The 113521-nt window shown below is 58.9% G+C and carries 107 protein-coding genes, 4 tRNA genes, 4 pseudogenes and 1 riboswitch (1 of these 116 cut by a window edge); of the genes and pseudogenes, 47 read left to right on the top strand and 68 right to left on the bottom strand.

Going from position 1 to position 113521, the window contains the following annotated elements:
* Together AF70_RS14355 and AF70_RS14360 are read left to right on the top strand one after the other, a co-directional pair.
* Positions 1-3091: VCBS domain-containing protein (locus tag AF70_RS14355; protein WP_169342484.1), on the top strand; the 3091-nt coding region annotated here is incomplete at its 5' end.
* A gap of 183 nt (positions 3092-3274) precedes the next feature.
* A complete protein-coding gene (locus tag AF70_RS14360; RefSeq protein ID WP_028939366.1) occupies positions 3275-4642 on the top strand; it encodes a lysozyme inhibitor LprI family protein in 1368 nt (455 codons plus the stop codon).
* 70 nt (positions 4643-4712) lie between these two features.
* Here the strand turns inward: AF70_RS14360 and AF70_RS14365 are convergent.
* Positions 4713-4789, bottom strand: a tRNA-Arg gene (locus AF70_RS14365).
* Positions 4790-5080: 291 nt separating this feature from the next.
* Here AF70_RS14365 and AF70_RS14370 point away from each other — a divergent pair.
* Both AF70_RS14370 and AF70_RS14375 read left to right on the top strand, forming a co-directional pair.
* Positions 5081-5314 (top strand): hypothetical protein, encoded by a 234-nt coding sequence (locus AF70_RS14370; protein WP_007934920.1) that lies wholly within the window; start codon positions 5081-5083, stop codon positions 5312-5314.
* 22 nt (positions 5315-5336) lie between these two features.
* On the top strand, positions 5337-5516 hold the full coding sequence (locus AF70_RS14375; RefSeq protein WP_019582893.1) for a PA3371 family protein: 180 nt from the start codon (positions 5337-5339) through the stop codon (positions 5514-5516).
* Here the strand turns inward: AF70_RS14375 and phnN are convergent.
* On the bottom strand, positions 5491-6063 hold the full coding sequence (phnN, locus tag AF70_RS14380; protein ID WP_019582892.1) for a phosphonate metabolism protein/1,5-bisphosphokinase (PRPP-forming) PhnN: 573 nt from the start codon (positions 6061-6063) through the stop codon (positions 5491-5493). The two genes, AF70_RS14375 and phnN, sit on opposite strands and share 26 nt — an antisense overlap.
* Positions 6064-6448: 385 nt before the next feature.
* Between phnN and AF70_RS14385 the strand changes: the two genes are divergently transcribed.
* Positions 6449-6775: an Arc family DNA-binding protein gene (locus tag AF70_RS14385; RefSeq protein ID WP_003178899.1), complete on the top strand. Its 327-nt coding sequence runs from the start codon at positions 6449-6451 to the stop codon at positions 6773-6775.
* 103 nt (positions 6776-6878) lie between these two features.
* Here AF70_RS14385 and mgtE read toward each other — a convergent pair whose 3' ends face one another.
* Positions 6879-8321, bottom strand: coding sequence for a magnesium transporter (gene mgtE / locus AF70_RS14390; protein WP_007934913.1), 1443 nt, complete (start codon positions 8319-8321; stop codon positions 6879-6881).
* 321 nt (positions 8322-8642) lie between these two features.
* Here mgtE and AF70_RS14395 point away from each other — a divergent pair, with 321 nt between their 5' ends.
* Positions 8643-9161, top strand: coding sequence for a hypothetical protein (locus AF70_RS14395; RefSeq protein ID WP_028939367.1), 519 nt, complete (start codon positions 8643-8645; stop codon positions 9159-9161).
* A 19-nt stretch (positions 9162-9180) separates the two neighbouring features.
* Here the strand turns inward: AF70_RS14395 and AF70_RS14400 are convergent.
* From AF70_RS14400 to ltaE, 7 genes are all read right to left on the bottom strand, one after another.
* Positions 9181-9257, bottom strand: a tRNA-Arg gene (locus AF70_RS14400).
* 71 nt (positions 9258-9328) lie between these two features.
* Positions 9329-9405, bottom strand: a tRNA-Arg gene (locus AF70_RS14405).
* 107 nt (positions 9406-9512) lie between these two features.
* A tRNA-Ser gene (locus tag AF70_RS14410) sits at positions 9513-9603 on the bottom strand.
* Between the two features lie 62 nt (positions 9604-9665).
* Positions 9666-9854, bottom strand: coding sequence for a carbon storage regulator CsrA (gene csrA, locus AF70_RS14415; protein WP_002554426.1), 189 nt, complete (start codon positions 9852-9854; stop codon positions 9666-9668).
* Positions 9855-10042: 188 nt separating this feature from the next.
* Positions 10043-11284 carry an aspartate kinase gene (locus AF70_RS14420; RefSeq protein ID WP_007934911.1) on the bottom strand — a complete coding sequence of 414 codons (1242 nt, stop codon included), beginning with the start codon at positions 11282-11284 and terminating at the stop codon, positions 10043-10045.
* 90 nt (positions 11285-11374) lie between these two features.
* On the bottom strand, positions 11375-13996 hold the full coding sequence (gene alaS / locus AF70_RS14425; RefSeq protein ID WP_018926383.1) for an alanine--tRNA ligase: 2622 nt from the start codon (positions 13994-13996) through the stop codon (positions 11375-11377).
* Positions 13997-14142: 146 nt separating this feature from the next.
* Positions 14143-15147 (bottom strand): low-specificity L-threonine aldolase, encoded by a 1005-nt coding sequence (gene ltaE, locus AF70_RS14430; RefSeq protein ID WP_028939368.1) that lies wholly within the window; start codon positions 15145-15147, stop codon positions 14143-14145.
* A 198-nt stretch (positions 15148-15345) separates the two neighbouring features.
* Positions 15346-15516, top strand: a riboswitch (FMN riboswitch).
* Between the two features lie 115 nt (positions 15517-15631).
* Between ltaE and AF70_RS14435 the strand changes: the two genes are divergently transcribed.
* Positions 15632-16141 (top strand): 6,7-dimethyl-8-ribityllumazine synthase, encoded by a 510-nt coding sequence (locus AF70_RS14435; protein ID WP_019582888.1) that lies wholly within the window; start codon positions 15632-15634, stop codon positions 16139-16141.
* 186 nt (positions 16142-16327) lie between these two features.
* On the opposite strand, the gene astE is transcribed toward AF70_RS14435, so the two are convergent.
* The 7 genes from astE to AF70_RS14470 all read right to left on the bottom strand — a co-directional run bounded on the left by astE (position 16328) and on the right by AF70_RS14470 (position 24055).
* Positions 16328-17338, bottom strand: coding sequence for a succinylglutamate desuccinylase (gene astE, locus AF70_RS14440; protein ID WP_019582887.1), 1011 nt, complete (start codon positions 17336-17338; stop codon positions 16328-16330).
* Positions 17339-17350: 12 nt separating this feature from the next.
* On the bottom strand, positions 17351-17641 hold the full coding sequence (locus AF70_RS14445; protein WP_018926388.1) for a hypothetical protein: 291 nt from the start codon (positions 17639-17641) through the stop codon (positions 17351-17353).
* A 72-nt stretch (positions 17642-17713) separates the two neighbouring features.
* Positions 17714-19060 carry an N-succinylarginine dihydrolase gene (gene astB / locus AF70_RS14450; RefSeq protein ID WP_028939369.1) on the bottom strand — a complete coding sequence of 449 codons (1347 nt, stop codon included), beginning with the start codon at positions 19058-19060 and terminating at the stop codon, positions 17714-17716.
* Between the two features lie 51 nt (positions 19061-19111).
* Positions 19112-20581 (bottom strand): succinylglutamate-semialdehyde dehydrogenase, encoded by a 1470-nt coding sequence (gene astD / locus AF70_RS14455; protein WP_169342486.1) that lies wholly within the window; start codon positions 20579-20581, stop codon positions 19112-19114.
* On the bottom strand, positions 20578-21603 hold the full coding sequence (gene astA / locus AF70_RS14460; protein WP_018926391.1) for an arginine N-succinyltransferase: 1026 nt from the start codon (positions 21601-21603) through the stop codon (positions 20578-20580). The genes astD and astA overlap by 4 nt, the downstream gene beginning before the upstream one ends.
* 79 nt (positions 21604-21682) lie before the next feature.
* The gene (gene aruF, locus AF70_RS14465; RefSeq protein WP_007934901.1) at positions 21683-22702 is read right to left on the bottom strand and encodes an arginine/ornithine succinyltransferase subunit alpha; all 1020 of its coding nucleotides are present in this window, start codon (positions 22700-22702) and stop codon (positions 21683-21685) included.
* Between the two features lie 132 nt (positions 22703-22834).
* The gene (locus AF70_RS14470; RefSeq protein ID WP_019582884.1) at positions 22835-24055 is read right to left on the bottom strand and encodes an aspartate aminotransferase family protein; all 1221 of its coding nucleotides are present in this window, start codon (positions 24053-24055) and stop codon (positions 22835-22837) included.
* A gap of 286 nt (positions 24056-24341) precedes the next feature.
* Here AF70_RS14470 and AF70_RS14475 point away from each other — a divergent pair.
* A pseudogene (locus AF70_RS14475) lies at positions 24342-29207 on the top strand (dermonecrotic toxin domain-containing protein).
* Between the two features lie 33 nt (positions 29208-29240).
* Here AF70_RS14475 and AF70_RS14480 read toward each other — a convergent pair.
* The 7 genes from AF70_RS14480 to acs form a co-directional block, all read right to left on the bottom strand.
* Positions 29241-30221 (bottom strand): GlxA family transcriptional regulator, encoded by a 981-nt coding sequence (locus AF70_RS14480; protein ID WP_019582882.1) that lies wholly within the window; start codon positions 30219-30221, stop codon positions 29241-29243.
* 112 nt (positions 30222-30333) lie between these two features.
* Complete coding sequence (locus AF70_RS14485; RefSeq protein WP_007971015.1) at positions 30334-31098, bottom strand: ABC transporter ATP-binding protein; 765 nt, start codon at positions 31096-31098, stop codon at positions 30334-30336.
* Positions 31099-31125: 27 nt separating this feature from the next.
* On the bottom strand, positions 31126-32238 hold the full coding sequence (locus AF70_RS14490; RefSeq protein WP_019582881.1) for a succinylglutamate desuccinylase/aspartoacylase family protein: 1113 nt from the start codon (positions 32236-32238) through the stop codon (positions 31126-31128).
* A 1-nt stretch (position 32239) separates the two neighbouring features.
* Positions 32240-32938, bottom strand: coding sequence for an ABC transporter permease (locus AF70_RS14495; RefSeq protein ID WP_028939371.1), 699 nt, complete (start codon positions 32936-32938; stop codon positions 32240-32242).
* Positions 32935-33624, bottom strand: coding sequence for an ABC transporter permease (locus tag AF70_RS14500; RefSeq protein ID WP_007934894.1), 690 nt, complete (start codon positions 33622-33624; stop codon positions 32935-32937). The genes AF70_RS14495 and AF70_RS14500 overlap by 4 nt, the downstream gene beginning before the upstream one ends.
* A gap of 90 nt (positions 33625-33714) precedes the next feature.
* Entirely contained in the window at positions 33715-34488 is a 774-nt protein-coding gene (locus tag AF70_RS14505) for an ABC transporter substrate-binding protein (RefSeq protein ID WP_019582879.1), read from the bottom strand.
* Between the two features lie 552 nt (positions 34489-35040).
* Positions 35041-36996 (bottom strand): acetate--CoA ligase, encoded by a 1956-nt coding sequence (acs, locus tag AF70_RS14510; protein WP_019582878.1) that lies wholly within the window; start codon positions 36994-36996, stop codon positions 35041-35043.
* A 367-nt stretch (positions 36997-37363) separates the two neighbouring features.
* Between acs and AF70_RS14515 the strand changes: the two genes are divergently transcribed.
* From AF70_RS14515 to AF70_RS29835, 11 genes and pseudogenes are all read left to right on the top strand, one after another.
* Positions 37364-37627 (top strand): DUF2790 domain-containing protein, encoded by a 264-nt coding sequence (locus AF70_RS14515; RefSeq protein WP_019582877.1) that lies wholly within the window; start codon positions 37364-37366, stop codon positions 37625-37627.
* Between the two features lie 183 nt (positions 37628-37810).
* A complete protein-coding gene (locus AF70_RS14520; RefSeq protein WP_028939372.1) occupies positions 37811-38083 on the top strand; it encodes a hypothetical protein in 273 nt (90 codons plus the stop codon).
* A gap of 656 nt (positions 38084-38739) precedes the next feature.
* Positions 38740-39990 (top strand): ribonucleotide-diphosphate reductase subunit beta, encoded by a 1251-nt coding sequence (locus AF70_RS14525; protein WP_019582875.1) that lies wholly within the window; start codon positions 38740-38742, stop codon positions 39988-39990.
* 390 nt (positions 39991-40380) lie between these two features.
* Positions 40381-40914 carry a Bro-N domain-containing protein gene (locus AF70_RS14530; protein ID WP_032830959.1) on the top strand — a complete coding sequence of 178 codons (534 nt, stop codon included), beginning with the start codon at positions 40381-40383 and terminating at the stop codon, positions 40912-40914.
* A gap of 118 nt (positions 40915-41032) precedes the next feature.
* Positions 41033-41746: an HNH endonuclease signature motif containing protein gene (locus AF70_RS14535; RefSeq protein ID WP_028939373.1), complete on the top strand. Its 714-nt coding sequence runs from the start codon at positions 41033-41035 to the stop codon at positions 41744-41746.
* Positions 41747-41938: 192 nt separating this feature from the next.
* The gene (locus AF70_RS14540; RefSeq protein ID WP_028939374.1) at positions 41939-43123 is read left to right on the top strand and encodes a colicin E3/pyocin S6 family cytotoxin; all 1185 of its coding nucleotides are present in this window, start codon (positions 41939-41941) and stop codon (positions 43121-43123) included.
* The gene (locus AF70_RS14545) at positions 43120-43350 is read left to right on the top strand and encodes a hypothetical protein (RefSeq protein WP_028939375.1); all 231 of its coding nucleotides are present in this window, start codon (positions 43120-43122) and stop codon (positions 43348-43350) included. The genes AF70_RS14540 and AF70_RS14545 overlap by 4 nt, the downstream gene beginning before the upstream one ends.
* Positions 43351-43429: 79 nt before the next feature.
* Positions 43430-43975, top strand: a pseudogene (locus AF70_RS14550) (colicin E3/pyocin S6 family cytotoxin); the annotation flags it as partial.
* A complete protein-coding gene (locus AF70_RS14555) occupies positions 43972-44199 on the top strand; it encodes a hypothetical protein (RefSeq protein WP_028939376.1) in 228 nt (75 codons plus the stop codon). The pseudogene AF70_RS14550 and the gene AF70_RS14555, both read left to right, overlap by 4 nt.
* A gap of 86 nt (positions 44200-44285) precedes the next feature.
* A pseudogene (locus tag AF70_RS14560) lies at positions 44286-44513 on the top strand (helix-turn-helix domain-containing protein); the annotation flags it as partial.
* A 6-nt stretch (positions 44514-44519) separates the two neighbouring features.
* Positions 44520-44639, top strand: a pseudogene (locus AF70_RS29835) (HNH endonuclease); the annotation flags it as partial.
* Positions 44640-44772: 133 nt separating this feature from the next.
* Here the strand turns inward: AF70_RS29835 and AF70_RS14570 are convergent.
* On the bottom strand, positions 44773-45018 hold the full coding sequence (locus AF70_RS14570; RefSeq protein WP_028939378.1) for a type II toxin-antitoxin system Phd/YefM family antitoxin: 246 nt from the start codon (positions 45016-45018) through the stop codon (positions 44773-44775).
* A gap of 200 nt (positions 45019-45218) precedes the next feature.
* Between AF70_RS14570 and AF70_RS14575 the strand changes: the two genes are divergently transcribed.
* Positions 45219-46208: a hypothetical protein gene (locus tag AF70_RS14575; protein ID WP_028939379.1), complete on the top strand. Its 990-nt coding sequence runs from the start codon at positions 45219-45221 to the stop codon at positions 46206-46208.
* A 3-nt stretch (positions 46209-46211) separates the two neighbouring features.
* Here the strand turns inward: AF70_RS14575 and AF70_RS14580 are convergent, their stop codons facing one another.
* Complete coding sequence (locus tag AF70_RS14580) at positions 46212-47402, bottom strand: hypothetical protein (protein WP_028939380.1); 1191 nt, start codon at positions 47400-47402, stop codon at positions 46212-46214.
* 103 nt (positions 47403-47505) lie between these two features.
* A complete protein-coding gene (locus AF70_RS14585) occupies positions 47506-48336 on the bottom strand; it encodes a sulfite exporter TauE/SafE family protein (RefSeq protein ID WP_028939381.1) in 831 nt (276 codons plus the stop codon).
* Between the two features lie 112 nt (positions 48337-48448).
* Between AF70_RS14585 and AF70_RS14590 the strand changes: the two genes are divergently transcribed.
* Positions 48449-49216: a helix-turn-helix transcriptional regulator gene (locus tag AF70_RS14590; RefSeq protein WP_028939382.1), complete on the top strand. Its 768-nt coding sequence runs from the start codon at positions 48449-48451 to the stop codon at positions 49214-49216.
* 59 nt (positions 49217-49275) lie between these two features.
* Here the strand turns inward: AF70_RS14590 and bglX are convergent, their stop codons facing one another.
* Complete coding sequence (gene bglX, locus AF70_RS14595; RefSeq protein ID WP_028939383.1) at positions 49276-51639, bottom strand: beta-glucosidase BglX; 2364 nt, start codon at positions 51637-51639, stop codon at positions 49276-49278.
* 254 nt (positions 51640-51893) lie between these two features.
* Between bglX and AF70_RS14600 the strand changes: the two genes are divergently transcribed.
* Positions 51894-52211: a helix-turn-helix domain-containing protein gene (locus AF70_RS14600; RefSeq protein WP_018926408.1), complete on the top strand. Its 318-nt coding sequence runs from the start codon at positions 51894-51896 to the stop codon at positions 52209-52211.
* An 11-nt stretch (positions 52212-52222) separates the two neighbouring features.
* Positions 52223-52417 carry an XRE family transcriptional regulator gene (locus tag AF70_RS14605; protein ID WP_019581424.1) on the top strand — a complete coding sequence of 65 codons (195 nt, stop codon included), beginning with the start codon at positions 52223-52225 and terminating at the stop codon, positions 52415-52417.
* A gap of 44 nt (positions 52418-52461) precedes the next feature.
* On the opposite strand, the gene AF70_RS14610 is transcribed toward AF70_RS14605, so the two are convergent.
* Positions 52462-53520: an MBL fold metallo-hydrolase gene (locus tag AF70_RS14610; RefSeq protein ID WP_019581425.1), complete on the bottom strand. Its 1059-nt coding sequence runs from the start codon at positions 53518-53520 to the stop codon at positions 52462-52464.
* Between the two features lie 215 nt (positions 53521-53735).
* On the opposite strand from AF70_RS14610, the gene AF70_RS14615 reads away from it, so the two are divergent.
* The gene (locus tag AF70_RS14615) at positions 53736-54344 is read left to right on the top strand and encodes a TetR/AcrR family transcriptional regulator (protein WP_019581426.1); all 609 of its coding nucleotides are present in this window, start codon (positions 53736-53738) and stop codon (positions 54342-54344) included.
* Positions 54345-54484: 140 nt separating this feature from the next.
* Positions 54485-55030: a DUF1003 domain-containing protein gene (locus AF70_RS14620; protein ID WP_028939384.1), complete on the top strand. Its 546-nt coding sequence runs from the start codon at positions 54485-54487 to the stop codon at positions 55028-55030.
* Between the two features lie 6 nt (positions 55031-55036).
* Here AF70_RS14620 and AF70_RS14625 read toward each other — a convergent pair whose 3' ends face one another.
* Positions 55037-55978, bottom strand: a complete 942-nt coding sequence (locus tag AF70_RS14625; RefSeq protein WP_032830960.1) for a LysR family transcriptional regulator — start codon at positions 55976-55978, stop codon at positions 55037-55039.
* Between the two features lie 15 nt (positions 55979-55993).
* Here AF70_RS14625 and AF70_RS14630 point away from each other — a divergent pair, with 15 nt between their 5' ends.
* Both AF70_RS14630 and AF70_RS14635 read left to right on the top strand, forming a co-directional pair.
* Complete coding sequence (locus tag AF70_RS14630) at positions 55994-56701, top strand: CTP synthase (RefSeq protein ID WP_028939386.1); 708 nt, start codon at positions 55994-55996, stop codon at positions 56699-56701.
* Positions 56698-57021 carry an antibiotic biosynthesis monooxygenase gene (locus AF70_RS14635; RefSeq protein WP_019651741.1) on the top strand — a complete coding sequence of 108 codons (324 nt, stop codon included), beginning with the start codon at positions 56698-56700 and terminating at the stop codon, positions 57019-57021. Before AF70_RS14630 ends, AF70_RS14635 begins: the two co-directional genes overlap by 4 nt.
* Positions 57022-57094: 73 nt before the next feature.
* Here AF70_RS14635 and AF70_RS14640 read toward each other — a convergent pair whose 3' ends face one another.
* Positions 57095-57421: a DUF2025 family protein gene (locus tag AF70_RS14640; RefSeq protein ID WP_019581430.1), complete on the bottom strand. Its 327-nt coding sequence runs from the start codon at positions 57419-57421 to the stop codon at positions 57095-57097.
* Between the two features lie 236 nt (positions 57422-57657).
* On the opposite strand from AF70_RS14640, the gene AF70_RS14645 reads away from it, so the two are divergent.
* The 3 genes from AF70_RS14645 (at position 57658) to AF70_RS14655 (ending at position 60582) form a co-directional block, all read left to right on the top strand.
* Positions 57658-58785: a glycerophosphodiester phosphodiesterase gene (locus AF70_RS14645; protein ID WP_028939387.1), complete on the top strand. Its 1128-nt coding sequence runs from the start codon at positions 57658-57660 to the stop codon at positions 58783-58785.
* 172 nt (positions 58786-58957) lie between these two features.
* The gene (locus tag AF70_RS14650; protein ID WP_007934833.1) at positions 58958-59263 is read left to right on the top strand and encodes a PepSY domain-containing protein; all 306 of its coding nucleotides are present in this window, start codon (positions 58958-58960) and stop codon (positions 59261-59263) included.
* A 158-nt stretch (positions 59264-59421) separates the two neighbouring features.
* On the top strand, positions 59422-60582 hold the full coding sequence (locus AF70_RS14655; RefSeq protein ID WP_028939388.1) for a GAF domain-containing sensor histidine kinase: 1161 nt from the start codon (positions 59422-59424) through the stop codon (positions 60580-60582).
* Here the strand turns inward: AF70_RS14655 and AF70_RS14660 are convergent.
* On the bottom strand, positions 60579-61013 hold the full coding sequence (locus AF70_RS14660) for a hypothetical protein (RefSeq protein ID WP_028939389.1): 435 nt from the start codon (positions 61011-61013) through the stop codon (positions 60579-60581). The genes AF70_RS14655 and AF70_RS14660 overlap by 4 nt on opposite strands.
* 112 nt (positions 61014-61125) lie before the next feature.
* Positions 61126-62751: a methyl-accepting chemotaxis protein gene (locus tag AF70_RS14665; protein ID WP_028939390.1), complete on the bottom strand. Its 1626-nt coding sequence runs from the start codon at positions 62749-62751 to the stop codon at positions 61126-61128.
* A 275-nt stretch (positions 62752-63026) separates the two neighbouring features.
* On the opposite strand from AF70_RS14665, the gene AF70_RS14670 reads away from it, so the two are divergent.
* Positions 63027-64049, top strand: coding sequence for a transporter (locus AF70_RS14670; RefSeq protein ID WP_019581436.1), 1023 nt, complete (start codon positions 63027-63029; stop codon positions 64047-64049).
* Between the two features lie 274 nt (positions 64050-64323).
* Positions 64324-65940, top strand: a complete 1617-nt coding sequence (locus AF70_RS14675; RefSeq protein WP_028939391.1) for an inorganic phosphate transporter — start codon at positions 64324-64326, stop codon at positions 65938-65940.
* 112 nt (positions 65941-66052) lie between these two features.
* Here the strand turns inward: AF70_RS14675 and AF70_RS14680 are convergent, their stop codons facing one another.
* Complete coding sequence (locus AF70_RS14680; RefSeq protein WP_028939392.1) at positions 66053-66493, bottom strand: multidrug/biocide efflux PACE transporter; 441 nt, start codon at positions 66491-66493, stop codon at positions 66053-66055.
* A gap of 89 nt (positions 66494-66582) precedes the next feature.
* On the opposite strand from AF70_RS14680, the gene AF70_RS14685 reads away from it, so the two are divergent.
* Positions 66583-67437 (top strand): LysR family transcriptional regulator, encoded by an 855-nt coding sequence (locus AF70_RS14685; RefSeq protein ID WP_028939393.1) that lies wholly within the window; start codon positions 66583-66585, stop codon positions 67435-67437.
* Between the two features lie 116 nt (positions 67438-67553).
* Here the strand turns inward: AF70_RS14685 and AF70_RS14690 are convergent, their stop codons facing one another.
* From AF70_RS14690 to AF70_RS14700, 3 genes are all read right to left on the bottom strand, one after another.
* A complete protein-coding gene (locus AF70_RS14690; protein WP_028939394.1) occupies positions 67554-68789 on the bottom strand; it encodes an RNA polymerase sigma factor in 1236 nt (411 codons plus the stop codon).
* Between the two features lie 76 nt (positions 68790-68865).
* Positions 68866-69210 carry a YciI family protein gene (locus AF70_RS14695; protein WP_018926430.1) on the bottom strand — a complete coding sequence of 115 codons (345 nt, stop codon included), beginning with the start codon at positions 69208-69210 and terminating at the stop codon, positions 68866-68868.
* A 98-nt stretch (positions 69211-69308) separates the two neighbouring features.
* The gene (locus tag AF70_RS14700) at positions 69309-69734 is read right to left on the bottom strand and encodes a nuclear transport factor 2 family protein (RefSeq protein WP_018926431.1); all 426 of its coding nucleotides are present in this window, start codon (positions 69732-69734) and stop codon (positions 69309-69311) included.
* Between the two features lie 139 nt (positions 69735-69873).
* Here AF70_RS14700 and AF70_RS14705 point away from each other — a divergent pair, with 139 nt between their 5' ends.
* Positions 69874-70359 (top strand): N-acetyltransferase, encoded by a 486-nt coding sequence (locus tag AF70_RS14705; protein ID WP_028939395.1) that lies wholly within the window; start codon positions 69874-69876, stop codon positions 70357-70359.
* Between the two features lie 19 nt (positions 70360-70378).
* Positions 70379-70984 carry a pyridoxamine 5'-phosphate oxidase family protein gene (locus AF70_RS14710; protein WP_028939396.1) on the top strand — a complete coding sequence of 202 codons (606 nt, stop codon included), beginning with the start codon at positions 70379-70381 and terminating at the stop codon, positions 70982-70984.
* Between the two features lie 39 nt (positions 70985-71023).
* On the opposite strand, the gene AF70_RS14715 is transcribed toward AF70_RS14710, so the two are convergent.
* The 3 genes from AF70_RS14715 to AF70_RS14725 form a co-directional block, all read right to left on the bottom strand.
* Positions 71024-71512 (bottom strand): GNAT family N-acetyltransferase, encoded by a 489-nt coding sequence (locus AF70_RS14715; protein ID WP_018926433.1) that lies wholly within the window; start codon positions 71510-71512, stop codon positions 71024-71026.
* A gap of 316 nt (positions 71513-71828) precedes the next feature.
* Entirely contained in the window at positions 71829-72323 is a 495-nt protein-coding gene (locus AF70_RS14720) for a GyrI-like domain-containing protein (protein ID WP_028939397.1), read from the bottom strand.
* Positions 72324-72392: 69 nt separating this feature from the next.
* Positions 72393-73055, bottom strand: a complete 663-nt coding sequence (locus AF70_RS14725; protein ID WP_028939398.1) for a LysE family translocator — start codon at positions 73053-73055, stop codon at positions 72393-72395.
* A 138-nt stretch (positions 73056-73193) separates the two neighbouring features.
* On the opposite strand from AF70_RS14725, the gene alaC reads away from it, so the two are divergent.
* On the top strand, positions 73194-74402 hold the full coding sequence (alaC, locus tag AF70_RS14730) for an alanine transaminase (protein WP_007934798.1): 1209 nt from the start codon (positions 73194-73196) through the stop codon (positions 74400-74402).
* Positions 74403-74467: 65 nt separating this feature from the next.
* Here the strand turns inward: alaC and AF70_RS14735 are convergent, their stop codons facing one another.
* Together AF70_RS14735 and AF70_RS14740 are read right to left on the bottom strand one after the other, a co-directional pair.
* Complete coding sequence (locus tag AF70_RS14735) at positions 74468-75820, bottom strand: GntP family permease (RefSeq protein WP_019581444.1); 1353 nt, start codon at positions 75818-75820, stop codon at positions 74468-74470.
* Positions 75821-75901: 81 nt separating this feature from the next.
* Positions 75902-76435 carry a gluconokinase gene (locus AF70_RS14740; RefSeq protein ID WP_019581445.1) on the bottom strand — a complete coding sequence of 178 codons (534 nt, stop codon included), beginning with the start codon at positions 76433-76435 and terminating at the stop codon, positions 75902-75904.
* 215 nt (positions 76436-76650) lie between these two features.
* On the opposite strand from AF70_RS14740, the gene AF70_RS14745 reads away from it, so the two are divergent.
* From AF70_RS14745 to AF70_RS14755, 3 genes are all read left to right on the top strand, one after another.
* A complete protein-coding gene (locus AF70_RS14745; RefSeq protein WP_019581446.1) occupies positions 76651-77682 on the top strand; it encodes a LacI family DNA-binding transcriptional regulator in 1032 nt (343 codons plus the stop codon).
* A 64-nt stretch (positions 77683-77746) separates the two neighbouring features.
* On the top strand, positions 77747-78379 hold the full coding sequence (locus AF70_RS14750; RefSeq protein ID WP_028939399.1) for a glutathione S-transferase family protein: 633 nt from the start codon (positions 77747-77749) through the stop codon (positions 78377-78379).
* A gap of 43 nt (positions 78380-78422) precedes the next feature.
* On the top strand, positions 78423-79166 hold the full coding sequence (locus AF70_RS14755) for an NAD(P)-dependent oxidoreductase (protein ID WP_018926442.1): 744 nt from the start codon (positions 78423-78425) through the stop codon (positions 79164-79166).
* A 98-nt stretch (positions 79167-79264) separates the two neighbouring features.
* Here the strand turns inward: AF70_RS14755 and AF70_RS14760 are convergent, their stop codons facing one another.
* The gene (locus AF70_RS14760) at positions 79265-80164 is read right to left on the bottom strand and encodes a LysR family transcriptional regulator (RefSeq protein ID WP_019581447.1); all 900 of its coding nucleotides are present in this window, start codon (positions 80162-80164) and stop codon (positions 79265-79267) included.
* Between the two features lie 99 nt (positions 80165-80263).
* Here AF70_RS14760 and gstA point away from each other — a divergent pair, with 99 nt between their 5' ends.
* Complete coding sequence (gene gstA / locus AF70_RS14765; protein WP_019581448.1) at positions 80264-80866, top strand: glutathione transferase GstA; 603 nt, start codon at positions 80264-80266, stop codon at positions 80864-80866.
* Positions 80867-80923: 57 nt separating this feature from the next.
* Here gstA and AF70_RS14770 read toward each other — a convergent pair whose 3' ends face one another.
* The 4 genes from AF70_RS14770 to AF70_RS14785 form a co-directional block, all read right to left on the bottom strand.
* On the bottom strand, positions 80924-81937 hold the full coding sequence (locus AF70_RS14770; RefSeq protein ID WP_028939400.1) for an ABC transporter substrate-binding protein: 1014 nt from the start codon (positions 81935-81937) through the stop codon (positions 80924-80926).
* Positions 81934-82497 (bottom strand): sigma-70 family RNA polymerase sigma factor, encoded by a 564-nt coding sequence (locus tag AF70_RS14775; protein ID WP_028939401.1) that lies wholly within the window; start codon positions 82495-82497, stop codon positions 81934-81936. Before AF70_RS14775 ends, AF70_RS14770 begins: the two co-directional genes overlap by 4 nt.
* Before the next feature lie 158 nt (positions 82498-82655).
* A complete protein-coding gene (locus AF70_RS14780; RefSeq protein WP_028939402.1) occupies positions 82656-83447 on the bottom strand; it encodes a phosphate/phosphite/phosphonate ABC transporter substrate-binding protein in 792 nt (263 codons plus the stop codon).
* Between the two features lie 24 nt (positions 83448-83471).
* A complete protein-coding gene (locus AF70_RS14785) occupies positions 83472-84413 on the bottom strand; it encodes a fatty acid desaturase (protein WP_019581451.1) in 942 nt (313 codons plus the stop codon).
* Positions 84414-84753: 340 nt separating this feature from the next.
* Here AF70_RS14785 and AF70_RS14790 point away from each other — a divergent pair, with 340 nt between their 5' ends.
* Positions 84754-85173, top strand: a complete 420-nt coding sequence (locus tag AF70_RS14790) for a GNAT family N-acetyltransferase (protein ID WP_028939403.1) — start codon at positions 84754-84756, stop codon at positions 85171-85173.
* Between the two features lie 19 nt (positions 85174-85192).
* Here the strand turns inward: AF70_RS14790 and def are convergent, their stop codons facing one another.
* The 3 genes from def to AF70_RS14805 all read right to left on the bottom strand — a co-directional run bounded on the left by def (position 85193) and on the right by AF70_RS14805 (position 87030).
* Positions 85193-85732, bottom strand: a complete 540-nt coding sequence (gene def, locus AF70_RS14795; protein ID WP_018926451.1) for a peptide deformylase — start codon at positions 85730-85732, stop codon at positions 85193-85195.
* Positions 85729-86673: a YihY/virulence factor BrkB family protein gene (locus AF70_RS14800; RefSeq protein WP_018926452.1), complete on the bottom strand. Its 945-nt coding sequence runs from the start codon at positions 86671-86673 to the stop codon at positions 85729-85731. Before AF70_RS14800 ends, def begins: the two co-directional genes overlap by 4 nt.
* A gap of 165 nt (positions 86674-86838) precedes the next feature.
* On the bottom strand, positions 86839-87030 hold the full coding sequence (locus AF70_RS14805; RefSeq protein ID WP_018926453.1) for a CsbD family protein: 192 nt from the start codon (positions 87028-87030) through the stop codon (positions 86839-86841).
* Between the two features lie 201 nt (positions 87031-87231).
* Between AF70_RS14805 and AF70_RS14810 the strand changes: the two genes are divergently transcribed.
* The gene (locus AF70_RS14810) at positions 87232-87609 is read left to right on the top strand and encodes a hypothetical protein (RefSeq protein WP_018926454.1); all 378 of its coding nucleotides are present in this window, start codon (positions 87232-87234) and stop codon (positions 87607-87609) included.
* Positions 87610-87826: 217 nt separating this feature from the next.
* Here the strand turns inward: AF70_RS14810 and fadD1 are convergent, their stop codons facing one another.
* The gene (gene fadD1, locus AF70_RS14815; RefSeq protein ID WP_028939404.1) at positions 87827-89527 is read right to left on the bottom strand and encodes a long-chain-fatty-acid--CoA ligase FadD1; all 1701 of its coding nucleotides are present in this window, start codon (positions 89525-89527) and stop codon (positions 87827-87829) included.
* A gap of 378 nt (positions 89528-89905) precedes the next feature.
* Entirely contained in the window at positions 89906-91594 is a 1689-nt protein-coding gene (fadD2, locus tag AF70_RS14820; RefSeq protein WP_019581454.1) for a long-chain-fatty-acid--CoA ligase FadD2, read from the bottom strand.
* A gap of 233 nt (positions 91595-91827) precedes the next feature.
* On the opposite strand from fadD2, the gene AF70_RS14825 reads away from it, so the two are divergent.
* Complete coding sequence (locus tag AF70_RS14825; protein WP_019581455.1) at positions 91828-92772, top strand: alpha/beta hydrolase; 945 nt, start codon at positions 91828-91830, stop codon at positions 92770-92772.
* A 43-nt stretch (positions 92773-92815) separates the two neighbouring features.
* Positions 92816-93286 carry a MaoC family dehydratase gene (locus tag AF70_RS14830; protein ID WP_019581456.1) on the top strand — a complete coding sequence of 157 codons (471 nt, stop codon included), beginning with the start codon at positions 92816-92818 and terminating at the stop codon, positions 93284-93286.
* Between the two features lie 192 nt (positions 93287-93478).
* Here AF70_RS14830 and AF70_RS14835 read toward each other — a convergent pair whose 3' ends face one another.
* The gene (locus AF70_RS14835; RefSeq protein ID WP_019581457.1) at positions 93479-93946 is read right to left on the bottom strand and encodes a PA2169 family four-helix-bundle protein; all 468 of its coding nucleotides are present in this window, start codon (positions 93944-93946) and stop codon (positions 93479-93481) included.
* Positions 93947-94149: 203 nt separating this feature from the next.
* On the opposite strand from AF70_RS14835, the gene AF70_RS14840 reads away from it, so the two are divergent.
* Both AF70_RS14840 and AF70_RS14845 read left to right on the top strand, forming a co-directional pair.
* On the top strand, positions 94150-94386 hold the full coding sequence (locus tag AF70_RS14840) for a DUF3820 family protein (protein ID WP_007949456.1): 237 nt from the start codon (positions 94150-94152) through the stop codon (positions 94384-94386).
* 24 nt (positions 94387-94410) lie between these two features.
* Positions 94411-95592: an aminotransferase class V-fold PLP-dependent enzyme gene (locus tag AF70_RS14845; RefSeq protein WP_019581458.1), complete on the top strand. Its 1182-nt coding sequence runs from the start codon at positions 94411-94413 to the stop codon at positions 95590-95592.
* 2 nt (positions 95593-95594) lie between these two features.
* Here the strand turns inward: AF70_RS14845 and AF70_RS14850 are convergent, their stop codons facing one another.
* The 4 genes from AF70_RS14850 to zwf form a co-directional block, all read right to left on the bottom strand.
* Entirely contained in the window at positions 95595-96320 is a 726-nt protein-coding gene (locus AF70_RS14850) for an intradiol ring-cleavage dioxygenase (RefSeq protein ID WP_019581459.1), read from the bottom strand.
* Between the two features lie 239 nt (positions 96321-96559).
* Positions 96560-97225 (bottom strand): bifunctional 4-hydroxy-2-oxoglutarate aldolase/2-dehydro-3-deoxy-phosphogluconate aldolase, encoded by a 666-nt coding sequence (locus AF70_RS14855; protein WP_018926462.1) that lies wholly within the window; start codon positions 97223-97225, stop codon positions 96560-96562.
* Between the two features lie 17 nt (positions 97226-97242).
* The gene (pgl, locus tag AF70_RS14860; RefSeq protein WP_018926463.1) at positions 97243-97956 is read right to left on the bottom strand and encodes a 6-phosphogluconolactonase; all 714 of its coding nucleotides are present in this window, start codon (positions 97954-97956) and stop codon (positions 97243-97245) included.
* A complete protein-coding gene (gene zwf / locus AF70_RS14865) occupies positions 97943-99412 on the bottom strand; it encodes a glucose-6-phosphate dehydrogenase (protein WP_019581460.1) in 1470 nt (489 codons plus the stop codon). Before zwf ends, pgl begins: the two co-directional genes overlap by 14 nt.
* A 227-nt stretch (positions 99413-99639) precedes the next feature.
* Between zwf and AF70_RS14870 the strand changes: the two genes are divergently transcribed.
* Positions 99640-100500 (top strand): MurR/RpiR family transcriptional regulator, encoded by an 861-nt coding sequence (locus AF70_RS14870; RefSeq protein ID WP_172901244.1) that lies wholly within the window; start codon positions 99640-99642, stop codon positions 100498-100500.
* A 154-nt stretch (positions 100501-100654) separates the two neighbouring features.
* Here the strand turns inward: AF70_RS14870 and AF70_RS14875 are convergent, their stop codons facing one another.
* From AF70_RS14875 to edd, 11 genes are all read right to left on the bottom strand, one after another.
* Positions 100655-101509: a D-hexose-6-phosphate mutarotase gene (locus AF70_RS14875; RefSeq protein WP_028939405.1), complete on the bottom strand. Its 855-nt coding sequence runs from the start codon at positions 101507-101509 to the stop codon at positions 100655-100657.
* Between the two features lie 116 nt (positions 101510-101625).
* A complete protein-coding gene (locus AF70_RS14880) occupies positions 101626-102972 on the bottom strand; it encodes a carbohydrate porin (protein WP_028939406.1) in 1347 nt (448 codons plus the stop codon).
* Between the two features lie 129 nt (positions 102973-103101).
* Entirely contained in the window at positions 103102-104262 is a 1161-nt protein-coding gene (locus AF70_RS14885; protein ID WP_019581463.1) for an ABC transporter ATP-binding protein, read from the bottom strand.
* A gap of 2 nt (positions 104263-104264) precedes the next feature.
* Positions 104265-105110: a carbohydrate ABC transporter permease gene (locus AF70_RS14890; RefSeq protein WP_019581464.1), complete on the bottom strand. Its 846-nt coding sequence runs from the start codon at positions 105108-105110 to the stop codon at positions 104265-104267.
* Positions 105103-106011 carry a carbohydrate ABC transporter permease gene (locus tag AF70_RS14895; protein ID WP_018926470.1) on the bottom strand — a complete coding sequence of 303 codons (909 nt, stop codon included), beginning with the start codon at positions 106009-106011 and terminating at the stop codon, positions 105103-105105. The genes AF70_RS14890 and AF70_RS14895 overlap by 8 nt, the downstream gene beginning before the upstream one ends.
* A gap of 142 nt (positions 106012-106153) precedes the next feature.
* Positions 106154-107455, bottom strand: coding sequence for an ABC transporter substrate-binding protein (locus tag AF70_RS14900; RefSeq protein ID WP_019581465.1), 1302 nt, complete (start codon positions 107453-107455; stop codon positions 106154-106156).
* Between the two features lie 117 nt (positions 107456-107572).
* Entirely contained in the window at positions 107573-108832 is a 1260-nt protein-coding gene (locus AF70_RS14905; RefSeq protein WP_028939407.1) for an AGE family epimerase/isomerase, read from the bottom strand.
* 229 nt (positions 108833-109061) lie between these two features.
* Positions 109062-110531, bottom strand: a complete 1470-nt coding sequence (locus AF70_RS14910) for an ATP-binding protein (protein ID WP_018926473.1) — start codon at positions 110529-110531, stop codon at positions 109062-109064.
* Positions 110521-111252: a response regulator gene (locus AF70_RS14915; RefSeq protein ID WP_007934711.1), complete on the bottom strand. Its 732-nt coding sequence runs from the start codon at positions 111250-111252 to the stop codon at positions 110521-110523. Before AF70_RS14915 ends, AF70_RS14910 begins: the two co-directional genes overlap by 11 nt.
* Before the next feature lie 178 nt (positions 111253-111430).
* Positions 111431-112381 (bottom strand): glucokinase, encoded by a 951-nt coding sequence (locus tag AF70_RS14920; RefSeq protein ID WP_019581467.1) that lies wholly within the window; start codon positions 112379-112381, stop codon positions 111431-111433.
* Positions 112378-113521, bottom strand: the 3' portion of a protein-coding gene (edd, locus tag AF70_RS14925; protein WP_028939408.1) for a phosphogluconate dehydratase. It continues 683 nt past the right edge of the window; the window shows 1144 of its 1827 coding nt (coding positions 684-1827); the start codon falls outside the window, past its right edge; its stop codon occupies positions 112378-112380. The genes AF70_RS14920 and edd overlap by 4 nt, the downstream gene beginning before the upstream one ends.

A 113521-nucleotide genomic window follows, 5' to 3' on the forward strand; every position in this document is an offset into this window, starting at 1 on the left:
CATCGCCAACCTCACCGAGACCAATGCCGCCGTCGACATCTCCACCGCCGGCACCCTGACCATCAGCGACGTCGACAGCGCCGCAACCTTCGTCGCCCAAACCAACACCGCCGGCAGCTACGGCCAGTTCTCCATCGGCACCGACGGCGCCTGGACCTACGTCGCCAACTCCGCGCACAACGAGTTCGCCGCCGGCACCACCTACACCGACACCTTCGCCGTGAGCAGCGCCGATGGCACCCTCACTTCGGTCACCGTGCATATCGCCGGCAGCAACGACTCACCGACGATCACTTCCAACGGTGCTGGTGCAACGGCTTCGATCAGCGTGGCGGAGAACACCACGGCGATCACGACGGTAACGGCGACCGATGTTGATCTGCCGGCACAAACGCTGAGCTACAGCATCGTCGGTGGAGTGGATGCCGCGAAATTCTCGATCGTTTCTGGCACAGGCGTGCTGAGCTTTATCTCTGCACCCAACTTTGAAGCGCCGACTGATACGGGAACGAACAACGTTTATGACGTGATTGTGCGGGCATCGGACGGCACGCTGTTCGACGACCAGGCGATTGCGGTAACCGTGACAGGCGTCAACGACAACTCCCCAGTGATCACCTCCAACGGTGGTGGTGCGACGGCTTCGGTCAGCGTGGCGGAGAACACCACGGCGGTCACGACAGTGGTGGCGACCGATGCCGATCTACCAGCGCAGACGCTGAGCTACTCGATCCTGAATACGGCCGGGACAGACTTCAGCAAATTCTCGATCAGTTCGAGCGGGGTGCTGACGTTCAATTCGGCGCCCGACTACGAGAATCCCCAGGATGTCGGTGGGACTGCCGGCGACAATGCCTATGTTGTGGACGTTCAGGTGGCCGACGGCAATGGCGGAGTCGACACGCAGACCATTACGGTAAACGTGCAGAACGTCGTTGAGACGCCAGTTGATACCGTAGCGCCGACGGTGACTTCCATAACCGCGCTCACAGCGTCAGGGACACCGCTAGGGAACACCGGCAGCGGCACAATAACCATCACGTTCAGTGAAGCTGTGATTAACTTCGATATCAGTGATTTCAGTGTCACCGCAGGCCGCGGAACCCTCAGCAACTTCTCCGGTAGCGGCACTACTTATACAGTGGACTTCACAAGAACCAACAATGGATCTGTAAAAGCCAGCGTTACAAACACCTACACGGACTTGGCTGGCAATACGGGTGTTGCGTTCACCTCTAGCGCGAATCTTCCGGCAGGTGTGGCTGGCGAACCGATCAATCTAGCCCTCAACGCTCCATTGGCCGATATCAGCGGCCCCGTAACGGTGTCCATCAGCGGGGTTCCCTCGGGGTGGGTGTTCAATGCAGGAACCGACAACGGCGACGGCACATGGACCGTGCACACCAACGATCCCGGCGCATTGACCGTGACAACACCAAGCGACTTCGTGGGTGCGTTGGTGCTTGATGTCAACATGAGCTGGAGCAACATCGACGGCAGCACCGCCAGTGCCTACGTATTCAACAACGTCGAAGTCTATGCCCCAGGCGCGCCGATCTTCGCCGTGTCCGCCGATGACAATCTGACCGGTTCGTCTGGTGCCGACACCTTCGTCTTCGCCCAGCCGATCGGCAACAACCAGATCTACAATTTCGATGCCACAGCGGACAAGATCGACTTGGTTGGCTTCACGGGCATCAACGGCTTTGCAGATTTGAGTATCACTAACGACGCCAACGGCAATGCACTGGTCAGCATAAGCTCCGGCCAAACGGTCACTCTCAAAGGTGTCGATGCGGCGGACTTGAGCGAAGCGAACTTCCAGTTCGATGTCGACCCACTCACCAACAACAGCGGGACCCTCACCATTGCCGACGGCGCGATCATGCCGTTCGGTGGCAGCATCCATAACAGCGGCACCATCGAGCTCGGCTCCGCCGGCAGCGCAACCAGCCTTGAGGTTCTGTTCCGTGGCGCGACCTTGACCGGTGGCGGCCAAGTGCTGCTATCCGACAACGCGCAAAACGTGATTTTCGGCGGCAGCGCCGACACCGTACTGAATAACGTCGACAACCGCATTTCCGGCGCCGGCCAGTTGGGTGCCGGACAGATGGTGCTGATCAATGCGGGGCTGATCATGGCCAGCGGGCTGAACAGCCTGGTGCTCGACACCGGCACCCACACCATCACCAACAGCGGGGTGCTGGAGTCCACGGGCCCAGGCGGCATGACGGTGGCCAGCACGGTCGAAAACACCGGCCACCTGTGGGCCAATGGTGGCGACCTGCGCCTGCTGGCCGACGTGACCGGCGATGGCAGCGCGACCATCGACGGTAACGCGACCCTGACCTTCTCCGGTGCTGCACACGGGTCCGTCGCCTTCCACGGCGAAGGCGCGGGCACGCTGGTGATCGCCCAGGCCGAAACGGCGGGCTCGCTGTCCGGCATCCTCGGCCTTGAGAGCGATGACATGCTGACGTTCGGCAATCTCGCTTTCGGCGCCAACACCCAGCTCAGCTATAACGCCAGCGCCTCTGGCGCCGGCGGCCTGCTGACAGTGGACGACGGCGTGCATCGGGCCGAGGTGAACCTGCTGGGGCATTACTCGGCGGAAGACTTCCAGGTCACCGACGGCGGCGCGGCCGGCACTCAAGTCAGTTACCACGGAGAATCCAGCGGCACGCTGGTGGGCACCATGCTCGCAGACACGATCAGTGGCGGCGACGGCAACGACATCATCGTAGGCCGTGAAGGCGCAGACACGCTCAGCGGTGGCGCGGGCGCCGACGTGTTTGCCTACTTCAACGTGAATGAAGGCGGCGACCATATCCTCGACTACAACTACGCCGAAGGGGACAAAATCGACCTCTCTGCGCTGCTCAAGGCCAACTTTGTCGCCGGCACCAGCCAGGTGTCGGACTTTGTCCAAGTGGTGCAGACCGGCACCGACATCACCGTGAAGGTGGATACCGATGGCGCAAGTAATGGCAAGAACTTCGTCGACGTGGCGGTGCTTGACCACACGGGTACGCCTGGGCCAGATCTGGTGCGCACCTGGTTCGGGGATACGGACCATACACTGACGGCGTGATCGTGGGCGGGAGTTGAGCAGTTGATAATGCTGGAGACCAGGGAAGGTCGAACCATTATCCGGCTACTCAACTCCTTCGCTCACACTGCCCCTGACCATTTGATTCACCGGAGAATGCAACGCGTTAGATGAACCTCTGGGTTGCGTAGTTTAATGTGCACTACCCTGGAAAAGGATTTCATCGTGTACATCAAAGGACACTACATCGTATCTGCCTGCGCACTGCTGTTTTTCCAGCACGCACTGGCGACCGGAATGGACTGCACAAAAGCGGCAAACGCTGTCGAAAATACAATTTGCGCGAACAAAGGACTGTATGAGCTGGATACGCAAATGGGGTCGGTCTATCGAACGCTGATGAACGCCGCTTCGCCGGCGCAGGTTGAACTGAAGAGATCCCAGCGCCAGTGGTTGAAAGTGCGCAATGAATGCGTCGAAGACGTCGCCTGCCTGGACCAACACTATCGCGAACGCTTGCTGGCATTGCACGTGCAATGGGTCGACGTCGTTGCCTATCAACCCGACGATGTCGATAAACAGGTGATGGAGGATTTGCAACAACGCATCCAGGACCTGAGCAAGGACAATCCGGAATTTGCACTGGAGCGAGCACTCGACTCCATGGCGTTCGACAGCAGCACAACGTCATTCCCTGGCGACTCGGGTGAAGATGAGCAATCCCTCTTTCCCAAGACCATTCCCCAAGATGTTACAAAGGACGAATGGAAGGCACTGAAAGCGTCCGACATCAGCGACGCCGCTGAGTCCGGGCAGACCTCATACACGCTGATGGATATGGATGGCGACGGACAGCGTGACCTCATCGTTGAAACCTATTCCGGCGGCACCGGGATGTTCAGTTACACGCAAACCTACCGTCGCAGTGAAGGTCGGTTCATCAGCAGGACATCGGGGCCAGCCCATGAATCCGACTCACTTTTCTATACCAATGAACGCGGCGCCAACCAATCCGTGAACTGGATCAAGGCTCGCGGAAAAATCTACTTAGCCTACCGAAACGGTAGCTACGGCGTTGACCAGGTCTTTCTTCTCAATCCCCTGAAGATCAATAACAAAGTACCTACACTGACCGTTCGCTACGGCTATCAACTGACAGTGCCCCACACTCAATATCTGGAGGACGGAACCACCGCTTTCGAACTGGAGCCAGCCCTGCAAAAGGTACTCGCGAAAGCCTTGATCAAAGTGAATGCAGATGAAGCCCTGGAAACTGGTCAACAGAAAACCCCGATCTGCCCCATTCCTCCTTCAGTAAAAGACAGTGATGACTATTACAGCTTCGGGGCGAGTTACTACGCGATCGAACCCGTCGCCGATATGCCGGTGGTCATCGCTAATGAGTGCTTCATCGCAAGACTGATCAATTGGTACGGGAGCTACAGCGACAAGGACGGACTGTTTGCACTACTGACGTTGCGCAAACCGGGATCTGAAGACCAGGAACGCAGTTATTCGGTCAACGGACGTCGACATATCACGCAAGTGAGCACATCGATTGGCAAGGCCGAAGGTGGGGCTGAGAATTTTTAGTCAGTTATCCACCGATGGATAGCCACAAAAAAGCCCCACCAGATCACTCTGCGTGGGGCTTTCAAATATATGGTGTCCCAGGGCAGGTTCGAACTGCCAACCTTCCCCTTAGGAGGGGGATGCTCTATCCAATTGAGCTACTGAGACACAAGTCGCGCGCAAGGAATGCGCGGCGATGGACGGCGTGCATGTTAACGGGCAGGCCCGCTTTTGTCATGTCGTCCGTAGGGCTTTTTAAGTGTAGGCAGACGCCCTGCGGTAGCGTGGCTTTGTTTACCGTGCAAATTGCATCACCGCAAAATGCCATCATTGCAAAATGCAATGCCGGCCCTTGGTGAAAATATCTTAAATCGTTGTTTTTAAAGAATTTAATAGCCGTTAAACTTTTGGCATGCGGGCTGCTTCGACTGTTCTCAAAGAACGAAGGAGATCAGCCCCATGAACAGCGCTCTTTTAGTCGCGAATGCAGTCGCCCTGGCGGTTCTGTTGGGTTTTCAGTTCTTTCCCGAAAACGACGCTGCGATGGTTGCCCAACGCACGCCCCATTACCTGCAGCTGCAAAAAGCGCCTCAATGGGCAGTCACGAGCGATCAACGCAGTTTTGTCAGCCAAGAGGTGAGCCAGGAGAGTCTTCAACCGCGCACGCAGTCTTTTGAACGCTTGGTATTTTGAACCACCTCATCAGGAGCACAGCATGTCCAAATCAGCCGCAGGGTTTCTCATCCTCGCTCTACTGAGTGGCATCTTTCATCTGTCATTAGTCCAGGACACGATCGTCACCCTGCCCCTGATTGCCTGCGGCGTGTTCAGTGCGCTGTTCGTGCTGGCGCTGATCGCCGGGCGCAAGATCAAGTTCGATCCGGTTCTGCGCTGACGCTCAGCAACTCCAGAAGACCGGCAACGGTGACCGTAAGGTCGCCGGAGTTATCGAGTCGACGGATCTGCGTATCACCGATTGTATCGTCAGCCGTGAACAGCGCATTGCGGCGCAGTCTCGCTTCAATTTCTGCCGGGCTTTCACGCCCCCGCCGTAGCAGGCGCTCTCGCAGAACGTCATCCTTGACCGTCAACAGCACCGGCAACAGCGTGGGATAGCGCTGTTGCGCTTCTGTCAGGTGGCCGCGCGAAGCATTGATCAGCACATCGCGCCCGTCCTTGAGCCACTGGTCTATACGCACAGGAATACCGTAATCCAGCCCATTGGCCTGCCAAGAAAGCGCGAAATCCCCTTTGTTTCTGCGTCGCTCGAACTCTTCGCGGGACACCTCAATGGCGTCTTCGCCGACGGACTCAGCCGAGCGCGTAATAACCCGCCGCACGACTTCACAATTGCGTACCCGCAATGGCCCGCGAGCGGCTTCGATGAGGCTGTCCTTGCCGGATCCCGAAGGCCCCATTAAATAAATCAGCCTGCCATCCATCCTGAAATCATCCCATACCGTCCGTCTGCCCTAGTAAATCGGCCATTTGCCACTATCCTGTTAAGGTAAGGAACAAGGATCGAATCCGCATAGCATGCACCTTCAGGCGTCTTCGGGCATCACCTGTCGGGCAAGAGGACGCGGTCAGCGATACGGACTCATGGAATGTTTTCAAACCAGTCCGCATTTCTGATAATAGGTGCTGGCATTAAGCCTTTACCCAGATCAATATTTGTCACAGAATTGACGCCAATGATCTGGCTAATTTGAGGCATGATGCGCGCCTCTATCAATTCAGGTTGAACATTTGGCCGGAGTGCTTGTCCTATCTGACATCCTGCGGCCTATCCCGAGAACCGCTCCCCTGAACTAACCGGTTAAATATATGCGCCCATTGAAACAGGCAATTTATTCCAGCCGTACGGCTGACAAGTTCGTCGTACGTCTGCCAGACGGAATGCGTGAACGCATTGCCGAGGTGGCTCGCAATCATCATCGCAGCATGAATTCCGAGATCATCGCGCGCCTTGAGCAGAGTCTTATTCAGGAAGGCGCGTTGGGCGAAGAATTGAGCATGCGCCTGGACAGCCCCGAGCTGTCATTGCACGAACGCGAACTGCTGCAACGCTTCCGCCAACTCTCCCACCGCCAGCAAAACGCTCTGGTTTCGCTGATCGCCCATGACGCCGAAATGGCTGCAGACGCTTCCTGATTCATCCCGAAAGTTCAAGCCAGCGTAATTGCTGGCTTTTTTTTGCCTGAAATTCGGCCCCAAAAAAACCCGCCGATTGGGCGGGTTCTTTTGAGGCAGAACGTCAGAGCAGAAAAATCGTCGCCAGCCCGAGGAAGATGAAAAAGCCACCACTGTCGGTCATGGCAGTGATCATCACACTCGCGCCCATTGCCGGGTCGCGCCCAAGCCGCGCCAGGGTCATCGGAATCAACACACCCATCAATGCCGCAAGCAACAGGTTAAGCGTCATGGCGGCGGTCATCACCACGCCCAGGGACCAACTGCCATAAAGCAGGTAGGACACCACACCAATCACCCCACCCCAGACCAGGCCATTGATCAAGGCAACCGCCAACTCCTTGCGCATCAACCTCGACGTATTGCCGGTACTGACCTGGTCCAGCGCCATGGCCCGAACGATCATGGTGATCGTCTGGTTACCCGAGTTGCCGCCGATACCCGCCACGATCGGCATCAATGCCGCGAGCGCTACCAGCTTCTCGATAGAGCCCTCGAACAGGCCGATCACCCGTGATGCAACGAACGCGGTGATCAGGTTTATCGCCAGCCAGGCCCAACGGTTGCGCAGGGACTTCCAGACTGACGCAAAAATATCTTCTTCTTCGCGCAGACCCGCCATGTTGAGAACTTCGTTTTCGCTCTCTTCACGAATCAGGTCGACCATTTCATCGATGGTCAGACGACCGATCAGCTTGCCGTTCTTGTCGACCACCGGGGCCGAGATCAAGTCGTAACGCTCGAACGCCTGAGCGGCCTCGTAGGCGTCTTCGTCCGGATGAAAACTCACCGGATCGCTGGCCATTACTTCCGAGACCTGTTTATCCGGGTCGTTGACCAAAAGGCGCTTGATCGGCAACACGCCCTTGAGCACGCCGTCGTAATCGACCACGAACAGTTTGTCGGTATGGCTTGGCAATTCTTTGAGACGACGCAGGTAACGCAACACCACTTCAAGACTGACATCCTCACGGATGGTCACCATCTCGAAGTCCATCAGCGCACCGACCTGCTCCTCGTCATAGGACAACGCGGAGCGGACGCGCTCACGCTGTTGAGCATCGAGGGTTTCCATCAGCTCGTGGACGACGTCTCGCGGCAGCTCGGAGGCCAGGTCAGCAAGTTCGTCGGCATCCATGTCCTTGGCCGCCGCCAGGAGCTCGTGATCGTCCATGTCGGCGATCAGGGTTTCACGAACCGAATCGGATACTTCGAGCAGAATGTCGCCGTCGCGGTCGGCCTTGACCAATTGCCAGACGGTCAGACGATCGTCCAGTGGCAAGGCTTCAAGGATGTAGGCAACGTCGGCGGAGTGCAGATCATCGAGCTTGCGTTGCAACTCGACGAGGTTTTGCCGGTGAACCAGGTTCTCGACCCGGTCGTGATGCGGACCTTCCTGGCGATGAGTCAGGTCTTCGACCACCCGCTGGCGCTGCAGCAGCTCAACGACTTGAGCAAGGCGGTCCTGCAAGCTTTCCTGCGTTTTCTTTACTTCAACTTCAGACATAGGCGAACTCCACTCCCAGCAGCGGGGCACGCCGGAAGGATCAATCAGTCAATTCATGATTGTAAAAACGGGGTACTGAGTAACTACTGGGTAAGTCCATGGAGGTATTCCACAAGCCCCGGCGGGGCTGACGGGCGCAATGATAACACCGCCTGACGGTTTTAAACGTTAAAAAATCGCGGCTGAAACAAGCGCTTGCGAGACAAACCTGAGCGCTGTCCTGATCCATGGAACTGCGACGACTCATCCTGAAAAGAAAACACACCCTAGTCGAAAAATGCAGCGGCTACTCTTGATAAGGACCGTCAAGGAGGACGTCGAATGCCATGGAATGCTGATTATCTTTTACTTGCCGCCCTGCTCTGCCTGCCGCCCTGGGCGTTTGCTACGACCATCCACCGGTGTGAAGCCCCTGACGGACGCATCACCTTCACGACCTTGAGCTGTACGACCGGAGAAAGCCTTTCGCTTCAGGAAGTACGCACGTTTTTGCCTGGCAGCACGACAGCCCTGATACCAGAAGCCGAGGTTCGCGAAACATCAAGTATGAAAAAACCAAGGAGAGAGCCGACGGTCGTTGGTCAGTCCGAGGACAAATGTGGAAATCAGCTCAGCGCAAAGGAACGCCGCATCGCGATCATCAATCAGAGAGTGGTTGCCGGCATGAGTCAGCAGGACGTCGAAAGCGCTCTCGGCAAGCCAGACAAAATCAGCACTCGCAATTCAGCCACGAGCTACCGCTACGACAACAAGCGAGGGCGCAGTGCTCACATCGAGTTCGATGAGAAAGGTTGTACCAAAGGAAAAGCCAAATCGCAGACGGCAAAAAGCCCGCGTTAAACGCGGGCTTTTTGGTGTTTGGTGCACTCGACAGGATTCGAACCTGTGACCGCTCGGTTCGTAGCCGAGTACTCTATCCAGCTGAGCTACGAGTGCATTTGTGTTTTTATACCAGATCACAACTGGTTGAAGCCAAGTTACTCACATTACTGCAAACAACTCTTAAATGGTGCACTCGACAGGATTCGAACCTGTGACCGCTCGGTTCGTAGCCGAGTACTCTATCCAGCTGAGCTACGAGTGCATTTGTTGCCGCGCATTATAGGCCGTTAAATCTTTTTGTAAAGCACTTTTTCTAGTAATTTCAACAACTTACCGAAGAAGCCAGATTACAACGTACTAAACAAATAATGGCGGAGAACGGGGGATTCGAACCCCCGACACCCTTTTGAGGTGTACTCCCTTAGCAGGGGAGCGCCTTCGGCCACTCGGCCAGCTCTCCGCAACACGGGGCGTATATTAACCAGCTTTATCCCCGTTTGCAAACATAAAAAACGATAAAAATTAATGGCTTGGTTCTTCGTCCTTCTCTTTCTTGATACGCAGGTAAATTTCCTCACGGTGCACAGCCACCTCTTTCGGGGCGTTGACACCAATACGCACTTGATTTCCTTTAACGCCGAGCACGGTCACGGTGATTTCGCCATCACCAATAATCAGGCTTTCTGCGCACCGACGAGTCAGAATCAGCATACCTTTCTCCTCACGCATTTCATTTCAGGGACAACAGTCTGCAAAAAAAAGGCATTCGACCTACAACCGAAAAGGTCGCAGCCCTACATGCCTGAGTATTGACTAGCGCGAGCAAAAGAACAGTTTTGGTACGCACCATTCAAAAAAGCGAAGGGCGCGGTCAGACCGCGCCCTTCGGGGGAAACGCATTACTCGCCCTGTCGGGCCGGCGCGTCCAGTTCAAAAGCTGTGTGCAGGGCGCGCACAGCCAGTTCCAGGTACTTCTCTTCGATCACCACGGACACCTTGATTTCCGAAGTCGAGATCATCTGGATGTTGATGCTTTCTTTCGCCAGGGATTCGAACATGCGGCTGGCCACGCCTGCGTGGGAGCGCATGCCGACGCCAACGATCGAGACCTTGGCAATCTTGGTGTCGCCAACGACTTCACGGGCACCGATCTCGCGAGCGGTGTTTTCCAGCACCGATTGCGCCGCCTGGTAGTCGTTGCGGTGTACGGTGAAGGTGAAGTCGGTGGTGTTATCGTGCGCAACGTTCTGCACGATCATGTCGACTTCGATGTTCGCGGCACTGATCGGGCCGAGAATCTTGAACGCCACGCCCGGGGTGTCTGGCACGCCACGGATGGTCAGCTTGGCTTCATCGCGGTTGAAAGCGATGCCGGAAATGATCGGCTGTTCCATGGTTTCCTCTTCATCAATAGTAATGAGGGTGCCCGGACCCTCCTTGAAGCTGTGCAGTACGCGCAGCGGAACGTTGTACTTGCCGGCGAACTCGACCGCACGGATCTGCAACACCTTGGAACCGAGGCTGGCCATTTCCAGCATCTCTTCGAAGGTGATCTTGTCCAGACGCTGAGCCACGGACACCACACGCGGGTCGGTGGTGTAGACGCCGTCGACGTCGGTGTAGATCTGGCATTCGTCAGCCTTCAGGGCTGCCGCCAGTGCCACGCCAGTGGTGTCGGAACCACCACGACCGAGCGTGGTGATATTGCCGTGCTCGTCGACGCCCTGGAAACCGGCGACAACCACCACACGACCGGCCTTCAGGTCACCGCGAATCTTCTGGTCATCAATCTGCAAGATACGCGCTTTATTGTGCGCGCTATCCGTCAGAATCCGTACCTGGTTGCCGGTGTACGACACCGCTGGCACGCCACGCTTGATCAGCGCCATGGCCAACAGTGCAATCGTCACCTGCTCACCGGTGGAAACGATCACATCCAGTTCACGCGGAACCGGTTGGCCGTCGCCACTGATTTGCTTGGCCAGATCGATCAGACGGTTGGTTTCGCCGCTCATTGCAGACAGCACAACCACCAGGTCATCGCCCGCATCGCGGAATTTCTTAACCTTGTCGGCGACCTGCTCGATTCTCTCGACAGTGCCGACTGAGGTGCCTCCAAATTTCTGTACGATCAAAGCCATTTCAAAGCCGCCTCTGCCCATGAAGGGCGCCCAATAATCACTCAAACAGCGTTCTGGCCCGCCACTAGACCGCGGGCCAGGCACACTGCCTTATAAACCCTGCTCTACAAATGGAACAGTCAGGGCCAATGCGGCATCCAGTGCGCCAGCGTCAGTACCACCGCCCTGCGCCATGTCTGGACGACCACCGCCCTTCCCGCCCACTGCCGCAGCAGCCTGCTTCATCAAATCACCGGCTTTGAGTTGGCCAGTCAGGTCTTTGGTCACGCCTGCAACCAGAACGACCTTTTCCTCATGGACACTGCCGAGCAGGATCACTGCGCGGCCGAGTTTGTTTTTCAGTTGATCGACCAGCGCCAGCAGCGCCTTGCCATCCTGACCGTCCAGACGCACGGCCAGCACTTTCACGCCTTTGACGTCCAGGGCAGAAGCCGACAGATCGTCGCCCGCCGCGCTGGCCGCCTTGGCCTGCAACTGCTCGAGTTGCTTCTCCAGCAGACGGTTGCGCTCCAGCACAGCCGACAGCTTGTCGATCAGGTTATCGCGGCTGCCCTTGACCAGGTTGGCCGCTTCCTTGAGTTGTTCTTCTGCAGCATTCAAGTAGGCCAGTGCCGCGGCACCGGTGACTGCCTCGATACGACGCACACCCGAAGCCACACCGCCTTCGCTGATGATTTTCAGCAGACCGATGTCGCCAGTACGGGTGGCGTGAATACCGCCGCACAGCTCAACGGAGAAATCGCCCATGCTCAGCACACGTACGCTGTCGCCGTACTTCTCGCCGAACAGCGCCATGGCGCCTTTCTGCTTGGCGGTTTCGATGTCGGTTTCTTCGGTTTCAACTTCGGAGTTCTTGCGAATCTCGGCGTTGACGATGTCTTCCAGCGCCTTCAACTGCTCAGGCTTGATCGCTTCGAAGTGGCTGAAGTCAAAGCGTAGACGCTGACTGTCGACCAACGAGCCTTTCTGCTGAACGTGCTCGCCCAGCACCTGACGCAATGCGGCGTGCAACAAGTGAGTTGCCGAGTGGTTCAGCGACGTCGCATGGCGCACTTCGGCATCGACATGAGTCTCCACCGGAGCACCTACGATCAGGCTGCCCGAATCCAGCACACCGTGGTGCAGGAACGCACCGCCGGTCTTGGTGGTGTCGCGCACGTCGAAACGCGCAGCGCCAGCCTGAAGGAAGCCGCAATCACCAATCTGACCACCGGACTCGGCATAGAACGGCGTCTGATCGAGAACGACCACGCCCTCTTCGCCTTCGCTCAGTACGTCAACCGATTGCCCTTCTTTATAGAGAGCAACGATTTTGGCGGAACCGCTGTGAGCGGTGTAACCGGTGAACTCGGTGGCCACATCAACCTTGACCAGGCTGTTGTAGTCCATGCCGAAGGAGCTGGCGGAGCGGGCACGCACGCGCTGGGCTTCCATTTCGCGCTCGAAGCCTGCTTCGTCGATGGTCAGGCTGCGCTCACGGGCGATGTCGCCGGTCAGGTCCATCGGGAAACCGTAGGTGTCGTAAAGCTTGAACACCACGTCGCCCGGCACCACGTCGCCTTTGAGTTCGGCCAGATCCTGCTCGAGGATCTTCAGGCCCTGCTCCAGAGTCTTGGCGAATTGTTCTTCTTCGGCCTTCAGCACGCGCTCGATGTGCGCCTGCTGGGATTTCAGCTCAGGGAATGCTTCGCCCATCTCGGCGACCAGGGCCGCAACGATCTGGTAGAAGAAGCTGCCCTTGGCGCCCAGTTTGTTGCCGTGACGGCAAGCGCGACGAATGATCCGGCGCAGTACATAACCGCGACCTTCGTTGGACGGCAGCACGCCGTCGGCAATCAGGAAGCCGCAGGAACGGATGTGGTCAGCCACGACTTTCAGGGAAGCCTGATTGTCATTGGTGCAACCGATGGCCTTGGCCGATGCGCTCAGCAGGCTCTGGAACAGGTCGATTTCATAGTTCGAGTGAACGTGCTGCAGCACGGCACTGATCCGCTCAAGACCCATGCCGGTGTCCACCGACGGGGCTGGCAACGGGTGCAACACGCCATCGGCGGTGCGGTTGAACTGCATGAAAACGTTGTTCCAGATTTCGATGTAACGGTCGCCGTCTTCTTCCGGCGAGCCCGGTGGGCCACCCCAGATGTCGGCGCCGTGATCGTAGAAGATCTCGGTGCAAGGACCGCACGGGCCGGTATCGCCCATGGTCCAGAAGTTGTCGGACGCGTACGGCGCGCCCTTGTTGTCGCCGATGCGAACCATGCGCTCGGCCGGTACACCGACTTCTTTGGTCCAGATGTCGTAGGCCTCGTCATCGCTGGCGTAGACGGTCACCCAGAGCTTTTCTTTCGGCAGGTTCAGCCATTTGTCGGAGGTCAGGAACGTCCAGGCAAAGGTAATGGCGTCACGCTTGAAATAATCACCGAAGCTGAAGTTACCCAGCATTTCGAAGAAGGTGTGGTGACGGGCGGTATAACCGACGTTTTCCAGGTCGTTGTGCTTGCCGCCGGCACGCACGCATTTCTGGCTGCTGACGGCGCGGGTGTACGCGCGCTTTTCCTGGCCCAGGAAGCAGTCCTTGAACTGGTTCATCCCCGCGTTAGTGAACAGCAGGGTTGGGTCGTTGCCCGGAATCAAAGAGCTGGAGGCTACACGGGTGTGGCCTTGCTCTTCGAAGAAGCGAAGGAAGGCTTCACGGATTTCTGCGCTTTTCATTAGGTTCTTCCACGGAGGCTGCGGCCAAAGGCCTGTGCGAAACGTCAACAGACGAAGCGACGGCAAAGGGCCGCATTATATCGGCCCTGCGCGCGGGGTACAGCGTGTTTATACGATAGAAACGGTCAATTGGACCGCTAACGCGATCAGATGCGGGAAAACTCGACGAATGTAGCGACGACCTGCTCGATTTGCGCACGACTGACGTCCATGTGCGTGACCATTCGCAGACGAGCGGCAGCGCTGAGCTTGACCCCGCGTGTCGCGGCGAAGGCCTTGATCGCTTCGGCCTTGTCGCCCATTTTCACGTAAACCATGTTGGTCTGCACCGGCTCGACCTCATACCCCGCCGCTCGCAGGCCTTCAGCCAGCCATTGTGCGTTGGCATGGTCGTCGGCCAGGCGCTGAACATTATTATCCAGCGCATACAGCCCCGCCGCCGCAAGAATCCCGGCCTGGCGCATGCCGCCGCCGACCATCTTGCGCAAACGCCGAGCCTTGGCGATCAACTCGACCGAGCCGCATAGCACCGAACCGACCGGCGCACCCAGGCCTTTGGACAGACAGACCGACACCGAATCGAAATGCTGAGTGATCTCCCGGGCATCGACACCCAGCTTGACCGCCGCGTTGTAGAGACGCGCGCCATCCAAATGCAGCGCCAAGCCATGCTCACGCGTGAAGCGGCGAGCCTGGGCCAGATACTCCAGCGGCAGCACCTTGCCCTGCATGGTGTTTTCCAATGCCAGCAAACGGGTGCGGGCGAAGTGGAAGTCGTCCGGTTTGATCGCGGCGGCGACTTGCGCCAGGTCCAGCGAACCATCGGCTTGCACTTCCAGCGGCTGCGGCTGGATCGAACCGAGCACCGCCGCGCCACCACCTTCGTACTTATAGGTGTGGGCCTGCTGACCGACAATGTACTCGTCACCGCGCTCGCAGTGGGCCATCAAGCCCAGCAGGTTGCTCATGGTGCCCGTTGGAACAAACAGCGCCGCGGCAAAACCCAGTCGTGTTGCCAGCTCGGCTTCCAGACGATTGACCGTCGGATCTTCGCCATAAACGTCGTCACCGGTGGCGGCATTGGCCATCGCGTCGAGCATCCCTGCGGTCGGTTGGGTGACGGTGTCGCTGCGAAGATCGATAACGCTCATGAATCTGGCCTCGGTAAACAGGGGAAAAATCCGTTTCGGAAAGGAATTACTGCGGTCATGCCGACAATTAATCAAGCCTTGAACGAGGAAAAGACGCTGTATACCTTCGGAAAACCCGATAGCAATCATCAGAAAGCAGCCATGCACGCCCCATAAATATGTGTTAAAAACGCTTCGCCGCCAAACAATCTGGCGGCAAAACGTTCTCAGGGCGGGGTGTAACTCCCCACCGGCGGTAATTGCGCGCAATGCGCATAGCCCGCGAGCGCTTGGCGACAGGCACGGCAATGGCTGTGATGGCGGCAAGGTCAGCAGACCCGGTGTGATCCCGGGGCCGACGGTCATAGTCCGGATGAAGAGAGAACGGGATTGACGCCGCCCAGGTTCCATACCAAAGCGCCGTCCGTAGACACGTGTGCCTGCGTACCCTTAAATCCCATTCGATTCATAACGCCCTGTTTTTCACACAAACAGGAGTCAGAACATGCAACCCACCGCAATCGATAGCAAAAGCAAAAACCATCAGGGCGAGCGCGTCGCGTTCATCCAGGCCTGCTGGCACAAGGAAATCGTCGATCAGAGCCGTAAAGGCTTCGTCGCTGAAATGATTGCCCAGGGTTATCAGGAGTCGGACATCGATTTCTTCGAAGTCGGTGGCGCCTTTGAAATTCCGCTGCACGCCAAGTTGCTGGCCAAGTCCGGCCGTTATGCCGGCATCGTCGCCGCGGGCCTGGTGGTCGATGGCGGCATCTATCGCCACGAATTCGTCGCCCAGTCGGTGATCAGCGGCCTGATGCAGGTTCAGCTGGAAACCGAAGTGCCAGTGTTCTCGGTGGTTTTGACCCCGCACCACTTCCATGCCGGTGAAGAACATCAGAAGTTCTTCTTCGAGCATTTCGTGCATAAAGGTCAGGAAGCGGCGAAGACGTGTGCAGATACGCTGCACAAGACTCGCGCATTGCGCCGCAGCGAGCCTCGCGCGGTAGCTGTCTAAACACCGATAAAACTTGTGGGGGGCGGGCTTGTGTGGCGAGGGGGCTTGCCCCCGTTCGGCTGCGAAGCAGTCGTAAATCCAGATAACTTGGTTTGTCTGGACCCAAACCGGGGGCCGCTTCGCGACCCAACGGGGGCAAGCCCCCTCGCCACACAGGCCCGCTCCTACATTTGACGGGTGTTGTGCCTAGACCAGGTTTTCGTCGGTGGTCGGTACAATCAGGATGCCGGCGCGCAGGCCGTTCTTGACCCTGGGGTTCGGGAAGATGATCCGGGCGCCCTGCTCTTCGATGATCCAGCGGGTATTGGCGATATCCTCGGCCAGCACATAACCCACTTTCAATTCCGAAAAGTTTTCGATGTCCGCCGGCAGGTTCAGGCGGAAGTTATCGCTGTGCTTGATCACTTCCCGGGCCACGCTGAACAACTGCAACCCTGCCAGCCCTTCATCGGTCATTGGCGGCTCGTTGCCTTCGATGATCTGCTTCAGGCGGGTTTCCAGCAGGCTGACATTGACCCCTTCGTTCTGCCCGAACGGCCGGGCCTTGCCCAGCTCCAGGGTGAAGGACTCGGCATCGAGCTTGTCGTAGGTGTAGGAGCTGAAGACGATGGAGGGTTTGTTCTGCAACAGCACCGCTTCCATGCCGGCGGCGCGCAAGCGAGCCAGCTCCTGGCGTGAATGCTGACGGCCTTCTTTCCAGGGGTACAGGGCGAACTGCTCGATTTTCGAGCCACGGATCGCCGTGTGCAGATCGTAGTGCAGACGGTTACGGTCCGGCAGGCTGAAGAACGTCGCCGCCAGCCGCTCCAGCTCACAGGCGCGCAAGGCCTCGGAACCACTGCTTTGTTCGTGACGGCCGTTGAACAGCCGATTGACGTCCTGCTCGATGAAACGCTCACCGCGACGGATGGCCTCGGGATTGCCGAACAGGAACAGAATACGGGCGCGCGGTTTCAAGTCACCGCGGGCGATGTCGTGCAACAGGCGATCGAGCAGCTCGATCGGCGCTGTTTCGTTGCCATGGATACCGGCCGACAGCAGCAGGTCCAGGCCATTGTCGCGAGCTTCAGGTGGCCGGACTTCCAGCGCACCTTCGCTCAACCAGCGCATCCGTACGCCTTCGACAGTCAGTTGAGTCTTCTCCGCCGGTTCGCGGCCGGCGAGGGTCAGTTCAAGCAGTTTGCCGAGGGCGAGCATAGAGCGGTTTCCTTAGTGGTCGTGATTGCAATCCGGGCCGTGCACGTGGTCCTCATCATCGCCGAGGTCGGCCGGTTCCATCTCCAGTTGCAGACTTACCAGATTAGTCGCCAATGGGCGCAGCAGCAGGTTGGCGTATTCAGCGTCACCCTCTTCGACGTCCACGCCGATCAGCAGTTGGCCACGGCCGTCCTGCTGGATCCACAGCTCTTTGCCTTGCCACATGACCGCGACGCGGGTGCAGGAAGTTTCCAGTTGCGTGCCGTCGGTGTCTTCAAGGATCAGCTGCAGGGTATCGCTCATGTATTTACGCTCTCATCTGGAGATTAAGCGGCGCGCTTGCCATTCATATAAAAAGCCAAAGCGCGCCGGCTATCAATTGATCTGGAATGGATAAACCGCGCCCAGTTTAAGGATTTGCGTCAGTTCATCCAGTGCCGTCCGGCACTCAAGCAACAATTGCGGGTCCGCCAGATCGTTTTCGGTCATGCGGTCGCGGTAGTGCTTGTCGACCCACTCGGTCAATGTGCCGTACAACGGAGCCGTCATGATAACCCCTTGGTTGACGGCCGCCAGTTCGGTTTCGTTGAGGGCGACGCGCAACCGCAGGCAAGCCGGGCCACCGCCGTTCTGCATGCTCTGCTTGAGATCGAAGACTTTCACTTCGCGGATCAGGCCGCCAGAGCTGGTCAGGCCTTGCAGATACTGCCAGACGCGTTCGTTGCCATGGCATTCTTCCGGCACGATCAACAACATGGAGCCGTCAGGACGCGACAGCAGCTGGCTATTGAACAGGTAGGAACGAACGGCGTCTTCCACGGTGACCGCGGAACGCGGTACGCAGATCGACTGAAATTTCCCGCCGACTTTTGCCAGTTTGCCTTGCAGTTCAACGAGCATCTGGTCGGTGTCGAGGAAGGCGTCCTCGTGATAGAACAGCACCTCGCCGTTGCCCACTGCGATCACGTCGTTATGGAACACGCCCTGATCGATCACCGAAGGGTTCTGCTGGGCGTAGACCACGCCGTCATCGCTCAAGCCATGCAGGCGAGCGACGGCCTGGGAAGCTTCGAGGGTCTGGCGCGCCGGGTACTTCTGCGGGGACGGATAACGGGTGTCGAACGCGCTACGACCGAACACGAAAAACTCGACGCCGGCTTCACCGTAGTCACGGCAGAAACGGGTGTGGTTGGCCGCGCCTTCGTCACCGAACTGCGCCACGGCCGGCAACGCGGCGTGGTGAGCAAAGTGTTTCTGGTCAGCGAACATCGCGCCCAGCACGCGACTGGTGGTCGGGTGCTCGATGCTGCGGTGGTATTTGCAATTGAGGTTAGCGGCGGTGAAATGCACACGACCGTCGGCGGTGTCGGCACTCGGGCTGACCGTGGCGGCGTTGGCCACCCACATGCTCGATGCCGAGCAACTGGCAACCAGCAGCGGCATTGCATCCTTGGCGGCGCGCTCAATCACTTGCGCGTCAGTGCCGCTGAAACCCAAGCGGCGCAGGGCGGCTACGTCAGGGCGCTCCTGTGGTGCGAGCACGCCTTGCTGAAAGCCCATATCCATCAGCGCTTTCATTTTCGCCAGACCTTGCAGCGCAGCTTCCTTCGGGTTCGAGGATTGCTGGCTGTTGCTCTGGGAGGCGACGTTGCCGTAGGACAGGCCACCGTAGTTATGGGTCGGCCCCACTAGACCGTCAAAATTGACTTCATAGGATTTCATCAGCGAGGCTCCACAAGAATCTGTTGTTATAGGCTGCTACAAGGGTCTGTCTTACGACATGCGTACGCCGGGCGTAAGGGCCGCTGGCAAGGTCAGGCTCGGGGTTTCCAGCGAGGCCACCGGGTACGCGCAGTAATCCGCCGCGTAGTAGGCGCTGGCGCGATGGTTGCCCGAGGCGCCGACGCCGCCGAATGGCGCGCTGCTCGCCGCACCGGTCAGCTGCTTGTTCCAGTTGACGATACCGGCGCGGCTTTCCAGCCAGAACTGCTGATAACGCGCTTCGGAATCCGACAGCAGGCCGGCCGCCAGGCCATAAGCGGTGTCGTTGGCTTCAGCGATCGCCGCTTCAAAATCAGCGTAGCGGATCACTTGCAGCAGCGGACCGAACAGCTCTTCGTCTGGGCGATCGGCAACCGCTGTCACGTCCAGAATGCCCGGGGTCAGCAACGCAGCCTGAGCCTGAGGCTGAGTCATTTCCAGCAGCGCCACGGCGCCGTTGGCCAGCAGATGTTCTTGCGCTTCCATCAGGGCTTTCGCAGCACCGAGGGAAATCACCGAGCCCATGAACGGTGCTGGTTGCTGATCGAACGCACCGACGTCGATGGTCGAGCTGACCGCCACCAGACGCGCCAGCAGCGTATCGCCCCAGGCGCCTTGCGGCACCAGCAAACGACGGGCGCACGTGCAGCGTTGGCCGGCAGAAATGAACGCCGACTGAATGATGGTGTAAACGGCCGCATCGAGATCCGCAACCTGATCCACCACCAGCGGGTTGTTACCGCCCATTTCCAGCGCGAGGATTTTGTCTGGACGACCGGAAAACTGCTTGTGCAGATGATTGCCGGTACGGCTGGAACCGGTGAAGAACAGACCGTCGATGCCCGGGTTCGCCGCCAGGGCGATACCGGTTTCGCGAGCACCTTGCAGCAGGTTCAGCACGCCGGCCGGCAGACCGGCTTCGATCCAGCACTTGACCGTCAGTTCGGCGACTTTCGGTGTCAGTTCGCTAGGCTTGAACAGCACACTGTTACCGGCCAGCAGCGCCGGCACGATGTGACCGTTCGGCAAGTGACCGGGGAAGTTGTAAGGACCGAACACCGCCACCACGCCGTGCGGCTTGTGACGCAATACGGCGGTGGCGTCGCCCAGCGGGCCGCTCTTCTCGCCGGTCCGTTCGCGGTAGCTCTGTACCGAGATGGCAATCTTGTTGACCATGCTGGTGACTTCAGTCGCCGCTTCCCACAAGGGTTTGCCGGTTTCTTCACCGATGGTGCGAGCCAATTCGTCAGCGTGATTCTTCAGCGCAGCGGCAAAGGCTTCCAGCACGCTGATGCGCTCTTCCAGGGTACGGCGGGCCCAGCCCGGGAACGCCTGACGCGCGGCTTGCACGGCCGACTCGACCTGAGCGGCAGTGGCGCCTTCGCCGGCCCACAGCACTTGCTGGGTCACCGGGTTGACCGATTGAAAGCTTTCACCCTGGCCGGCCAGCCATTCACCGGCGATGTATAGCGAATTCATTATTTCGACTCCCGAGCTGCAGACAACGGAACGGCGCGTACTTGATCGCCAGCGTTGAGTTGAAGACGTTTGGCGGTCAGCGGATCAACCACCAACGTGCCAGCGGCGAAGCGTGCTGGCGCGGCAGTGATCCGGCAGTCTTCGCGCTTGCGGTTATGGATCAGGAACGGCGTGGCGTCATCACCCGGGGTGCCGATGGCCAGCACCAGCGCCTGGCTGTCGCGCACTGCGCGGATCTTGGCGGTTTCGCACTCCACCGCAGGGCCTGCGTCGAAAATATCGACGTAGCCTTGGTAACTGAAACCTTCACTCTTGAGCATCGCCAGAGCCGGCTCGGTGTCCGGATGAACCTGGCCAATCACGTTGCGCGCGTCTGGCGACAGGAAGCAGGTGTACAGCGGGAATTTCGGCATCAGTTCGGCGATGAACGCCTTGTTGCCCACGCCAGTGAGGTAATCGGCCTGGCTGAATTCCATCTTGAAGAAATGCCGGCCCAGACTTTCCCAGAACGGCGAACGCCCGGCTTCGTCGGACATGCCGCGCATTTCAGCGATGATCTTGTTGCCGAACAGTTGCGGGAACTCGGCGATGAACAGCAGCCGCGCCTTGGCCAGCATGCGGCCGTTGAGGCCACTGCGGTAATCGGCGTGCAGGAACAGCGAGCACAGTTCAGAGTTGCCGGTCAGGTCGTTGGCCAGGAACAGCGTCGGAATTTCGCGGTAGATATTCAGCTCTTGCGAGGCACTGACCGTCAGGCCCACCCGGAAGTTGTACCAGGGCTCACGCAGGCCGACGGCGCCAGCAATCGCGGAAATACCCACCACGCGGCCATTGTCGTCTTCGAGTACGAACAGGTAGTCCGCATCGCCCCGCCCGGCTTCGCCGCGGAAGGTTTTCTCGGCCCAGCCAACCCGATGGGCAAGACGCTCTTCGTTGGCCGGCAAAGTGGTCAGGCCGGTGCCGGTGCTGCGGGCCAGGTCGATCAGAGCGGGTAAATCGCTGCTGCGTACGGGACGAACGATCATGCTATCTCCTCAAACGGGCCGCTTGCGCCACCCGCGAAATTTCGCTGCTTTCCAGACATTTCTCTCCAGGAAGCAGGCGTCAAACCGCCACCAGGCGCACGCTGGCACCTTCACCAACACCCAAGGCTTCGGCCGCTTCAAGATCCAGGGTCACCGGTTTGCCCGGCGCGTAATCAAGCTCGAGCAACACAGCGCGGTAATCCTGCAACTGGGCATTGGCCACCAGATACTGACGACCGGCGCCTTTGACCGGCTCACCGATTTTCACCGGGACTACACGGCTCTGGGCGATCGAACGGATCCCCGAGACGCGGGCATGCAGAGTCGGGCCACCATCGAAAATATCGATGTAGTGATCGGTCTCGAAGCCTTCGCGCATCAGGATGTCGAAGGTGATTTGCGCCCGCGGGTGCACCTGGCCCATCGCCTCTTGAGCGGAGTCCGGCAGCAACGGCACGTAGATCGGGTAATGCGGCATCAGCTCGGCGAGGAACGTGCGGCTCTTCAAACCGCACAGACGCTCGGCTTCGGCGTAGTTGAGGTCGAAGAAGTTGCGACCGATGGCATCCCAGAACGGCGAGTCGCCATTTTCGTCGCTGTAACCGACGATCTCGGTCACCACGGAATCGGCAAAGCGCTCCGGATGGCTGGCCACGAACAACAGACGGCCACGGGAGTTGAGCTCCGCCCAAGGCGTGCCCACCAACTCCCTCTGCACGTAGAAACTGGTCAGCAAGCTGTTGCCGGTCAGATCGTGGCACTGGGAGAGCACGTGGATCTTATTGTGAATCTTCAGCTCGCGGGAGGCGTGCACGAACGTTTCGTTTCGAAAGCTGTAGAACGGCTCGGAATAACCGGCCGAGGCAACGATGGCCGAACAACCGACCAACTTGCCGGTGGCGGTATCTTCGAGCACGAAGAAATAGCTCTCTTCACCGTTGAAGCTCACTTCGGCGGCGAACGAGGCTTCGCTTGCGGCGATCTTGTCGCTCAGGCGTTCAACGTCATCCGGCAAGGAAGTGACACCAATCGGGCTATCCGCAGCCAGACGCTGTACCTCGCCCAGATCAGCCATTTGCGCGGGGCGCATCACCAGCATGGTGTCACTCCTTTCTTAACATCAGGTTGGCGAATTGCGCCAACTCGGGGAAAAAAATGCCGGGCAGGCCCGGCACAGGAAATAATCTCAACGCCTATCTATTACGATAGGCGCTGAGGAGCACTGTATGAATCAGGCTTGCGTCAGCTTGGCCACGGCGCGTTCGAAGCGGTCCAGACCGGCATCGATATCGGCGTCTTCAACCACCAGGCTTGGCGCGAAACGAATCACGTCCGGGCCGGCTTGCAGAATCATCAGACCTTCACGCTCGGCGGCGTTGAAGATGTCTTTGGCCTTGCCTTTCCAGGCATCGGCCAGCACGCAACCGAGCAGCAGGCCCAGGCCACGAACCTGAGTGAAAAGGCCGTATTTCTCGCCAATCTGCTCAAGACGGGTCTTGAACTTGTCGTGCTTGGTTTTGACACCGTTCAGCACTTCGGGCGTGTTGATCACATCGATCACTGCTTCAGCGACCGCGCATGCCAGCGGGTTACCGCCGTAAGTGGTGCCATGGGTGCCGACAACCAGATGTTTAGCCAGGTCTTCGGTGGTCAGCATTGCTGCGATCGGGAAACCGCCGCCCAGGCTCTTGGCACTGGTCAGGATGTCCGGGGTCACGCCGTAATGCATGTAGGCGAACAGCTCACCGCTGCGGCCCATGCCGGTCTGGACTTCGTCGAACACCAGCAGCGCGTTGTGCGCATCGCACAGTTCACGGGCGCCTTGCAGGTAAGACAGCTCGGCCGGCAGTACGCCGCCTTCGCCCTGGATCGGCTCCAGCACCACCGCGCAGGTCTTGTCGGAAACAGCGGCTTTCAGCGCGGCCAGATCGTTGTAAGGCACGTGGGTGATGCCGGTGATCTTCGGACCGAAGCCGTCGGAGTACTTCGACTGGCCACCGACATTCACGGTAAACAGGGTACGGCCGTGGAAGCTGTTGAGCGCGGCAACGATTTCGTACTTCTCGGTCCCGAAACGGTCATGGGCCACGCGACGGGCCAGCTTGAAAGCGGCCTCGTTGGCTTCGGCGCCGGAGTTGCAGAAGAACACACGATCGGCAAACGTGGCGTCGACCAGCTTATGGGCCAGGCGCAAGGCCGGCTCATTGGTGAACACGTTGGAGACGTGCCACAGCTTGTTCGCCTGTTCGGTCAATGCAGCGACCAGCGCCGGGTGCGCATGGCCCAATACGTTAACGGCAATCCCGCCGGCGAAGTCGATCAGCTCGCGGCCAGACTGGTCCCAAACACGGGAACCGGCGCCACGCACAGGAATGAAAGCGGCAGGCGCATAGTTGGGAACCATTACCTGGTCAAAATCGGCGCGTTCTACCGCAGCGTGCTCAACGGACATCGGAGTCTCCTGATGAGGAACACTCGCCTGAAACTGGCGAGCGATGAGGGGATTGTAAGGACAGTTTTCAGCCCGGCCTTGCCGCCAAGCGACAACTTCTTATAGCGCAAACACCGGTTTTGCCCGGGTTTACGGCAATGCGACATATAGGGTCGCAAAGGCGCAGTTTAAACTGTCGACACAGGTTATAGGCAGGGTTGTCGGATGGTGCGGTAATTATGTACCGCACCGAACACATCATTGTCTGTTTTGCTGGCGGCCAATCCAAACGCTAAGGGAATAGCGCATGAGCCGATACGAAAATGATCACCCCTCCACTGTCGCCGTCAGTGAATCCGCCACACAACCGGACGATCACTACCATCACCTGTTCAATAATCTGCCGAGCTGGGTATTAGAAGCCTCGCTCGGTACACGTAGCGCTCTCAAACAAGCCTCGCTTGCCGTGCCGGACTGGCATGGCACCGCGACGCCTTCGCAACATCAGTCGCTGAAAAAGCTCAGCCAGGAACACTGGACCCATCGAAATCGCCTGGACTCGATGCTGTCGAAGCTGCAAAGCGCACGCGACTTTGCCGAACCTCTTCTGAGCGCGGCCCTGAAAACCCGTTTTGACCTGGACCTGGACGTCAAAACCACTTTCCTGCGCCTCTACACACCTCAAACAGTGCCCTTATTCGGGATCAAGACGGGTGCTGCGCGTACCTGGACCGTATCGCTGCTCGATGCCTGCCTTCATAATTTTCAGGAATCGGAAACCGCAGCGGATGCCTATGAGTCCGCCTCGACGTTCATCACCAAACCGTCGCTCACAGGGCAGTTCGAGACACTGCCAAGGGTCAAGCAGAAACTCACTGTCGCAGCCTTTGCCCTGTTGTGCCGGGAACTGGATATCGGTGGCCAGTACAGCACTTACCTTAAAGACAATCTGGGGCTGACCAATCCGGTGGCCGCAGCGGTGTTGAAATCGAAGGTGATCGGTTCGCACAAAACCGCACTCAAGTCCGCACTGCAAATGGCGCACATCCGAGGGGACATTCCAGAGGATGCCCGCCTCTCGATCCTGCGCATTGTGGAAGGACGTTCGGGCGCTCGACTGGATGGCCAGCCGCTGTATTGTCACGACCTGACAATCATGTCTTCCTCACTGACCGGCATCGTCATGTTCGCGCCGAAGCTTGACCGAGCACGCAAGGCAACGCGGGTCATCGCTTACATCCCGGACGATCCGGAGCACCCTCTCAAGCAATATCCAGACACACTGGCGTTCCTCAACGAGCTAACCCGCAAGCTGCGCACTCCCGCTTACCAAACGTTTTTCAGTCGCTTCGTCGACCACAAAGAAAGGGGACATTTCTTTGCTGATCTCAATCGTCGCCTCCAGAGCGTAACCTGGCATCCACACCAGCATGGCGACCCCATGCCGAGTTGGCGCGAAACGCCCATCGACACGCCCAATCTCCGGTTTGCGATAACCCCGTTCAGAGCGGACCTGTGGAACCATCTCCATCAGCGGCAGTTGAACAAGATCCTCAACGACGCCAGCACGCTCGCCGTCTCCACCGCTTCTGCCGACCGAAACGCACGATGGGCATTGTGGGATGCCTTCAGCAAAGTGGCCTCGACACTTCTTGAAATCGCGACGTTTGTTGCATTGCCATTTGTTCCGTTTCTTGGCGAATTGATGCTGGCCTATATGGCCTACCAGTTACTCGATGAGACCTTCGAAGGCATCGTGGACCTGGCCATAGGGCTGAAAACAGAAGCGCTGGGGCACTTGATGACGTTCGCCGAAACAGTGGTCTAGGTAGGCACCTTCGCGGTGGGCGGCGCCATCGCTGCCGGCGCCTTCAGTCGCCTACTTTCGCGCGAAGCTGTTGGGCTTATCGCCCCATTCAAACCCATCACGACGCCTGAGGGAAAAACCCGCTACTGGAAGCCGGATCTCACACCTTACGAACAAACTCTCAGTTTGCCCGAAGCATCAAAACCCGATCAGCTTGGCCTCTATCGTCACGGAGGCAAGACACTGCTGCGACTGGAAGAAAAACTGTATGCCGTGAAACCCGATCATACGTCGGGTGCGTTTCAGATTGAGCATCCGAGCCGGGCCGATGCTTATCAGCCGACTCTGCTGCATAACAACCACGGCGCCTGGTACACAGAGCTGGAACAACCGTTGAACTGGGACCGGGAAAAAGTCATGCGTCGCCTCGGCCATAGTGTTGAATCGTTCAGTAGCGCCGAGCGCGAGCAAATCCTGCGGATCAGCGGTTACCACGACAACGTAGTGCGTGAAACGCACGTCGAGCGGTATCGCCCGCCTTCGCTGCTGACCGACACGATCAAACGCTTCCGGATCAATCGGGACATTGAAACCTTTATCGAACAGATCGGCAGCGACCAACCCGAACACTATCGAAAGGCCGATCCGGCCATGCAATATCAACTGCTGAGCCGATACGACGCATGGCCTGCCGACACGCCTGTGCCGGCACTGGAAACCCAGACGCAAACACTCCGAAAGCAGACTGTGGATCTCGCCCTGAGGTACCGCAAATCGCTGTTCGAAATGCTCTACCGCGCAAAGGAAAAAACGGATAACCCGCCAGTTCAGCGACTGCTTGACGACGTGCAGGGACTACCCACCGATATTGCACAAGAGTTGGTGAGCAATGCCACCGGCACCGAATTACGGCAGTTGCACAGCAATCGCATCCCCCAACGCCTCAAGGACGCGGCACAAAAAGCCATGGAGGCCGTACGTGCAACCCGAGCCTGTGAAGGCCTTTATTCCAAAGCGCTGGAAACCACCGATACCCATCGACTGGCCTTACATAGTCTGAACTCATTGCCCAACTGGCCTGCCGAGCTACGTATCGAAGTGAGGGATTATTCCCATGACGGGACCCTGCGTGACAGCATTGGTCAGCCCGATGCGCCGACACTTAAAACGCTGGTGCGGGCCGAAGACGGGACCTACCAGGCTCACCAGGACAGTGAATCAGTACCCGGTGATTTCTATCAGGCCCTCTTTCAGGCGTTGCCGGATGCACAGCGCAATGCATTGAGCCCTTCGCCTCAAGACGCCCGGACATTCAAACAACGCATCGCCGAGCACGCTCTGGAGCAACCGGCATTACGCGCACTGTTCGCAAAAAATCCCCATCGAAAACCCTACTATGACCCCACCACCATGCGCCTGCCCGGTGGCACGCAGGGCTATAGCCGAGCCAGCCGCGAGACACTTACGCTTAACGACCGGGTTCGAGATGTTTACCCCAATCTGTCTCAAGAGCAATTACAGTCCGTAGTCCAGGCATTGCAGAGTCACCCCGATGGCGCTCGCGTTGAACTCTCACGCCTGAATAGAGAGCTGGTCCGACTGCATCAGGACCTGGGCACCTGGATCAATGAGGTGCCCACTGTTCATCCTGAAACCGGACGCCCTCTCAGTGAGCTGGATCAACAAGCCGAGAGAAACAATCGCCAGTTGCTGGCTCAGGAAATCCAACGCAGTTGGCGGCGACAGACCGAACTGGACTTCGACGCACCGGATGAGACTAGCCGGTATACGCTCAGGTTTGCAGAGCCGATAATCGGTGACTTGCCGTCAATACATGCCGACTTCGCTCATGTGTCGCTGCTATCCCTGGAAGGCAACCATACCGCGCAGGGTATTCCAGGGTTTCTACAGCGTTTCAGTGGATTACACCGCCTGGAGTTACGCCGTTTCTCCCTGACCACCCTCCCCGACGCCATCCCCCGAATGACAGACCTTCACGCCCTGGTTCTAAGCGATTGCGGCATCAGGATTGACGCGGCCACATGGTCGAAACTGACTTCATTGAAGAAGCTGGTCTCGCTGGATCTGTACAAGAATCCATTTGAAACCGCACCCCACATCGACACAATGAGCGAACTGACTCACCTGGATCTGAGCGCCACCGACCTGTCCGAAATTCCGGCCGGCGCCCTGCAACACCCAAGGCTCGACACCCTTCTGCTGACGAACAACCTTATCAGCGAGTTGCCTGTCGGATTGTTCGAGAGCTCGTTGTACAACAAGCGTGGCATACACCTCACGCACAATCCGGTTTCCAACAGAGCCCGAGAACTGATCAAGCAACACCACTTCGATACCGCTTACGACATGTCCGTCTATGCCCCCGAGGCGGACATTGATCGCGTCACTGCGCTATACCCCGGCATGGACGTCGAGCAAGCGAGTCAATTTGTCTACGAATTGCCGGGCACGCTGGAGGATGGCCGCACCGATCTGACGCGCCTTGAAGAAGAGTTTGCCCAATTGAGAAATGATTTGTCTGTCTGGACCGCCGACGTTCCGGACCGGCACCCCGTAACGGACACCCCCCTCAACGACAACCAACTGGCTGTCGAACAAGCCAACCGTGACCAATTCAAACAGCTTCTTGAGAGGTGCTGGCAGCATGAATCCGAACTGGATGATTTCAACGATGCCCTTGAGCCCACGTTCGAGCTCACTGCCCCCTCCATCATCATCGGAGAGCTGCCGACACTGAGCGCCGACTTCAGCCATGTCTCAGCGCTGGAACTTGGCAGTGCCAACGGCGCGACCCGCATCGGGCGCTTTCTGGAGTCCTTCCCCAACCTCAAAAGCCTCAGGCTGCGCGAGTGCAACCTGGGCAACATTCCTGAGGCGGTATTCAAGATGAGTCGACTGAGATCGTTGTCATTGCCCTATTGCCGCATCCGTTTGTCACCGGAGTCGACTAACGCATTAGCAGGGATGGAACAGCTTGATTATCTCGATCTGGGCCACAACCCTCTGGGACAAACACTGGACCTGAGCCAGATGCCAAGTCTGGCGACCGTCGTGCTTAACCACACTGGCCTCACCGAAATTCCACATGGCCTGTTACAACTGACCGAACTGGACTGGGCAGACCTGAGCGAAAACGCAATCACCGAGGTCCCCAGTGACGTTCTGGAGATGCCATTGGACATCGCGGAGAACATTAGCCTGAGAGGCAATCAGCTTTCCGAGGAGAGCCTGTTACGGCTGATCGGCTACTTTGAACACACGGGCGCGGATTTCGGCGTGGAAGAAGTAATCAATCGAGGCGAAATGGAGGTTTCATCCTCCGATAGCTCAGCGATGGACGAGTAACACAACCTTCAGTTCCGAGCGTGGAGCACTTGATCACCCGCGCTCGGACGGCACCGACGACAATTCGAACGGGCTGCTGCTACGCCGCTGGTTGCGGTCTTCCCGGGGCGTGGCACCGAAGAAGTTACGGTAGGCGCTGGAGAAATGCGGCCCCGAAGAGAAGCCACACGACAGGCCGATCTGGATGATCGACTTGCTGGTTTGCATCAACATCTGCCGGGCCTTGTTCAGGCGCAGTTCCAGGTAATACTGGCTCGGCACGCGGTTGAGGTATTGCTTGAAGATCCGCTCCAGCTGCCGACGCGATACGCACACGTGCTGGGCGATTTCGTCGGTGGTCAGCGGCTCTTCGATGTTGGCTTCCATCAGCAACACCGCCTGGGTGAGCTTCGGATGGCTGGAACCCAAGCGGTTCTGCAACGGAATACGCTGGCGCTCGCCGCCCTCGCGAATGCGTTCGACCACCAGTTCTTCCGACACCGCACCGGCCAGTTCGGCGCCGTGATCGCGGGCCAGCACCGCCAGCAGCAAGTCGAGAACTGACAGGCCACCGCACGCGGTCAAGCGATCACGATCCCAGTCGAACAGGTGACTGGTGGCAATCACTTTCGGGAAACGCTCGGCGAAATCGTCCTGCCAGCGCCAATGCACGGCAGCGCGATAACCGTCGAGCAAACCCAACTGCGCCAATGGGTAAACACCGGCGGACAAACCGCCGATCACACAACCGGCGCGCACCAGCTGTTTCAACGCACTGCTGAGCGGCGGCGCGAGAGAAGTCGGTGGTTCGTCGGCGAGCAGGAACAGTTTCTGAAAGTTTTCGAGCTTGCCGGCCCATGGCTCACCGGGCAATTGCCAGGCGCCGTCGGTCGGCGGTTCGGCCTGCAAAAACGACAATTCGTAAACAACGTCCGGGTGCACACGCTGGGCAACACGCAAGGCCTCCTCAGCCAGCGCAAGCGTCAGAGCTTTAGTGCTGGGCCAAATCAGGAAACCAATTCGATGGGCAGTCATGGCGGGCAATCCGAAACGAAGACAGTGTTAAAGCCGAAGGCGGCTGCAACCAAATTAGACCATCTGGCGCGCGGTGCGCAGCATGACCTAATTTGGTGCGTAACGGGAGCGATTACTTGAGGCTGCCCGAGAGGAATTGTTGCAAGCGTTCCGACTGCGGATTGACCAGCACTTCGCGCGGGTTGCCGCTTTCTTCGACGACGCCTTTGTGCAGGAAAACCAGCTGGTTCGACACTTCACGGGCAAAGCCCATTTCGTGCGTCACCACCACCATGGTCCGGCCTTCCTGTGCCAGGGCCTGCATGACTTTCAGCACGTCACCCACCAACTCCGGGTCGAGGGCCGAGGTCGGTTCGTCGAACAGCATCACTTCGGGTTCCATCGCCAGCGCACGGGCAATCGCCACACGTTGCTGCTCGCCACCGGACATGTGCCCTGGGTAGGCGTCCTTGCGATGGGCCACACCGACCTTGTTCAGGTAGTGCTCGGCTTTCTCGCGGGCTTCGGCCTTGGACACACCGAGCACATGCACAGGCGCTTCCATGATGTTTTCCAGCGCGGTCATGTGCGACCACAGGTTGAAATGCTGGAACACCATCGACAGGCGCGAACGCATGCGTTGCAGTTGTTTCGGATCGGCGGCTTTCAGCGCGCCGTCCTTGTTGGCAACCAGTTTCAACTCTTCGTTGTTGAGCAGAATCTTGCCCGCGTGCGGCTGCTCGAGCAGGTTGATGCAACGCAGGAAAGTACTTTTGCCGGAGCCACTGGAGCCGATGATGCTGATCACATCGCCAGCCGCCGCTTTCAGGGACACGCCCTTGAGCACTTCGTGACTGCCATAGCGTTTATGCAGGTCTTGGACTTCAAGTTTGTACATGCGGTCGGTTCTCACAAAAACAGTCAGTCAGTCGTTGAGCAAGCGCCCGTGACGCAGCGCTTCGCGCCCCGCCACCTTGGCCAGCCAGAAACCGGGTTGGGCGTAACGCAGCCGTTCAATGGCAAACAGCACCCCGGACGTACCAGCACACACCGTGCTGACCCGATCCGCCAGCGGATCGATCACTTCAAAAATCTCGTCGCCTGCTTCAACCCATTCACCGGGTTTACGCAGAAAACTCAGCACGCCAGGATGCGGCGCGAACAGTAATTCGGTGCCTTCGAACGGCATGCCTTCGCACGCGTCTTGCGCAGGCTTGGGCCATTCACCGCCGATCAAGCCTTGCTCGGCGAGGAACGCCAGAATGCCTTCGGCGTGAGCTTCTGCCTCAGCGCGACCGGTATCGGCCTGACCACCCAGTTCGATGGTCGTCGCCAGGCAGGCCAGTGGAATCTGCGCATCCGGGAACAGACGCGACAAACGCAGCCACGGCAGCGAGCACGCTTCGTCAAAGGAACTGCCGCCGGAATCTTCCGCCAGCAGGCCGACCTTGACGTTCAAGTGCGCAGCCAGTGAGCGCCAGTGCGACCAGTGTTGCGGCAAGGCGTACATGTGCAGCGCCGCTTCGCAATCGCAATGCAGATCCAGCACCACGTCAGCGGTGCAGGCATGGCTGAGCAAGATGCGCTGCATGCCTTGCAACTGGCTGCTCGCCTCTGGCAAAGCTGCCAGGTGATCGCTCATGGCCTGACGGATGAGTCGAATATTGGCATGCGGATCATCCCCCAGATGCCCATCGAGTTCGGCGGCCACCGGCGCGCTGAGTTCGACAAAATCCCGGTTGAAGTTCTTGCCGCTGCCCGCTTCGAAACGCCCCTGATGATTGCCTTGCAGCAATTGACCCAGGCCCAATGGATTGGCCACCGGCACCAGTTCAATCACACCATTGAGCAAACCTTGGGCTTCGAGTTCGCTCAGGCGTTTTTTCAACTCCCACGCGGTGCGCATCCCTGGCAGTTCATCGGCGTGCAGGCTGGCCTGGATGTAAGCCTTGCGCTCGCCAGCGCCGAAGCGGAACACCGAGATCCGGCGTTCACTGCCCAGGTGGCTCCACGGCAAAGCATGATCGATACGTTCCATATCAATGCTTCCGCGGGGCCAGATAGCCCAGCCAGCGGTGTTCGGCCAGTTTGAACAGCTTCACCAGAATGAACGTCAGGCACAGATAGAACAGGCCGGCGGTGATGTAGGCTTCGAACGGCAAGTAGAACTGAGCGTTGACCGTGCGCGCAGCACCGGTGATGTCGATCAGGGTCACGATCGACGCCAGACTGGTGGTCTGCAGCATCATGATCACTTCGTTGCTGTACTGCGGCAGTGCCCGGCGCAGGGCCGATGGCAGCAGGATCCGCTTGTACATCTTGATGCGAGACATACCCATGGCCTTGGCCGCTTCGATCTCGCCGTTCGGCGTGGCACGCAGGCTGCCGGCGATGATTTCGGCGGTGTAGGCGCTGGTGTTGATCGCGAAGGCCAGGCACGCACAGAACGAGGCACTGGACAGCCATGGCCAGAGGAAGCTTTCACGTACTGTTTCGAATTGCGCCAGACCGTAGTAGATCAAGAACAGCTGCACCAGCATCGGCGTGCCGCGGATCACGTAGGTGAACAGCCAGGCACTCATGTTGACCAGCGGCTGCTTGGAAACGCGCATCAGCCCCAGCGGCAATGCCGCCAGCAAACCGAAGAACAGCGACAGTGCGAGCAGTTTGAGGGTGGTCACCAGCCCGCCGAAGTACAGCGGCAAGGCATCCCAAATGACGTTGTAGTCGAAGATCATAGCTCAGCCGCCCTTACGCCTACCGAGTAGCGCTTCTCAAGATGACGCAATGCCAGCAACGAGACGCTGGTGATCACCAGGTACATCGCCGCCACCGCGAGGAAGAAGGTGAAAGGCTCGCGGGTAGCATCTGCCGCCTGCTTGGCCTTGAACATCATGTCTTGCAGACCCACCACCGAAATCAGCGCGGTGGCCTTGGTCAGTACCAGCCAGTTGTTGGTGAAGCCCGGAATCGCCAGACGAATCATCTGCGGCACCAACACCCGGAAGAACACCTGAAAACTGCTCATGCCGTATGCCATGCCGGCTTCTGCCTGACCCTTGGGGATCGCCATGAACGCGCCACGGAAAGTTTCCGACAGGTATGCACCGAAGATGAAGCCCAGGGTGCCGATACCGGCGGCCAACGGGTTCAGGTCGATGTAGTCGTCATAGCCGAGCATCGGCGCAACGCGGTTGAGCAGGTCCTGGCCGCCGTAGAAAATCAGCAGGATCAGCACCAGATCGGGAATACCGCGGATCACCGTGGAATACAGATCGCCCAGCCAGGCCAGCCAGCGCACCGGCGACAGACGCAGCGCAACGCCGATCAGCCCCAGGACGATGGCCAGGGCCATGGACGACAAGGCGAGCTGAAGCGTCAGCCATGCGCCATCGAGGATGACAGCCCCGTAGCCTTTCAACATGATTCAGGTCCTCGAAAGTTGGGATGAAAAAATGGCGCAAACCTCAGAGATCCTGTTGCTTGCGCCATTTCGGACTTGTTGCGGGGACGATTACTTGCCGTAGATATCGAAGGCGAAGTATTTGTCCTGGATTTGCTTGTACTTGCCGTTCGCGCGAATGGCCGCGATCGCGGTGTTGATCTTGTCTTTCAGCGCGTCGCCCTTGCGAACCGCGATCCCTACGCCGTCACCGAAGTATTTGACGTCGGTGAAGGCCGGGCCAACGAAGGCGAAGCCCTTGCCGGCGTCGGTTTTCAGGAAGCCGTCATCCAGCAGGGTAGCGTCTGCCACGGTGCCGTCGAGGCGACCAGCGGCCACGTCGAGGTAGATTTCGTTCTGCGAACCGTAAGGCTTGATCTCGGCACCCAGCGGGGCCAGGACTTCGCGGGCGAAACGCTCGTGGATCGAACCACGTTGCACGCCGATGTTCTTGCCCTTCAGCTCAGACAGGTTTTCGCTGACCTGAGTGCCGGCTTTCATAACCAGGCGAGCCGGGGTGTTGTAGTACTTGTTGGTGAAGTCCACGGACTTCTTGCGGTCTTCAGTGATCGACATGGACGACAGGATCGCGTCGATCTTGCGCACTTTGAGTGCTGGGATCAGGCCGTCGAACTCTTGCTCGACCCACTGGCACTTGACCTTCATCTCTTCGCACAGGGCGTTGCCGATGTCGTAGTCGAAACCCACGATGCTGCCGTCCGGTGCTTTGGAGGCGAACGGAGGGTAAGCCGCTTCGATACCGATTTTCAGAGGTTTTTCATCGGCGAATGTCGGCAGGGACAGCACGGACAGTGCCAGGGCGCCAAGCAGCACGAGTTTCTTCATCTTGGGACTCCATCGGTAAAGGGCAAAAACGGCAGAGTGAGCGACAGCCCAATATGCGAATGGTTAAACCAAAAAGCGGTGCTGCGTCCTAGGAACCGTGCGCTGATTTCAACGCAGGCAACGACGAGCGAGTGATTGGCATTCTAACGACAGGCCAGAAGCCGATATTTCTTCAATGCGACAACAAATTACAGAAGCACCGAGAATGCCGCTTGGGCACGTTGACAGCCCTGCAATTTCATGCAAGAGCAAAAGACAGTGAACCGATCTATATTGCAAATTGCGGGCCTATTATTGGCAAACCCTTCTAATCCGGCAAGCGTAGCGTTGTGTCTTATTTTTCATGGCGATTGAGAAGCCCTGAAACGGGGCTTTGCGTTTCCCATTGCCTCGTTATCGGGCGGGCGGTTACACATTCAGTTACTTGAAAGGTGATGGGTAACAGTGGGAAAGGGCCTACGGGGGAAGCCGATAATTATTGGTTGAAGATCAGTACGAAAAAGCCCCACCAGACTCAACACCTGGCAGGGCTTCGATGACTCCGAATGCTACTTACGCAACATTCATGGTCTTGTGTGTATCAATCAAATGCTGCACCACACCCGGATCGGCCAGGGTGGAGATATCGCCCAACCCGTCGTATTCCGCCGTGGCAATCTTGCGCAGAATCCGGCGCATGATCTTGCCCGAACGGGTTTTCGGCAGACCCGGCGCCCATTGAATGACATCCGGCGAGGCAATCGGGCCAATCTCTTTACGCACCCAGTTCTTCAGCTCCAGGCGCAGTTGCTCGCTCGTCTCTTCACCAGCGTTCAACGTGACGTAGACATAAATGCCCTGCCCCTTGATGTCGTGCGGCACACCCACCACCGCCGCTTCGGCGACTTTCGGGTGAGCGACCATCGCGCTTTCGATCTCGGCGGTGCCCATGCGGTGGCCAGAAACGTTAAGCACGTCATCCACGCGACCAGTGATCCAGTAGTAACCGTCTGCGTCACGACGCGCACCGTCACCGGTGAAGTACATGCCACGGAAAGTCTTGAAGTAGGTGTCGACGAAACGGTCATGGTCGCCATACAGCGTGCGCGCCTGGCCTGGCCACGAGTCGAGAATCACCAGGTTACCCTCGGCAACGCCTTCGATGATGTTACCCAGGTTATCCACCAGCGCCGGCACCACGCCGAAGAACGGCCGTGCTGCCGAGCCAGGTTTCAGCGCATGAGCACCCGGCAATGGGCTCATCATGTTGCCGCCTGTTTCGGTCTGCCACCAGGTATCCACGATCGGGCAACGGGACTGGCCGACATTCTTGTAGTACCAATCCCACGCTTCCGGGTTAATCGGCTCACCGACCGAACCCAACAGACGCAGGCTGCTGCCATCGGCACCTTCAACAGCGGCGGTGCCCGACGCCATCATCGCGCGGATCGCGGTCGGCGCGGTGTAGAGGATGTTGACCTTGTGCTTGTCGACAACCTTCGCCACCCGGGTGATGTCCGGATAGTTCGGCACGCCTTCGAACAGCAGCGTGGTCGCACCGTTGGCCAGCGGGCCGTAGACGATATAAGAATGGCCGGTGACCCAGCCGACGTCGGCGGTGCACCAGTAGATTTCACCCGGGCGGTAGTCGAACACGCGCTCATGGGTCATTGCCGCGTACAGCAAATAACCGCCAGTGGTGTGCTGCACGCCCTTCGGCTTGCCGGTGGAACCGGAGGTATAAAGGATGAACAGCGCTTCTTCGGCGCCCATTTCTTTTGGCGCGCAGACGGTGCCCGCCACTTTCATCAGGTCTTCGTACCAGATGTCGCGATGCTGGTTCCACTTGATGTCGCCGCCGGTGCGCTTGCACACGATGACTTTCTGAATGCTGCTGGTTTCCGGGTTGGTCAGGGCGTCGTCGACGTTGGCCTTGAGCGAGATCTTCTTGCCGGCACGAATGCCTTCGTCGGCGGTGATCACCACTTTGGATTTGCAGTCGATGATGCGACCGGCCAGGGCTTCCGGCGAGAAACCACCGAACACCACCGAGTGAATCGCACCGATCCGGGCGCAGGCCAGCATGGCGACCACGGCTTCGGGGATCATCGGCATATAGATTGTCACCACGTCGCCGCGATGCACATCCTGGCCGCGCAAGGCGTTGGCGAACTTGCAGACTTGTTCGTGCAGTTCGCGGTAGGTGATGTTGCGGCTTTCGGCAGGGTCATCCCCTTCCCAAATAATCGCGACTTGATCGCCGCGCTCGGCCAGATGACGGTCGAGGCAGTTGTAGGAAACGTTCAGCGTGCCGTCGGCGAACCATTTGATGTCGACATGGTGATCGTCGAAGGACGTCTGCTTCACCGTGGTGAAAGGCTTGATCCAGTCGAGGCGCTTGGCTTGTTCGCGCCAGAAGCCGTCCGGGTTGACGACCGACTGCTGGTACATGGCCTTGTAAGTGGCCTCGTCAGTCAGCGTATTGGCTGCTACCTCGGGACGAACGGGATACAGAGAAGCCGCACTCATCTTTCTTACCTCGGTGGAATAGTTGTTTTTGTATGGCCCCAGTTGTAGCCGGGGCGGGCCTATAGAACCATTCGACGATGGTAGTAACAAGCCCCTACAAAATGTGGCTATACCGCGACGCGACGCTCAAACCCACTGTTTTAGGGGGTTCGACGATTATTACCAAATCTGCCAAAGGTGTTTATCAAAAGCACGGCTATATGCCCGTCATGCCCAGGCCTAAAATCGGTCTCGCCAACACGGCAATGTGATTAACCCAGTTGCAGCCCCCACGAAGGCAGTTAATCCAAGACTCTTTACTAAAGCTCCACACGCAATCCTAAAAAGATTGCGTGACCCCATTCGACCTCAGAAAGGTAAATTCGAAATGAAAGCTTTATTGGTTCTGGCCCTCAGCAGTCTGTGCGCAACCGCCATGGCAGACGAGGCCCCGACTGATGCCGCAAAACAACAACCCGTCGTCGAGGAATACACCTACTCCACCCACCTGGACATCGCCAAAGTCATCTCGATGAGCGAAGTCCCGAACGTCTGCGAAGTAGTCCCGGCCAAAATGGTCTACGACGACTCCAAAGGCCAGCGACACATTCTGCGTTACAGCGTCATGGGTAACGGCTGCTCCAACGGCTGATCCGCCCCACTTTTACCCCCTAAGGCTCGACCCATCCTTTTTAAGAGACCGATGAAGTGCCGAGCCTTACATCGATTAACTTGATTGTTTTTAGCATTTATTTGCGCTTTTTAATCAAATTATCTGGCGTAGTATGAATTCCACACCAAGGCACACAACGCCAACGAACCTGGAGCCACTACCATGAAAACCAAACTGATCCTCGCCCTGACCCTTTCCGTCCTGGCCGCCAACACCTTCGCCGCTGACGGCTACGACCGCACTGGCTCGGCTGCTTTCAACGATGCGGCTGTCGCTTCTGACGGTTACGACCACACCGGTTCCGCCTCTTTTGCGGCTGACGGCTTCGATCGTACGGGCGCTGCCAAAGTCGCTGCCGATGGCGCCGATCACATCGGTGCAGCCAAAGTTGCTGCTGATGGCTCTGACCGCGTAGGTGCCGCTCGTTTCAGCTGAAACCGGGCGCGACATCACAGCCCGACTTCGGTCGGGCTTAGTTGTGTCTGGAGTGGTTGAAAATCGACCAAAACCACAACATGTAGTGAAAAACAGGGTTTTTTGGTTGTTTTTTGAACAACGCTTTTCAAGCTCCCTTACAGCTCAATATTGCACACAATCTCGTCCACAAAACCCCGCCCATTGCTCTGCAAGCCCCGTCTTACCTGGCTTGCAACGTATCAGCCGCGCTTAACCGGGCGAACACCCTGATCTCACCGTCAAAAACCAGCCGAAACAGGCGAAAAAAAAACTTCCTCCGCCAAAGCCCTGTAAACCCTCGCTCCAACCTGAAAACGCCCCTCGCCAAGCCCTCCAGGTGCCATTTCGCCGCACCACGGGGCCGAAAATTTCCTTATAATGCGGACTTAAACGGGCCTGCAATATTCCCTTACAGGGGTGAAAAGCCAGTCTGAAGCCCACGCAGAGCGGTTCACGCTTTCTGCGCCCATCAGCGGCTTCGGAACACCCGTACAAAATTCTGTTTATTGCCTGCGTTGTACTGCTGCAACAAACGATTTCCTTTAGATCCAACGCGGCCAGAACCGGCCGTGTGAAAAACCAACCTATCAGTTTTCACACGGGCAATCTGGCCCTCACGCAGGAGACGACACGTCATGCTGAGCTGGGACGAATTCGACAAAGAAGATGACGGCGAAGCCGCTGTAAAAGGCGCCAATGCCGGCCACGCTTCTGAAGCCAACATGGACCGCCTCGACAGCGCCGGTGGTGCCGCCGCTCAAGAGGCCCGCGCCGTGACCGCGACGGACTCCGCCGCCATCGCCCGCGCCAAGGCTGCCCTGGATTCCCTCGACGTCGCCGAAGGCCTCGCCGAACTGGAAGGCGCCTCTGCCCGTGTAGCTGTCGATGAAAAGCGCATGATCAACTGCCGCGCCGACCTCAACCAGCTCGTACCATTCAAATACGACTGGGCATGGCAGAAGTACCTGGACGGCTGCGCAAACCACTGGATGCCGCAAGAAGTCAACATGACCGCCGACATCGCCCTCTGGAAAAACCCGGAAGGCCTGACCGACGACGAGCGCCGCATCGTGATGCGCAACCTCGGCTTCTTCTCCACCGCCGACTCCCTGGTTGCCAACAACCTGGTCCTGGCCGTGTACCGCCTGATCACCAACCCGGAATGCCGCCAGTACATCCTGCGCCAGGCCTTCGAAGAGGCGATCCACACCCACGCCTACCAGTACTGCATCGAATCGTTGGCCATGGATGAAGGCGAGATCTTCAACATGTACCACGAGATCCCATCGGTCGCGAAAAAAGCCACCTGGGGCCTGAAATACACCCGTTCGATCTCCGATCCGAAGTTCGAAACCGGCACCGTCGAAACCGACAAAGAGCTGCTGCGCAACCTGATCGCCTACTACTGCGTTCTGGAAGGCATCTTCTTCTACTGCGGCTTCACCCAAATCCTCTCCATGGGCCGCCGCAACAAAATGACCGGCGTCGCCGAGCAGTTCCAGTACATCCTGCGCGACGAATCCATGCACCTGAACTTCGGCATCGACGTGATCAACCAGATCAAAATCGAAAACCCGCACTTGTGGGATGCCGAGATGAAGGAAGAAGCTTCGCAGATGATTCTGCAGGGCACTCAGCTGGAGATCGAATACGCGCGGGACACCATGCCACGCGGTGTACTCGGCATGAACGCGGCGATGATGGAGGACTACCTGAAGTTCATCGCTAACCGTCGTCTGTCGCAGATTGGTTTGAAGGAAGAGTATCCAGGGACGACTAACCCGTTCCCTTGGATGAGCGAGATCATGGACTTGAAGAAAGAGAAGAACTTCTTTGAGACTCGGGTTATCGAGTATCAAACCGGCGGTGCACTTAGCTGGGATTGATTCCTGAGCTAGCCGTGATTTGACGATGTAAATCGAAAAATCGAATTGCAAGAGGCCCCGATCTGATCGGGGCCTTTTTATTGGGTAAGAAAATTCTCACTAATTTCGACCTTCGCTACTAAAACTCCTACAACAATTCCAGCACCGTCCGCATTGATGTCGTTTCAGAGCATCTCTAAGCTCTATAGCAGGTGCCTAAGAAACGCCCAACGTAGAAGCTAACTTCCTTTCCTCAGTACGCGCGCTGATATCAGCGATATACGCGTAATCCTGTGAGTGGGAGAAACAGCCTGTTGGGATTTCTTAGATCCTCTACGTCGGGTTCCGGCCCTCTTCCACTCATACGTAGAGGTAATGGATATGCCTGCAGAAGCTCCACACCGATCGGTCATGCGTGATCCCTTTAGGCCGACGATCTTCACCCGCCACAACCTCCACCTCCATGCTCTCCTCCTTGAAAACCAGCCATGGTTCTGCGCCCGCGATATTGGCCGTTTGATGGGTGTCCATCTGAGTGATCGCATGGTCAGCAAACTGGATAAAGATCAGCGTCGCGTCTTGTGGATTGAGTATTTCCGGCAACCAGAAAAACAGCTGATGCTCAGTGAGTCCGGCGTGTATGCGCTGTTGGTGTATCACTACGTTCCAGGGAATCGGTTGCTGCGAGAATGGTTGACCCATCAGGTGGTGCCAGCCTTACGCGATGTAAACCCCTCGGAAAATTCGGATCGTCCGATGTTGAGTGTGTTGGATTGGCCGGAGATGTCGTTGAGTTTGCTTCATTGGCAGAATGAAAGTTGGATTCGGCTTCGGGACATGCCGTACCTGTTGAGCGATCAATCGCAGCGGCGCGTGACGGTGGTTAGGCCTTGGTGGCGGAAGGTTGCGGAGGTGTTTCAGTCTTCGAAGCGTTCGGTGGGTTAGAGCGACGTGTATTTGTAGGATCGCTTGAGCGATGCGTCGGTCTTTTCTGTAGGAATTTTCGTAGACAGGTGTAATGGCCACTCAGTATCGTCCGAGGGTTTCAACCCTCGGCGATTGTATGGATACGGAAAAAAGCAATAGCGATTGGAGTGACGTGGAGATTCAGGCTGCGGTCGATGCCTATCTCAGCATGTTGTCACGCGAGCAAAGCGGTCAGAAGGTCAATAAGGCTCACGAGAATCGCGTCCTGCGCGAAGGTGCCTTAGCGGGCCGCACCAAAGGCTCGGTTGAGTTTCGAATGCAGAACATCTCTACCGTGCTGGTCGAACTCGGACGAGATCGCATTGAGGGATACAAACCTGCCAAGAATGTCGGCGCGAATGTTGCGCGTAGCATTCGTGAAGCGCTGAACGCGCCGAATACTGTAACGCCGGAAGACTTTGCCCCGACCGCCGATGAAGCAACGCTAGAAGAACGTGCTGCCAAACTTGAGAAGCGACCGTTCAAAGGCGAGCCGAAGGGGATATTGAAACCACAACAAGTGCCGAGCTCGAGCAACTCTTTTGTACGCGATCCTGAGGTTAGAGCCTGGGTGCGGAAAGAGGCCAAGGGTATCTGCGAGGGTTGCGGAAAACCGGCTCCGTTTGAAAAGGACGGCAAGCCGTTTCTTGAGGTTCATCACGTTAAGCATTTGGCGCAGGAAGGTTCGGATCGCCCGAGCAATGCCGTGGCGCTGTGTCCGAATTGTCATCGACGTTGTCACCATTCGAGTGATCGGGATGAGTTCACTGCTTCGCTGTTTCAGAAGGTGAAGCGGTTGAAGTTTGAGTGATTGGGCCTGGAAAACTTCATCGGCACATGTGCACGAAGGCAGCGAGTCGTAAGGATTGCGCTGCTGTTCTGATAAAAAGAGAAAACGCTTAGAGTCATCCAAGACTCGTCCTACAGCCACGATTAGCCACGTTAGTTAATGTCGCGCAGCCCCTTTTCCGGGGCTGCCGATGGATGAACGAAAGGATGATCAGTGGCTGGCAACAAGGACATTCCGCGGATTAAGAATCCACCCTCCGGTGATGGGCACCACGTCACCTACCGCTATATGACTGCCACCGAATTGGCCGAGCGGGACGCCCGACAAAAAGCCTACGAGGCCATGTTGGCCAGGCAAGACGCCTTCGAACGCAGCCGTCAGGTCATCGCGGAAAAGCAAAGGCCTACTCAAGCCGGATGTGTCTTCGCCAAGTCCTGCAAGCTGCCGGACGCCATCATCGACTACTCGAATCCCTCAGGGATGGTGCCGACCGATAGCCTGAGAGACTACGGTGACCTGATTCTGCTGGGTGCTCGCGAAGCGGATGAATCAGGCGCTGTGCCACTGAAGAAGATCAGTGGCACAGCGATTCCCGTCGGTCTGGGCTCCCTCGCCTTGGCCGGCTCGGCATTCGCCGCTGCTCCCGTGGCCGCGGCGAGCGCCGTAACAGCAACGCTGGTTGGCCTTGTTGCGCTGGTCACACCATCGAGTCTGGGCGACAGCTCGCTTTACAACGAAGACCAACTCCGTGCACTCAAACAGGCCCGCACCCGCGTTCGCCTGCGGGTCGAGCAACAGACTGACGGCAGCCTCAAGGGATACGGTTTCTACACCGGCAAAAACCGCGATTGGGAAATGGTTGATGTCGTGCAGTTCACATTGCGCGGCAGCCAGCAGGTGGCTGACCTGGGTGACGGCATTGAACTGATCTGGACCCCGGCTGTAGAGGGTTCCGACATCCTGGGCATTCCTGCGCTGGAGGCTGCCCCGCAAGCGCCACATATCTGGGTTTACCCGCCGACGAAAGCAGCTGACAGCATCATCGTGAACCCGGTATATCCGCCGGAGTACAAGGATTTCATTCTGGTATTCCCGGCTGATTCAGGGATTAGGCCGGTTTATGTTGTGGTGAGTGTTGCTGACCACAAATACCATCCCGCACCGAATGGGCTAATTGCCTTTCCCGATGCAACGAGAGCGAATCGTAAGACCCCGGTAAAAGGCGGCGGTGGTCTTCGAAAACGATGGAAAACGTCAAAAGGGACAATTTTTGAATGGGACTCGCAGCACGGCACTGTGGAGATGTACGACAAACGCGGCCGCCATCTCGGAGAATATGATCCGACTACCGGCAAGCAAACCAAACCTGCAGACAGCTCTAGGAGTGTGGAACCATGATTTATGTAATCGAAGCCTTTCACAAACATAACGAACTGCTGGCATTCGAAGTGGAGTTACCGACTGGGCACGACCTGGAAATTAAAAACATCATGGGTTGGACTGCTGAGCAGCACGGATGGGAGGGATACAACCTTACGGACGAGCAGCTTGGAGCCTTGGAGGCTTTACTGGGGAAAAAAGTGTATGACGCAGCCTACCTATTTCAACTTAGCTGCAACGCTTGAATATATGAATGGGGGTACAAAAGTCATGCAGTGGAAAAACACGACAAACTCGGGATCTATTTAGGCGAATTCAACCACAGATTGGGAAATGGTAGATGTCGCGCAGTTCACATTGCGTGGCAGCCAGCAGGTGGCCGACCTGGGTGACGGCATTGAACTGATCTGGACCCCGGCCGTGGACGGTTCCGACATCCTGGGCATTCCGGTGCTGGAGGCTGCCCCGCAAGCACCACATATCTGGGTTTACCCGCCGACGAAAGCAGCTGACAGCATCATCGTGAACCCGGTATATCCGCCGGAGTACAAGGACTTCATTCTGGTGTTTCCCGTGGAGTCGGGGGTAAGACCCGTCTATGTCGTTGTCAGTATTTCTCATCATTACTACCCGAAGCCACATACCTTGCCGGCCTTCCCGGATGCAAAATGGGCCCCAGGCAAAACCCGCATGAAGGGCGGGGGCCTGCGTCCTCGTTGGAAGGATAAAAAAGGCACGATTTACGAATGGGACTTCCAGCACGGCGCAGTGGAGAAATACAACAAACGCGGAAAACACTTGGGCGAGTTTGATCACGCATCAGGCAATCAGACAAAACCCGCAGACCCAACGAGGACGGTAGAGCCATGAAGCACACGGTGATGGGTATCTATGAGGGAGACGACTTTGCTTCTTATGAGAACGTGCTTCCGATCAAAAGCGAGGAGCTCGCGGTATTGATGGGCTGGAAGGATCAAGAGGACTATGTGTATGACTACCAATTGACGAAGGATCAAATTACAGCCATTGAACAGGCCTGCTCGGTTTCGTTTCCATCCGATCTCATTCTTTTTTTAACCACCAGTCAAAATTGACGTGTAATGGGTTAACGGTGCAAAAAAAGCAGCGATCACAGATGCTGATCTCTGTGAAGCGGTGCAGGAAGTCGTGAACGGACAAGCGGGAACTCGACGAGACCTGCATTGCTGATGTGCCCGCTGAAATCCCGCCAGCTCAGATCAAGAAGATTCGTCTGCGTAGTCACGTCAGTCAGCCGGTTTTTGCCCGCTACCTGAACACAAGCGCATCGACAGTTAAGCAGTGGGAAGCCGGCGACAAGCGCCCTGGAGGGATGGCCCTTAAACTGCTCAGCATCGTGGAAAAACACGGTATCGAAATACTGGCCTAACTGTTGGCTAAAAGCGTCTGCGAAGATTGCGGTCAGAACGCACCGTTCGAGGTGGACGGGTTGCCGTATCTTGAAGTCCATAATGTGAAACATTTGGCTCAGAAAGGGTCGGATAGCGTTGGAAACATCAATGTCCCGCCCCCCCTCACAACCCTGCCAAAACCACCCGTACGCCATACTGCGGAATAATCCCGTCCGCCGTGACCAATTCCAGCCCCTCCGCCTGAGCCTGGGTAATCAGTATTCGATCACAAGCGCCTCATAGGCAGCCCTCAAATCCATCAATGATGTCGTCAGGGGTCTTGTCAAAATCCGCAGACATCCGAATCTTCCCCTTCAACCGTCCAAGCTTACGCGCCCAAGATGTCTCGACATGAGGCAGCAGATCCAGATAAGGCTTGCCATCCTTGACGATCACAACCGCATCGCCACGCCATGCACGCTCAGCGAGTTGAGAGAGCTGGGACTTTGCTTCGAGCATGTTTACTTGTACCCGTTCAGTCATATCGCACCTCCACAGAGTTAGCCAAGCTAGCTGAAGCCTGAGATTTTCGATAGGCAAAGGTATTGAGCTGACCGTCTGTCAAAAATGGCGTTTCAAGTCCTGCCCAACGATCAATGCGGCCCACCACTTGAATCAACAGGTGCGCCATCTCATGCTACCCGCTATTAATACCCTTCCCCACTCAAGGACCCGAGCCCGCCATGAAATTCAACCTCGCCTACTGCCTCAGCCTCGACGACAAGCTGTCGATCTATGACGTGCGCGATTTGAATTTCGACGAAACCATGGAGTTCGATTCCGCCAAGGAGCATTTCCAGTGCCCTAACGATGCCTGCCGTTTGGCGTTTGATGCGGCCAACGTGTTGGGGACGTTCAACGCCAAGAATGTGAATTACGTACGCACGCCGCACTTCAAGAACATCCCCAGTACGCGGCATGTCGGGGGTTGTCCTTATGTCAGTCTGAAGACGCCGGCGTCGGGTCTGGAGACGGACGGGGCGGAATCGGATGACGGTCGGGAGGAGCATTTTCCGTCGGAGTTGTTGCTGACTCGGCGTGAGTATGTGCGTAAGCCGTCAAACCCGGCGGTGGCGGCAGATGTCATTCGGGGTAACCCGACACCTACTCCAGCGGCCAGTAACGTCGAGCAGCCAAGCCGGGAGTCGGCGCCGGACAAGACCAATGTCTTCGCCCACCCGGTGGAGTGTTTTGTGTCGAACTTCGCGGACAAGGAGCTGCTCAAGCGCATGCCGCTGAAGATTGGCGAGCACACGGCGCCTTATGGGTCGTTCTTCAAGAAGATCGAGTACCTGCAGGACAACAAGGGGCTGATTTACTGGGGCAAGATCAAGGAGATCAAGGATTACACACAGAGCTTTCGCATCGATTTCGAACAGAAGGTCTGGTTCAAGCAAGCGGACGAGGCGAAGAAGAAGCCTTATTCGGTGAACGTTTACCTGAGCAAGAAGCTGATCGACAACTACCGCAAGCGCAAAGCGTTTCTGGAGGAGATCAAGCACGCCGTCGACAGTGATGCCGAGTTGTATTGCTTCTTTTATGGCGTGACGCCGGAGTTGAAGCAGGTGCCGAGCAAGAAAAACCCCGAACAGACGTTCGGGGTGTTCAGTGCCAACATCGAGAATCTGGATCACTTCATTATTCGGGAAGCGCCGGGGTTGGCAGCAGGCTAAGGATTAGTTGTGAGGCAGTTCGAGTTTGACCGCGCCGGGATGTTGCTTGACCACGGCGTATGGCAGCACTGACCAGCCCGGGTCATCGCAGTTACGTTGTACGCGGGCGAAGTACGGTCCCAGGTACAGGCCTTTGGCGGTGAAGTGCCAGTTGGAATAACCCCAAACGCTTTCGTCGGTGTAGTCGCAGCTGTCCTCGTCCGCCGGCTTCTGCATTTCCTCGGGGTACAGCGCGGCGAATTGCTTGATCAGCCAGGGTACGAACACTTCGCGCTGATAGGTGAATCGTGCCTTGCTCTCTTCCTCGGTCAAGGATGTATCGCTCGCGCCGTCGCGGTCGGCGTGCAGCAGCGGCTTGCCGTTGCCAACCCACAGCACGTCTTCCAGCGACAGGCTATGGCCGGTGTGAACGTCGAGGTTGATCGGCGAATTGCCAAAGTCCGGGTGAGCGCCGCCGCAGCTGTAGCTGGTGGAGATGTTCAGGCTGACCACATCGGGCGACAGGAATTGGGGGGCGACGCCTTGGTCGAATTCGGCATATTCCCCACCTCCCAGCAAGCAGCCGTGGTAGTTGATGACTTCGCTCCAGAGCCGCTCCAACAATTGCTGATTGATCCGCTGCTGGTCAGCTTTCGGGTAGCCGGACTCGATGCTGAACATGGAGAGACCGGACGCGGGCTCCGTCCACCATTGCAGGTCGTAGCCCATGAAGGACTCTTTCTTGCCCGGTTTGAGTTTCAAGCCTTGCAGGCGCAGATATTCGTAAGGATCGCTTTTCGGCAGCGCGGCGATGAAGGGCAAGGTGTCTGCGGCCGGTGCCGGGAGCTTGGCCTCGGTCAATTGCATTTGCAGGATTTTGCCCTTGGGGCCTTTCCATTCGCCTTGCCAGCCATTGGCCGTTTCTTGCAACTTCAGGGTTGGCTGGGGTTTGTCTTCACCGTAGCGGTTGTTGCCTTCGGTTAGCGTCAGGGTCTCTTCTTGCAGCGAGCCGCTCAGCTCCAGGTCGCGATGGTATTTCTCATAGAAGTAGCGGCCGGTGACTTCGTCCGGCTGGTTGGTGTTGAGCTCCAGCACGATCGGCATCTTGCCCAGGGTGCCGGTGAACACTCGTCTCCCGTCCTCGGCATGAGCAGTGGAACACAGCATGAGTAACAGCGTGGCGACTGGCGCCAGGCGTAACAATCCTTTGAACATTGATCGATCCCTGAATGAGTCAGAAGCCGCGCCGGGCAGGTTGCATGCGGCGCAAGTTGAACGGGGGACGGATTATGGCGAGGTTGCTGGGGAGAATCGAGCCTCATTGCACGCCCCACTTCGTCGCCATGCTGAGCATCACCACCACCAGCAAACCAATATAAACCCGGGCATGCACCCGATCCGGTATCCGCCCGATCCACGGCGTGGCCAGCCGAATCCCCACCAGCGACCCAACCGTCAGCAGCGTAAACGCCAGCACATCCACATAACCGACAAACCACGGCCCCAGATCAAACTCGGTAAATCCCGCCATCGCCATATAGGTCAGCGTCCCAGCCACCGCAACCGGAAGACTCAACGGATTAGCCATGGATGTGGCTTGCGACATGCTAAGGCCACAACGTCTTAGCAACGGCACGGTCATGACGCTACCACCCACCCCAAGAAACGTGGCGATAGCGCCAATTCCCACACCGCCGCCAGACACTTCTGCCCCGCCCAATCGCCGTGGGACTTCGATGTAGGACTGTGTAAGAAAACCGCGTCTGAACAAGCAGTCCAGAATGGTCACGCCCAGGTAAACGATGAAGGCAAACCGGATCAGCTCTCCACTCGCCCACATTGCAGCAATAGCTCCGACGATCGCGCCCAGGCCGATGAACCCGCCCAACGGCCACAGGTAATGGCGAATGAGATTGCCCGCGTGGTGATGTTTTCTGGTGGCGATCAGTGCATTGACGATCATCACGCAGGTCGAGGTGGCTACGGCAATGTGCATAGCCGATTGGCCGATGGGGTCGTCGGTGCCGTGGCTGGCCGTGAGCATGCGGTACAGCAAGGGCACGACGACGAAGCCGCCGCCGAAGCCGAACAGCACGGCGGTTATGCCGGTCATGCAGCCGAAGAGTGCCAGCAAGAGGTAGAAGAACATCGCGCATCGTCCGTGGGTTGAGAGTGGCCGACGATAGAGCGACGGGGCTTGGCCTGCTTCAGCAAGTCAGCCAATAATGTTTGTGTTTACGCCAATCGCTGGGTGCCGCTCGATGCGCAATGTTTCGATTGATCTGCTGGACGACACGCCACGGCCGGTGGTGGCCATCGGTACGGATTACCCCGATGGTCATCGGTTGCCGAGCCATACCCATCGGCGGGCGCAGTTGTTGTATGGCGCCACGGGGGTGATGCAGGTGAGCACGCTGGACGGCAATTGGGTGGTGCCGCCGCAGCGGGCGGTGTGGATTCCGCCGGGGGTGGCGCATGAGGTGTTGATGCTGGGGGTGAGCACTCGCAGTGTGTATATCGAACCGGGGGCGGTTGATCTGGGCAGCCGCTGCCAGGTGATCAGTGTTTCGCCGTTGCTGCGGCATTTACTGATGGAGGCGGTGGAGGTTGCGCTGGAGTACGACGAGGCCGGGCGCGATGGGGCGCTGATCGACTTGTTGCTGCATGAACTGGCGCGCAGTGCTCCCCTGCCGTTGCACATTCCGCTGCCTGTGGATTCGCGGCTGCTCGGGTTGTGTCAGAGGTTTCTCCGGCAACCGAACGTTCACCAATCGCCGCAGCAATGGGCCGATCAGTTGCACATCAGTTTGCGTACGTTCAATCGCCTGTTCCGCCAACAAACCGGGCTGAGTTTCAGCCAATGGCGGCAGCGAGCCTGTGTGGTGCTGGCCTTGGCGCGGCTGGCGGTGGACACACCGGTGACGCGCATTGCCCTGGATTTTGGCTATGAAAGCCCGGCGGCGTTTTCGACCATGTTTCGTCGGGTGCTGGGGCAGGCACCGTCCGTTTGGTTGGAAGGGGTGAAATGACCCCGTAGGAGCGAGGCTTGCCCGCGAAGAATGCAACGCGGTATTTCAGGGATTACGCATCATCGTTCTTCGTGGGCAAGTCGGATCGCCGCACCGCTCGCGTCTACAGGTTCTGCACCAGGCGCATGATTGTCTTGACTGGCTTGTTCTGACAGCAATTCAAAGCTCTGCTCCTTCACATCCTGGGAATCCAGGCCGATTTGCACCCGGAACTCACCCGGCTCGGCGACGTATTCCAACTGGCTGTTGAAGAACTTCAAGTCGTTCTCGTCAATGCTGAAGTGCACCGCTTTCTCCTCGCCGGCCTTGAGCATGATTTTTTGAAAGTTCTTCAGTTCTTTGACTGGACGGGCGACGGAGGCAACGACATCGCGGATATACAGCTGAACCACCGTTTCGCCGTCACGCTGGCCGGTATTTTTCACCATGATGCTGGCGACGAGGTTGTCGGTCTTGTTCAGTGTGGTCGAAGACAGGGCCATGTCGGTCAGGCTGAAATCGGTATAGCTCAGCCCATAGCCGAAGGGGTAAAGCGGCCCATAGGATTGATCGAAATATTGCGACGTGTAGTTGCGAAGCGCACCCGGCAGGTACGGACGGCCGGTGTTCAGGTGGCTGTAGTAATTGGGGATCTGCCCCACGGAGCGTGGAAAGGTGATGGGTAATTTGCCGGACGGGTTGTAGTCACCGAACAATACATCGGCAACGGCATTGCCTCCCTCGGAGCCGCTGTACCAGGTTTCCAGGATCGCATCGGCTTGTTTCTGCTCCTTGCCGATGGACAGCGGCCGACCGTTCATCAACACCAGTACCAGCGGCTTGCCGGTGGCTTTCAGGGCGGTGATCAATTCACTCTGGCGCCCAGGCAGATCGAGGCTGGTTCGACTGGCCGCCTCATGGGACATGCTGCGAGGCTCTCCCACCACGGCGATCACAACATCGGCTTGCTGTGCAGCCTTGACTGCTTCGTCAATCATTTCTGCTGACGGACGGGGGTCGTTGGCGATTTCGGACACGCCCTGGTATTCCAGGTATTTAACAACCTCCTGATCCTCCTCGAGATTGGCACCTCGGGCATAGATCAGCGAGCCCTGGTTCATCGCGTTTTTCAGCCCGTCGTAGATCGTCACCGATTGCGCAGGCACACCGCTCGCGGACCAACTGCCCATGATGTCGACGGCACTTTTTGCCAACGGGCCAATGAGCGCGATCGTGCCTTGTTTTTTCAGCGGCAATAGCCCGTTTTCATTCTTCAGCAGCACCAGTGTCTTGCGTGCCACTTCACGGGCCTGCGCTCTGTGCAGACGGTTTTCGGGGTCGTTATCAGCTGCGTTTGCACTGGCAGCGCCGAGGCGTCGGTAAGGGTCTTCGAACAGCCCCATGTCGTACTTGGCACCCAGCACCTCGCGCACCGCGTTATCAATATCGCTCTGGGAAACAGCGCCAGACTCAAGCAGCCCCGGCAACTCCGGGCCATAGGAGGAGTCGTTCATGCTCATGTCAATGCCGGCCCTGATGGCGAGCCTGGCCGCGTCGCGAGGATTCCTCGCAACACCGTGCTGAACCAGATCGGTTACCCCGTTATGGTCACTGATGACCAGTCCCTTGAAGCCCCACGCTTTGCGAAGCAGGTCCTGCATCAACCAGGTATTGGCCGCCGCCGGCACGCCATTTACCGAGTTAAGCGCCGCCATGACGGCTCCCGCGCCACCCTCGATCGCCGAACGATAAGGTGGCAAGTAGTCCTGGTACATTCGGGCCAGGCCCATGTCGACGCTGTTGTAGTCGCGCCCTCCTTCGACAGCCCCATACAACGCAAAGTGTTTGGCACTGGACATGATGCTGTCGGGCGCGCTCAAGCTCTGGCCCTGGTAGGCCTGGACCATCACTCTGGCAATGCGTGAAACCAGATAGGTGTCTTCACCGAAGCCTTCGGATGTGCGCCCCCAGCGAGGATCACGGGCGACATCGATCATCGGTGCGAAGGTCATATCGATACCGTCCTCACTGGCTTCTTTCGCCGCCGTTCGACCGCTCAACTCGATGGCGTCCATATCCCAACTGGAGGCCAAGGCCAGGCCGATGGGGAAAATGGTTCGATGACCGTGTATCACGTCCCAACCGAAAAACATCGGTATCTTCAGGCGGCTTTGTTGAGCCGCGTCTTGCATGGGGCGGTTTACATAACGGCTCACAGAGCCATACGTCCCCCCGATTCGCCCGGCAGTGATCTCCTGGCAGATTTTTTCGGGCGTCATCTTTTCATCGATAGCGATCAGCCGCAGTTGGCCGACTTTTTCGTCGAGGGTCATCTGATTGATGAGGTTGGTGACAAAGGCATCTTTGTTTGGCGATGCCGTATCGGCCAGGACCGGCAGAGTTGTAAAGCTGATCAGGGCACATAGCAGACGTAGTCTTTTCATGATTCCCTTCCCCGCATAACGCTGTGGCGCACTGCTTTTGAAACGCCACCTTTCCGGCATTGAAGATCAGAAGGCTGACGTTCAATCATTTGGAGCTTTCAGGAAACCGCCTAGAGACAGCGTAGTCGGTCCAACGCCCCTGCCTGAGCGAAAAAAGACAATCGATCAAAAAATGAGTTTGATCCGGGCGCAAAACAACTGTACAAAAACACAGTACATTTTCGAATCGCCACGCTCGATCCCCGGAGAAAACCATGGCCTCTCTTGCAATGAAAATCACCCTGGAACGTATCGCCCTCTTCCAGTTCACCCCCGCCCACTGCGCCCAGGCCCGAGCGATGCTGGGTTGGAGTGTGGAAGAGTTGTCCGAGGAATCCGGGGTTTCCGTTGACGCCATCCAGCGATTCGAAGCGCAGCGTAATGTGCTGGATGTCACGCGGCTGGCGTTGGCGTATCGGTTTGAATCGCAAGGCCTGGTGTTCTTCCCGGGGTTTGCACCGGGCCGAGGGATGAATGTGAAAGGGTCCACACCAAATCCGGTTGGGCGGGCGGATTATGCGATGGTTGAGTGAGGTTGCAGCAGATGCGGGCCAAAGCCGAACACGTTATGAAAATAGGCATGCTCCTCGAAACCGGTCGGCTGAGTCAGGCTGATGCTGCCCATAGGCTCGGATTGTCTGAGGAGGAACTGAACGAAATACTCCGTGGAGAATTTTGCGATCTGACCGTGGCAAAAATCTCGGAATATACAAAGCCGTTACTGGACGAACGCAGCTGAAAAGTCCGGGGCGCTTGCACCGCAAGCGCCCCGGCAGCACAACATCAAGCGTTCTGCACTGTCGCCTGATCGCTTACATCTTCCACACCCAACCACCACGCGCCACCACTCTGCGGATACATCACGTTGAACGCCTCGCCCATTTGCGGTGTGGTGATCGATACGTTCCGTTCCCAGGCCAGCGCCAGAATACGGTCGAAAGGTTCGTACCAGGCGTGCATCGACAGGTCGAAGGTGCCGTTGTGGATCGGCAGCAACCAGCGCCCTTTAAGGTCGATGTGCGCTTGCAGGGTTTGCTCGGGCTGCATGTGCACGTGAGGCCACTCGACGTTGTAGGCGCCGGTTTCCATAAGGGTCAGGTCGAATGGGCCGTACTGCTCGCCGATGCGTTTGAAGCCATCGAAGTAGCCGCTGTCGCCACTGAAGAAAATCCGCGTGTCGCCGTCGATCATCACCCACGATGCCCACAGGGTGCTGTTACCGTCGAACAGCCCGCGACCGGAAAAGTGCTGCGAAGGTGTGGCTACGAATTGAAGGCCATCGACCTCGGTGCCCTGCCACCAATCCAGTTGGCGCACTTTGCTGGCGTCGATGCCCCACTTGATCAGGGTGTCACCCACGCCCAGGGGCGTGAGGAAGTAGCGGGTCTTGTCCGCCAGTTTGAGTACGGCCTGATAATCGAGGTGGTCGTAGTGATCGTGGGACAGGATCACCGCTTCAATCGGCGGCAGGTCTTCGAGACTGATCGGCGGCTGGTGGAAACGCTTGGGGCCGGCCCATTGCACGGGCGAAGCGCGTTCGGCGAAGACCGGGTCGGTGATCCAGAACTTGTCCTGCAGCTTGAGCAGAAGCGTGGAATGGCCCAGGCGATAGACGCTGTGGTTAGGCGCGGCAATCAACGCCGCCTGGGTCAGGGTTTGCACCGGAACGGGGGCCGACGGCCGGGTGTCGTGCGGTTTGTTGAAGATAAAGTTCCACAGGATGCGCAAGGTTTTGCGAAAGCCTTCGCGCTGCACCGGCACATGGTTTCGGTACTGCCCTTGAGCCTGTCGGGACGCTTCAGGCGTTGAAGCGTTGTTCGCTGGGGAAGTTGAAGTGTCCATGACTGAATGACTCCAGAAAAACCGCACAATCGACGATTTTCCGCTTGGGACGATAAATGGCCAAGGCACGCACGCATCAGCCGAAGATTCAATTTCTCACTGTGCAGGATTAACAAAACATTACACTGCACAGTGTAGTTTCTAGGTTGCATCAAAGCCGATCACAAGTAAACTACCAAGTGTAATTCTCCACTTCTTCCTGCCGAAACGTACTTATGACAGCTCCACAGCGCCTCACCGACCGAAAACGCGAAGCCATCATCCAGGCGGCGATTGCCGAATTCCGTGCCAACGGTTTCGACATCACCAGCATGGACAAGATCGCCGCCACCGCCGGCGTGTCGAAGCGCACGGTGTACAACCACTTCCCGAGCAAGGAAGAGTTGTTTGCCGAAATCCTCAATCAGTTATGGACCCGAGTAACGGCCGAACAGGAAACGGCCTACCGCCACGACCTGCCCCTGCGCGATCAGCTGCGCCTGATGTTGCAGGCGAAATTGCAGATGCTGGCCGATGATAATTTTCTCGACTTGGCGCGGGTGGCGATTGCCGCCACCATCCACTCTCCCGAGCGTGCGCAGAACATGGTTGCCCGAATGGGTGAGCGCGAAGAAAGTTTGACCGTGTGGATTCGCGCCGCCCAGGCCGATGGCCGCCTGAAACAGGTCGAGCCTGAGTTCGCCGCGCAACAGATCCATGGGTTGCTCAAGTCCTTTGCGTTCTGGCCGCAGATCTCCATGGGCCAATCGGGCCTGTCGCCCGACATGCAGCACACCGTGGTGGAGTCGGCGCTGGACATGTTCCTGGCGTGTTATGCGTGCTGAATCAAGCTGCAAAAAATGACAATGTCCGCCGTTTTATCGCTGATCGGCCGCTCTGAATAAGAACCCGGTAATGTGTTTCTGAATGAGACTGACGCTGGAGCTATAGTGAGCCTCAGTCCCCGCCCCCTTCAGAGAGCATCATGAGCACTCCGACCCACGAAACCGAAACCGAAATCACCGGCCCCGTCGATCACCTGCGCTTCCATCGCCCTCACGCGCACCTGGCACCTACTTTCGGTACCGACCGTTTTGCCCTGCGCGCCGAGGCTTTTGCGCGGTTCTTCGGCACGCCGACCTTCCTTGGCGCCCAGACCTTGGTGGTGGTGATCTGGATTTGCCTGAACCTGTCCGGCGTAACCCAATTCGATGTGTACCCCTTCATCCTGCTCAACCTGGCGTTCAGCCTGCAAGCGGCCTACGCCGCGCCGCTGATTCTGCTGGCCCAGACGCGTCAGGCGGCGCGGGACAAAGCCCAGTCCGAAGCCGATGCGCGACATCGTGAAGCCTTGGCCATCGCCAACAGTGAACGTCAGGCCCAAGCCGCGCGGAACACTGCGCAACTGAAGGAGTTGCTGGAGCAAAACACCCGGCTCACCGAAATCACCAAGACCCTGACTGAGCGCATCGAAAGCCTGACCTCGGAAATGCATCAACACTTCATCGGCAAGGAGCCACCGAAGGTTTGATCCGACTCAAGGCAACTTCAGCGCCCGCCCCAACTCGTCGAACAATGTCACCACCGAGCGCAATGCGCGGCAGTCCGGGCGGGTCAGCAGCCACAGCGCGGTGTCGTAACCGTGCAGGGGCTCGGTCAACGGTTGCAGTCCTTCACCGATCAAAAAGTCCGGCAACGCCGCGACGCCCAGTCCAGCCCGCACCAATTCAGTCACCGACAACATGCTGTTGCAGCGATAACCGGGGGTAACGCCAGGCAACTGCTGGCGCCGCCAAGCGACGGTGGGGTGATCGGGCAGGAAGTCATCGGGGGCGATCCAGGTCAATGAGGCCAGGTCGTGGGATTCGACCGATTGCAGATAGGCCTCGCTGGCACAGACCCGGTAGGAAATGTCTGCCAATCGCCGGCCAACCAGATGCTCGGGCGGGGTGCGGGTCAGCCGCAAGGCGATGTCGGCGTCGCGGCGACTGAGGTTGGCGAAGTCGTTGGAGGTGCAGAGTTCAATAGTTAGCGCCGGATAAGACGGCATGAACCGCGCCAGTGCCGGTAACAGCAGACTTTGCAGGACCGAATCGGTACAGGTCAGGCGCACGGTGCCGCTGATGATTTCACCGCCCTGCTCCACGCCAATGCGCGCCGCCTCCAGTGCTTGTTCGGCGCGTTCAGCCTGCTCGGCCAGGGTCTGAGCCAACGTGGTAGGCAGGTAACCAGCGCGGCTCTTTTCGAACAGTTGCTGGCCCAGCGCGGCTTCGAGTCGACGGACCGCGCGAAACACCGTCGACACGTCGACCTTCAACAACGCCGAAGCCCGGGCCAGAGAGCCGCCGCGCACTAAAGCGAGGATCAGCGACAGGTCGGGATAGTCCAGCCGATAGTGCGTCGATGCATTGATCACTTGGGATAACGCCAATATTGATTGCGTGAACGCCAATTTATAGTCGGTGCCGGAAATCAACAAGCGTCGAGATCACTCATGGAAACCAACGCCATCCGCATTGCCCTGATCGGTGACTACGATCCACAGGTCACCGCCCACCAAGCCATCCCCGTCGCCCTCGGCATGGCCGCCGAACACACTGGCCAGAACGTTCAGTTTCAATGGCTGGCCACCGACCACATCACCGCCGATACGCCACTGGATGAGTTCGATGGTTTCTGGTGCGTACCCGCCAGCCCTTATCGCGACATGGATGGCGCGTTACGGGCGATCCGCTTTGCCCGCGAGCAGCAGCGACCGTTCCTCGGCACGTGCGGCGGTTTTCAGCACGCGGTGCTGGAATTCGCCCGCAACGTATTGGGCTGGGAAGATGCCGAACACGGCGAGACTTCGCCCGACTCGACGCGGGCGTTACTCACGCCGCTGACCTGTGCGCTGGTGGAAGCCGTCGACAGCATTCATTTGGTTGAAGGCTCATTGATCGCCAAGGCGTACGAAAATGCGGAGATTCGTGAAGGCTATCACTGCCGTTACGGTGTGAATCCCGAGTTTGAACGGCAGCTACTGACGCGACAGTTGCACGCGGTTGGCCACGATTCGGCGGGGGATCTGCGGGCAGTGGAGCTGAAGGATCATCCATTCTTTGTCGCAACGCTGTTCCAACCAGAACGCGCCGCGCTCAAGGGCCTGCTGCCGCCATTGGTCAAGGCGTTGATCGAGGCCTGTGTGAGGCAAAAATCATGATCGCCCAGACACCTGCAGCACCTTACTACGCAGTGATTTTCACCTCGCTGCGCACCGAAGGCGATCACGGTTACGAACAGGCCGCCGAACGCATGGTGGAACTGGCCCGTGAGCAACCCGGCTTCCTGGGCGTGGAATCGGCCCGGGGCGCGGATGGACTCGGGATTACGGTGTCCTACTGGGCCAGCGAAGCGGCGATCCTGGCCTGGAAGCATCACCCCGAGCACAGCGCGATTCGTGAACGCGGGCGATCGACCTGGTATTCGGCGTGTCATACGCGGGTGTGCAAGGTTGAGCGGGCCTATGCGTTCAAACAGTGAATGACCCGGTGATTCTGGAGACCGTCTTCGCGGGCTTGCCCGCGAAGACGCCAGAACAGCCACCACAAACCCCTCACCCCCGCACCAAACTCCTCACCGCCGTAATCTGCGGCACGTCCTGTCGATTCATGTACACCCGCAACGGCTCGGTGATGTTGATCCGGTCGTCGATGTTCTGGTCCAGCAGCAACTGAATCAGTTCGCGCTTGAGCGTCATGGTCTGCTCGGGGCCGGGTGCCCAGACGAACTCACTGGTAGGGATGATGCCGTCGTCGGCTACGTCCATGCCGAAAGCGTCTTCACTGAAGCGCACGATGTACTGGCCGGTTTTGCGATTGAGGCCGACGAAGCCTTTGAGTTGGTCGGCGGCCTGGCAAATGAGCTGGGAAGTGATGCGCATGGTAAACCTCACAAAAGGTCGCTAAGGACCGGTGATCGATGGTTTACACGCAGGGCAAGTGAACGGGTTTCCCTCTGCCGGGGAAACTGCAGGTGTGAAGATTACTGCAAAGAGCCGCACAAAAGCGTCGAAAAAATCTTCTTTAAACACGTTTATGTCGGTCTGGTGATAGCACAAGCGGCGCTCAGTTGTTAAAAGATACGTCTTTGAAAACTCATCGCAAAAGGACTTCGACCATGCCTGTCTCCTTCACCAAAAGCGCCCTGCTGCTGAGCCTGATGCTCGGCCTCGGCCAGGCACAGGCCACCAGCGAGCCAAGCCCCAGCGCACTGGCAACCCGCCTGGGCATTCCGCACCCGGCGGTGATCGCCCACCGTGGCGCCTCTTTCGATGCACCGGAATCCACCGCCGCAGCCTACAAACTGGCTCGTGACCTGGGCGCCGACTACCTGGAAATGGACCTGCAACGCAGCAAGGATGGTGTGCTGTTCGCCCTGCACGACAACAACCTGCAACGCACCACCGACGTCGCTACCAAATTCCCTGAGCGCAAGGACAGCCCGGCCAACGAATTCACCATCGCCGAACTGAAAACCCTGGATGCCGGCAGTTGGTTCAACACGGCGTACCCGGATCGCGCCCGTCCGGGCTACGTGGGTCTGAAGATCCTGACCCTGGACGAAATCATCGACATCGCCCAAGGCAATCCGCTGCACAAGCCTGGCCTGTACATCGAAACCAAAGAACCGAAGCAGTTTCCCGGCATCGAGCGCGATCTCAAGGATAAATTGCAGGACCGTGGCTGGCTGAGCCCGACGGGTTCCAAACTGGCAAAAAGTAATCTGGCGGTCGGCCAGGGGAAAGGCAAAGTCGTGCTGCAAACCTTCGAGAAGAGCAGCCTCGAACTGCTCGAGAAGGAGATGCCGCAAGTGCCGAAAATCCTGCTGTTGTGGGTCGGCGAAGGCAGCATCGAGCCGAAATCCAAAGTGACGTTTGCTGAGTCCGGAGACAAGGACAAAGCGACTTACTACGCCAAACAGGAACCGAAGGACAAAGCCGAATTCCAGCAATGGGTCGAGTACGCCAAGGCCCAAGGCGCTATCGGCACCGGGCCTTCTGCCGCGCTGACCAAGGGCGGCGATCAGAGCTATTCGGACCTGGTGAAACCGTGGATGAACCAGTTCACCCACGATCAGGGCATGCTGGTGCACGTCTACACCATCGACGATGCCGTGGATTATCAGAAAGTAACGGATGCCGGTGTCGACGGCATCTTCACCAATCGCGCCAGCGAACTGCTGAAGTTCTACAAGCGCCCGGCGGCGGCGAGTGTTGCGCAGTTGTTGCAGAACAACGGGTACTGATTGGCGCCAGGCACTGCACCGCGTCGTCCCCATCGCGGGCAAGCCACGCTCCCACAAGGTCTGCGCAAAACCTGTGAGAGCGTGGTTGCCCGCGATTGTTTTTTTAAGGGTGAATTAAGTTGCGCTGTTTAACCTGATCCCACTTAAACAGCTCCTCCAAGGAAAGAACTTGATGAAAACCTTAACTGCCCTGTTCACCGCTGCTGCCCTGACTCTCACCGCTGGCCTGGCCCAGGCTGACGTTCGCGTCGACCAGATCCCCGAGTTGGTCAAAAGCGGCAAGATCAAACCCCTGGAAGAAATGAACCAGGCCGCGCTGAAGTTGCACCCGGGCGCCACGATTACCGATACCGACCTGGATAACCACTTCAACGGTTACGAATATGAAGTGGAACTGCGTCTGGCTGACAACACCGAATGGGACGTGGACTTCGATGCCGCGACTGGCAAGGTCCTGAGCAACAAACAAGACAAGTGATTCAACTACAAAAAGCCGCACGACCTTCGGGTCGTGCGGCTTTTTTGCGTTCGGCGTAAGGCAAATCGCTGCAGTGATGAACGAAGTCGCGCCCTTTTGCGCAGGCCCGCTAGAATCCCTCAACACCACTCAGCATGTTGAAGCAGAGAACCACGGATATGGGGCAAACAGCGGCAGCAGACATCGCCACGATCAGCCGGATCAGCGCGGTGCCAGCAGTTCTTCAGGTGATAGGTGAGTTGACCGGTTTGCGGTTCGCGGCGGTGGCCCGCGTCATCGACAACACCTGGATCGCCTGCGCGGTGCTCGATCGACTGGATTACGGCGTGCAAGTGGGCGATGAACTGCAGCTGGTCTCCACGCTGAGCGACGAAATTCGCCGGGGCCAACAGTCGGTGGTCATCGACAAGGTCAGTGAAGACCCGCTCAGCCGCGATCATCCCTTCGAAAGCTACATCGCAGTGCCGATACTTCGCACCGATGGACGCTTCTTCGGCACCCTCTGCGCCCTTGACTCTGATCCTGCGCCGCTCAAGTCCAGCACGATCCGGAGCACCATGGAATCGTTCGCCCGGATGCTGGCGCTGCAGATCGAAACCGAAGAAAACCTGCAACGGACCGAAGCGGCGTCGATCAAGGAACGCAAAACCACTGAGCTGCGCGAGCAGTTCATCGCCGTGCTCGGTCATGATCTGCGCAACCCCTTGTTCGCCATCAGCGCCGGCGCCGAAATGCTCCTGCGCAAAGTCAAAGACCCAGCGAATGAGCAACGGGCGCGACATATCCTCACCAGCGCCCGGCGTGCGACCAAACTGGTCGACGACGTGCTGGACTTCGCGCGCGGGTCATTGGGTCGCGGCATCCCGGTGAATATCGAGCCGTGCCCGGATTTGGGGGATGTGCTGCGGCATGTGATCGCCGAGATCCAGAGCATTCACCCCAAGCGCATTATTCAGTCGTCGATTGGCGACCTGAGCGACATTCACTGCGATCGCGAACGGGTCGCGCAGTTGCTGTCCAACCTGCTGGCGAATGCCGTTGTCCACGGAGATCCCGACGGCACGCTCGAGGTCAGTGCGCAGGTCAACGAAGGGCACTTCATATTGAGCGTGAAAAACCACGGGCTGATTGCCGAGGATGCGCTGCAGCATCTGTTCCAGCCCTACTCGCGACCGACCGGCGGAACACCGCAGGCCGGCCTCGGATTGGGGCTGTACATTGCCAACCAGATCGCGCTGGCCCATGGCGGCAAACTGGAGGTGGAATCGACCGAGCCGCAGGGCACGACGTTTACCTTCAGCTTGCCCCCCAGGACTTAAGCGGTGGTGCTGACCACCGAACCCGACGTACTGCCACCCTCATCCTGCAACGCCTGCAACAACGCCGCCGTCACCGTCTGCATCGAAGCCGACGTGGCCGTAATTTGCGATTGAGCCGCTGCGACTTCCGCGGCCTTGGCTTCGCTGCTTTGCTGCTTGGCCTGGGCCGCTTGCAGTTGCTGCTGTTGCTCCTGCAATTGCTTTTGCAGTTCGGCGAGCTGCTTGCGCAGTTCTTTCACCGTATCGGACTCACTGCTGCTGGAACTGCTTTCGCTCGACGCGGCAGCACCACCGGCGGCAGCCTTGGTGGTGTCACTGGAGGTCTCGGTGGATGCCGCGACGGTGCTGTCTTCGGTGCTGTCGCTGATCGAAACCTGGCTTGAAGAGGTCGACAGGGTCTGGTTGATCGAAACGGAACTGATGCTGACCATGGGCGTTATCCAATATGCAGTTTGGGTAACTTCCGTCATCGTCAGGCGCGGCACGAACTTGAGAGCGACTGTGTACCGATTCGGTAACCGAATCGGTACACAACCCATTTCACTAGGCGCTCAACCGCGCCGTCACCTCATTCAATTGCCCTGACAGCCCATGCAGGTTGTGGCTGGCCGCTTCGGTGCGCTGCACGTTGTCCAGGTTGGTGCTGGCGATGCTGGTAATTTCGGTGAGGTTGCGCGAGATGTCTTCGGCCACTGAAGTCTGTTCTTCTGCGGCGGTGGCGATCTGGCGGTTCATGTCGCGAATGGCTTCCACGGCATGGGTGATCCGCTCGAGCATGGCGCCGGCCTGGGTCACTTGCTCGACGCTTTGCTCGCTGCGCGACTGGCCGCTTTCGATGGCCTGGGCCGCATCCACCGCACCGGTTTGCACGGTTTGAATGATCTGGTTGATCTCGATGATCGACGCCGCCGTGCGCTGGGCCAGGCTGCGTACTTCATCGGCAACCACCGCAAAACCACGCCCGGCTTCACCGGCACGGGCCGCTTCGATCGCTGCGTTGAGCGCCAGCAGGTTGGTTTGTTCGGCGATGCCGCGAATCACTTCCAGTACTTTGCCGATGCGCCCGCTGTCTTCTTCGAGGCGACGGATGACCGTGGCGGTGTTGGCGATTTCGCCACGCATTTGGGTGATGGTATGAATGGTGCCCTGCATGACCTTCTCGCCTTGCTGGGCGGACTGATCAGCTTCATCGGCCGCACGTGCCGCATCGGCGGCGTGGCGCGCGACTTCTTGCGCGGTGGCGGACATTTCGTTCATCGCCGTGGCCACCTGATCGGTGCGATTGAACTGCTCGTTGGTGCCGCTGGCCATAAGGCCGGCAATCGAGTTCAGCTCACCGCTGGCACTGTCCAGGTCCGACGCGCTGCGCTGCAAACGACTGAAGGTTTCGGCGAGGAAATCGCGCAAGGTGTTGGCGGCCCTGGCCAGGTTGCCCAACTCGTCCTGACGGGTGCTGGCCACGCGTTCGGCGAACCGGCCCTGACTGAGTTGCGCCACGTAGTCGATCAGTTTGCGGATCGGCTCCACCAGATTGCGGTTGACCAGCCACAGACTCAACAGGCCAATCAGTAGACCCGACAGCAGCATCACCACGAGCCCCGACACCACCGTCTGATCGGCACTGGCACTGATCAATTTCGATTGTTCGAAACTCTGCTTGCGCAGTTCACTGACCAGTTCATTCATCTGCTCGCTGGCAGCGCGGTCCACGCCCTTGACCGCATTGTCGCCCGCCGCTGGGTCGGCACCGGCCGCCACGTAGGCATCACGGCCCTTCTGATACGCCGCACCTAATACACGATGCTCCTCACGCAGGCGTTCGATGCGGGTCTTGAGTTGCGGCTCCATACCCTTCTGCCCGGCCAGTTCACCAAGGATACCCTGCACATTGCGTTGCCCCTCCTCGAACTGCTTCCAGTATTTGTCCAGGTCCGCGGGTTGCTTGCCGCGCAGCAGGACGTTTTTCCACTCCTGAACCTGCACCTTGAATTGCAGGTTGGCTTCATCGATCAATTGCGAAGTGTGCAACGGGCCTTCAATCAGATTCGCGTAGCTCTGAACGCCGTTGGACAGAAAGTGAAAGCAGGCCAAAGCGATCAACAACATCGCCAACAGGCTGCCACTCAACAGGGCGAGAATTTGTGCTCGAAGGGACTTTTGCAAAGACATCGGGAAGTACTCGAAACAGGAATGAGGCACGCTGATGAAGGCGTGAAAAGTATCCGGACATCCCTGTCTGCCACATTGGCCCTTGGCCGAAGGCGCGCAAACGTAACTCAAGCGTGATCGGCGTTCCAGAGCGGTTCTTGAGGAGAATCCGACCATCGGTATCGCAATCGTTTGCGTACACCTCGCCATCACAAAACCGTCATGAGCGCTTGCAATGATGGGGCTCAAGTGAACCTGTGAAACCCGCGACAGGCGCCTCCTCGCAGCGAGACTTCATGAACCACAGCATTGACCAACGCCATCGCGATTCCGACTTGTTCGGCCTGCTTTACGGTTTCAGTTTTCGCCCCGGCGAGCGCGGTCGAGAGATCGATTCGGCCAAGGCACTGCACTGCCTGCAACAACCGGACGACAGTGACGAGTTTCTCTGGCTGCACCTGAACCTGGCCCATGCGGCGTGCGAGCGCTGGATGAAAAGCCATCTGGAATTGCCCGACGAGTTTTTCGAAGCCTTGCATGAAGGGTCGCGTTCGACGCGCATCGAGCATGTCGATTCGGCGTTGCTGGCGGTGGTCAACGATGTGGTGTTCAACCTCAGCAGCATGGTTTCCTCGGATGTCTCGACGCTGTGGGTCTGCGCCCGCAGTCGGCTGATCATCAGCGCGCGCCTGCAACCGCTGCACTCGGTGGACAAGCTGCGCTCTTCGGTGAAGGCCGGTGAATGCTTTCGCTCACCGCTGGAATTGCTGGTGCATTTGCTGCGCGATCAGGGCGAAGTGCTGACGCAGATCGTGCGCAAGACCAGCCTCAGTGTCGATCAGATCGAAGATGAATTGCTGTCGTCGCGCCTGTCCACCAACCGTGCCGAACTGGGCGCCAACCGCCGGGTGCTGGTGCGCCTGCAACGGTTGCTGGCGCTGGAGCCGGGCTCGTTGCTGCGCCTGCTCAATCGCCCGCCGCAATGGTTGCAGAAGGAGGACGTCAAGGAGCTGCGCAAATCCACCGAGGAGTTTGCGCTGATCATCAACGACCTTACGGCGCTCGGTGAGCGGATCAAGCTATTGCAGGAAGAAATCGCCGCCAATCTCAACGAGCAGAGCAACCGCACGCTGTTCACCCTGACCGTGGTCACGGTGTTGGCGCTGCCGATCAACATCATCGCCGGTTTCTTCGGCATGAACGTCGGCGGGGTGCCGCTTGCCGGTGATCCGGAGGGGTTCTGGATTCTGGTGGCGCTGGTGGCGACGTTTACCCTGATTGCCGGGCGCTGGGCGTTTCGCAAGCGGCGCGATTATTAAGCAAAGTACCAAGGCCTTATCCCAATCCTGTGGCGAGGGGGCTTGCCCCCGTTGGGCTGCGCAGCGGCCCTTATCGGGTTTATTCATTCAAACCGCATTCTCTGGTTTTACGACTGCTTCGCAGCCGAACGGGGGCAAGCCCCCTCGCCACAGATATTTGCCTGCATTAACTTCTAGCCCCACAAAAAAACCAAACACTGACCCAGCGCAGCCTCACTGTAATATTTAGCAACGATCATGGCCGATACTCCTTCTCTGCTCAGGATTGTCCGGCATGGCTACGCCTTCTTTCACCGCCGCTACAAAGGCTCCCGCCAGCGGCGCCAGGCCGCAGTTCGATAAAAAACCCGGCCTGCTCACCTTCGTGATGTTCTTTGCCGTGCTGGGCAGCGGGCTGTTGTTCACCGCCTACAGCCTGATGCACGACATGAGCGAACTCGGCACGGTGGTCACCACCTGGACGCCGTTTCTGCTGTTGGGTGTCGCGCTGCTGATTGCTTTGGGCTTTGAGTTCGTCAACGGTTTTCACGACACCGCCAACGCCGTGGCGACGGTGATTTACACCCACTCCTTGCCGCCGAATTTCGCCGTGGCCTGGTCCGGGTTCTTCAACTTTCTGGGGGTGTTGCTGTCCAGCGGCGCGGTGGCGTTCGGCATCATCGCCCTGCTGCCGGTGGAGCTGATTCTGCAGGTCGGCTCCTCCGCCGGTTTCGCGATGATCTTCGCCCTGTTGATCGCCGCGATCCTGTGGAACCTCGGCACCTGGTGGCTGGGCTTGCCGGCCTCTTCGTCGCACACCCTGATCGGTTCGATCATCGGCGTCGGCGTGGCCAATGCCTTGATGCACGGCCGCGACGGCACCAGTGGCGTGGACTGGGCCCAAGCGACCAAGGTCGGTTACGCGTTGCTACTGTCGCCGCTGATCGGCTTCGCCTTTGCCGCGTTGTTGCTGCTGGCGTTGCGTGTCTTCGTCAAAAATCGCGCACTGTACAAGGCGCCGAAGGGTAATACCCCGCCACCGTGGTGGATTCGCGGCATGTTGATTCTGACCTGCACCGGCGTGTCGTTCGCCCACGGCTCCAACGACGGCCAGAAAGGCATGGGCCTGATCATGCTGATTCTGGTGGGCACGCTGCCGATGGCGTATGCATTGAACCGCACCATGCCGGCGGATCAGGCCTTGCAATTCGCCGCGGTGGCCGAAGTCACCCAGCAAGCCCTGATGAGAAACACACCACTGCCGATGCCCACCGATCCACGCCCGGTGCTGACCGACTACATGCGCAACAAGGAAGCCACCCCGCAACTGATCCCCGCCCTCGCCGCGTTGGCGGGCCAGATCGGTAACGAAGTGAAGGGTTACGGCTCGCTGTCGAAAGTCCCGGCCGAAGCGATGGGCAACGTGCGCAACGATATGTACCTGACCAGCGAAACCATTCGCCTGATGGACAAGAACAAGGTCGGAAACTTCGACACCGACACCACCGGCAAGCTGCAACTGTTCAAGCAACAGATCGACAACGCCACGCGGTTCATTCCGCTGTGGGTGAAGATCGCGGTGGCCATCGCCCTGGGACTGGGCACCATGGTCGGCTGGAAACGCATCGTGGTGACGGTCGGCGAGAAAATCGGCAAGACGCACCTGACCTATGCGCAGGGTGCTTCGGCAGAAACCGTGGCGATGCTGACCATCGGCGCCGCCGACATGTTCGGCCTGCCGGTATCGACTACTCATGTGTTGTCTTCAGGCGTGGCCGGAACCATGGTCGCCAACGGTGGCGGCTTGCAGATGAAGACCATCCGCAACCTGCTGATGGCCTGGGTGCTGACCTTGCCGGCGGCGATTGTGCTGTCGGGCAGTTTGTACTGGTTGTTCACCAAGCTGTTCTGACCATACACAACCTGTGTAGGAGCGAGGCTTGCCCGCGAAAGCGGTTTCACATTCAACGATGACTCTGACTGTGAAACCGCTTTCGCGGGCAAGCCTCGCTCCTACAGGTCATTCAATAGCCTTCGCAAGCCCTGCGCAGTAATAGCCGCTCACGCACCACGTCGTAGCCCCAGTGGTACACGTAGGTGTACGGCAGGAAAAACAGCAGCACGCCGATATCCAGCAGGAACGCCTGCCACAGGCTGATCTTCAGCCACCAGGCAATCAACGGCACCCCAAATGCCACCAGCCCGCCTTCGAACAACAGCGCATGCACCACGCGCACCCAGGCGTTACGCACAATGGCGAAGCGTTTGAGCACGCGGTCGAACAAGCCGTTGAAGACCACGTTCCAGGCCAGGGCAAGGGCTGCAATCGCCATGGTTGCCACGCCCATTTCCAGCATGGGTTTGTCCATGACCCAGGCCAGCAGCGGAGTACAGATCAGTATCGCCAGCAGTTCGAAACCGATGGCCTGGAGAATTCGTTCAGTGATGGATTTGTTAGCGTTCATGGCCAGACTCCCTGAGTGACTGTGGTTGCCATGATCTGCCATCACACCGATACTTCATAACCAATAACCATCGATCAAGGCGATAGTTCATGGCTTCCCACGAAGTGTTGCTGGCGTTTGTAGAGGCCGCGACCCAAGGCTCGTTTTCCGCCGCGGCGCGCAAGCTCGGGCGCAGTCAGTCGACCATCAGCGCCGCCGTGGCGAGCCTGGAAATCGACCTGAACCTTGTCCTCTTCGACCGCAGCAGTCGCAAGCCGAGCCTGACTCCGGCCGGGCACGTCATGCTGCAACGGGCCGAGGAGATTCTGGCCGCCACCAGCCGTCTGGAAATGACCGCCAGCCAATTGTCCCAAGGCATCGAGCCAAAGTTGACCGTGGCGATTTCCGACACTTACCAGTCCGACCGTTTCGAAGCGGCGCTCAGTGCTTTCGAGCAGCGGTATCCAGACCTGGAACTTGAATGCCTGATCGCCGAATGCGATGACCTGGTAGCACTGGTACAACGCGGCCGCGCGCACGTCGCCTTCGCTGAAATGCAGGACAGCTACCCGCCGGACCTGGTCAGTTCGACGGTGGACGAGCGCACGGAAATCGCCCTGTTCGTGTCCCACACGCACCCATTGGCGACGCTGAACGACATCGATCAGGACGTGCTGCAACAGCACCGCGAACTGCGTCTGGCGACGATCGTCAATCCGTATGAAAGCCGCGCGAAGGGGCGGGTCTGGTCGGCGCCGAGTTACCTGATGCTGCTGGAAATGGCTCAGGGCGGGTTCGGCTGGGCACCGTTGCCGCGATGGCTGGTGGGGCGGTTCGGGGCTGGTTCGTTGGTGGAATTGAAAGTGCGCGGCTGGCCGAAACCGGTGTACGTCGATGCGCTGTGGTCGCGTTTGCACCCGCCGGGGCCGGCGGGGAGTTGGTTATTGGGCAAGATGCTGGAATGAAGGTCCTGCGGACCTTATCGCGGGCAAGCCACGCTCCCACAGGATTGAGGCGATCACACCTTTGCGATTCGACTGTGGGAGCGTGGCTTGCCCGCGATGGGGCCATTGAAATCACATCACTCCAACGCCCGGAGCCGTCCCTCGATAAACCGCCGCTCCGGCACCTGCTGTGTCAATTCCAGCGCCCGCTGATACGCCGCTCGCGCCTCTTCCACCCTTCCCAACTGCCGGCAAAACTCTGCCCGTGCCGAATGCGCCAGGTGGTAATCCAGCAACTCGCCCCGGGCCAGAATCCCTTCGATCAACGTCAGCCCGGCCTGCGGGCCATCGCGCCTGGACAGCGCCGCCGCGCGGTTCAGTTCGATCACCGGCGACGGCACCGCCCGCAGCAGCACATCGTACAGACCGACAATCTGCGCCCAGTCCGTCTCTGCCGCCGAGGGCGCTTCGGCATGCACCGCGGCAATCGCCGCTTGCAAGCAATAAGGTCCGAAGCGCCGTGTCGTCAATGCCCGCTCAATCAAGGCGCAGCCTTCGGCAATCAGCTCGGCGTTCCACAACGAGCGATCCTGTTCATCCAGCACAATCAGCTCACCGCTCGCGGAGGTCCTGGCCGGACGCCGGGACTCATGCAACAGCATCAGCGCCAGTAGCCCCATCACCTCCGGTTCAGGCAACAACTCCATCAACAACCGACCGAGACGAATTGCTTCGCGCGTCAGGTCTTCACGGGTCAGCTCGCTGCCGACAGACGCCGAGTACCCTTCGTTGAACACCAGGTAAATCACCCGCAACACGCTGTCGAGACGCTCGGGCAGTTCCGTGAGGGTGGGCACTTGGTAAGGGATTTTCGCGTCACGGATCTTCGCCTTCGCCCGCACGATGCGCTGGGCGATGGTGGCCGGCGCCGAGAGGAAAGCCCGGGCGATTTCTTCCGTGGTCAGGTCGCAGACTTCACGCAGGGTCAGCGGCACTTGAGCGTCCGCCGCCAGCGCCGGGTGACAACAGGTGAAGATCAGGCGCAGGCGATCGTCTTCCACGTCTTCGTCACTCCAGTCGGCCTGCTCCAGCGCCTCCAGTTGAGCGATCAACAACGGCCGGGACGCGTTAAAACGCGCGCGCCGGCGCAACACATCAATGGCCTTGAAACGGCCGGTGGACACCAGCCAGGTGCGCGGATTGTCCGGCACACCGTCGCGCTGCCAGCGCTCGACCGCGACGAAGAACGCCTCGTGCAGCGCTTCTTCGGCGAGGTCGAAATCGCCGAGCAAGCGGATCAGGGTCGCCAGGATTCGCCGCGACTCGTCGCGGTAAACCTGCTCGACTTGCGCCCGTACCGATTCGCCCGGCATCAGTCCGGCATGCCTGGGGCCATTTTTCGCTGGACGGTTCGCACACTCATAAAAGAACTCCTGTTGTGATAGTTATTCAGACATTCAACTGGCGAACGGGCCGCACCTCGACGCAGCCGACCCGGGCCGCCGGAATGTTACCGGCGACCTGGAGGGCTTCATTGAGGTCTTTGGCATCGATCAGGTAGAAGCCGGCCAACTGCTCCTTGGTTTCAGCGAACGGGCCGTCGGTGATCGACATTTTGCCGTTGCGCATGCGCACGGTGGTCGCGGTCTGCACCGACTCCAGCGCTTCGGCGGCGATCATCCGGCCGCTGCCCTGGATCGACTCGGCATAGGCCATGCACTCGGCGTCGTTGGGGCTTTCGGGCATCGAGTGCAATTCGTGCTCGTTGCTGTAGACCAGGCATAAATACTTCATGGGACTCTCCATTTCAGGCGGCTTTGCCGTGACCGAACTGATCAACTATGGCTGTCGATTGGCGCTTTGGCGCTGCTTTCCGATAAACAGCCCGACCATCAGGGTTCCAGGTTGAACAGCGCCGCGCCGCTGGTCATATCGAACGGAGCCGACCAGTGTTCGTGGACGATCTGCCAGAGCCCTGCTTCCTGCCGATAGCACGCGGTGACGCGCATCCAGCAAGCCTGGGTTTCACCCTTTTCATTGGTGCCGCCGCAATGCGCCAGCCAGTGAGCGAAAGCGATCTCCTGCGACGGCACGACGTTGATTTCATGGAACTCGAAAATATGCGGGCCGGGGCACATCTCCATGCATTCCTGCCAATGCGCACGGTAGGCCGCCTTGCCCTTGAATTGCAGGGCTTTGACGGCATCGAAGGAGACGATGTCGTCGGCGTACAGGGCCATGACCTTTTCCACGTCCTTGGCGATGACCGCCTGACGGTAGTTCTCGATCAGGTTATGGATTTGTGTCTGAGCGTTCATGAGGGTTCTCCGTGTTTTTTGTTGAAGACACCTTTAGTCGTCTGGCAAAAAGCCAAATCGACAACCGAAATAAAAATAATCCATGGAGGCAAACTCGCTAGAATCCGAGCCTCATTTGTGTTGGAAAAAGGACACTCCAGTGACAGCCCGACTCGTGCCTTACGAAAGCCTGAACGCCTTGCAGCGCCAACAGGTCGAGGCCATCGAAATCCACGCCGAACAAATCAGATTCTCCGGTGACATCCACGGTGCATTGCACACCTTGCTGTCCAAACCGGGCCCAGGCGTCAAAGGCTTTGCCCTGCTGGCCGAAGAGGTTCCAGTGGCCTTCCTGCTGCTCAAGCGCCCGCCGGTGCTGCCGGCCTGGGCCGACGAACACAGCGCCACCCTGCACGCCCTGCAAGTCGATCACCGTGCCCAGGGCAAAGGTTACGGCAAGGCCTGCCTGCAAGCCCTGCCCGAGGTTGCGCGCCAGGCCTGGCCGGAGATCAAAGGGCTGGAGTTGTCGGTGGATGCCGACAATGAATCGGCCATCGCGCTGTATGCCAAATACGGTTTTGTCGACAGCGGCGAAGCGTACAAAGGCCGGATCGGTTACGAACGACGGATGGGACTGGTTTTCTGATTCATGGAGGGATGAACGAATGTTGAATTCAATCGAAGCACTGGAAGCGATCTACGGCCAGCCCCATGAGCGCGCGGTGCGCAAGCAGATCCCGTTTTTGAACGAGGACTATCAGGCGATGGTCCGCGCCTCGCCGCTGGTGATTATCAGCTCGGTCGGCCCCGACGGCATGGACGGTTCACCGCGCGGCGATACGCCGGGTTTTGTGCGGATCATCGATGAGCGCACGCTGGCGATCCCGGATCGCCCCGGCAACAACCGCATCGACACGCTGCGCAATGTCGTGCTCGACTCGCGGGTATCGCTGCTGTTCATCATTCCGGGGATCGGCGAGACGCTGCGGGTCAACGGCACGGCGCAGATCAGCGCCGAACCGGCATTGCTGGAGAGTTTTGCTGTCAATGGCAAACCGGCGCGCACGGTAATGCTGGTGACGGTGGAAGCGGCGTATTTCCATTGTTCGAAAGCGATTGTTCGTTCGGATTTGTGGAACCCCGAGCGCTACCTCGACCGCTCTGCCCTGCCGACGGCAGGGGCGTTTCACAAACGGCTGAACGATGGGCAGTTCGATGCCGAGACGTATGACCGGGAAGCACCGGCCAGGGTGCGCGATAGTCTCTATTAGAGGATTGGTCGTTACCACGCTCTGCGTTGGAACGATCAATCAGAGGGTGAGCACCATCTCATGCCACGCCATCCCGCCATGGTCGGACGCCGAAGGCTTGATGTAGACAAACCCAAACCCGGCATACAGTGCAATGTGCCGCTCTTTGCACATCAGGTGGATGCTTGCCTTGTTCAGTGCGCGCATGCGCTGGATGAATTCACCCATCAAGCGTTTCGCCAGGCCTTGCCCCTGATAATCCGGATGCACCACCACCGACATGATCACCACATGCGGGCCGGCCGGGTCGTGGCCGATCAGTTCCTTGAACGCCTCGTCCGACATTTCCACCTCGAACGCCGCACCGGAATTGACGAAACCGGCTACAACGCCATCCACTTCGGCGACGATGAAGCCCTCGGGCCAAGTGGCGATGCGGGTGGCGATTTTCTCGCGGGTGGCGGCTTCGTCGCCTTCGTAGGCAACGGTTTCGATGGCGTAGCAACGGTCCAGGTCAGCGGGAATGACGTGGCGGATGACGGTGTTCATGGCAGCTCGGAATCGGCGGGGGGAAAGGCTGGGATCATAAATTAATAAGGTGTTCATATCGATCACGACAAGTGCCGTAAAGCCTTCGTATAGGCACTTTCATTGCGCGTCTCCCGGGGCTATTTGTGTTGCCTGTCTCTAGTCACCATGAGGGGAATACACCATGAGCAGCGTCCAAATCGGTCTTCTTATGCTGTTGGGCATCAGCACGTTCGGCTTCGTTTCTTTGGCGATCGACCTGTTGCGGGCACGACGGATCAAGGGCAAGTAAGGCGTGATCGGCAGCGCGAAGCGGCTTCGCGCTGCCGTTTATTCATCAGGTTTTCTTTTCGACCGGGACGCAGATTTCCAGCTTGCCGGTATTGAGCTTGGGATTGAAATCGGCGCTGTAGCGTTCCAGCTCCGGGGCGTTGAGCCCTTTGTATTCGGAGGCCGGCAGCCAAGTGTTGTAGATGTAATCAATGGTCTGCGGCAACAGATCCAGCGAACCCTTGTGTTCGAACACCGCGTACTGACGCGGGAGGACTTCGATCCACGGATACTTTTCCTGCGGAAAGTCATCCAGCTTCCGGATTTCGACCCCGACCATGTAATCGAAACCGCCGTTGCCGTCGAAATTGCTGCAAACACCGTAGGTCACTTCGCCCTTCTGCCCCGGAATGTTTCCGATGTGCGGGATCAGTTTTTCCCACAGCGCAGGGATGTCCTGAATGGTCTCTTTGGTGAAGCGATCGCGAAAACCTGCAATCAGCAGGAAGTTTCCATGTTCGAAGCGAGGTTCAGCCACTTCGACGCGTTTTTGCTCATCCATGACTCGACTCCTGGGAACGAAAAAGGTGGGTTCGGCTGGGAGTATAGAAGCCAAACCCGATTCGCCCAGTCAGAGCCCCGGAAGCTGCCCGGCGGTGGGCGCACCGATAAACTCGTTGTAACCCGATAGAATCACGTAGACCGCGAAATAGCAGAAGATCGCGGCTGATGCCATATAGGAATAACGCAGCAGTTTGTCACCGAGCAACTTGCCGCCGTGGCTCGCCGCGAAGCACAGCGCGACGCACCAGAGAATTCCCGCGCAGAGAAATCCACCGAGAAACAACGCCGAGCTGAGGGTGCCGCCGCCACCGGAACGGGCGATCAACGTGCCGCCCACCGCCGCGAACCAGAGGATCGCGCTCGGCGACGACATGGCGAGAAAAATCCCACGGAAGAATTCCTTGCGATGGGAGTTCTGGCCGACCTCGGCGGTCGCCGCCAATTGCGCCTCGTGGTGGATCGCCGAATAGATCATCTTCGCCGCAAAGTAGATCAACAGCGCCGAACCGCCGATCCACAGCACCCAACGCACGGTTTCGTATTGCAGCAATACGGTCATGCCGGCCAGTGCCAGCACTGCGTAAATCAGGTCGCCGACGCAAGTCCCCAGCCCCAGGGCAAAACCCTGGAAATAGCCGCGCTGCATCGCCAGCGTGATCATCGCGATATTGGCCACGCCGATGTCCAGGCACAGCGAAAGGCTGAGCAGGAAGCCACTGGTAAATTCCATCAACCCGTTTCCTTCGGAAAATTTGTTTACGTAGAGGCTGGACAGTTTGCCATACCTGCCCTTACATTCCGCCACAGGCCACCGCAGTGGCCAGCGTCGCTCGGACGGTTCCGGGCGCTTACGTTATTCGAGGCAACAATGGCCGAACAAGGTTCGCCGCGCCGCTTTGCGCGCATAGATCGACTCCCCCCTTACGTTTTCAACATCACTGCCGAGCTGAAGATGGCCGCCCGTCGTCGTGGCGAAGACATCATCGACTTGAGCATGGGCAACCCCGACGGGGCAACGCCGCCGCACATCGTGGAAAAACTGGTCACCGTCGCCCAGCGCGAAGACACCCACGGCTACTCCACGTCCAAAGGGATTCCGCGCCTGCGTCGGGCGATTTCCAATTGGTACAAGGATCGCTACCAGGTTGATATCGACCCGGAAAACGAAGCCATCGTCACCATCGGTTCCAAGGAAGGCCTGGCGCATTTGATGCTGGCCACCCTCGACCAGGGCGACACCGTGCTGGTGCCAAACCCGAGCTACCCGATTCACATCTACGGTGCGGTGATTGCCGGTGCCCAGGTGCGGTCGGTGCCGCTGATCCCTGGCGTGGATTTCTTCGCCGAGCTGGAACGGGCGATTCGCGGTTCGATCCCGAAACCGAAAATGATGATCCTCGGCTTCCCGTCCAACCCCACTGCCCAGTGCGTGGAGCTGGACTTCTTCGAGCGGGTGATCGCCCTCGCCAAACAGTACGACGTTCTGGTGGTGCACGACCTGGCCTACGCCGACATCGTCTACGACGGCTGGAAAGCCCCGTCGATCATGCAAGTGCCCGGCGCCAAGGACATCGCGGTGGAGTTTTTCACCCTGTCCAAGAGCTACAACATGGCGGGCTGGCGCATCGGCTTCATGGTCGGCAACCCGGAGCTGGTCAACGCTCTGGCGCGGATCAAGAGCTACCACGACTACGGCACCTTCACCCCGCTGCAGGTCGCGGCCATTGCGGCGCTGGAAGGCGATCAGCAATGCGTGCGCGACATTGCCGAACAGTATCGCCAGCGTCGCAACGTGCTGGTCAAAGGCCTGCATGAACTGGGCTGGATGGTCGAGAACCCGAAGGCGTCGATGTACGTCTGGGCCAAGATTCCCGAGGCTTACGCGCACTTGGGTTCGCTGGAATTCGCCAAGAAACTGCTGGCCGAGGCCAAGGTTTGCGTCTCGCCGGGTGTCGGGTTTGGTGAGTACGGGGACGATCATGTGCGCTTCGCGCTGATCGAAAACCAGGACCGGATTCGTCAGGCCGTGCGCGGAATTCGCGGGATGTTCCGGGCGGATGGGTTGGTCACCAAATAACCCCCTGTAGGAGTCGCCCACAAAAAAACCGCATCGCTGCGGTTTTTTTGTGTTGGCCGTTCGTGTCAGACGAACAATGACAACAGCAAAATGAAGCCCAGGCCTACCACGGACAGGATGGTTTCCATCGCGGTCCAGGTCTTGAAGGTTTCCGCCACGGTCATGTTGAAGTACTGCTTCACCAGCCAGAAACCGGCGTCGTTGACGTGGGACAGGATCAACGAACCGGCACCGGTGGCCAGCACCAGCAGCTCACGGTTCACACCCGGAATCATCCCCACTACCGGCACCACGATGCCGGCGCCAGTGATGGTCGCCACGGTTGCCGAACCGGTCGCGATGCGAATCACCGCGGCTACCAGCCAGGCCAGCAGGATCGGCGAGATCTGAGCCGCCACCGCCATGTGACCGATCACATCACCCACACCGCTAGTCACCAGCATCTGCTTGAAGCCACCACCGGCACCGATGATCAGGATGATCGCGGCAGTCGGCGCAAGGCTCGAATCCAGCCATTTGAGCATCTGTTGCGAACCGATGCCCTGCTTGTAGCCGAAGGTGTACAGCGACAGCAGCAACGCCAGCAGCAGCGCCGAGATCGGGTGACCGATCAGGTCCATGAAAGTGCGGAAGAAGTTGCCGTCCGGCAGCGCCACATCGGCAAAGGTCTTGAGCAGCATCAGGAACACAGGCGACAGCACGGTGACCAAGGTAATGCCGAAGCTCGGCAGATCGCCTGCATCCTCATCGCGCACCAGTTGATCCACCAGCTCCTGGTTCGGATGACCGGGAATGTGCTTGGCAATGAACGTACCGAAGATCGGACCGGCGATGATGGCCGTTGGCAGCGCAACGATCAGGCCATAGAGAATGGTTTTACCGATGTCGGCACCGAACACGCCGATCGCCAGCAACGGCCCCGGGTGCGGAGGAACCAGACCGTGCACGGCGGACAGACCGGCCAGCAGCGGGATACCGATCTTGATGATCGACACACCGGTACGACGGGCGACGATGAACACCAGCGGGATCAGCAGCACGAAGCCGATTTCGAAGAACAGCGGGATGCCGACCAGGAAGGCCGCGAACATCATGGCCCACTGCACCTTATCCTTGCCGAAGGCCCGAATCAGGGTCTGGGCGATCTGATCCGCCCCGCCGGACTCGGCCATCATTTTGCCGAGCATGGTGCCCAGCGCCAGAATGATCCCGACGAAACCGAGAACGCCGCCGAAACCATCCTGGAACGCCTTGATGATGGTGCCGATCGGCATGCCGGAGGTCAGCCCGAGGAACGCGGCGGCGATGATCAATGCAATGAACGGGTGAAACTTGAACTTGGTGATCAGGACAATCAAGCCGATCACCGTGACCACTGCATCGAGCAGCAGAAACGACTCGTGGGACATGCCAAACATGGGGGGTGTCTCCTGTTTGTTGTTGTTATTAAAGCGATTAATCAGAAGCCGTCAGGACAGCGCTATCTTTTGCAGCAAAACTCAACTGGCGAGTTTCAAGCCGTGATCGAGCCACCAGCGGTGGGCCTGAGCGGCCAATTCGTCGACGCTGTAACTTGAAGCATCCAGAGCCAGGGTCAGGGGCTCACCAACGGGCGATTCAAGGGTGGCGAACTGGCTGTCGATCAGGGTCGACGGCATGAAGTGGCCCGGCCGATGGGAGACACGATCGGCGGCGACTTCAGGGGTCAACTCAAGGAACACAAAGCCCAGGCCCGGCAAGGCACTGCGCAAGCGTTCGCGGTAACTGTGTTTGAGGGCCGAACAGGTCAGCACCGGGCGCTCGCCACGGGCATCGACGCGGCGCAGTTCATCGCACAGGCTGTCGAGCCAGCCGGCACGGTCTTCGTCGTTCAGGGGGATACCCGCGCTCATCTTTTCGATATTGGCGGCAGGGTGGAAAGTGTCGCCTTCAATGGCGGTCGCGCCGCTGAGCTGGCACAGGGCCTGGCTGACGCACGTCTTGCCGCAACCGGCAACGCCCATGATGACCAGGGCGGTGATGGGATGATTCATGTAACACCTCAGCGCGCAGACAGCGCTACCTTTGCTACGTAAAACTCTAGTGCAAAAGCAGATGTTGCCGACGCCTTCTTGTCATTTTTGTGGGTTGCAGCATGTTCGTTCTCGATGCCGAAAAGCGAGGATCAGGCAAACCCCGCTCACGCATTTGCAGCTGCATCGAGACAGCGCTACCTTAGTGCCTTGAATTTTGTTTGGCAAGCCGTCCGATGAATACCCCTAAAAACGATAAAAATACACGAACCACTGGCCGTCCTACCCTCAACGAAGTCGCGCGCCTGGCCGGTGTCAGCCCGATTACCGCCTCCCGCGCCCTGCGTGGCGTCAGCACGGTGGCCACCGAACTGGTGGAAAAAGTCCAGAAAGCTGCCCTCGAGTTGAACTATGTGGTCAACCCCGCCGCACGCGCGCTGGCCTCGGCCCAGAGCCATTCCGTCGTGGTGTTGGTACCGTCATTATCCAACCTGCTGTTCATCGACACGCTGGAAGCCATTCATCAGGTTTTGCGACCAAAGGGCTTCGAAGTGCTGATCGGTAACTTCCATTACTCGCGCGATGAAGAAGAAAACCTGCTGCGCAACTACATGGCTTATCAGCCGCGCGGCTTGCTGCTGACCGGTTTCGACCGCACCGAAAGTTCGCGGCGGATGATCGAGGCCAGCAACATTCCCTGCGTCTACATGATGGAACTGGACAGTGCGGCGGGACTCAATTGCGTCGGTTTTTCGCAACTGGCCGCCGGCGAAACGGCGGCCGAGCATTTGCTTTCCCGTGGTCGCAAACGCCTGGCTTATATCGGAGCGCAACTGGATCAGCGCACGTTGCTGCGGGGCGAAGGTTTCCGCCGGGCGCTGCAAAAAGCCGGATTGTATGATCCGGCCCTGGAAGTGCTGACCCCACGCCCCTCCTCCGTCGGCCTCGGTGGCGAACTGTTCCTGCAACTGCTGGCTGCGCATCCGGACCTCGATGCGATCTTCTTCGGCAACGATGACCTGGCCCAAGGCGCACTGCTCGAAGCCTTGCGCTGCGGGATCAAGATCCCCGAACAAGTGGCGATCCTCGGCTTCAACGACCTGCCCATGTCCGAACACATGGTGCCGCGCCTGAGTAGCATCAATACGCCTCGAGAGGCCATTGGCCGTCGTTCGGCCGAGTTGATGCTGACCTTGATGGCCGGCAATTCGGTGGCCAAACCGGTGCAGGACATGGGGTTTGAATTGAAGGTGCGCGAGAGCACCTGATACGCAATCATCCCTTTGCTCGTGCTAGATTCCCGGCACCTGTAACAGCAAACGGAGAAGCTCAATGGGACATGCGCTGAAGATTTTGGGTCGGGCCTCGTCAATCAACGTCAGAAAGGTCCTGTGGGCCTGCGACGAACTGGGCGTTTCCTACGAACGGGAAGACTGGGGCAGCGGTTTTGCCTCGACCCAGAGTCCGGAATTTCTCCAGCTCAACCCAAACGCACAGGTGCCGGTGCTCATCGACGAAGCCGGCGTGCTGTGGGAGTCCAACACCATCTGCCGCTATCTGGCCGGCAAATACCAAAACACCGATCTGTTGCCCATCGAGCCGGCGGCGCGCGCTCGCGTGGAACAGTGGATGGATTGGCAAGCCACCGAACTCAATCCGTCCTGGGGCTACGCCTTTTTTGCGCTGGTGCGGCAATTGCCGAACTTCCAGGACTCGCAGCGGATCGCCGATGGCGTTCGCGGCTGGAACGCGAAAATGGGCATCCTCGAACAGCAACTCGCGTCGACCGGTGCGTATGTCGCCGGACCTCGGTTCACCCTGGCCGATATCCTCATCGGCTTGTCGGTCAACCGCTGGCGGATGACCCCGATGGAGCGCCCGGACTATCCCGCCGTCGACGCCTATTGCCAACGACTGGCACTGCGACCGGGGTTCATGGAACACGCCTGCAACGGCGTGCCATAACGCCAAACCCGCTCCCTCTGCCCTTCCATAAAAAGAGAACCCCATGAACGGACTCAACGTACTGCTGACCGGCGCCTGCGGCAGAATCGGCAAAACCTTTTTTGAAGCTTCGCAGGACCGCTACACCTTCGTGCTGACGGATCGCATCGAGCCCGACTTCAATGTCGAAGCACCGCATCGCTTTGTACGCCTGGACCTGTCCGACCTCACCGCCATAAGCGAAGTGCTCAAAGGCATCGACGTCATTGTGCATCTGGCCGGCATCCCTCACGCCACCGCCTCTTTCGATGAGTTACTGCCCAACAATATTCTGGCCACCACTTACCTGTTCGAAGCCGCCGTGGCTGCGGGTTGTAAACGATTGGTGTTCGCCAGCAGCGCGCAGACCATCGAGGGCTATCCGGTGGACCGGCAGATCACACCGGGCATGCAGGTGATGCCGGCCAATCTGTATGGCGTCAGCAAGTGTTATGGCGAAGCCTTGTGTGCGTTCTACGCTGCCAAACACAACCTCTCGAGCATTGCCATACGCATCGGCGCTTTCGAGTTTGCGGACCGTCACGAATTGACCAACGCTCGCGACCTGAGTGCATGGCTCAGCCCTCGTGATGCAGTGCAGTTGCTGCAACTCTCTGTGGAGGTCGAAGGTGTGCAACACCTGATCGCCCACGGTATCTCCAATAACCGTTTCAAACGCCTGGACCTCAGTGAAACTACCCGGGTGTTGGGTTATAGGCCGGTGGACGATGCATTTCAGGAGTTCGACATTCCCATTGGGTTTCCTTGACGGTGCGTCTCCAGAATCCGGGCAACGTGGTTCTTGCGCTGTAGCCTGAGGTCGGTCGACCTCTGCCGCTCGGCGGCAAGGGTTGATCGCCCTCCTTTTCAGTTCCCGGACGAATCAGCCGATAACTGATGTTCTGCGAGCATCCTCAGCAGCGCCCGCACCGCCGCCGAAGGTTCTTTGTCGGGCGCGACCACCAAGGCAAACTCCCGGTCGATGCGTGGCGTCACCGGCACTATCCGCAGGCCTTGGCGATGAGTCGGCAGGGTCATTTCCGGCACCACGGTCACGCCGATGTTTTCCCGCACCAAGGTGAACGCACTGCTCCACTCACGCACCTCGGCCCGCACATCCAGCAGTTGCAACCCGGCATCAGCCGCCAGGCTGCGGGCATTGGTCGAGCACCCGCCCGTGGCCAGCACAAAGGGTTGCTGCGCCAGTTCCGCCAGTGAGACGCCCTCTTCATTCGAGCGACGCGCCAAGGGATGGCCACCGGGCAAAACCGCCACCCAGGCATCACGCCCCAAACGTCCGGCATTGCGCGCGGGTGCCGGGTTCAACGCCACACCGACATCCACCAGCCCATCACTGAGCAATGTTTCCACTTCATTGTCGCTGACCTCCAGCGCCACCACTTGAATGCCGGGATACAGCCGATTGAACTGGCGCAACAGCGGCGGCAGGAGTGTCGTCAGCACCATCGGGAAACTGGCCAGACGAATCGTCCCGCGCTGGATGCCTTTAGCGGCGTCGACGGTGCTGCGAATGTTTTCCAGGGCACCGAGCATGGTTCGCGCCTGTTCGATCACCGGCAAGCCAATAGCGGTCGGCAAGGTCTGGCGGTTTTCCCGGCTGAACAGCTGAACGCCCAGGGTTTCTTCGATCAAGGCCAGTGCCTGGCTGGCACCGGACTGAGTCATGCCGACCCGCTCAGCGGCGCGGGTAATGTTGCCGGTATCGGCCACCGCCACCACCATTCGCCAATGCATCAGGTTCATCATGACAGTAGCTTTCCTAATGGCAGTTTTCTGAAAGATTAATTTTACCGAGGGTGCCGCGCACTATGACACTGGCGCAAATCCGCAACCAGAGCCCTGCCCATGAAGTTGTATTACGCCCCGCAAGCCTGCTCATTGGCGCCGCACATCGTGCTGCGCGAACTGGAGCTGCCGTTCGAGTTGGTCCGCGTCGACAACAGCAGCAAGAAAACCGTCACCGGTGATGACTTCCTCGCCATTAACCCCAAAGGCTACGTCGCGGCATTGCAGCTGGATAACGGCGATGTGCTGACCGAGGGCCCGGCGATCCTGCAGTACCTGGCGGATCTGCACCCGGAGGCCAACCTGGCACCGGCGAGCGGAACGTTCGAGCGGGTGCGGTTACAGGAATGGCTGAACTTCGTTTCGACCGAGATTCATGGCGGGCTGGGTTGGCTGTTCAATCCGCAGTTTGCGGACGAGGTGAAGGCGCTCATCAAAGAGAAACTGTTCAAGCGCTTTGCCGTGTTGAGCCGGACGCTGGAGCGGCAGGATTACTTGATGCCCGGCGGGTTCAGCATTGCCGATGCGTATCTGTTTACGGTGTTGCGTTGGGCTCGGCTGTTTGCGATTGATCTGGATGATTGGCCGGCGTTGGCCCGGTTTCAGGCGCGGGTTGATCAGCGGCCAAGCGTGAAAGCGGCGTTGGCGGCGGAGTTGGTGTAAGGCTTTAGATCGCTTCGCGGGCAAGCCCGCGATAGCTATCTATCAAATACAGCTGAACTACAAACTCGCACTCACTTTGCTCGCCACCTCACCCGGCACCCAATCCTTCCACACCTGCGGCTGATCGCGCAAAAACGCTTCGGCGACCTGACGCGGTGGCTGGCGTTTTTCGCTCATCTGCCCCAGGGTCTGGTTCAGCAGATCGATCGGCAAATCGACCTTTTCGAAGAACGCCACCAGGTCCGGGTACTGCGCCTTAAACGGTGCCGACACACCGATGGCCAGGCTGGCCGGCATCGAACGCGTGCCCTTGGGGTTCGGGTTGTTGGCATCGGCCAGGGTTTTCCAGGCTTGCGCGTCGAACGGTGGCTCTTCGAGTTTCACCAATTTGAAGCGGCCCAACAGTGGCGTCGGCGACCAGTAGTAGAACAGCACCGGTTTGCCCCGGCGGATCGATGAAGCGACCTCGGCATCCAGCGCCGCGCCGGAACCGGTGCGGAAGTTCACGTAGCTGGCGGTCAGGTCATAGGCCTTGAGTTTCTGGCTGTTGACGATCTCCGACGTCCAGCCGGTCGGGCTGTTGAGGAAGCGTCCGCGGCTTGGGTCTTCTGGGTCGCGGAATACGTCCTTGTAGCGAGCCAGGTCGGCGACGGATTTCAGCTCCGGCGCCAAGGGTTTAATGCCGCGTTCCGGGTCGCCCTTGATCACGTATTCCGGCACCCACCAGCCTTCGGTGGCGCCTTTGACGGTATCGCCCAAACCAAACACTTTGCCCTCCGATGCCGCCTTGACCCAGGCCGGACTGCGCCCGGCCCACTCTTCGCCGATCACCTGGATGTCGTTCTTGGCCAACGCGGCTTCGAGGCTGACGGTGCTGCCGGGCAAGGTGTCGGTTGGGTAGCCATAACCTTTCTCGACGATCAGCCGCAGGATCTCGGTGATCAGGCTGCCGCTTTCCCAAGTGATGTCGCCGAAATGGATGGGTGTGGCTTTTTCTGCGGCGGGAACATGGCCAGCCACAAGGCTCAGGGTCAGCAGCGAACTGCCGAGCAGGGTTTTGATCGATCTCATGCGGACCTCCGGGTCTGGGGTGTTCGGTTCAAGGACGTTCGATTCAGGGGTTCGTTGGCGCTGTGCAGCGCGCACAGTGCCTGGGAACGGGTCATGTAGACGCTGACCGAACGCTGGGAAATGCCCAGTTCGGCGGCGATTTGTGGGTAGGTCAGCCCATCGACTCGCGACAACAGAAACGTTGCCCTGACCTTGCCCGGCAGGCGATCGAGGGTTCGATTCAGGTGCTTCAGGGTCTGGGAGAACTGCGCCTGGTCTTCAGGCGATGGCCCGCCAATCGGATCAACCGGCAGTAACTGCTCGAAGTGTTGGCGCTCCAGATCCCGACGGCGCCACAGCTGATAAATCAATCGCTGGGCGATGGTGGTGAGTAAGGCGCGGGGTTCGCGAATCGGCGTCAGGCCTGGCGACTCAAGCAATTGCACAAAGGTTTCGGCGGCAATGTCTTCGACACTGGGACTGGTTCCCAGATATCGGCGCAGACGTGCGCACAGCCAGGTGTAGTGGGCGCGGAACAATCCGCCCACGTCGTTGCGATGGGAAACGTCGGCGCCGGACATCGGGGCTCCTTGGGTTAGGGGTCGCTGAATGTCCGGTGATCCGGTGGCGCGATCCTAGCAAGGAGCCTTATTCATTAAAAATACTTAAAATGAATTTTTATATTCCATAAATGAATTTACATGAATGGCGCCTGATACATCGCTATCGCGGGCAAGCCTCATCGCAACCGCCCATACCCCAGCGCTTCGGCGTCCCGCTGATAATCGAGAATAATCTGATAGTCGCTCTCGCTGGCGGGCAAAACTTCTTGCAGGCCCAACGTTTCGGCGACCTCGGGCAGTTCCTTCAATGTCTGGTTCATCACCTGTCGAAGCTGTTCAGCCTGCACATCAGTGGTGTCAGCCGCCGCGATGTACGGCAACGTCGGACTGAACGCGGTGCGCGCCAATACTCTCAAGCCAGCGACTTCTGCCTGGGCGTGCTGCGCCAGATAGGCGAAGGACACGCTGTCGATGGCGGCCAGGTCCGCCAGGTCGTCACGCAGCCAGCGCAGGCTTTCGCGGTGGCTGCCGCTGATGGCGACACGGGCAAAAAACTGCCCGTCGCGGTGCAACGGCGCCAGTCGGTGACGCAACAGGTTCATGCCACTGTTGGAGTCTTCGCCGTTGATCACACCGCGACTGCCGCGCAAGGCCGACAAGGTTCTTCGAGGATCATCGGCACGAGTCAGCAACAGGCTGCAATGGTTGCCGCCGCTGCTGTCCGGCAGTTCATAACGAGGACGACCAATGACCCGGACGCGACCGCGCAAGGCTGTCATCAACGGGTAACCACAGGTTTGGGTCAGCAGCAGGTGCGGGGATAGCCAAAGGTCCATTAGCGACAGTTCTTCGGCATCAAGGCGGGTGCTGCCGAGCTGTTCGAGTATCTGCGACAGCCAACGCTCGTTGGCTTGGTGGATCGGCTCGGGAGCGACGTACATCAGTAATTCAGCGAGGTGTTGTGTCATCGAATATTTCTTCACCAGTGAAAATCAATGAAACGGATGCCGCGGACTGTCAATCGCCCTCACCCCGTGCCAACGCACCCACTGGCCATAACCCCGCACCAGAAACCCGCCACTGCGCGCCAGCCATTGCTCGCGACGCGCGCGGTACACCCGTGGCAAGTCGTACCAGGGCAGCCCCGGCAAGTCGTGGTGCACCAGGTGCAGATTGAGATTCAGGAACAACCAGCGCCACGGCCACCCCGCTTCATTGATGACGGTGCGTTGCTCCGGTTGCGCATGCGGACGGTGTTCATAGTAGGAGCGAATCATTGCAATCGACAGCGCCGGCACGCTGATCAGCGACAGGTAATACCAAACCGGAAGCACGCTGTAGCGCGCGATGAACGCCAGCATCAGCAGCGTCAGCGCACCATGGCTCAGCCACATCAACCAGGCTTGGCGCTCACCCGTTTTCAGCCGTTGCAGCTCCTCCCGCGCCAGCGCCAGCAAGGCCAGTGGCGCACCGAGGGCCAAGCGCCCCAGCACGGTTTTGTTCAGCCAGTGCAGGCCCTGTTCGAACAGCGAACTGCGCTGCCACTGTTCAGCGCTCAGGTAACGGCTTTCCGGGTCGCTACCTGGGATGGTCAGGTCTTCGTCGCGGTGATGCAGCAAATGGCTGTCGCGGTACAAGGTGTAGGGATACCAGACCGCAAACGGCGCATAACCGAGGACTTTATTCAGCATTGGCCAACGGGTGGGATGACCGTGCAGCAATTCGTGCTGCACCGACAACCACAACACCAGCAGTGGAATCAGCAACAACGTGCTCCACCAGAGCCCCAACCGGGCACTGCCCAGCACAATACTGAACCAGCCGACGTAAACGCCGATCAGCAGCAACCAGGTTGGCCACTCGGTGCGAGCGGTGAAACGTTGGCGCAGGGTTTCGATTTCTTCACGATGGGCAGCGTCAAAGTAATGGGGCATGGCTTTGCTCAGAACGGGAACCAGTCCCCCTCTGTGCTACGGCGCCGGGATTTCTTGCAGATTGTTTGGTTATTTCGATAGACGCAAAAAACAGGAGCCCGAGGACTCGGGCTCCATGGACGCGGGATCAGTGGCCGAACACATTCACCTTCTTGGCTTTCTTGTCCGCGCGTTTTTCAATTGCGGTTTTCGCCGGTTTTTTCTTCGCGGCTTTCTTTGATTCCATACCTTTGGACATGATGCGTACTCCACTAACAGGGGATGTGAGATCAGGTATACACCTATCCCGGCGCGCGTGTTCTTTTATAATCTGTGCCCTGCCCACCGACTGTCCGAGCCCATGCCCAACACCCAGTACACCGTGCTCGACGCGCCGTTATGGCCGTTGATGAACAAGTTTTACCGCGCCCACCAATCGTCGATGAAAGCGGTGCGAGACGCTCAATTGTGGGTCGCAAGACGTGAAGAGATCATCGCGGCGCTGTGTTTGCGGCCGGTGGCCGGCGGGCATTGGCTGACCGGGCTGTTTGTCGACCCGAGCTGTCGCGAACAAGGAATCGCCGCGACGTTGATCGCCCACGCCGTCAAGCACCTTGAAGAGCCGGTCTGGCTGTTCTGCCATCCGGATTTGCGTGGCTTTTATGAGCGTCGTGGTTTTACCTTCGACCCGCCCCTGCCCTACGCCCTGGCCGAACGGTTGAGCCGTTATGCGCGCAGCAAACCGATGATTGCCATGGGTTTGCAACCAGGTCCGGCATGAACAGCGATCCTTTAGCGATTCAATCGTCCGCCGCAGGATCAAGGTCCGGGAACATCACTTCGGTAAACCCGAACTTGCTGAAGTCGGTGATGCGCGAGGGGTATAACCGGCCGATCAGGTGATCGCATTCATGCTGCACCACCCGTGCATGAAATCCCGAGGCAATGCGCACGATCGGCTCGCCCTTGGGATCAAAGCCTTCATAGCGAATCTGCTGATAGCGATCCACCGCCCCACGCAGGCCCGGCACCGACAGGCAGCCTTCGAAACCCTCTTCGAGGGTCGGGCTCAAGGGCGTGATCAGCGGATTGATCAGAATTGTCTGCGGCACCGCTTCGGCGTCCGGATAGCGCTCGCTGTGCTCGAAACCGAAGATCACCAGTTGCAGGTCGACACCGATCTGCGGCGCGGCCAGGCCGACCCCGCCGACGCTTTCCATGGTCTGGAACATGTCATCGATCAGTTGCCACAATTCGGGGCTGTCGAACATTTCCGCCGGCACCGGCGGAGCGATGCGCAGCAGGCGTTCATCGCCCATTTTCAGAATTTCACGGATCATTTTATGACTTCGTCAGTGGTCGGCTGGATTGAGTGATCTCGCCCCAGTCCTGAGACATGCTGTTTGGGTTCTTCGTGCACCTTTTCACCGGGTTTCTTACCTTCGGATGACATGTGCTCGATCACCGCGTTCATTTCCGCACCGAGCAACAGCACCGCGGCGGAAATATAGAAGTACAGCAACAACACGATGATCGCGCCGATACTGCCATACATGGCGTTGTAGTTGGCGAAGGTTTTGACGTACAGACCGAAGCCCAGCGAAGCGACGATCCAGACCACCACGGACAACACCGCACCCGGGGTGATGAAGCGAAACTCTTGTTTGACGTCGGGCATGACGTAGTAAATCAGCGCCACTGCCATCATCAATAGAATCACGATCACCGGCCAGCGCGCGATGGTCCAGACGGTCACAATGAAATCTTCAAGGCCCACTTGCGAAGCGATCCAGGCCATCACCTGCGGCCCGAGCACCATCAGCGCAGCGGCGGCCAGCAGCATGCCGGCAATGCCGATGGTGTAGAAAATCGACAGCGGAAAACGCTTCCACACCGGACGGCCTTCAACCACGTCGTACGCGGCGTTCATCGCACTCATCATCAGCCGCACACCAGCGGACGCGGTCCACAGGGCGATCACAATACCCACCGAGAGCAAACCACCCTTGGATTGCTGGAGCTGGTCGATCACCGGGTTCACCTGCTCCAGCGCCTGGGGCGGCAGCACCAGTTCCGATTGCAGGCGCAGCCAGGAGAAGAAGTCCGGCAAGTGCAGGAAGCCGATCAGGGCAATCAGGAACAGGATGAAAGGAAACAGCGAGAACAGCATCTGATAGGCGAGCGCCGAGGCATAGGTCGACATCTCGTCGGCGACGAACTCGGTGACCGTGCGCATCATCACGCGATGCAGGGGCAGACCTTTCATGGTCGGGAAAAACATTAGCGTCTCGCCGCAAAAAAGTTGAAGTCATGGCGACTCAGGGGCCGTTTTCTACAACAAAGTAGCCTACTTGGCGACTTTGAAACAATTTCCTTGCTCAAGTTCAAGCTGACACAAAAACGGCCATCCGCGGATGGCCGTTTGTGTTACTCGTCAAAGGCCGGATCACGCCTTGTCGATACCTTTTTTAAGAGCATCCTTGACCTTACCGATGGCTTGCTGGGCTTCGCCTTTCTGTTCCTGCCTGACGCCTTCGGCGCGCATTTTGTCATTACCGGTGGCCTTGCCGACACCTTGCTTGACGTTGCCGACCGCTTCGTTTGCCATGCCTTTAACTTTATCGCCAGTGCTGCTCATGGTATGTCTCCTGAGAACATTTCAACGGGGAAAGTCGTTACATAAGGGTGGACCGAAAGCCTTTGCGCGGAGTTTCATTTATTTCCCAACAGAACATTTCATCGCCCCAGGCAGGTTAGGCTTTATGTTTGCAGGCTTTGCCCCGAGAATGCGCAACGTATTCAGGCCATGGCGCTGAAGATCCAATCCCGTAGGAACGTTATGAAACTCGATAAAAAGCAGGCCATTGCCCGCAGAAACCAGGAACTTGGCGGTGCCGTGCTTGGCGTCAACAACTGCCATTTCACCGAATTGAACCGTAACCGCAACATTTTCTGGTTCGATATTCCGGTCGCGCGCCTGGCCATTGGTCAGTACGAATGGATTCACTTGCTGATGCACACCCCGGACACCGACGAACTGCTGCACCTGAAAGTGCCGACGGTGTTCCTGCGCGAGAAGCTGGAAGGCCTGGTGGTGCGTAACCAGGGCAAACGCAAGGCCGCCCTGAGCCTGGAACTGAGCGCCGACAAGGACTCGTACCTGCAAGACATGCGTCCGGCGGGCACCAACGTCAATTTCGCGCAGTTCCGCCAGTAATCCTCTCAAGCCATCAAAGAGTCCCCTGTGGCGAGGGAGCTTGCTCCCGCTGGGGTGCGTAGCGCCCCTAAATCAGGCACCTCGATTCACCTGATCAGGCCGCTGGCGGCTTTTACGACTGCTGCGCAGTCGAACGGGGGCAAGCCCCCTCGCCACAAAAGCACACTTCATACTGCTTTAAACAAAAAGCCCCGCATCTGCGGGGCTTTTTGTTTGATCAGGCGCTGACTTTCTTCACGCCCAGCTTTTTCAGCTCTTCGTCGCGCAACTCGCGGCGCAGGATCTTGCCGACGTTGGTAGTCGGCAGCGCGTCGCGGAACTCCACGGCTTTGGGCACCTTGTAGCCGGTGACGTTGGCGCGCATGTGCTCCATCACCTGTTCCTTGGTCAGGGTCACGCCCGGTTTGGCAACGATGAAGATCTTGATCGCCTCCCCCGACTTCTCGTCCGGCACGCCGATGGCCGCGCATTGCAGCACGCCCGGCAGGGTCGCCAGCACGTCTTCCAGTTCGTTGGGGTACACGTTGAAACCGGAGACCAGGATCATGTCTTTCTTGCGATCGACAATGCGCATGTAGCCATCGGGCTGAATCAGTGCGATATCACCGGTCTTCAACCAGCCTTCGCTGTCGAGTATTTCATCGGTGGCTTCCTGACGCTGCCAGTAGCCCTTCATGACTTGCGGACCTTTCACACACAGTTCACCGATGCCGCCCAACGGCTGCTCAACGCCGGCATCGTCGATGACTTTGCACCGGGTCGACGGCACCGGAATGCCGATGGTGCCGATCTGGATATTCTGGCTCGGGTTCACCGTGGCCACCGGGCTGGTTTCGGTCATGCCGTAACCTTCGCAGATCGGGCAGCCGGTGACCGCTTTCCAACGTTCAGCCGCGGCCAGTTGCAAGGCCATGCCGCCGGACAAGGTGATTTTCAGGTTCGAGAAATCCAGCTTGCGGAACGCTTCGTTGTTGCACAGAGCAACAAACAGCGTGTTCAAGCCGACGAAACCGCTGAACTTCCACTTCGACAGTTCCTTGACCATCGCCGGCAAGTCGCGCGGGTTGCTGATCAGGATGTTGTGGTTGCCGATCAGCATCATCGCCATGCAATGAAAGGTGAAGGCATAGATGTGGTACAGCGGCAGCGGCGTGATCAGGATCTCGCAACCTTCGTTGAGGTTGGAGCCCATCAGCGCCTTGCACTGCAGCATGTTCGCCACCAGGTTGCGATGGGTCAACATCGCGCCCTTGGCCACGCCGGTGGTGCCGCCGGTGTATTGCAGCACCGCCACGTCGCTGCTGGCCGGGTTGGCTTCAGCCACTGGCTGGCCATGGCCTTTGCTCAACACATCGTTGAATTTGATGGCCTTGGGCAAGTGATACGCCGGGACCATCTTCTTCACGTACTTGATCACGCTGTTGATCAGCAGACGCTTGAGCGGCGGCAGCAGGTCGGCCACTTCAGTGACGATCACGTGCTTGACGCCGGTTTTCGGCACGACGGTCTGTGCCAGATGCGCCATGTTGGCCAGGCAGACCAGGGCTTTGGCACCGGAGTCGTTGAATTGGTGTTCCATTTCCCGCGCGGTGTACAGCGGGTTGGTGTTAACCACGATCAGCCCGGCGCGGATGGCACCGAAGACGGCGACCGGGTACTGCAACACGTTGGGCAATTGCACGGCGATTCGATCGCCCGGCTGCAAATCGGTATGCTGTTGCAGGTAAGCAGCAAAGGCACCGGACAATTCGTACAGCTCACCGTAGGTGATTGTCTTGCCCAGGTTGCTGAATGCCGGTTTGTCAGCGAAGCGTTGGCAGGATTGCTTCAACACTGCCTGAATATTCGGATACTCGTCTGGATTGATCTCGGCAGCTATTCCAGCTGGGTACTTATCCTTCCAAAAGTCTTCGATCATGGAAGCCCACTCCTCAGCAACGCGAATTCAACACCGCATTTGATGCGATTATTATTGGTGTTTGTCTATTGGTGAATCTGGCTTTACATAGGCCGAGAAGTCACAAAGCGCGCCGAGAGTAGCAGCTTTGCCAAGGGCCGACTAGAGCCTAAATAGGCCTCCACAGTCACTTTGGTGACTCGAGAATGGCAAGCAGTCATTTTAGAGCAAAAATCCTATACCTCCCTGAAAGCCGCTGAATTCGCGGCTTTCATCGTCTGAAAAGCATCGCGGGCAAGCCTCACCCCTACTGTCCGCGTCATTCATAGAATGAACGCCACTGAACCTATGGGAACGAGGCTTGCCCGCAATCCGCGCAAAGCGCGGGCCATTCAACGATCAAGCGATATCCCGCAACTCCCGCCGCAAAATCTTGCCCACCGGCGTCATCGGCAAAGACTCACGCAACACGATGTGCTTGGGTACTTTGTACGCCGTGAAGTTTTCCTTGCAGTAAGCCTTCAGCTCTTCAAGGCTGACCCCCGACTCACGGGCCACCACAAACAATTTCACCGCCTCCCCCGAACGCTCGTCAGGCACGCCGATCACCGCACAGTTGGCGACTTTCGGGTGGGCCATCACCACGTCTTCGATCTCGTTCGGGTACACGTTGAAGCCCGAGACAATGATCATGTCTTTCTTGCGATCGACAATGCGCACGAAACCGTCCGGGTCGATCACCCCGATGTCGCCCGACTTGAACCAGCCGTCGGCATCCAGCACTTCGGCGGTGGCTTCGGGTTTCTGCCAGTAGCCCTTCATGATCTGCGGGCCCTTGATGCACAGTTCGCCGCGCTCGCCCAACGGCTGCTCGACGCCTTCATCGTTGATCACTTTCAGGGTGGTGCCCGGCACCGGCAGGCCGACCGTGCCGATGCGCGATTTGTCACCGTAAGGGTTGGTACAGGCCACTGGCGAGGTTTCGGTCAGGCCGTAACCTTCGGTGATCCGGCAACCGGTGAGTTGCTCCCAGCGCTCGGCGGTGGCCTTGACCAGCGCCGTGCCGCCGGAGTTGGTGAGTTTGAGGCTGGAGCAATCCAGGGTCTTGAAGTCGGGATGGTCCATCAGCGCGACAAACAGCGTGTTGAGCCCCAGCAGCGCCGAGAACCGCCAGTTCTTCAGTTCCTTGATGAAGCCCTTGATGTCCCGTGGATTGGTGATCAGCACGTTGTGGTTGCCGGTCACCATCATGCACATGCAGTTCGCCGTGAAGGCATAGATGTGGTACAGCGGCAGCGGCGCGATCATCACTTCCTGGCCTTCGCGCAGCAGCGGCTGACCGTCGGCACCCAGTTGACTGAGGCATGCCCGGGCCTGCTGCATGTTCGCCACCAGGTTGCCGTGGGTCAGCATGGCGCCCTTGGCCAGCCCGGTGGTGCCGCCGGTGTATTGCAACACCGCGATGTCGTCGAGACCGACGTTCAGCGGTTTGATGCCCAGGCCCCGGCCCAGACGTAGCGCGCTCTTGAAGGAGATGGCCTGGGGCAGTGAATAATCCGGGACCATTTTCTTGACCTTGGCGACCACGGTATTGATCAGCCAGCCCTTGGCCGTGGGCATCAGGTCGCCCATCTTCGCTTCGATCAGGTACTGGATGTCAGTGTCGGGCAGCACTTCCTGGACCTTCTGCCCGAACACGTTCAGGTACACCAGCGCCCGGGCACCGGAGTCCTTGAACTGATGACGCATCTCCCGCGCGGTGTACAGCGGGTTGGTGTTGACCACGATCAGTCCGGCACGCAAGGCGCCAAACACGGCAATCGGGTAATGCAGGACGTTGGGCATCTGCACCGCGATGCGATCCCCCGGCACCAGGTCGGTGTGGGCTTGCAGGTAACCGGCGAACGCAGCGCTGTGACGTTCCAGCTCAGCGTAGGTCAGGGTCACGCCCATGTTGCTGAATGCCGGGCGGTCAGCAAATTTCTTGCAGGAACGCTCGAACACCTCAATCACCGACTTATAGGCCCCAAGGTCGATATCCAGGGGCACGCCGGCCGGGCGTTTGTCATTCCAGAAATCAGGTTGCATTGTTCTTGTCCTCATTACCTGAATCTATCCAGGGCCGCTTTTTCCATCACTTCTGAAAAGCGGGGCTTCCCGGACACTAGCAGCTATGGTGAATCAGGCAAATATGCGCACAGTCGTCATTGATCCCGTGAATCTTGCTGCCCCGGCGTGGCCTGATCAGACGGCGCGCGCGGGATGCGCTATACAATGCAACGACGCCCATGCCGCATACAGTCCCATGCAAAGGAATCGCCATGATCCACGACACTTTCTGGCTGACCGCGAGCGACCGCAGCCGCCTCTTCGTCAACCAGTGGCTGCCAGCTGCGCCGCTCAAAGCCGTGATCCTGCTGGCCCACGGCATGGCGGAACACAGCGGTCGCTACGCTCGCCTGGCAGAAAAGTTCTGTGAACAGGGCTACGGTGTTTACGCACCGGACCTGCGTGGACATGGCAAAACCGCTGAAAACGGCACGCTGGGCCACTTCGCCGACAGCGATGGCTGGGGCAAAGTGGTCGGTGACCTCGCCAGCCTCAACCAACATATCGGCCAACAGCATCCCGGTACGCCGATCGTGCTGTTGGGCCACAGCATGGGCAGCTACATCGCCCAGGCTTACTTGCTGCACCACAGCGCCAGTCTGCACGGGGCGATTCTCAGCGGTTCGAACTTCCAGCCCGTGGCGCTCTATCGCGTCGCGCGGCAGATTGCTCGCCTCGAACGCCTGCGCCAGGGGCCCAAGGGTCGCAGTGCATTGATCGAATGGCTGTCGTTCGGCTCATTCAACAAGAAGTTCAAGCCAGCGCGTACCTCATTCGACTGGCTGAGCCGCGACCCGGCCGAGGTCGACAAATACGCCAACGACCCGCTCTGCGGCTTTCGCTGCACCAATCAGCTTTGGATCGATTTGCTCGGCGGCTTGCAGCAAATCAGCAAAGCGTCCAATCTCGCCCAGATCGATCCGGGCCTGCCGCTGCTGGTGATTGGCGGCGAATGTGATCCGGTGAGCGAAGGCAAACGTCTGAAAGATCTGGCCCACGCCCTGCGCGACGCTGGCTGCCAGAGCCTGCACTTGAATATTTACCCGCAGGCCCGGCACGAACTGTTCAATGAGAGCAATCGCGATGAAGTGACTGCCGACGTGCTGAACTGGATCGCCCAGGCCTTGAGCAACCGCCGGCCCCCCAGAGCCGAATAGTTTTTTTGTGGATTCATTTAATTCGTCACAGGAATCGAGACAGATGACCCAGGTTACCAACACCCCTTACGAAGCCCTCGAAATCGGCCAGACCGCCAGCTACAGCAAAACCGTCGAAGAACGCGACATTCAGTTGTTCGCCGCGATGTCCGGTGACCACAACCCGGTGCACCTGGATGCCGAATTCGCCGCAGCCTCCATGTTCAAGGAGCGCATCGCCCACGGCATGTTCAGCGGCGCGTTGATCAGCGCGGCAGTGGCTTGTGAGTTGCCTGGGCCGGGGACTATTTATATCGGTCAGACGATGAGTTTTCAGAAGCCGGTGAAAATTGGTGACACGCTGACTGTGCGCCTGGAAATTCTCGAGAAAATGCCGAAGTTTCGTGTGCGGATCGCCACACGCGTGTTCAACCAGCGTGATGAACTGGTAGTAGATGGCGAGGCGGAGATTCTGGCACCGCGTAAACAGCAGACCGTGACATTGCCGACGTTGCCGGCGATCAGCATCGGCTGATTCATCACTTCCTTGTGATGAGAGGCCTTCCCTGTGGCGAGGGGGCTTGCTGTGGTGAGGGGGCTTGCCCCCGTTCGACTGCGAAGCAGTCGTAAAACCTGCTACCGCGTTTAATCAGGTCAAATGCGGCGCCTGTTTCAGGGGCGCTGCGCCCCCCAACGGGGGCAAGCCCCCTCGCCACAGGTCGAACGCTTACGAGCGTGCGCGAGCCTGGTTACGCAGGGCTTTGACCTGATCGTGGTTGCGTTGCACGCCGTGGTACTGGCGTTCAACGGTGTCACGAATACTTACCAGGTTGTCCTCGTTGATTTTTTCCAGCGCTTTCTTGTAAGCCTTCTTCGCGTGGTCTTCACCACGCTCCGCTTCGTTCAGCACTGCCTCTTCATCCTTGCCGGTGAACATCGACTTCACATCCACCCAACGACGGTGCAGATCGCCGCTGACACTGGTGGAGGTTTCCGGATCGCCGCCCAGGGAACGCACCGTGGCCTGCAGTTCGGCAGCGGCAGTGGCGCAGTCGGCGGAGCGCTGAATGAACAGGTTTTTGAGTTCGGGATTCTTGATGTCTTCAGCGCAAGTCTTGAACCCTTCCTGACCATCTTTACAGGTTTCAATCAGGTCGTTGAGTACAGAGATCGCTTCTTTATTAATGTCGGTCATTTTTCAATTCCTTGCGGTTGATGAAAGATGCAGTAAGTCATTGCACCCCGCATGCCAGCTTCGAATTGATATTTTTCACTTTAATTTCAATACGTTAGATTTATATGCGAAATCTGTATCCGTTTTTTTTGCATGATCTGTCAATTGGCCTGCATGCAGAATGCCTGTATTTTCCAGACTGTTTTGAATCAAGACGACTGATGATGAATCCCGAAAAGCTCGAACTGCTGATTACCCGCGAGATGCCCTTCGGCAAATACAAGGGCCGTATCATCGCCGACCTGCCCGGTCAGTACCTGAACTGGTTCGCTCGCGAAGGTTTCCCTCACGGGGAACTGGGCGGGTTGCTGGCCTTGATGCAGGAAATCGATCACAACGGCCTGTCGGAACTGCTCGAACCGCTGCGCGCCAAGCACGGCAAACCTGCCCCTCGTCACTGACCCGCCCTTCTGACCGAGTAGCCCATGCCCGATAACACCCGCCGTGCCCGTGATGAAGCCTTTTGGCAGACCTTTGCCGACCGCTATGCTGTCGAACCCGGCCCCCTGAACCTGGAGAACGGTTACTTCGGGCGCATGTCACGCACCGTGGTCGAGGAGTATCAACGCAACATCGAGCTCATCAACCGCGGCAACTCGGTGCATGTGCGCCAGCGCTTCGAACAGGGCGAAAGCGTCAAGATCCGCGCGCAGCTGGCCGAGCTGATCGGTGCCCCGGCCGAAGCCGTCGCCTTCACCCGAAACGCCTCGGACGGTTTGCAGTCGCTGATCCGCAACTACAATCGCCTGGAACCGGGCGATCAGGTCCTGCTGTGCGATCTGGAGTACGACACGGTCAAGAGCGCAATGCGTTGGCTGGCCCGCTATCGAGGCGTGGAAGTGATCGAGATCGAGCACCGTCACCCCGCCAGTTTCGACAGCTTGCTGGCCACGTACCGCGAAGCTTTCACACGTTATCCGCGACTGAAGTTGATGGCCCTGACCCACGTCACCCATCGCACCGGTCTGGTAATGCCGGTGCAGGCGATTGCCGCTGCAGCCAGGGAGCATGGCATCGATGTAATCCTCGACGGCGCCCATGCCCTCGGCCAGATCGAGTTCAACCTCGATGAACTGGGCATCGCCTTTGCCGGCTACAACCTGCACAAATGGATCGGTGCGCCATTGACCCTCGGCTTCATTTACATCGCGCCCGAGCGCCTGGTCGACATCGATCCGGACATGGGCGAGATGCATTTCCCGGCCACCGACATTCGCGCCCGCACGCCATACAGCACCCCGAACATCCCGGCCCTGCTGACCCTGCCGCTGGTGTTCGAAGAGCATCAGGCCATGGGCGGTTCTGTCGCCAAGGGCACACGGCTCAATTACCTGCGCAACCGCTGGGTCGATGCCGTTCGGGCGTTACCGGGGATCGAAGTCATGACCCCGGATGACCCGCGCCTGTACTGCGGCATCACCTCGATGCGCTTTACCCGACATGCCGACCAACAAGTGATGGTCGAGCGCCTGCTCAACGACTACAACCTGTTTACCGTGGCGCGCAGCGGCGCGGCGTCTGGCCCGTGCATCCGCATTACGCCGGGGCTCACGACCATGGCTGCGGACATGGATGTACTGGCCCGGGCGTTGAACGAATTGCGCTGACGTCACACGGTGTATTTATCAAAGTCCTCGGGCTTGATTTGCGATGACACCGCAAACGTGTCGACACCGATGGTCATGTGCCCGAAAAAGCCGTCCTCATTCGAGTCTCGACCGATGGTGTGGATGTTCAGGGTCGAGGCCTCGCCGCCCATGCGCTGATGAAACATATCCTGCGCATTGGTCAGCGGTGAGACGGCTCGACCGCTGTACTCACGGGCGTTGAGCACTGACCTTGATGCGACCTCGGGAAAGTAAAGCTGGCCGACCCAGGCGACGTGCCGCTCCTCCAGATAGTTATTACCGGCCGTGATGCGTACCGCGACGTGAATGTGCAAAGCGCGGCCGGCATAGAACCCCGGATAAATCGTGGTAAACCGCACGATGCCCATTTTGTCGGTGAATTGCCCACCACGCAGGTAGGTGTCGTCGTCGGTGCGCGGGATCGACCCGATATCATCCACATCGACTTCCTTGTCCGGGTTGACCTTGCTCCAGCCCGAATACGCCCCGCGCGCATTGCAATGCCAGATATCGACCAATGCCCCGGTAACCGGTTGACCGGTCATGGCATCGATGATCGTGAGCCGCAGCACCAAGGGAATGCCGTCCATGCCTTCGCTGACGTTTCGCCTGATCAGTTTTGGATTTCGAAAATACGGACCGGCGATCTGCTCGGGTGACAGTTGATAAACCGGTAGTGGGGATGCAGCTGAGGTGTTGTCGTCCATGACGTTCTCTCTTCCATAAGATGAACGCAGGTTAACGCTGGACGTGCGGCGAGATGCGGTAACTATGTATCGCGTGATGTCGATCCGTAGCAGCTGCCGAGCCTGCGAGGCAGCTGCTACAACGAGCGTTTCGACGGCCACAGGAGTTTTCACCAGGCAAAAAAAACGGTGCACCGACCAAGCGCACCGTAAAGCCGTAGAACACACAACGAAGTGTTTGGTAAATCCGGTAAATCAGATCAGTCCAGCAGCGCCAACGCCTCGGCGGTGCACTCCTGGATGCGGGCCCAGTCGCCGTTCTTGATCCACTCGGGGTCAAGCATCCAGCTACCGCCCACGCACATCACGTTTTTCAACGCCATGTAGCTCTTGATGTTGGCCGGGCTGACGCCGCCGGTCGGGCAGAATTTAACTTCGCCGAACGGGCCGCCCAGGGCTTTGATGGCTGCGACGCCGCCGCTGACTTCCGCCGGGAACAGCTTGAAGCGGCGATAGCCCAGGCAATAGCCTTCCATGATGCCGGAGGCGTTGCTGATGCCCGGCAACAGCGGAATCGGGCTGGCGACACTGGCTTCGAGCAAGTCACGGGTGATGCCCGGCGTCACGATGAATTGCGAACCGGCGGCTTCGGCAGCGGCCAGCATGCTGCGATCAAGCACCGTACCGGCACCGGTCACCAGCTCCGGACGCTTTTCGCGCAGGATCTGGATGGCCTTGAGGCCGAACTGCGAACGCAGGGTCACTTCCAGCGCCGTCAGGCCACCGGCGGCCAGGGCGTCGGCCAACGGCAGCACGTCCTGTTCGCGAGCGATGGTGATCACCGGCAGGATCCGCGCCTTGGCGCAGAGGCTGTCGATCAGGGCAACTTTGTCCGCCATGGAAACGGTCGGGGATGTGTTTGTCATAGCGGCTGATCCTTGGTTCATGGGCACCAGTAAATCTCTAACGTAGGTTGCAGAAACGCCCGAATCGGCATGGCGGCGACATCGTCACCGGCCAGTGCGGCGCTCAGGGTGGTCAACTTGGACTGACCGGAAATCGATAGAACGGTGTGCCTGGCCGAAGCCAGCAGCGCGCGACTCATGGTCAGGCGCTGACGCGGCACGGTCGGCGCCAGCATCGGCCAGCAACGACGAGTGCCGTCGACTTTCAAGGCGTCGGCCAGGTTCGGGCTGTTGGGGAACAGTGATGCGGTGTGACCGTCGTCGCCCATGCCCAGCACCAGCACATCGATCGCCGGCAACTCGGCGAGCAAGCGATCAGCCTGCTCGGCGGCCTGCTCCAGGTTGGCGGTGGCACTGTAGAGGCTCAGGAACTGGGCCTTGGCCGCCGGACCTTGCAACAGGTAACGCTTGAGCAGACCGGCATTACTGTCGGCATGCTCCACCGGCACCCAACGCTCGTCAGCCAGGCTGACCACCACCTTCGACCAGTCCAGCGCCTGCTTGGCCAGGTGCTGGAAAAATGCCACCGGGCTGCGTCCACCGGACACCACCAGCGTCGCGGTGCCTTGTGCGGCAATCGCGTCGCTCAGTTGTTTGGCCACTGCCAATGCCAGGCCTTCGGCCAGCAGCATCGGTTTTTTGAACTCATGGGCGCTGACGCCCTGAGGCAGTTTCAATTCAGATATCGCCATACCACGACCTCCCGTCCCGCGTGATCAGTGCAATGGAGCTCATCGGCCCCCAGGACCCGGCCGCGTACGGCTTGGGCGCATCACCGGACTTTTTCCACCCGGCAATCAACTGGTCACACCACTTCCACGCGGCTTCGATTTCATCTTTACGGACAAACAGGTTCTGATTGCCACGCATCACTTCCAGCAACAACCGCTCGTAGGCATCGGGAATCCGTGCGCTGCGCCAGGTGTCGGAAAAATTCAGCTGCAACGGACCGCTACGCAGCTGCATGCCCTTGTCCAGGCCTTGTTCCTTGGTCATCACGCGCAAGGAAATGCCTTCGTCCGGTTGCAGGCGGATGATCAGTTTGTTGCTGATCTGCAAGCGCTGCTCGGGGGCGAAGATGTAGTGCGACGGTTCCTTGAAGTGGATGACGATCTGCGACAGCTTCTGCGGCATGCGCTTGCCGGTGCGCAGGTAAAACGGCACGCCGGCCCAACGCCAGTTGCGAATGTCGGCACGCAGGGCAACGAAGGTTTCGGTGTCGCTCTGGGTGTTGGAGTTAGGCTCCTCCAGATACCCCGGCACCGACTTGCCTTCGCTGTGACCGGCGATGTACTGGCCGCGCACCACTTGAGTGGTCAGGCCTTCCGGGCTGATCGGCGCCAGCGCCTTGAGCACTTTGACCTTCTCGTCGCGGATGCTGTCGGCGGACAAGTCGGCCGGCGGGTCCATGGCGATCAGGCACAGCAACTGCAACAGGTGATTCTGGATCATGTCCCGCAGCTGGCCGGCCTTGTCGAAGTAACCCCAACGGCCTTCGATCCCGACCTGCTCGGCCACGGTGATTTCCACGTGGGAGATGTAATTCTGGTTCCACTGGGTTTCGAACAGGCTGTTGGCGAAACGCAGCGCAATCAGGTTCTGTACGGTCTCTTTGCCCAGGTAGTGGTCGATACGGTAGGTGCGGTTCTCCGGGAAGAACTGCGCCACGGCGTCGTTGACCTTACGCGAGGATTCCAGGTCCGAACCGATGGGTTTTTCCAGCACCACGCGGGTGTTTTCGGCCAGGCCAACCTTCGACAGGTTCTCGCAAATAGCACCGTAAACCGCCGCCGGCGTGGCGAAGTAGGCAATCACCCGCTGGGCGCTGCCGGCCTGCTCGGCCAGGGCGACGTAATCGTCAGCCTTGAGGAAGTCGACATGCAGGTAGCTCAAACGGGCCAGGAAGCGCTCGAGCACGGCTTCATCCAGCTCTTTGGCGCCCACGTAGCGACGCAACTCGGTGGCGATGAACGCCAGATGCTGCTGCTCGCTGCCAGGTTCACGGGCCAGTGCGATAATGCGCGTATCCTCATGAAGCAGGCCGGCACCATCGAGTTGATAAAGGGCAGGGAACAGCTTGCGCAGGGCTAGATCGCCGAGAGCGCCGAACAAGGCAAAGGTGCACGGTTCAACCGTAATCGAAGGCATGATGTTTGTTCTTTTATCAAGTTAAGCTACAAATACCTTTTTTCAAGGCATCACTCAAGGGAAAATGTAGTAATAACCACAACATTTTCGCAAAATATAGATTCCGAGTGGTGGTCGGTCGGAGCCATCAGTAGGATAGGCCACCGTTATGGGCCGTATCAAAGGCCCAATTTGCATAGCCGAGCGCTTGTTTGCGCAGGTGAATTTAGGAACCCCATATGGACCGCGTGCGAAATTTACTGGAACAGATCCAGAGTCGCCTCGAAGACCTGAACAAGGCAGAACGCAAAGTCGCCGAAGTGATCCTGCTCAACCCACAGCAGGCGACCCGGTTCAGCATCGCCGCCCTCGCCCAGGCCGCGTCGGTCAGTGAGCCGACGGTCAACCGTTTCTGCCGCTCATTCGGTGTCAGCGGCTACCCTGAACTGAAACTGCAGCTGGCCCAGAGCCTGGCCAGCGGCGCGGCGTATGTCAGCCGTGCGGTGGAAGCCGACGACAACCCCGAGGCTTACACCCAGAAGATCTTCGGCAGCGCCATCGCGTCCCTGGACAGCGCCTGCCAGGCACTGGACCCGAACCTGATCAGCCGCGCCGTCGACCTGTTGATCCAGGCCCGGCAGATCCACTTCTTCGGCCTCGGCGCCTCGGCCCCGGTGGCACTGGATGCGCAGCACAAGTTCTTCCGCTTCAACCTCGCCGTCACCGCCCATGCCGATGTGCTGATGCAACGCATGATTGCCTCGGTGGCCCACACCGGTGAGTTATTCGTGATCATCTCCTACACCGGCCGTACCCGCGAACTGGTGGAAGTGGCACGCATCGCCCGGGAAAACGGCGCTTCGGTGCTGGGGCTGACGGCCGAGGGTTCGCCGCTGGCCAAGGCCAGTACCTTGAGCCTGAACATTCCGTTGCCGGAAGACACCGACATTTACATGCCGATGACCTCGCGGATCATTCAGCTGACCGTGCTCGATGTGCTCGCCACCGGCATGACCTTGCGCCGAGGCGTGGATTTCCAGCCGCATTTGCGCAAGATCAAGGAAAGCCTCAATGCCAGTCGGTATCCGATTGGGGATGAGTTTAATTAACCCCCTGTGGCGAGGGGGCTTGCCCCCGTTCGGCTGCGCAGCAGTCGTAAACCTGGCAAACGCGGCTTGAGCAGAATGTCGCGCTGGTGATTTTGGGGCCGCTTCGCGGCCCAACGGGGGCAAGCCCCCTCGCCACAAAGGTTGTGCGCATCGGCTATGCCCCAACCCGCGCCTGCAAACTCAGATGCGCCCTCTCCCCCGGCGCCAGGCACAGGCTGTCGGTGCCGCCGCTGGCCGCTTCCACACAGACGAACTCGGAAATCTCATTCCAGCTCACGCCCAGCAATGGCCGCGAGCCGGGATGCCAGACCACCGTGTCTGCATGATCACCGGTGTCGATGCACAGTTCGCGCTGCCAGGCGTGGTCCTTGAGCTGCAATTCGCCGTCATGCTGGAACACCCGCTGACACCCACCGTCGACCCGCAACTCGCCTTCCTGTTGGCAAACCTGGCGGTTCAACTGGTCGTAACCTTGCGCTCCTTCGAGCCCAGACAGCGCTACCTCACCGACGTCACCAATACGCCAATAGGCGTGCAACGCCTGACTCAACTGGCACGGCATGTCGTCCTGATGCTCCGTGCTCAAGTGCAAATCCATGCGTTCGCCCAGGTGCGCGTGCAAGTCCACTTGCCAGTCGCACAGCTGTAACTGCCAGTGCAGGTGCACGCCATCGTCGTCACTGCTGCTGTCGAGTAACTTCCAGTCCAGCAGGCGCGCCCAGCCATGGGACGGCCAGGCGTTTTCGCTTGGGTGGCGGCCATACCACGGCCAACACACCGGCACGCCGCCGCGAATCGCACCCACGTGCGGCCATTTCGCCGCGCACCACAGCCAGGGTTTCTGACCCTTTGGCTGGAAGTGCAGCAACTGCGCGCCCTGACGACTGAACACCGCCTGACACAGCGGATGGTCGATCACCAGCACGTCGCGCATCTGATAGCGCTCCCACGCAAACACCGGACGTTCGCGCAAGGATTTGAAGAAGCGTTGTAGCGGATGCTCAAGCATGTGCCACGGTCCTGAAAATCATCTGTCACCCGAGGGTGCGCCACCCCCAAAAAAAAGCGGACAGCCATGGCCGTCCGCAAATATGCGCACATAGAGAGGAGCTTATCGCAACAGCGTTAGAACACCGACTGAATTTTCAGGCCGGCGACCAGCGCGTTATCAACTTCATCCACACCACCCGGGTGAGTGATGTATTGCAGGTTAGGACGCACCGTCAGCCAGTTGGTAACGTGGAAACCGTAGTTGATCTCGTAGTTGTACTCGGTGCTGCGCAGTGGCGCGAACAGTGGATCGTTGTAGTCGGTGACACCATTGGCGGCGTTGACCAACTCGGAGTTTTTCTTCACGTCGTCGTTGACATGGATACGGGAGAAACCGATCCCGACGTCGTCTTTTGGACGCGCATCGAACGGGCCCTTGTAAACAAACATCAGCGACTGGTAGTTGTCGACGAAGTTGGTGTCCTTGTCGTGGAAGGTGGCGTTGGCCGCGATGTTCAGACCGCGCGAAGCATCACCGTTATGGGTGGTCAGTTGTTGCTGCGCCACGAACCAGTAGCCATGCTTGCTGTCATGGCTGCGATAGGCGTTGCCGGTGGTCGCTGCATCATTGCCGTTGTCGTCTTTACGGACGTCATCGGCGTCGGCCGTACTCTTGTAGTAACCGACACGGTATTCGCCCGGCAGGTTGTTGACCTTCGGCGACCAGACCAATTCAACCGGCAAGACGGTACCTTTGGTACCACTGCCGCTGAGCTTGAAGCCGTTACCGTGCTCAAGTTGCGATGGGTTCTGGTTGTACGCGCCGATCTGCGCATAGAACTCAGGCGTGATGTTGTACTTCACGCGAACCGCCGCCTGCATGACCGGCCAGTTGTACCAGATACCGGTCGCCCAGTTACCCGCCTGGGAACCGCAGAATGCCAGGTTCTGGAACTCGCAAGGGAAGGTGTTGAAGTCTTCGCCTTCGCCGAAGTAACCAGCCTTGACGTCCAGTTTCCCGTCGAGGAACTGATGCTTGATCCACAGCTGGGTCAGACGGACCATGTGGCCACGACCGTAGACTTCCTGGGAGGAACTCAAGGTGCCGGCACGCGGGTCGCCGACACGGTCATTGGAGATGTTCTGACCGTTACGGTTGGTGAGCTGGATCTTGGCCTGGGTGTTATCCCAGCCCCACAGTTTTTGCAGGTCCAGCGCCACGCCCAGACCAAACTGGTCGGCGTAACGCGCTGTCTTGTCGTCGTTGTAGCCGCCGTGCAGGTTGGCGCCCACTTCACCGACATAGTCGGCCTTGATGTCGATACCTTGCTCGATCAGCTTGGTCCGCTCGCCACCCCAGTCCCCCGTCATCCACTGGGAATCGGCACTGAACGCGTCAGCCGCGTGTGCGCTACCGGCCAGCATCATCGCCGCAACCGCTGACAATTGGCAGATCAGTTGAGCGTTGTTCTTCTTCTTCATCCCTACATCCTCGTTTTATTGTTATTAACTGTTTTTATCTAACGCGGTTTACATCGATTGCGACGGATGTCTCCATCCGCCACTAATCCCCCCTGTGAGAGCGGGCTTGCTCGCTCCCACATTTGATCTTCAGCGGCCTTTGAACTGGGCCACGTTGGCGCTGTGAGCTTCGGTTTTTGGCAGGCCGGCAACGCCCAGGCGCTCACCGGTCTTGGCATCGAACAGCAGCACTTTCGATGGATCGAATTGCAGCGTCAGGGTCTCGCCCGGGGCCGGTGCGACGTCCGGTGCCAGACGGCAGCAGACCTTGGTGTCGTTGAGATTGACGAATACCAGGGTGTCGGGACCGGTCGGTTCGGTGACCTGCACTTCGGCGCGGATGGTTGGCAAACCGTTTGGCTCGCCGTTCGCCAGCACGATCTGTTCCGGGCGCATGCCGAGGATCACTTCGCGGTCTTCGAGCCCGGCGTCCTGCATGCCCAGCGGCAATTCGCAGCGCGCCTGACCACTGTCGAGCAACGCCAACAGACGGCCGTCCTTGCGCTGCAAACGCAGGGGAATGAAGTTCATCGGCGGCGAACCGATGAAGCTCGCCACGAACAGGTTGGCCGGGTTGTTGTAGATGTCTTTCGGCGTACCGAACTGCTGGATGATCCCGTCCTTCATCACCGCCACTTTGTCGCCCAGGGTCATCGCTTCGATCTGGTCGTGGGTCACGTAGACCGTGGTGGTTTTCAGGCGCTGGTGCATCAGTTTCATTTCGGTGCGCATCTCGACCCGCAGCTTGGCGTCGAGGTTGGACAGCGGTTCGTCGAACAGGTAGATCTTCGGCCGACGCGCCAACGCCCGGCCCATGGCCACGCGCTGTTGCTGACCACCGGAGAGTTGACCCGGCTTGCGGTTGAGCAGGTGTTCGATTTGCAGCAACTTGGCCACGCGAGCGACTTCCGCGTCGATGTCGGCGGCAGGCATCTTGCGGATCTTCAAACCGAACGCGATGTTTTCGCGCACGCTCATGGTCGGGTACAGCGCGTAGGACTGGAACACCATGGCGATGTCGCGGTCTTTGGGACTCATGCCGCTGACGTCCTGGTCACCGATCATGATCGCGCCGCCGGTGATGGTCTCAAGGCCGGCGATGCAATTCATCAGGGTCGATTTACCGCAACCCGAAGGGCCCACAAGAATCAGGAATTCACCGTCCTTGATCGACAGCTCAATGTTCTTGAGGGTGTCCGGCAGGCCGGGGCCATAGGTTTTGTTTACATTGCGAAGTTCGAGCGTAGCCATGATTACCCCTTGACTGCGCCGGCCGTCAGCCCGCGCACGAAATACTTACCTGCGACCACATAGACCAGCAGGGTTGGCAACCCGGCGATCATTGCCGCCGCCATATCAACGTTGTATTCCTTGGCCCCGGTACTGGTGTTGACCAAGTTGTTCAACGCCACCGTAATGGGTTGCGAGTCACCGCTTGAGAACACCACGCCGAACAGGAAGTCGTTCCAGATCTGAGTGAACTGCCAGATCAGGCAGACCATGATGATCGGGGTGGACATCGGCAGGATGATCAAGCGGAAGATGGTGAAGAACCCCGCGCCATCGAGCCGCGCCGCTTTCACCAGTGCATCGGGAACGCTGACGTAGTAGTTACGGAAAAACAGCGTGGTGAACGCCAGGCCGTAGACCACGTGCACGAACACCAGGCCTGTCGTTGTGCTGGCCAGGCCCATCTTGCCGAGGGTGAACGAGGCCGGCAGCAGGACCGTCTGGAATGGCAGGAAGCAACCGAACAGCAGCAGGCCGAAGAACAACTGCGACCCGCGAAAGCGCCACATCGACAGCACATAGCCGTTCAACGCACCGATGGCCGTGGAGATCATTACCGCCGGAACGGTGATCTTGATCGAGTTCCAGAAGTACCCGTCAACCGTGCCCCAGGCCTTGATCCAGCCAATACCACTGACCACCGTCGGCCAGCTCAGCAGGTTGCCGGAGTTGATGTCTTCCGGCGTCTTGAAACTGGTCAGCAGCATGACCACCAGCGGTATCAGGTACAGCAATACCGCAAGGAGCAGCACGCCATAGATCGCGATGCGACTCAGGCTGATGGCAGGTTTGGCAGCGAAACTAGTCATGACGTTTGGCCCTCAGCTCGGAGTACAGGTAAGGCACGATGATCGCGAGAATCGCACCGAGCATCAGAATCGCACTGGCCGAGCCCATGCCCATCTGGCCGCGACTGAAGGTGAAGGAATACATGAACATCGCAGGCAGATCGGAGGAATAACCCGGGCCACCGGCGGTCATTGCCGCTACCAGGTCGAAACTCTTGATAGCGATGTGGGCCAGGATCATTACTGCGCTGAAGAACACCGGGCGCAGGCTCGGCAACACCACTTTCAGGTAAATGCGCGGCATGCTCGCGCCATCGATCTGGGCGGCACGGATGATCGATTGATCAACGCCACGCAGGCCGGCGAGGAACATCGCCATGATAAAGCCCGAGGCTTGCCATACCGCCGCGATCACCAGGCAATACACAACGCGATCCGGATCGATCAACCAATCCAGGCGAAAGCCTTCCCAGCCCCAGTCACGCAGCAATTTGTCCAGGCCCATGCCCGGGTTGAGCAGCCACTTCCAGGCGGTACCGGTGACGATCATCGAAAGCGCCATCGGGTACAGGTAAATGGTGCGAATGAAACCTTCGCGACGAATGCGCTGGTCAAGAAACACCGCCAGCAACACACCGATCACCAGGGTGATGCCGATGAACATGCCGCCGAAAAGCGCCAGGTTCTTGCTCGCTACCCACCAGCGATCGTTGTCGAACAGCCGCTGGTACTGCGCCAGACCTGCCCATTTGTAAGTCGGCAGGAAAGTCGAAGTGGTGAACGACAGGACGAAGGTCCACAGGATATAGCCATAGAACCCCACCAGAACAATGAACATGCTCGGCGCCAGCACCAGCTTGGGGAGCCAGCGCTGCAGTGCATCGAACGGCGAGGCCTTGCTGAACACAGCAACAGAACTCATGGGAAGATCCAGTACGAGAGAGAGAGAATTCGGGCAGGTCCCCTGTAGGAGCCGGCTTGCTGGCGAAGGCGGTGTGTCAGTCGACATCTGCGTTGAATGACACATCGCTATCGCCAGCAAGCCGGCTCCTACAGGCCAAGCATTACTTGGCTGCTTTAATGGCAGTGCCGAGTTGCTTGGCGGCAGTGGCAGGATCGGCTTTCGGATCGTTGATGAAGTTGGTCACGACATCAAAGAAAGCACCCTGTACCGCCAGCGTGGTCGCCATGTTGTGCGCCATGCTCGGCTGCAAGCCACCGGTCTTGGCGTCCGCCAGGAAGTCTTTGGCAGCCGTCTGGGCGCAGGAGTCGAAACCGTACTTGCCCATGTCGCTCAGCATGTCGTTTCGAACCGGGATCGAGCCCTTGTTGATGCTGAAGACTTTCTGGAAGTTCTCACCCAGCACGACCTTGGCAATGTCCTGCTGAGCTGCAGCAGTGCCCTTGTCTTTCTGCTTGAACACGGCCAGCGAGTCGATGTTGTAGGTGAAGGCCTTGTCGGTGCCCGGGAAGGCTACGCACTCATAATCCTTGCCGGCGACTTTCTTGGCCGCTGTCCACTCGCTCTTGGCCCAGTCACCCATGATCTGCATGCCGGCCTTGCCGTTGATGACCTTGGCTGCCTCCAGGTTCCAGTCCTGACCTTTGCCGTCGGCGTCCATGTAGGTCGCGACTTTCTTCAGCTCGGTCAGCGCCTTGACCATGTCAGGACCGGTCAGCGCCGCGTTATCCAGGTCGACCAGGGCTTTCTTGTAGCCATCGACGCCCATGACCGACAGGACCACCGCTTCGAACACGGTGCTGTCTTGCCAAGGCTGGCCACCGTGGGCAAGCGCGATGAAGCCCGCAGCCTTGAGCTTGTCACCGGCCGCGTAGAATTCCTGAAGGGTGGTTGGCGCTTTTTCGATGCCGGCTTTCTTGAAGACTTCCGGATTGATCCACAACCAGTTGACGCGGTGAATGTTCACCGGCACGGCCACATAGTTACCGTCGTACTTCACGGTATCGGAGACTTTCTTGTCGAGCAGGCTGTCCCACTTCTCAGCTTTGGCAGCGTCTTTCAAGACGTCGGTATCGAGCAGACCGGTAGACGCCCATTCCTGAATGTCCGGACCTTTGATCTGCGCTACGCCCGGCGGGTTACCGGCCACGGCGCGGCTTTTGAGTACGGTCATGGCTGTGGCACCGCCACCGCCGGCGACTGCGCCGTCTTTCCAGGTGAAACCGTCTTTTTCGACTTGAGCCTTGAGCACATCGACAGCCGCTTTTTCACCACCAGACGTCCACCAGTGAACGACTTCCACCGAACCTTTGGAATCGGCGGCAAGGGCACTGATCGGGAATGCAGCAACGGGAAGCAGTGAAGCGAGAGAAATGACAGTAGCGAGGCGAGAAATCGCATTCATCTAGTAGTACCTTTCTTGTTGTTATGCATGCAAGTCTGGTGCTTGCGCTGCATAGGATTTTAAACAGGGGATAGCCCTTCGCAGGTAACGAAGGGACGCGCGAATGTCACCACATGGTTACACATGAGCGCTCTGGGACAATTGCGCCAGCGCACTGGCCATGCTCGGCGCCAATGGCAGGCGCGGGATCAATACGGTTTGCCAGGCGTGATACAGGTCAGGTTTACCGGCCCAGATATCGGCGCTCGGGCGGTTCAGCGGATCGAGCTCGTGATGCCAGCTGCCATCGCAGCGGTCGATGAAATGACTGTCACAGAATTCCCAGAACAGTCGGTACCAACGCTCGTATTGCTCATCACCGGTGCGTTTTAGCAGCGCACTGGCGGCGGCGCTGGCTTCGCAATGAGTCCAGTGCAAACGATGACGAACCACCGCGCGATTGTCCCAGTCGAGGGTGTAGACGATGCCCGGCGCACCGTCGACGTCCCAGCCGTGACGGCAATTGTGTTCGAAGAGTTTTTGCGCATCGGTGGCCAGCCAGCCCGGCGTGAGCATCCCGGCTTGCACCCGCGCCGCTTCAAGGTGCAGTAACAACCGCGCCCATTCGAAACCATGACCCGGTGTGGTGCCATAAGGACGGAAACCGTCGGCCGGATTGTCGTGGTTGTAGTCGCGCAGCGGCTGCCAGTCGCGGTCGAAATGCTCGACCACCAGGTAATCGTTGGCGGCGGCGTGTTCGTGAATGACACGCTCGACGATGCGCTGCGCGCGAATCAGCCAGCGGTGGTCCTCGGTGACATCGGCCAGGGCGAGAAAGGCTTCGGTGGCGTGCATGTTGCTGTTGGCGCCGCGATAGGCTTCCTCGCAACTGAAGTCGCGGTTGAAGGATTCGCGCATGGCGCCCTCCTCCTCGCTCCAGAAATGGCTGTCGATGATGTGGATCGCATCATCGAGCAAGGCTTGCGCACCGGGACGCTGGGCAACCACCGCAGAACTCGCGGCCAACGCCACGAAGGCATGCAGGTAAGCGGCTTTGCCGGTATTGCCGTCGCGGTGTTCGGGCGTGGCGAACCAGCCACCGTGTTCGGCGTCACGCAGCGGCCCGCTGAGGGCTTTGATGCCGTGATCCACCAGCTCGGCGAACCCCGGCAGGCCCTGGATATGAGCCATGGCGAAGCTGTGGGTCATGCGCGCGGTGTTCATGGTTTCGGCTTGGGCGCTGGCTGGGGGGCGCCCCTTTTCATCAAGGTTGCCGAAACCTTCGGGAAGCTTTGAAGCCCTGGCAAATGCCAACAGGCGCAGGCCTTCGGCGGCGAGCCATTGCTGATGGGCAGGCGCGTTCAGCCAACTGCTGAAGGCGGGTTGGAAGGTGTCCATGCGATACCTTTTTTTGTTGTTATGACTGGGACCAGTCTAAACAACGGTCGGTGGCGGGCAGGTAACGAAGGGGGCGGCTTTTGTCACCGAGTTGTGACATTCACCCTGATTTTGAAGTGAGTGGTTACTTGTGGCGAGGGGGCTTGCCCCCGTTGGACTGCGCAGCAGTCCCTCTTTCAGGGCCGCTCCGCGCCCAACGGGGGCAAGCCCCCTCACCACAGGGTCGCTTTCAATCCATTGGTCGTGGCAACTGCAACGTCACGCGCAACCCGCCTTCACGCAGGTTTTGCAGGCTGACTTCACCGCCATGGCTATGGGCAATGTTGCGTGCAATCCCCAGCCCCAGGCCATAACCCTGCTGCTGCCCGGCCAGGCGGAAGTGCGGCTCGAACACTTGCTCCAGCCGCTGCTCCGGCACGCCCGGACCTTCGTCATCGACATGCAGGACGAACGCGCTCTCGTCGTCATCGATGTGCAGATGCGCGTTCTGCCCGTACTTCAAGGCGTTGTCGATCAGGTTGCCGATGCAGCGCTTGAGCGCCAGTGGCTTGCCGGGATACGGCGCCAGCGCCCGCCCCTGCTGAGTCACGCGGCCATTGCCGTTAGGCGCCAGATACGGTTCCACCAGGCAGTCGAGCACATGATTGAGGTCCACCGGTTCGATGTTTTCGTGGATGTCAGTGTCTTTCACGCATTGCAGCGCGCCTTTGACCAGCAACTCCAGCTCATCCAGATCGCGACCGAACTTGGCTTGCAGCTTTTCGTCTTCAAGCAATTCGACCCGCAGTCGCAGCCGAGTGATCGGTGTGCGCAAGTCATGGGAAATCGCGCTGAACAACTGGCTGCGCTCAGTCAGGTAACGGCTGATGCGTTCACGCATTGCATTGAACGCGCGACCGACTTCCACCACTTCACTGCCGCCGCCCTGAGCGACTGGTTCGACGTCGGCCCCCAGGGACATGTCCCGCGCCGCCCGCGCCAATCGCTTGAGTGGCCGGCTCTGCCAGTGCACCAGCAGGCCAATGAACAGGAGTAAGAAGCCGCTGGTGAGTACGATGAACCAGACTTGCTGTGCCGGCAGGCCTTGCTCTTCGAGACTGGTGTAGGGCTCGGGCAACAGCGAAGCGATGTACAGCCATTCCCCCGGCGCCATCTGGATTTGCGTGACCAGCACCGGTGGGTTCACTGGCTCCAGGGTCAACGCGTAGTGCGCCCAGGAGCGTGGCAATTCATCGAGTTTCAGCCCGCTATTGAAGATCCGCAGGTCTTCGGGGCTGACGAAGGTCACCGAAATATCGGCGTCCTGGCCCAGCGACTGGCGCAGCACTTCGTCCACCGCTTTGAGCACCGCTTCTTTGCGCGGCGTGATCGGCAGCACTTCCATGCCTAAGGGTTTGTCGTTGAGGGTCACCACGAACCGGGTGCCGCCCATGCTGCGCAACTGGTCGAGCACCAGCGGCCTGAACGCCACCGGCAACGAGCGGAAATAACTGACGCTGGCCGTCATCGAATGGGCCAGGCTGCGGGCGCTGGTGACCAGGCCTTCGAGCTGGGTAGCACGCAGTTGCGAAACCCAGATCACGCTCGACAGCGTCTGGGCAAACAGCACCGCCAACAGGGTCAGCAGCAACATGCGCCCGAGCAGCGAGCGCGGCACCGGCACGCGCCCGGCGAGCTTGCGCAGGAACTCAGTGACCATTGCCGGCAACCACGTTGGCTGCCAATTGGTAGCCGCTGCCACGCACGGTCCGGATCAGCCGCGGCGGCTTTTCGGTGTCGCGCAGGCGCTGGCGCAAACGGCTGACCGCCATGTCGACGATGCGATCGAGCGGCATCAGGTCACGGCCACGGGTGGCGTTGCCGATGGTGTCGCGGTCGAGGATTTCCTGGGGGTGATCGAGGAACAGTTTCAGCAGGGCGAAATCGGCGCCGGAGAGAATCACTTCCTCGCCGTCGGTGTGGAACAGCCGATGGCTGACCATGTCCAGCCGCCAGTCGTCGAAGGCCAGCACTTCACCGCCGGAACGCTCCTGACCAAACTGCGCGCGGCGCAACAAGGCTTTGATCCGCGCCTGCAATTCACGGGGGCTGAAGGGTTTGCCGAGGTAGTCGTCGGCGCCCAATTCCAGGCCGATGACACGATCGGCCTCATCGGAACTGGCGGTGAGCATGATGATCGGCACGTGGGCCTGGCGCGGGTGCTGGCGGATCCAGCGGCAGAGGCTGAAACCATCTTCGTCCGGCAGCATCACGTCGAGGATCACCAGATCGCTCGGCGCCTCGTTCAGCGCCTGACGAAAGCCTGCGCCATCGGGCGTGGTACGAACCTGGAAACCGGCACGGGTCAGGTAGGTGTCCAGCAACTCGCGTATCTCTTGATCGTCATCGACCAACAAAATCGACTTGTTGACTGAGCTCACGGCGGCATCCTTGTTGTTTGTGTTGGGGAGGATTATGCCTTACGGAAATCTGATGACGTGCGCGGATTTTTGGCGAGGGGGCTTGCCCCCGTTGGATCGCGTAGCGGTCCTTTTTTACGACTGCTTCGCAGCCGAACGGGGCGGTGCGGCGTTCCGACAAGCCCCCTCGCCACAGGTCTCAGGCCTGCTCCAGCGCCACACCCGCGCCAACAAGGCCGGAATACGGCGCTGTCACCAGCCACACCGGAATGCCTTTGAAGTAATCGCTCATGCAACCCTTGTCGGCAAAGCACCGGGCGAAACCGCTTTTAACGAAAAAGTCGGCAAACCGTGGAATCACCCCGCCAACGATGTACACACCACCCCGTGCACCGGTGGTCAGCACATTGTTGCCGGCCACGCGACCGAGCCAGCAGCAGAACTGCTCGAGCACTTCCAGGGCAATCGGATCACCCGCCAGCCCGGCCGCCGTGATCGCCTCAGGTGTGTCGAGCACAGGCGTGTGACCATCCACCGCGCAGATCGCCCGGTACACTCGCGGCAAACCACTGCCGCTCAATGCCGTTTCAGCGCTGACATGGCCGATCTCGTTGTAGATGTGTTGCCACAGTTGGGTTTCCCGCGGGCTGCTCAGCGGCAGATCGACGTGACCACCCTCCCCCGGCAACGCGGCAAAACGGCCCTCGCCCAGATCGAGCAACGTGCCTACACCCAAGCCTGTGCCCGGGCCGATTACCACCGCCGGCCGCAACGGTTCCGGCGTGCCTTCGCAGACCACCCGGAACTCGCCCGGCTGCAAGCGGGTCATGCCCAGCGCCATGGCTGAGAAATCGTTGACCAGCAGCAGTTGATCCACCTGCAAAGTCTTGCAGAAACCCTTGCGGCTGAGCCGCCAGTGATTGTTGGTGAACTTGAATTCATCACCGCTCACAGGGCCGGCCACCGAGAGGCACACCGAACCGATCGAACCCGGCGCCAGGCCGAGCCCGCTCAGGTACAGCGCAATCGCTTCTTCCGGGGTGGCGTGGTCTGCCGTTGCCAGCACCTGGACTGATTCCAGTTGCTGGTTTTTCCACAACGCGAAACGTGCGTTGGTCCCACCGATGTCACCGACCAAAGCCAGTTTCAATTAAGCGTCTCCAGGGCAGAAGTAAAGGCGCTGGCGCCTTGCTCTGCGGAGCTGAAGGCCATGCGCATGAAACCAAACAGTTCGCGACCGGTGCCGATGTTGTTGCCCAACAGACCTTTGGCCGGCTCGCGTGCTGCGAATTCTTCGGCGTCCACCTTAAGCTCCAGGGTGCCTTTGACGCCATCGACGCGGATGATATCGCCCTCACGCACCCGTGCCAAAGCGCCGCCCACATAAGCTTCGGGGCTGACGTGGATCGCCGCCGGGATTTTCCCCGAGGCGCCGGACATGCGCCCGTCAGTCACCAACGCAACTTTGAAGCCACGGTCCTGCAACACGCCGAGGAACGGCGTCATCTTGTGCAGTTCCGGCATGCCGTTGGAACGCGGGCCCTGGAAGCGCATTACCGCGACAAAATCCTTCTCCAGCAGACCAGCCTTGAATGCATCGGCCAGGTCCTGTTGATCCTGGAACACCATGGCCGGGGCTTCGACGACTTGGTTTTCCAGCGCGACCGCCGAGACCTTCATCACGCCACGGCCCAGATTACCTTCCATCACGCGCAAACCGCCCTCTGGCGAGAATGCCCGAGCCACTGGGCGCAGGATGTTTTCGTCGAGGCTTTCGATCGGGCCTTCGCGCCAGACCAGCTCGCCGTTTTCGAGGAACGGCTCTTTGGTGTAGCGGCTCAGGCCGTGGCCGAGCACGGTGTTGACGTTTTCGTGGAGCAGGCCGGCTTCCAGCAGTTCGCGGATCAGGAACGACATGCCGCCCGCTGCCTGGAAGTGGTTGATGTCGGCTTTGCCGTTCGGGTACACGTGGCTCAGGGTCGGCACCACCTCGGAGAGGTCGGCCATGTCCTGCCAGGTCAACTGGATGCCTGCGGCCATGGCGATGGCCGGCATGTGCAGAGTGTGGTTGGTCGAGCCGCCGGTGGCGTGCAGGGCCACGATGGAGTTGACCAGCGAACGCTCGTCGACGATTTCGCCGATCGGCAGGAAGTTGCCATTCTGCTTGGTCAGGCGCGTGACCTGATGCGCCGCTTCGCGGGTCAGGGCATCGCGCAACGGGGTGTTCGGGTTGACGAACGAGGCGCCCGGCAAGTGCAGGCCCATGACTTCCATCAGCAACTGGTTGGTG

This window comes from Pseudomonas sp. KD5 (assembly GCF_012932895.1).
Lineage (GTDB): Bacteria > Pseudomonadota > Gammaproteobacteria > Pseudomonadales > Pseudomonadaceae > Aquipseudomonas.

What these genes read in the sequence shown, in the direction of transcription:
- AF70_RS14370 (WP_007934920.1), top strand. Translation starts at nt 5,081, where the DNA reads ATGAACAGCGCTCTTTTAGTCGCGAATGCAGTCGCCCTGGCGGTTCTG.
- AF70_RS14375 (WP_019582893.1), top strand. Translation starts at nt 5,337, where the DNA reads ATGTCCAAATCAGCCGCAGGGTTTCTCATCCTCGCTCTACTGAGTGGC.
- phnN (WP_019582892.1), bottom strand. Translation starts at nt 6,063, where the DNA reads ATGGATGGCAGGCTGATTTATTTAATGGGGCCTTCGGGATCCGGCAAG.
- AF70_RS14385 (WP_003178899.1), top strand. Translation starts at nt 6,449, where the DNA reads ATGCGCCCATTGAAACAGGCAATTTATTCCAGCCGTACGGCTGACAAG.
- mgtE (WP_007934913.1), bottom strand. Translation starts at nt 8,321, where the DNA reads ATGTCTGAAGTTGAAGTAAAGAAAACGCAGGAAAGCTTGCAGGACCGC.
- AF70_RS14395 (WP_028939367.1), top strand. Translation starts at nt 8,643, where the DNA reads ATGCCATGGAATGCTGATTATCTTTTACTTGCCGCCCTGCTCTGCCTG.
- csrA (WP_002554426.1), bottom strand. Translation starts at nt 9,854, where the DNA reads ATGCTGATTCTGACTCGTCGGTGCGCAGAAAGCCTGATTATTGGTGAT.
- AF70_RS14420 (WP_007934911.1), bottom strand. Translation starts at nt 11,284, where the DNA reads ATGGCTTTGATCGTACAGAAATTTGGAGGCACCTCAGTCGGCACTGTC.
- alaS (WP_018926383.1), bottom strand. Translation starts at nt 13,996, where the DNA reads ATGAAAAGCGCAGAAATCCGTGAAGCCTTCCTTCGCTTCTTCGAAGAG.
- ltaE (WP_028939368.1), bottom strand. Translation starts at nt 15,147, where the DNA reads ATGAGCGTTATCGATCTTCGCAGCGACACCGTCACCCAACCGACCGCA.
- AF70_RS14435 (WP_019582888.1), top strand. Translation starts at nt 15,632, where the DNA reads ATGCAACCCACCGCAATCGATAGCAAAAGCAAAAACCATCAGGGCGAG.
- astE (WP_019582887.1), bottom strand. Translation starts at nt 17,338, where the DNA reads ATGCTCGCCCTCGGCAAACTGCTTGAACTGACCCTCGCCGGCCGCGAA.
- AF70_RS14445 (WP_018926388.1), bottom strand. Translation starts at nt 17,641, where the DNA reads ATGAGCGATACCCTGCAGCTGATCCTTGAAGACACCGACGGCACGCAA.
- astB (WP_028939369.1), bottom strand. Translation starts at nt 19,060, where the DNA reads ATGAAATCCTATGAAGTCAATTTTGACGGTCTAGTGGGGCCGACCCAT.
- astA (WP_018926391.1), bottom strand. Translation starts at nt 21,603, where the DNA reads ATGATCGTTCGTCCCGTACGCAGCAGCGATTTACCCGCTCTGATCGAC.
- aruF (WP_007934901.1), bottom strand. Translation starts at nt 22,702, where the DNA reads ATGCTGGTGATGCGCCCCGCGCAAATGGCTGATCTGGGCGAGGTACAG.
- AF70_RS14470 (WP_019582884.1), bottom strand. Translation starts at nt 24,055, where the DNA reads ATGTCCGTTGAGCACGCTGCGGTAGAACGCGCCGATTTTGACCAGGTA.
- AF70_RS14480 (WP_019582882.1), bottom strand. Translation starts at nt 30,221, where the DNA reads ATGACTGCCCATCGAATTGGTTTCCTGATTTGGCCCAGCACTAAAGCT.
- AF70_RS14485 (WP_007971015.1), bottom strand. Translation starts at nt 31,098, where the DNA reads ATGTACAAACTTGAAGTCCAAGACCTGCATAAACGCTATGGCAGTCAC.
- AF70_RS14490 (WP_019582881.1), bottom strand. Translation starts at nt 32,238, where the DNA reads ATGGAACGTATCGATCATGCTTTGCCGTGGAGCCACCTGGGCAGTGAA.
- AF70_RS14495 (WP_028939371.1), bottom strand. Translation starts at nt 32,938, where the DNA reads ATGATCTTCGACTACAACGTCATTTGGGATGCCTTGCCGCTGTACTTC.
- AF70_RS14500 (WP_007934894.1), bottom strand. Translation starts at nt 33,624, where the DNA reads ATGTTGAAAGGCTACGGGGCTGTCATCCTCGATGGCGCATGGCTGACG.
- AF70_RS14505 (WP_019582879.1), bottom strand. Translation starts at nt 34,488, where the DNA reads ATGAAGAAACTCGTGCTGCTTGGCGCCCTGGCACTGTCCGTGCTGTCC.
- acs (WP_019582878.1), bottom strand. Translation starts at nt 36,996, where the DNA reads ATGAGTGCGGCTTCTCTGTATCCCGTTCGTCCCGAGGTAGCAGCCAAT.
- AF70_RS14515 (WP_019582877.1), top strand. Translation starts at nt 37,364, where the DNA reads ATGAAAGCTTTATTGGTTCTGGCCCTCAGCAGTCTGTGCGCAACCGCC.
- AF70_RS14520 (WP_028939372.1), top strand. Translation starts at nt 37,811, where the DNA reads ATGAAAACCAAACTGATCCTCGCCCTGACCCTTTCCGTCCTGGCCGCC.
- AF70_RS14525 (WP_019582875.1), top strand. Translation starts at nt 38,740, where the DNA reads ATGCTGAGCTGGGACGAATTCGACAAAGAAGATGACGGCGAAGCCGCT.
- AF70_RS14530 (WP_032830959.1), top strand. Translation starts at nt 40,381, where the DNA reads ATGCGTGATCCCTTTAGGCCGACGATCTTCACCCGCCACAACCTCCAC.
- AF70_RS14535 (WP_028939373.1), top strand. Translation starts at nt 41,033, where the DNA reads ATGGATACGGAAAAAAGCAATAGCGATTGGAGTGACGTGGAGATTCAG.
- AF70_RS14545 (WP_028939375.1), top strand. Translation starts at nt 43,120, where the DNA reads ATGATTTATGTAATCGAAGCCTTTCACAAACATAACGAACTGCTGGCA.
- AF70_RS14555 (WP_028939376.1), top strand. Translation starts at nt 43,972, where the DNA reads ATGAAGCACACGGTGATGGGTATCTATGAGGGAGACGACTTTGCTTCT.
- AF70_RS14570 (WP_028939378.1), bottom strand. Translation starts at nt 45,018, where the DNA reads ATGACTGAACGGGTACAAGTAAACATGCTCGAAGCAAAGTCCCAGCTC.
- AF70_RS14575 (WP_028939379.1), top strand. Translation starts at nt 45,219, where the DNA reads ATGAAATTCAACCTCGCCTACTGCCTCAGCCTCGACGACAAGCTGTCG.
- AF70_RS14580 (WP_028939380.1), bottom strand. Translation starts at nt 47,402, where the DNA reads ATGTTCAAAGGATTGTTACGCCTGGCGCCAGTCGCCACGCTGTTACTC.
- AF70_RS14585 (WP_028939381.1), bottom strand. Translation starts at nt 48,336, where the DNA reads ATGTTCTTCTACCTCTTGCTGGCACTCTTCGGCTGCATGACCGGCATA.
- AF70_RS14590 (WP_028939382.1), top strand. Translation starts at nt 48,449, where the DNA reads ATGCGCAATGTTTCGATTGATCTGCTGGACGACACGCCACGGCCGGTG.
- bglX (WP_028939383.1), bottom strand. Translation starts at nt 51,639, where the DNA reads ATGAAAAGACTACGTCTGCTATGTGCCCTGATCAGCTTTACAACTCTG.
- AF70_RS14600 (WP_018926408.1), top strand. Translation starts at nt 51,894, where the DNA reads ATGGCCTCTCTTGCAATGAAAATCACCCTGGAACGTATCGCCCTCTTC.
- AF70_RS14605 (WP_019581424.1), top strand. Translation starts at nt 52,223, where the DNA reads ATGCGGGCCAAAGCCGAACACGTTATGAAAATAGGCATGCTCCTCGAA.
- AF70_RS14610 (WP_019581425.1), bottom strand. Translation starts at nt 53,520, where the DNA reads ATGGACACTTCAACTTCCCCAGCGAACAACGCTTCAACGCCTGAAGCG.
- AF70_RS14615 (WP_019581426.1), top strand. Translation starts at nt 53,736, where the DNA reads ATGACAGCTCCACAGCGCCTCACCGACCGAAAACGCGAAGCCATCATC.
- AF70_RS14620 (WP_028939384.1), top strand. Translation starts at nt 54,485, where the DNA reads ATGAGCACTCCGACCCACGAAACCGAAACCGAAATCACCGGCCCCGTC.
- AF70_RS14630 (WP_028939386.1), top strand. Translation starts at nt 55,994, where the DNA reads ATGGAAACCAACGCCATCCGCATTGCCCTGATCGGTGACTACGATCCA.
- AF70_RS14635 (WP_019651741.1), top strand. Translation starts at nt 56,698, where the DNA reads ATGATCGCCCAGACACCTGCAGCACCTTACTACGCAGTGATTTTCACC.
- AF70_RS14640 (WP_019581430.1), bottom strand. Translation starts at nt 57,421, where the DNA reads ATGCGCATCACTTCCCAGCTCATTTGCCAGGCCGCCGACCAACTCAAA.
- AF70_RS14645 (WP_028939387.1), top strand. Translation starts at nt 57,658, where the DNA reads ATGCCTGTCTCCTTCACCAAAAGCGCCCTGCTGCTGAGCCTGATGCTC.
- AF70_RS14650 (WP_007934833.1), top strand. Translation starts at nt 58,958, where the DNA reads ATGAAAACCTTAACTGCCCTGTTCACCGCTGCTGCCCTGACTCTCACC.
- AF70_RS14655 (WP_028939388.1), top strand. Translation starts at nt 59,422, where the DNA reads ATGGGGCAAACAGCGGCAGCAGACATCGCCACGATCAGCCGGATCAGC.
- AF70_RS14660 (WP_028939389.1), bottom strand. Translation starts at nt 61,013, where the DNA reads ATGGTCAGCATCAGTTCCGTTTCGATCAACCAGACCCTGTCGACCTCT.
- AF70_RS14665 (WP_028939390.1), bottom strand. Translation starts at nt 62,751, where the DNA reads ATGTCTTTGCAAAAGTCCCTTCGAGCACAAATTCTCGCCCTGTTGAGT.
- AF70_RS14670 (WP_019581436.1), top strand. Translation starts at nt 63,027, where the DNA reads ATGAACCACAGCATTGACCAACGCCATCGCGATTCCGACTTGTTCGGC.
- AF70_RS14675 (WP_028939391.1), top strand. Translation starts at nt 64,324, where the DNA reads ATGGCTACGCCTTCTTTCACCGCCGCTACAAAGGCTCCCGCCAGCGGC.
- AF70_RS14680 (WP_028939392.1), bottom strand. Translation starts at nt 66,493, where the DNA reads ATGAACGCTAACAAATCCATCACTGAACGAATTCTCCAGGCCATCGGT.
- AF70_RS14685 (WP_028939393.1), top strand. Translation starts at nt 66,583, where the DNA reads ATGGCTTCCCACGAAGTGTTGCTGGCGTTTGTAGAGGCCGCGACCCAA.
- AF70_RS14690 (WP_028939394.1), bottom strand. Translation starts at nt 68,789, where the DNA reads ATGCCGGGCGAATCGGTACGGGCGCAAGTCGAGCAGGTTTACCGCGAC.
- AF70_RS14695 (WP_018926430.1), bottom strand. Translation starts at nt 69,210, where the DNA reads ATGAAGTATTTATGCCTGGTCTACAGCAACGAGCACGAATTGCACTCG.
- AF70_RS14700 (WP_018926431.1), bottom strand. Translation starts at nt 69,734, where the DNA reads ATGAACGCTCAGACACAAATCCATAACCTGATCGAGAACTACCGTCAG.
- AF70_RS14710 (WP_028939396.1), top strand. Translation starts at nt 70,379, where the DNA reads ATGTTGAATTCAATCGAAGCACTGGAAGCGATCTACGGCCAGCCCCAT.
- AF70_RS14715 (WP_018926433.1), bottom strand. Translation starts at nt 71,512, where the DNA reads ATGAACACCGTCATCCGCCACGTCATTCCCGCTGACCTGGACCGTTGC.
- AF70_RS14720 (WP_028939397.1), bottom strand. Translation starts at nt 72,323, where the DNA reads ATGGATGAGCAAAAACGCGTCGAAGTGGCTGAACCTCGCTTCGAACAT.
- AF70_RS14725 (WP_028939398.1), bottom strand. Translation starts at nt 73,055, where the DNA reads ATGGAATTTACCAGTGGCTTCCTGCTCAGCCTTTCGCTGTGCCTGGAC.
- alaC (WP_007934798.1), top strand. Translation starts at nt 73,194, where the DNA reads ATGGCCGAACAAGGTTCGCCGCGCCGCTTTGCGCGCATAGATCGACTC.
- AF70_RS14735 (WP_019581444.1), bottom strand. Translation starts at nt 75,820, where the DNA reads ATGTTTGGCATGTCCCACGAGTCGTTTCTGCTGCTCGATGCAGTGGTC.
- AF70_RS14740 (WP_019581445.1), bottom strand. Translation starts at nt 76,435, where the DNA reads ATGAATCATCCCATCACCGCCCTGGTCATCATGGGCGTTGCCGGTTGC.
- AF70_RS14745 (WP_019581446.1), top strand. Translation starts at nt 76,651, where the DNA reads ATGAATACCCCTAAAAACGATAAAAATACACGAACCACTGGCCGTCCT.
- AF70_RS14750 (WP_028939399.1), top strand. Translation starts at nt 77,747, where the DNA reads ATGGGACATGCGCTGAAGATTTTGGGTCGGGCCTCGTCAATCAACGTC.
- AF70_RS14755 (WP_018926442.1), top strand. Translation starts at nt 78,423, where the DNA reads ATGAACGGACTCAACGTACTGCTGACCGGCGCCTGCGGCAGAATCGGC.
- AF70_RS14760 (WP_019581447.1), bottom strand. Translation starts at nt 80,164, where the DNA reads ATGATGAACCTGATGCATTGGCGAATGGTGGTGGCGGTGGCCGATACC.
- gstA (WP_019581448.1), top strand. Translation starts at nt 80,264, where the DNA reads ATGAAGTTGTATTACGCCCCGCAAGCCTGCTCATTGGCGCCGCACATC.
- AF70_RS14770 (WP_028939400.1), bottom strand. Translation starts at nt 81,937, where the DNA reads ATGAGATCGATCAAAACCCTGCTCGGCAGTTCGCTGCTGACCCTGAGC.
- AF70_RS14775 (WP_028939401.1), bottom strand. Translation starts at nt 82,497, where the DNA reads ATGTCCGGCGCCGACGTTTCCCATCGCAACGACGTGGGCGGATTGTTC.
- AF70_RS14780 (WP_028939402.1), bottom strand. Translation starts at nt 83,447, where the DNA reads ATGACACAACACCTCGCTGAATTACTGATGTACGTCGCTCCCGAGCCG.
- AF70_RS14785 (WP_019581451.1), bottom strand. Translation starts at nt 84,413, where the DNA reads ATGCCCCATTACTTTGACGCTGCCCATCGTGAAGAAATCGAAACCCTG.
- AF70_RS14790 (WP_028939403.1), top strand. Translation starts at nt 84,754, where the DNA reads ATGCCCAACACCCAGTACACCGTGCTCGACGCGCCGTTATGGCCGTTG.
- def (WP_018926451.1), bottom strand. Translation starts at nt 85,732, where the DNA reads ATGATCCGTGAAATTCTGAAAATGGGCGATGAACGCCTGCTGCGCATC.
- AF70_RS14800 (WP_018926452.1), bottom strand. Translation starts at nt 86,673, where the DNA reads ATGTTTTTCCCGACCATGAAAGGTCTGCCCCTGCATCGCGTGATGATG.
- AF70_RS14805 (WP_018926453.1), bottom strand. Translation starts at nt 87,030, where the DNA reads ATGAGCAGCACTGGCGATAAAGTTAAAGGCATGGCAAACGAAGCGGTC.
- AF70_RS14810 (WP_018926454.1), top strand. Translation starts at nt 87,232, where the DNA reads ATGAAACTCGATAAAAAGCAGGCCATTGCCCGCAGAAACCAGGAACTT.
- fadD1 (WP_028939404.1), bottom strand. Translation starts at nt 89,527, where the DNA reads ATGATCGAAGACTTTTGGAAGGATAAGTACCCAGCTGGAATAGCTGCC.
- fadD2 (WP_019581454.1), bottom strand. Translation starts at nt 91,594, where the DNA reads ATGCAACCTGATTTCTGGAATGACAAACGCCCGGCCGGCGTGCCCCTG.
- AF70_RS14825 (WP_019581455.1), top strand. Translation starts at nt 91,828, where the DNA reads ATGATCCACGACACTTTCTGGCTGACCGCGAGCGACCGCAGCCGCCTC.
- AF70_RS14830 (WP_019581456.1), top strand. Translation starts at nt 92,816, where the DNA reads ATGACCCAGGTTACCAACACCCCTTACGAAGCCCTCGAAATCGGCCAG.
- AF70_RS14835 (WP_019581457.1), bottom strand. Translation starts at nt 93,946, where the DNA reads ATGACCGACATTAATAAAGAAGCGATCTCTGTACTCAACGACCTGATT.
- AF70_RS14840 (WP_007949456.1), top strand. Translation starts at nt 94,150, where the DNA reads ATGAATCCCGAAAAGCTCGAACTGCTGATTACCCGCGAGATGCCCTTC.
- AF70_RS14845 (WP_019581458.1), top strand. Translation starts at nt 94,411, where the DNA reads ATGCCCGATAACACCCGCCGTGCCCGTGATGAAGCCTTTTGGCAGACC.
- AF70_RS14850 (WP_019581459.1), bottom strand. Translation starts at nt 96,320, where the DNA reads ATGGACGACAACACCTCAGCTGCATCCCCACTACCGGTTTATCAACTG.
- AF70_RS14855 (WP_018926462.1), bottom strand. Translation starts at nt 97,225, where the DNA reads ATGACAAACACATCCCCGACCGTTTCCATGGCGGACAAAGTTGCCCTG.
- pgl (WP_018926463.1), bottom strand. Translation starts at nt 97,956, where the DNA reads ATGGCGATATCTGAATTGAAACTGCCTCAGGGCGTCAGCGCCCATGAG.
- zwf (WP_019581460.1), bottom strand. Translation starts at nt 99,412, where the DNA reads ATGCCTTCGATTACGGTTGAACCGTGCACCTTTGCCTTGTTCGGCGCT.
- AF70_RS14875 (WP_028939405.1), bottom strand. Translation starts at nt 101,509, where the DNA reads ATGCTTGAGCATCCGCTACAACGCTTCTTCAAATCCTTGCGCGAACGT.
- AF70_RS14880 (WP_028939406.1), bottom strand. Translation starts at nt 102,972, where the DNA reads ATGAAGAAGAAGAACAACGCTCAACTGATCTGCCAATTGTCAGCGGTT.
- AF70_RS14885 (WP_019581463.1), bottom strand. Translation starts at nt 104,262, where the DNA reads ATGGCTACGCTCGAACTTCGCAATGTAAACAAAACCTATGGCCCCGGC.
- AF70_RS14890 (WP_019581464.1), bottom strand. Translation starts at nt 105,110, where the DNA reads ATGACTAGTTTCGCTGCCAAACCTGCCATCAGCCTGAGTCGCATCGCG.
- AF70_RS14895 (WP_018926470.1), bottom strand. Translation starts at nt 106,011, where the DNA reads ATGAGTTCTGTTGCTGTGTTCAGCAAGGCCTCGCCGTTCGATGCACTG.
- AF70_RS14900 (WP_019581465.1), bottom strand. Translation starts at nt 107,455, where the DNA reads ATGAATGCGATTTCTCGCCTCGCTACTGTCATTTCTCTCGCTTCACTG.
- AF70_RS14905 (WP_028939407.1), bottom strand. Translation starts at nt 108,832, where the DNA reads ATGGACACCTTCCAACCCGCCTTCAGCAGTTGGCTGAACGCGCCTGCC.
- AF70_RS14910 (WP_018926473.1), bottom strand. Translation starts at nt 110,531, where the DNA reads ATGGTCACTGAGTTCCTGCGCAAGCTCGCCGGGCGCGTGCCGGTGCCG.